Source organism: Microbacterium esteraromaticum, assembly GCF_017303215.1.
Classification (GTDB): Bacteria; Actinomycetota; Actinomycetes; order Actinomycetales; family Microbacteriaceae; genus Microbacterium; species Microbacterium esteraromaticum_C.
Genome location: NZ_JAEMWU010000001.1, coordinates 228888 through 343339 on the forward strand (window position 1 = coordinate 228888; position 114452 = coordinate 343339).

Genomic DNA, 114452 nt, shown 5'->3' on the forward strand with positions numbered 1-114452 from the left:
CTCCATCGTCACGATGGACTGCAGCTCGGCGATCGACGCGATCGCGAAGACCGATGACCGCGAGTACAGCTCGCGCAGCTGCTCATCGGACACCCGCCCGTGGAAGGTGACGCGGTCCGAGAGACCGAGCTGCGCGGTGAGCGCCTCGAGGGCCTTACGCTGATCGCCTCCGCCGGCGATGTCGAAGGTCACATCGAGAGCCGGGTCGAGCTTGGCCAGGGCGCGCAGCACGACATCGACGTGCTTCTCACCGGTGAGACGCCCGACGAACAGGATGCGGTTCTTCTCGCGCGGCCCGATCACCGGCGTGTAGTTGCGGCGGTCGATGCCGCACGAGATCGGTACGACGCCCTCGATGTCGATCGTGCTCTCGAGGAAGTCGGCGGCCCGGCGCGTCGGCGTCGTCACCGCGCGGGTCATGTCGAAGGTGCGCTCGGCGTCTTCCCACGCGAACTTCAGCACAATGCGGTTCAGGAAGTCGGGCATCGTGGTGTGGTCGAGGATGTTCTCGGCCATCACGTGATTCGTGGCGACGATCGGAATATCGCGCTGTCGTGCAATGCGGGCCAGGCCGCGGCCGATCACGATGTGCGACTGGATGTGCACCACGTCGGGCTGCACCGCCGTGAGCACCTTGCGCGCGTAGTGCTTCGAACGCCACGGCCAGATGAACCGCAGCCAGTCGTGCGGCAACCAGCGCACCGACGGAAGCCGGTGCATGGTCATCGGCTGCCCCTCGATGACCTCGGTGCGGGCGTCCGCGCGCCGGTAGCGGGTGTTCGGCGCGATCACGTGCACCTCGTGCCCCCGCTCGACCAGACCCGCCGCGAGACGCTCGGCGAAGCGGGCGGCCCCGTTGATGTCGGGGTAGAAGGTGTCGCATCCGATGAGGATCTTCAGAGGACGTCCGGAGTCGGCAGAGCCTGTCGAGTGGTCGTCGGAGGAGGATGTCACGAAGGATGCTGCCTATCTGTCGCTCAGGGCCGCATGGCGCGGCCGGGGCGCACGCCACTCTACCGGAGGGGGCTGTATCGTCCGGGGCGGCGAGCCGTAGCATCCGACACCCGCGCTCCCAGCGGGAAGCCGGGACGCTCGCGTAGCGTGGGAGCATGCGTCTGACTTCGTCTGCCGACTCCGAACTGTGGATGCCCGTGACCGGGTCGCTCGGGCTGCGCGGGCGCCGGCACCGCAAGGCCGCCGTGCGGATGCTGATGGCGCAGGCGAACGCATCGCTCGGCCACGACAGCCGACCCGGGTCTCGGGTCGGTGCGTGGCTGGCGAGCCAGGCGATCCCGCTGGCGATGCGCAAGGCCGACGGACGCGTGCTCGCCTGGACGTGGAAGGCCGATCCCGAGCTCGTCGTCGCCATGGCCATGTCGCAGGAGCTCACCCCGCAGCTGCGCATGGCACGGGCATCCATGCCCATGGAGTACGACGACACCGAGAACTTCCCCACCCCGCTCGGCGTCGGCGAAAAGCTGCTGATGCCGACGCCGCCGAACCCCGCATCGCCGCCGTCGGCGACGTACACGTGGGACACCGGCACGCACCTGATCACGCTCAACGCCGTCAGCGGCGACCGCGAGCGCTTCGGGACGGTCGAGCGGGCGCTGGATGACCTCGCGCGCAGCATCCGCATCGCCGATGACCTCACCGCGGGCGAGTCCGACGTTCTGCGCCTCCCCCCGGCCTGACCCGCCTTCTTCCCTCTATTTGTCACAAACCCGCGCTATCGGCGCCGTTCTGCCCGGGTTTGTGACGAATAGACGGGTGCGGAAGCGGGTCAGAGGCGGACGTCGCCCACCAGGTTGACCTTGATGCCCATGCCGTCGAACATCGCGGCCTTGGCGATCAGCGCCTTATCGGCCGTCTCGGCGTCAGGCGCGTACACGAGCTGGGCGTGGTTGGCCTTGTGCCGCGCCATGAACTGATCGCGGGTCTGCCCGTGCAACACCACGTGCGCAATCGGCCACTCGGGGTTGGTGGCGTCGTGGCGGCGCTGGGTCTCATCAGCAGGCAGGTCGATGACCGACGCGCGGAAGATGTCGGCCTGCAAGATGCCGTCGGCGATGAAAACCCGGCTCAGCACCACCTCTCCGGGCTTCGAGACCCCGTTGATGGTGGCCCCACCTGCAGGGAAGAACACGTGCCCCTGACGCCATCCCTCAGCCTTGTCCCAGCCGCCCAAGTGCGACGCGGGCACCGACCCCGAGATCTCATACGCCCACACGAACCGCCCGTCGTACTCCTCGCCCCAGCGCACGTCGTGCAGGGTGTTGTCGGGCACCAGTCCCATGGCCCGCCAGACGCGGTCGGTGACGAGTGCGTCGACGGCGACCCCCTCGTCGGCCTCGTTGAAGTGCGGGAACGCGCGGCCTTCGTGCAGCACGCGCGAACCGTCGCGCGAGGTGACCGGAGGACGCTCGGTGGAGTTGAGGATGCCCTCGGCGAGGTCGGATGCCGGCACCAGGTCTTTCAGTCCCTGCTGGTACTGGATGCCGACCGCGTCGAGCCCGAAGTCGTCGGCGATCCGCAGCGCGGCAATGTACATCTTCAGCTGCCACTGCACCTGGTCGCGCGTCAGTTCGGTGGCGGCATCCTCGCCGTACTTGAAGGTCATGCCCTGCGCGATCAGCCAGTCGTACGCGGCGTCGGCCTCGTCGTCAGTGACGCGCAGCATCTCGGCGTACAGCGCCGACTGGCTCAGGCGCTCCTTGTAGATGCCGGTGTGGTTGAGCAGTTCGTCGTCGAAGATGGCGTTGTACATGCCCATGCAGCCTTCGTCGAACACCCCGATGATGGCCTTGTCGGCGATGAGCTCGGCGGCGAGCGCCTGCCCGAGCTGCTTCTCGGGGCTGTCGGGAAGCTCGGGCAGCGGGCGCACGTGGGTGGCGTCGTGCACGATGGCACCGGTTTCGGTCCATTCGCGGATGCCGTCGGTGAACCAGGCGTCGGTGAAGTCCACCGACCAGGTGGTGGCGTAGGGCTTGTCCATCTTGGTGAGGCCGGCGTTCAATCCCAGCAGGCCGACGAGGCCGGGCCAGTCGCCCGCGAAGTTGGCGACGGTGAGGATGGGGCCCTGGTGGGTGCGCAGGCCGGCGAGCACGTGGTGTGAGTACTGCCAGTTCGCGATCGCGACGATGAGCGGTGCGTCAGTAGGGATGCTCTTGAAGATCTCCATGCCCATGCGCTGGCTCGAGATGAAGCCGTGGCCGGTCGCGGGGTCGACGCCGAACGGGCGGATGACGCTCCAACCGAGGTCTTCGAGCACGCCGGTGACGCCGGCTTCGAGCGCGACCTGGGTGGGCCAGCCGGCGACATTGGCCGACTCGCGCAGATCGCCCGAGGTGATGAGGTAGGCGGTCTTCGGGGCGGCCTGGGGTCGCGCGACCGGCGCGGGGAGGGTGTAGCTCATGTGATTCTCCGTTGTGAGGGGGTCAGAGGGCGCGTTGTACGGTGGCCAGTTCGTGCACGACGTCGCGGGTGCCGGCGTACAGCCGCTGGTATCGGTCGAACAACTCGTCGTAGACGGACTTGGCGGCAGGATCGGGCGTGATGGTCTCGGTGATCGGGTTCCAGGCGTCGATGCGCGGCTCCTGCCCGGCGGGTGCGGTGGCGGATGCTGCCAGGAACGCCGCACCGTAGCTGGCGCCGATGGTGGTGGCGGGAATCTGCTGCGCCAGTCCGGTGGCATCCGAGACGATCTGCAGCCAGAGGCGGCCCTGTGTGCCTCCGCCGACGGCGACGATGCGGCGGATGTCGGCTCCGGCGGCGCGCATGGTCTCGACGTTGTGGCGCACGCCGAGTGCGGTCGCTTCGAGTGCAGCGCGGTAGAGGTCGCCGCGTCCGTGACTGAGAGTGAGTCCGGCGATGACGCCGCGAGCATCCGGGTCTTGAATTGGGGTGCGCTCTCCGGCGAAGTAGGGCAGCATCAGCAGCCCTCGTGCGCCCGGGCCGGATGCTTCGGCCTCGGCGAGCAGCTGCGGATAGTCGGCGTCGGTGAGATCTTTGAGCCAGGCGGTGAGGGCGCCCGAGGTCGAGAGTCCGCCGGCGAGGTTGCGGGTGCCGGCGAAGGCGCCGGCCGTGGTCCACATCGAGGGGGTGCGCAGCGTCTGCGCTCCCGTCGCGATGAGGAACATGGTCGTGCCGTACATGAGCATCAGGTCGCCGTCGCCGTGGGCGCCGACGCTGACGGCTTCGCTCCATGCGTCGATGGTTCCGGTGATGACGGGGGTGCCCTCGGGGATGCCGGTGAGGGCGGATGCTGTCGCCGTCACCGTCCCGGCGATCTCACCCGCCCAGGCGAGCGGCGGCTGCTCGAGGCCGTCTGCGTACTGCTGCCACCAGGCGTCGTGCCAGCGCTCGTTCTCGATGTCGTAGAGCGGGGAGCCCTGGCTGGCCGACTGGTGGTCGAGCACGTAGGCCCCGGTGAGCTTGCGGGCCAGCCAGGATGCCGGCATGAACAGACGCTTCGCGCGTTGCCAGGCATCCGGGTCTTCGTCGGCGATCCAGGCGATCTTGGGACCGGCCGACTGCGAGGTGAGGGTCGAGCCCCCGATGCGGGTGATCTCTTCCGTGCCGAGTTCGTCGGTCATCCGGTCGATCTGCGCAGCGGCGCGGGTGTCGACGCCGTACAGGATGGCGGGACGCACGGGCTCGTCATGCTCGTCGGCGAGCAGCACGCAGGGACCCATGCCGCTCACTCCCAGAGCGGTGATCAGGGCGTCCGGGTGCGCTTGTCGCAGCTCGCGGCTGATCGCGACGAACTCGTCCCACCAGATGCGAGCATCCATCTCGACCCAGCCGCTGTGCGGGCGATCGACCTCGTGCGCGCGCGTGGCAGTCGCGAGGATCGTGCCGTCGTCGGCGACGAGCACGCCCTTGCTGCTCGACGTTCCGATGTCGACCCCGAGGGTGCAGCGCATGTGTCCTCCTTGATACGACAAGCTGAACCCAGCGTACGCGAAATCGATTTCAAGCGGCAAGTGCGGATGCGGACTCGCGGTGCCGCGTGCGTTCCGGTCGCACTTTCTCCCGGAACCGCGGTGCCGCGCGTGTTCAGGTCGCAGTTTCTCCCGTTTCGCTGCGCGTGAAGCGGGAGAAAGTGCGACCTGAACGGCATCCGCGGCGTGCCCGAGGGCGGCGCGTCAGAGGGCGGCACGTCAGCGGGTGGCGCGTCAGCGCCGGATGCTGGCGGGCTGCACCTCATCGCGCAGGACCACCGAACGGGCCGGCTGGTCATTCCCGCGGATGCGCTCGAGCAGCATCCGCGCGGCAGTGACCCCCATGCGACGGGCGGGAAGCCGCACGACGGTGACCGCGCTGGGCGACAGCGTGGTGAACGGCAGTGAACCGACGACCGCGACGCCGACAGCGGGAGGTGTGAGCCCATGCTCGGTGAGCACCTGGATCGCGCCGACGCCGATGAGGTTGTTGCTCGCGACGACGGCATCCGGGGGTTCGGACAGGGCGAGCAGCTCTTCCATCGCGGCCCTGCCGCCGTCGACACGGAAAGTCGAGACGCGCAGAAGCTCGGGGTCGACCGCGCGCTCGGCGGCGTCGAGGGCGTCGCGCCATCCCTCGGCGCGTTCCGCAGCGGTATCGATGTGCGTCGGTCCGCTGATGCACGCGATACGGCGATAGCCCGCGCGGATGAGCTCCTGTGTCGCAGCTTCGCCGGCGGCGCGGTTCGCCATCACCACGCCGTCGATGCCGTAGCCGGTGCCGCGGTCTACGGCCACGACGGGGCGTCCGGTGGCGAGGATCTCGTCGAGGTTCGTATGGTCAGATGCTGCTGCCAGGATCACCCCGGCCATGTTCTCGGCGATCGCAATGCGCAGGTAGGTCGATTCCTTCTCGACATCGGCGTCGGAGTTGCACAGCACCACCGAGTAGCCGGCCTCGCTCGCGGCATCCTCGACCCCTCGCGCCATCTCGGTGAAGTAGGGGTTCTCGATGTCGGGGATCACCAGGGCGATCACCTCGGAACTCTGCCTGCGCAGCGTGCGCGCCGCCCGGTTGGGCGTGAAGTTCAGCTGCTCCGCGGCCGCGCGCACCGCCTCGACCTTCTCGGGCGAGACGCTGGTGCCGTTGAACACCCGCGATACGGTCGCCGGTGAGACGCCGGCGCGCTTCGCGACGTCGTAGATCGTGGCCACGTGTTCCCCCTGAGCTCGCTGCTCACTCTAGCGCCGCACCCCCTCCCGCCACTCCCGTCTAGCCGTGCGCCGTTACGACCGCGGCAACCGCGGTACGCGCGTCGGCGTCGGGCTCGTCGAGTGCCATCCGACAGTACGCATCGGTGACGCCGAGCACACGGTACGCCTCCTTCATGCGCGCCATGTCGCCTCCGACGACCGAGACCACCTCGTCGACGGCGACCTGAGCGACGGCGACCGCGGCCGCATCACCGGATCGACCGGCCTCGGCGAGCGCCCGGAACGGCTTCGGCGTCACGGATGAGACCCCCGAGACGACGCCCTGTGCCCCCACCTCGACGGCCGCGATCAGATCCCGATCAGCGCCTGTGTAGAGCTCGAAGTCGGCGGGTACGACCGCCCGGTACGCAGCCAGATCCTCCAGGGAGAGCTCGCTGACCTTCGCGCCGACGACGTTGGGCAGTTGCGCCAGCCGCACGAGCAACTGCGGCGTGACGGGATTGCCGCTGCGCGCCGGGTAGACGTACACGTACAGGCGGCCGTCGCCGACAGCATCCGACACCGCACGGAAGTACTCGTACACCGCATCATCCGACGACCGCAGGTAGTAGGGCGTCAGCGCTGCGAACTCACGAGCACCCAGACCGCGAGCGATCCGCGTGAGCCGCACCGCCTCGAAAGCACTGGGACGACCGACGTGCACGATCACCCGCATCCGGTCGGCGAGTTCGTCGAGCGCCGCTGCGACGAGATCCGAGAACTCCTCGACGTCGACCGCGGGGAACTCCCCGGTCGTGCCGAGCACGAACGCCCCCTCGTTGCCCGACGCGGCGACGTATCGGAAGATCGCACGCGACCCCTCGAGATCGAGCGCTCCATCACGCCCGAAGGCGGTCGGGATCGCGGTGAGGATGTCATAGCGGGTCACTTCTTCTCCTTGGGGTTCTTCTTTTCAGTGCGCACGGTCGACGTGAGCAGGTCAGGATCGGCCGCGAGCTCGTCGTGGGCGTGCGCGATCTGCTCGAGGCTCTCGGTGTCGAGCACCGACTCGGCGAAGGATGCCCGTTCAGCGCGCGGTTTGCGGGCCGAACGGATCGCCGGCATCACGATCGAGAGCACGGCCAGCAGCAGCAGGGCGATCGCGATCGGGCTGACGACCTCGAAGAACGGCCGCGTCGGCAGAATCGCGAGCGTGCGCGCGAGGTTCTCTTCGGCGAGTGGTCCGAGCAACAACCCGAGCACGATCGGCCCGGCGGGTACCTGCATGCGCTTGAGCAGCACACCCAGCACACCGAAGACGAGCATGGTGATGACGGTCGAGAGGCTGTTCGAGGTGGCGTAAGTACCGATGATGCAGAAGATGAGGATGCCGCTCCACAGATACGGCTGCGGCACATCGAGCAGCTTGACCATGCCCTTCATGCGCACCAGGCTCAGTCCGAGCGCCAGCAGGGTGGCCACGAGCATGATGCCGACAATCGAGACGACCAGGTCGGGGCGGTCCGAGAACAGATTCGGCCCTGGGGTGATTCCCCAGATGATCATCGACCCGATCATCACCGCCATCACCGAGTCGCCGGGGATGCCGAGCGCCATGGTCGTGGTGAGCGAGCCGCCCAGCGTCGCGCTGGAGGCCGTGTCGGATGCCGCGACTCCCTCGATCGAGCCCTTACCGAAGGCGTCGGGGGTCTTCGACACCTTGCGCGCGCGTTCCCACCCGATGAGGCCGGCGATGTCGCCGCCGGCGGCGGGGATCAGGCCCACGCCGAGTCCGACAGCGCCGCCGACCGCGGTCGCTCTCCCGCTCTGCTTCAGTTCGCGCCGGTTGGGCCACCAGCGGCCCAGGCTGGAGATCGGTCGCGTGTGGTTCTTACGGTGAGTGAGCAGCTGATCGAAGAGCTCCGCGATGCCGAACAGGCCGATGATCACGGCGATGAAGTTCACGCCCTCGACGAGTTCGAGAAGCCCGAAGGTGAAGCGCTGGTCGGCTGTCGCCGAGTAGGTGCCCACCGTGCCGAGCATGAGTCCGAACAGGCCCGCGAGGATGCCCTTGAGCATCGATTTGGACGAGATGCCGATCATGATGGCGATGCCGAAGACCACCAGCGCGAACAGCTCCGGAGAACGGAAGTAGTCGCGGGCGAAATTCGCGATCGGCACGGCAGCGATCGCGAAGAGCACGAGGGATGCCAGGATGCCGATCGCCGAGGCGATTGCCGAGATGGTCAGGGCGAGCCCCGCACGCCCCTGCTTGGCCATCGGGTATCCGTCGAGTGTGGTGGCGATGGATGCCGGTGTGCCGGGGGTGTTGATGAGGATGGACGGCACTCGATCACCGAAGTTCGCGGTGACGTAGATCGTGAGCAGCACGGCCAGTCCCTGGACCGGCTCGAGCGTCATCGTGAACCCGGCCGCCAGTGCGACGGCCATTGTGGCGGTGATCCCGGGGAAGGCGCCGACCATGAATCCGAGCACGAGCCCGACGCCCATGTAGAGGACGATCGAGATGTCGAGAAGCGAGTTCACCCCGTCGATGATGGGAGTCATAGGGGGATCCTCAGAAGCATGCCGAAGACGACGTAGACGAATGCTGTCACCGCGGCGGAGTAGATGACGAGGCTCAGCCAGCGTCGGTGCCCGTACAGCAGCATGAGTCCGGCCATGAGCAGTCCGGCGGCGATCGGGAACACCTCGATGCGATAGCCGAACAGCACCACCGATCCAAGGGACCACACGGCGATGAACGCCCCCGCGATGACGATGGTGAGCACGACGCGCAGCACACCACCCGGCTGGATGCGTTCAACGTCATCGCGGGTCGGTGCGGGGCGAGTGAGGGCGACGACGAGGAGCACGATCGCGGTCGCGACGGCGGCGACCCCGATCACCGTCGGCCAGAAGCGGGCGTCGATCTGCCCTGGAGCGGCTTCGCGCCGCAACGGGATCTGCGTCGCCAGCAGCAGGTACCCCGCCGCGACCGCGAGGGCGACCGCGGCGAACACGACCTCCAGGGAGCGGGAGGGTGCCGCTCCCCGAAGGTCGGTGTCGACGACGTCGGTCATCAGCCGAGCAGTTCCTGGAACAGGTCGAACTGCTCGCCGACGAAGGTGGTCCACTCGGCCGAGTCGCGGTACACGACCAGGTTTCCGGCATCCTTCTGGAAGGCCTGGTACGAGTCCGACTCCACAGCTTGCTGCACCGCCGACTCGAGCGTCGCCTTCACGTCGTCAGGCAGACCCTTGGGGGCGTAGATCCCGCCCCATCCGCCGAACTCCACGGCCTCGCCGATCGCCTCTTCGACCGTCGGCACGTCGGCCGCATCGGGGTGGCGCTCGTCGTGCATGACAGCCAGGATGCGGACGGCCTCACCCTGGGCGAGTGCCTCGCCCAGCCCGGAGACGGCCGCGACGGTCTCGCCGGATGCCGCCGCGCCGACGGCGGTGGCGCCACCGTCGTAGGCGACCGGCGTGAACTCGGCACCGGTGGCGTCGGCGAGGCCGAGCGTCGCGGCCTCCCAGATCGACCCGGCTCCGGAGTTGGCGACCGTCACGGCACCCGCTTCAGCCTGGGCGACCAGGTCGTCAAGCGACTCGATTCCACTGTCGGCGCCGACGGTGACGACACCGGGTGCGAGCATGATCTGGCCCAGCAGGTCGTAGTTCTCTGGCAGTACGTCGGCGCCCTGAGTGGTGTTGAGCATGGCGATCTCGACCGGAGCGAAGCCGATCACGTACCCGTCGGCTTCCTGAGCGCCGACGAACTCCATGGCCAGCGCACCCGCGGCGCCGGGCATGTTCTCGGGGATCACGCTGACATCAAGAATGTTCTCGAGCTCGGATGCCAGTGCGCGGGACGACAGGTCGGAACCGCCGCCGGGGTTGGCCTGGATGATCAGACGGATGTCCTTGTCGGGGAAGGACGACGCGTCGCCGCCCTCTTCCACCGGGCTGCAGCCGGCCAGGACGAGCGCGGCTGCGGCGGCGGTTGCGATGGCGACCGTCGCGCGGGTCATGCGGATGCGGGGCATCTTTGCTCCTCGGGTACGGGGACCGACCCGGTTGTCGGCCTCCCCGACCGTATCAGTGTTGACTGTTAACAGTCAACGGCTAAGCCGAGCACCTATGCCACGACGCGTCATTCGGACATGGCGATCTCACTCAGCATCCGATCCCTCGCCCCGTCGAGGTGCGCCGTCAGCACGTCGGCGGCCTTCGCCGCGTCACCACTGCGCATGACGTCGAACAGCGCGACGTGATCGACGGCGGAGTCGTGCAGATCCGAATCGTGATTGATCGTCACATCGAGCAGCGCCGAGAACGTCGGCAGGTACTGGCGCCACGCGCCCTCGAGACGCGGGTGGTCGGCGAGTGCGTAGATCTGCGAGTGGAAGTCGAGGTCCGCGGCCGCGAAAGCGGTGTGATCCGAGGTCTCGGCAGCTTCGGTCATGCGGCGCACCGCGCGCGCCATCGTCTGCCACCGCGCGTCGTCCTCGACGCGGATCGCCCGCGAAAGCGCGAGCTGCTCGAGCGCCGCGCGCAGGCTGTAGAGCTGATCGACGTCATCGCGGGTGAGCCCGACGACGAACACCCCACGGGGCCGCTGGATGCGCACCAGCTTCTCAAAGCTCAGCTGCGTCAGCGCGTCGCGGATCGGTCCGCGGCTGACGTCGAACTCCTCAGCGAGCGCTTCTTCAGTGATGCGCTCGCCCGGAGCGAGGTCACCGCGCACGATCCGCTGGCGCAGCACGTTGGCGACCTGCGCCCCCAACGACTCACCGCGCTTGACTGTGTCGGCCACGCGTTCTCCTCTTGTTCACCTGAATCCTGTCAACTGTTGACAGGGTACAACCACAGGTGGCACCCATGATCACCACAAGTAGGCTGAGAGGCGCGGCGGTTCCTGGAACGCGCAACGCACAAGCCCCGAGTACGGAAAGCGAGGTGGTTCATCATGTCCGGTGACAGTCCGAGTCACAGACACGCTCCCCTTCTCGCTTTCGCACCGCCCGGCTGAGCGGCGCTTCGTCGCTGCGCGCCTGCCGGCCCCGGTGCCCTCCGCAAAGGCACATCATGACTCCGAAGCAGCTGCAGCACATCTCCGAGATCGCGGACGCGATCGAGCAGTCCATCGACCGCGGTGATCTCGCACAGGCATCCGCCGCACTCACTCCGATGCCGGTCCCCGAGATCGTCGAGCTCCTTGATCGGCTGTCCGTCGAGAACGCCGCGATCGTGTACCGACTTCTCGCGAAGGGCCGCGCGCTCGACGTGTTCGAGGCGCTCTCCCCCGGCACCCAGGGCGATCTGGTGCAGGCGATGCGCCATGCCGAGGTCGCCACCCTGTTCGCCGAGATGGATCCCGACGACCGTGTCTGGCTGCTCGATGAGCTGCCGGCGTCCGTCGCACCCCAGCTGCTGCGCGGACTGCCGCCGCATGAGCGCGAGTTGACGGCATCCGTCCTGGGCTACCCCGACAACGCGATCGGGCGCCGCATGAGCCCCGAGGTGGTCGTCACCCACCCGCAGCTGACCGTCGGCGAGACGATGCAGAGAGTGCGCGGTGCGCTCGATCACGCCGAGACGATCTACACGCTGCCGGTGACCGACGCGGGGCGCCGCGTGGTCGGCGTGGTGAGCCTGCGCGATCTGCTCGCGGCGGCGTCGGATGCCCGGATCGCCGACCTCATGGTCGACGCGCACGTCGCGAGTGCCGATGAGCACGCCGAGGCCGCCGCGCGCCGCGCGACGGACCTCGGGTTGCTGGCGCTGCCGATCGTGGACAGCGAGCAGCGCCTGGTGGGCGTGCTGACGATCGACGACGCGGCGCGCATCCTCAAGCAGGAGGAGAGTGAGGATGCTGCTCGCCAGGGCGGCGTCGAACCTCTGCGGCGCTCCTACCTGTCGACACCCGTCCGACGGCTCGTGCGCTCGCGCGTGGTGTGGCTGCTGGTGCTCGCGGTCGGCGCCACGCTGACGGTGCAGGTGCTCGACGCGTTCGAGGCGACGCTGGCGCAGATGACCGTGCTCGCACTGTTCGTGCCGCTGCTGATCGGCACGGGCGGCAATACCGGAAACCAGGCGGCGACCACCGTGACCCGCTCACTGGCGCTGGGCGAGATCACCCCGCGCGATGTGGGCAAAGTGCTCGTGCGCGAGATCTGCGTCGGTTTCAGCCTCGGCCTGTTGCTGGGACTGTTGGGGTTCGCTCTGGCGGGGCTCGCGTATGACTGGCATGTCGGTCTCGTGATCGGGCTGACGCTCATCGCGATCTGCACGGTTGCGGCTTCCATCGGCGGGATCATGCCGCTGATCGCGCGCGCGATCAAGGTCGACCCGGCCGTGTTCTCGAACCCGTTCATCACGACGTTCGTCGACGCGACCGGCCTGATCATCTACTTCCTGATCGCGAAGGCCGTGCTGGGCCTCTGACCCGCGCCCCTCCCCGCGCTCCCGGACGAGCGGAAGGGCGGGGCGATATTCTCGGTACAGATCGAAGCGGCGATCGCCAGCGTGCACCGAGCGAAGGAGCCAGCATGGAGCAGATCGTCTTGACGACGCTGACGGCGGCGGCGCTGGGCACCCTGGCGTACGCACTGCGCATCCCGCCGCTGGTGGGATTCCTCGGCGCGGGCTTTCTGCTGGGCGCCTTCGGCATGCAGCCCTTCCCCGGACTGGAGCAGATGGCCGACCTCGGTGTCGTGTTGCTACTGTTCACGATCGGCCTGAAGTTCGACCTGCGTTCTCTTCTGCGCCGTGAGGCCTACGGCACCGCGACCATCCACCTCGCGGTGCTCACCGTCATCAGCATGGGCACGGTCGGGCTGATCTCGGCCATCGCGCTGAGCTCACTCGACGGTGGATGGCGCGAAGCCGCGGTCGTCGGTTTCGCCCTGTCGTTCTCGTCGACCGTGCTGTGCGTGAAGGTTCTTGAAGAGCGCTCCGACGACGGCTCGTTCTACGGGCAGACGGCCATCGCCATCCTCGTCATGCAAGACATCATCGCCGTGGGCTTTCTGACCGCCAACTCCGACACCCCGCCGAGCCCCTGGGCACTGCTGCTCGTTCTGCTCGTTCCGCTGTCGTGGGTGCTGCGCCGGGTTCTCGATCGCCTCGGCCACGGCGAGCTACTGGTGCTGTTCGGTGTGGTCATGGCACTCGGCCCCGGCTACTTCGCGTTCAGCTCGGTCGGCCTGAAGGGTGATCTCGGTGCGCTCGTCGCCGGATTGCTGTTCTCGACGCACCCGCGCGCGATCGAGCTCTCGAAGTCGCTGTTCAGCATCAAGGAGCTCTTCTTGGTCGGGTTCTTCGTGATGATCGGCCTGAGCGCGAGCCCGACCTGGCTCGATCTGGGCATCGCGGCGCTGCTGTGCGTGGTGCTGCTGCCGATCACGTTCATCGGCTTCGTGCTGCTGGGCAGGATGTTCGGCCTGCGCAATCGCACCACGATCCGCACCAGCCTGGTGCTGAGCAACTTCTCGGAGTTCTCGATCATCGTCACGGCGGTCGGAGTCTCGACTGCCCTCGTCTCGGAGAAGTGGTTGACGATCGTCGCAGTGGCCGTGCCGCTGAGCATGGTCATCTCGTCGCTGGTGAACACACGCAGCCTCAATCTGACCGATCGGCTCAGCGCGTGGTTGCCCGAGCAGGATCCGCTCCGCTTGCGCGTGGCGGATCGCCCGATCGACACCAGCGATGCGGATGCTGTCGTGCTGGGCATGGGCCGGGTCGGCCGGGCGGCGTACACGCGCCTCGCCGAAGAGGGCGAGTTGCGGCCACTGGGCGTCGACAACGACCACCTCGTGGTGCAACGGCTGCTGGAGGATGGGTACAAGGTCGTCGAGGGTGATGCGACCGACCACGAGTTCTGGAACCGCATCGTGGCGGGCGGTTTCGTCCGGACCGTCGTGCTGGCGATGCCGATCCACGACTCGAACCTGTTCGCCCTGGAGCAGTTGCGTGCCGCGGGTTTCGACGGCCGTGTGTCGGCCGTCGCGCAGCATCCGGATCAGCTCGCGCATCTGGCGGGCGAGGGCGTGGGCGCGGTGGTGAACGTCTACGGCGGCGCGGGCGCCGCACTCGCGGACGCGACCCTCGAACTCCCCCTCGACGACGCTTGACGCGCGGCGCGAGTCAGGCCCCAGAGGGCTCGGATTCGGGGTCGTCGTCGTCGCGGCGGGAACGCGGATGCCACAGCACGACCTCTGTCGAACGACGGATCCGGCGGCCGGAGCCGACCGGAACGATCGACCCGGTGGCGCCGGCGGCGAACACGCGCACACCGGGCCGGTTCTCGCGCTCGGCGCGCAGCGCGCCCTCCAGTTCGACGACGCGACGCCGTAGCATCCGCACCTCGTCCTCCAGGTCGAGCAGGCGGGCGATGGCCGGCAGGCTCATCCCCTCGCTCGACAGCTGGGCGACCTCACGCAGCTGCTCGATGTTGCGCATCGAGTAGCGGCGCGAGCCGCCGCGGGTGCGGCCGGGCACCACCAGGCCGATGCGGTCGTACTGCCGCAGCGTCTGGGGGTGCATTCCGGCCAGCTCCGCGGCGACCGCGATCGCGAAGACGGGGGCGTCGGCGTCCATCGCTACTTCGCCTTCGCCATCAGGTCGGCGCGCGGGTTCTCCTTCGGCTCCAGGTCGTGGAAGCGCTGAAGAGCCTCACGGGCGGCGTCATCGAGGTGACTGGGCACGGCGACCTGAAGCTCGGCGAGCAGGTCTCCGGTGCCCTTCGACGAGACGATGCCACGGCCCTTGACCCGCAGCACGCGCCCGGAGGGCGTGCCGGGAGCGACCCGCAGCTTGACCGTCTCGCCGCCGAGCGTAGGCACCTCGATAGTGGCGCCGAGCGTCGCCTCGGTGAATGTCACCGGCACCGTCAGGCGCAGGTTGAGTCCGTCGCGGGTGAAGACCGGGTGCGGCCTGACCTTCACCTGCACGACGATGTCACCGTTCTCGCCGCCGTCCGGCGAGGGCCGGCCGCGGCCGCGCAGACGGATCTTCTGCCCGTCTGCGACCCCAGCCGGCACCTTCACCTTGAACGGCTTGCCGTCCTCGGCCTGCAGGGTGATGGTCTCACCCTTGGCCGCGGTGACGAAGTCGAGCGTCGTGCGGGCGGTGACATCGGCACCCTTCTGGGGGCCGCCGAATCCGCGGAACCCGCCGGACGGCTGACCGAACCGGCCCGAGCCGAACGATCCGCCGCCCTGCGAGAACATCGAGAAGATGTCGTCGAAGTCGGCCTGCTGGCCACCCTGTCCGAAACGACTGAAGACGTCTTCGAAACCGCCGGATGCCCCGGGTCCGGGCGCCGTGAAGCGCGCTCCCGAACCCATCGCACGGATCTCGTCGTACTCGCGACGCTGTTCGGCGTCGCTGAGCACGGCGTAGGCCTCACTGATCTCTTTGAACCGCGCCTCGGCCTTGGCATCACCCTGATTGGAGTCGGGGTGGTACTTGCGGGCGAGCTTGCGATAGGTCTTCTTGAGATCGGCATCCGAGACGTCCTTGCTGACGCCCAGTGTCTTGTAGAAGTCCTTGTCGAACCAATCCTGGCTGGCCACCTGTCACCTACTCCGCTGGTACGGCGACGACGACCTTGGCCGGGCGCAGCTCGACATCACCCAGGCGGTAGCCGAGTTCGGCGACCTCGAGGATCGTCGAAGTGGTGGCGCCGGGGGTGGGCTGCTGGAAGATCGCCTCGTGATGCTGCGGGTCGAACTCCTCGCCCGCAGCGCCGTAAGCGACCACGCCGAGACGCTCGACGACCGTGCGCACCTTCTCGGCGATCACGGCGAAGGCAGTGCCCTCGGCGAGGTCACCGTGCTGCTGGGCACGGTCGAGGTCGTCGAGCACGGGCAGCAGGCCCTTGGCGGCCTCGCCCTTGGCGCGGGCGATCTCGATGTGCCGCTGCTCCTCGGTGCGCCGACGGTAGTTGGCGTATTCGGCCTGCAGGCGCTTGAGGTCGTTGAGCAGCGCGTGCTCAGCATCCGCGATTCCGGCGCCGTCGGCGTCGTGCAGCGTCGCCTCGTCGGTCTGCATGGCGTTCAGGATGTCGTCGACCGTGAGGTCGTCGTCCGAACCCTCCGCCGCTGCGGCCTCAGCCGCGTCGGCGTTCTCGGGGATTCCCGAATCCGGCGCGGGGCCGGATGCCGCAGCATCCGACCCCTCGTTCTCGGGAACTTCGTCGAAGTTCTTGTCTGTCATGGTTACTTCTTCTCGTCCTCGTCGTCGATGACCTCGGCGTCGACGACATCCTCGTCAGAGGCGGCCTCTGCGGTGGGCTCCTCAGCGGCGCCCTCAGCGGATGCGTCGGCCTGCTGCGAGGCGTAGATCGCCTCGCCGAGCTTGCCCTGCGACTCGTTGAGCTTGTCGAATGCGGTCTTGACCGCGTCGTCGTCCTCACCGGCGAGCGCCGTCTTGAGCGCGTCGACGTCGGCCTGCACCTCGGTCTTGACGTCCTCGGGCAGCTTGTCGCTGTTCTCGGTGATCAGCTTCTCGATCGAGTAGGCGAGGGTCTCGGCCTGGTTGCGGACCTCGGCGGCCTCGCGGCGCTTCTTGTCTTCGGCAGCGTTCTCTTCAGCCTCGCGCACCATGCGGTCGATGTCTTCCTTCGACAGCGACGAGCCGCCGGTGATGGTCATCGACTGCTCCTTGCCGGTGCCCTTGTCCTTGGCGGACACGTGCACGATGCCGTTGGCGTCGATGTCGAAGGTCACCTCGACCTGCGGGATGCCACGGGGAGCCGGAGCGATACCGGTGAGCTCGAACGTACCCAGCGGCTTGTTGTCGCGGGTGAACTCGCGCTCACCCTGGAAGACCTGGATCGCGACCGAGGGCTGGTTGTCGTCAGCCGTGGTGAAGGTCTCGCTGCGCTTGGTCGGGATGGCGGTGTTGCGGTCGATGAGCTTGGTCATCATGCCGCCCTTGGTCTCGATACCGAGGCTCAGCGGGGTGACGTCGATGAGCAGAACGTCCTTGCGCTCACCCTTCAGCACACCGGCCTGCAGGGCGGCGCCGACGGCGACGACCTCGTCCGGGTTGACGCCCTTGTTGGCTTCCTTGCCGGTCTCGCGCTTGACGAGCTCGGCAACGGCGGGCATACGGCTCGAGCCACCGACGAGGACGATGTGGTCGATCTCGCCGACCTTGATGTTCGCCTCGCGGATGACGTCCTCGAAGGGCTTCTTGGTGCGGTCGAGCAGGTCCTTGGTGAGGTCCTCGAACTTCGCGCGGGTGAGCGTCTCGGACAGCGAGACGGGGCCCGACTCGGTCAGCGACAGGTACGGCAGGTTGATCGAGGTGCTGGTCGAGCTCGACAGCTCCTTCTTCGCCTGCTCAGCGGCCTCCTTGAGGCGCTGCAGGGCGATCTTGTCACCCGAGACGTCGACGCCGGTGGTCTCCTTGAACTGCTTGATCAGGTAGTCGACGACGCGCTGGTCCCAGTCGTCGCCGCCGAGGCGGTTGTCACCGGCGGTGGCGCGCACCTGGATGGTGGAGAAGTCGTCGTCCTTGCCCACTTCGAGCAGCGAGACGTCGAAGGTTCCGCCACCGAGGTCGAAGACCAGGATGAGCTCGTCTTCCTTGCCCTTGTCGAGGCCGTACGCCAGAGCGGCGGCGGTGGGCTCGTTGATGATGCGCAGCACGTTGAGGCCCGAGATCTCGCCGGCCTCCTTGGTGGCCTGACGCTCGGCGTCGTTGAAGTACGCGGGAACGGTGATGACCGCATCGGTCACGGTGTCACCCAGGTACGACTCGGCGTCGCGCTTGAGCTTCATCAGGATGCGTGCCGAGATCTCCTGCGGCGTCCACTTCTTGCCGTCCACGTCGAACGACCAGTCGGTGCCCATGTGGCGCTTGACCGACGAGATGGTGCGGTCGACGTTGGTGACGGCCTGGCGCTTGGCGGTCTCGCCGACGAGCACCTCGCCATCCTTGGTGAATGCGACCACCGACGGGGTGGTGCGGAAACCCTCGGCGTTGGCGATGACCTTGGGCTCGCCGCCTTCGAGGACGCTGACGACGGAGTTGGTGGTTCCGAGGTCGATACCGACAGCACGTGCCATGTGTTTTCTCCTTAGTGGGTGAGAGTCTGTGGGACGACCCGGCCCCTTCGGTGGTCACCGAGAACCTGAGTCGTGATGACTCAAGTGTAAACGGAACGTCGGATGCTGTCAATTCAAAGTTGATATGAGGTGACTCAACCTTTCGTAACCCGGGTCTCCGGCATCCGCACACATAGCTCCCGCGCACGCGCGCGTGACCCTATGCTGACCTCAGAGAGCATCGGGGAGGCAGCTGTGACGCTCGACGATCAGGCAGACACGGTCAGCCCACCACCGGCATCGAGCGTGCGGGAGCGGTTCCGCGCGATGGTCGCCGCGCTGTCCAATCCCGCCGGCGTCCGCGGACTCCTCGCGATGGCCGGCGGCACCGTCGTGCTGCTGCTGCCCAACGCGACCACCATGCTCGTCACGTTCATCGTGGTCGCCCTGCTCGCTCTCAGCGGCGCGACCGACCTCGGGTACGCGGCGTCGGGGCGCCGCTGGTTCGGCAAGGGCATCAGTCGCTGGCTCGCCGCGCTGCGCGGGCTCGCCGCGCTCGCCCTCGCGGCCGCGATGGTCCTCGCGATCTACGCGGCCGGCGACGCGCTCACGCTGACCCTCGTGGTGGGCTTCGCCGGCATCTTCATCGGCATCCGCGGGGTCGTTGCGATCATCGGAGCCCTGCTCAAGCGCCGCGAACGCGACCCGCTACCGCGCCTGGCCGGCGGTTCCATCGCCGTCATCGCCGGAATCCTGGCATACCTGGTTCCATCCTCGGTCGTCTCGACGGTGATCATCGGCGGCGCCGTGGCCGCGCTGGTACTCGGTCTGCTGCTGGTCGCGTGGAGTCTGCGTCACTCAGCCCGAGGCACGACGACCGTGCCGCCCACGGCCACAGTTCCCGAACTGATCTGGGACTGGATCGATGGATCCGACATCGGCCGCAAGCAGCGTGCCGAGTACGCCGCCGGCCTGTACTTCGAGCGCCCGCAGCGCCTCACCAAGCTCGGCACGTGGTGGGTCATGCTCGTGCTTTCGGTCGCCATCGCATCGTTCGCCGTGCTGGCCGATTCGACCGCAGTCGTCATCGGGGCCATGCTCGTGGCGCCCCTCATGACGCCGATCCTCGGCCTCGCCGGTGCTCTCGTAAACGGCTGGGGCCGACGGGCGTTCGACTCGGCAACCCTCATCGTCGCGGGTGCTCTGGCCGCCGTCGCGCTCGCCTACGGGATCAGCGCCTGGGCTCCCATCGCCATCTCGCACGCCACGAACTCGCAGATCGTCTCGCGCGTGAGCCCGACGACGGTCGACATGCTGATCGCGATCGCGGCCGGCGCGGCCGGCGCCTTCGCGACCGTCAACGCACGCGTCGCCAGCGGCATCGCCGGTGTGGCGATCGCCGTCGCCCTCGTGCCGCCGCTCGCGGTGGTGGGCATCAGCCTGAACGGCGGCCAGTACGCCGACGCGGGCGGCGCCACGCTGCTCTTCCTGACGAACTTCGTGGCGATCGTTCTGAGCGCCTCGGCGGTGTTCGTGCTCACCGGCTTCGCCCGCCCCTACGCCTTGCGCAACCGCCCGCGTCAGATCATGCAGACCGTCGTGCCGTTCATCGCCCTGGCCGGCATCATTCTGCTGCCCCTCATGCTGACGTCCGAGGGGATCCTGCAGTCCCAGAACCGTCAGCGCGACGTGCAGCACACGGTCGAGGACTGGCTCGGCGACGACACCGACTTCGTCGTCTCAGACATCTCGGTCACCGGCGACACCGTCAGCATAACGATCAGCGGCCCCGGCGAGCCCCCACAGGCCACCGACCTGCACGAGTCGCTGCAAGACGGCTTCACGGCCCCGATCGGCCTCGAGCTCACTGTCATCCCCGTCGAGGTGACAGTCGTACCCTCGGGCGGCTGAGCGAGAGGCACGTACGACGGCGCAGATCCGCCACCACCTCTTTCGCGGGCGCCGTGAAACGCGCACAATATCCGCATGAGCATCCCTGTCAACGTCGACAACTTCACGGTCGCTGAGACCCACCGCATGATGCACGATCTGCAGAACGACTCGGGCGGCGTGAATACCTTCCGCCACAACCGAGCGCCCGCACCCATCGACAAGCAGACCGTGATCCGCATGAACCGCGACACGCTCTACAGCTTCGCGGTCGTCGACGTCAGCGGCGGAGCCACCCTCACGCTCCCCGACCACGGAGGCAGGTACCTGTCAGTGATGGCCGTCAACGAGCATCATTTCATCAACGTCGTGCTGCACGAGGCCGGCGAGCACCAGCTGTCCGCCGAGCAGCTCGGATCACCGCACGTCATGCTCGCCGTGCGCATGCTGGTCGACCCGGCGGACCCCGACGACATCGCGGCCGTCGCGGCGCTGCAGGACCAGATCGTGCTGACGGCGGCATCCGCGACCCCGTTCGAAATGCCCGACTACGACACCACCACGCTCAACGAGACGCGGGACGCCCTGCTGTCGCTCGCCCGCAACCTGTCATCGTTCGACCGCACCTTCGGCACGCGCGACGAGGTCGACCCGGTGCACCACCTGATCGGCACCGCCGCGGGCTGGGGAGGTCTGCCCTCGTCCGAGGCCGTCTACGTCGGCGCCAACCCGCGGCTTCCGGTCGGCCAGTACGAGTTGACGGTCGGCGATGTGCCGGTCGACGGGTTCTGGTCGATCTCGGTCTACAACGCCGCAGGGTTCTTCGAGCCCAACGACCGTGACGCGTACACGATCAACAACATCACGGGCATCCGAACCACCGACGGCACGATCACGGTGCGCTTCGGCGACTACCCGCCGGGCACGCCGAACGCCCTGCCGATCACCGAGGGCTGGAACTACGTCGTACGCCTGTACCGCCCGCGCCCGGAGATCATCGACGGCAGCTGGACCTTCCCGACGCTGCAGGTCTGACCGACCCTGCTGGCCTGACCAACTCTGCAGACCTGGCCGCGCTCACCGTCGCATGATCACGCGCGCCAGGCGGGTTCCGAGCAGCTGCACCAGGTGCACGAACAGCACGATGAGGATGATCGCCGCCCACATCACGACCGGCTCGAACCGTCGGAAGCCGTAGATCTGCGCGAATGCGCCGAGTCCGCCACCGCCGACCATTCCGGCCATGGCGGTCATGTCGATCAGCGCCACCACGACGAACGTGTAGCCGAGGATCAGCGGTCCGAGCGATTCGGGGATCGCGACGGTGAACAGGATGCGCCACGGGCCGGCACCCATCGAACGCGCCGCCTCGATGACGCCGGGCGAGACCGAGACGAGGTGCTGTTCGACGATGCGGCCGATCGCGAACGCGGCGGCGATGCCGATCGCGAACGCCCCGGCCGTCGTTCCGATGCCGATGCCGACCACGGCGCGGGTGACCGGCTGCAGCACGGCGATGAAGATGACGAACGGGATGGGGCGGAAGAAGTTCACCAGCAGCTCGAGCAGCGCGTTCACGACGCGGTTGGGCATGAGCCCACCCGGTCGGGTCACGTACAGTCCGATGCCGAGAAGAGTGCCGAGGATGCCGGCGAGCACGAGCGCGAACGTCGTCATGTAGAGCGTTTCGAGCGCGGCATCCCAGAACTCGGGCCACAGTTCGTTGAGGCGTTCCATCAGGCGACCTCCTCCGGCGCGATCTCGGTGACGGTCGCGTGCGCGCCGATGCGCGTCAGCGTGGCGTCGATGACAGCATCCGCCCCTCGGATCGCCAGAGTGAGGTGACCGAACGCGCGGCCGCGGATGTCATTGATGCCGCCGTAGACGAGCTCGAAGTCCAGCCCCGCCTGGGCGAGGTCGACGAACACCTGCGCCTGAGATGAGTCGCCGTCGCGGAACGAGAAGGTGACGAGGCGGCCGTCGTGCCGCTCGCGCAGCGAGGCGGCCTCGGCGGGCGACGGGATGCCCTTGATCACGGTTCCGACGAAGCGTTGGGAGGCCGGGTTCTGGGGGTCGGAGAAGACCTCGAACACGTCGCCCTGCTCGATCACCTGACCGTGCTCCATGACGGCGACCTTGGTGGCGATGGTCTGGATGACGTCCATCTCGTGTGTGATGACGACGATGGTGACGCCCTGCTCACGGTTGACGCGGCGCAGCAGGGCGAGCACCTCGTGCGTGGTCTGCGGGTCGAGGGCACTGGTGGCCTCGTCGGCGAGCAGGATGGCGGGGCGGGTGGCGAGCGCGCGTGCGATGCCGACGCGCTGCTTCTGCCCACCCGAGAGCTGCTCGGGGTAGGCCTTGGCCTTGTCACTGAGTCCGACGAAGGCGAGCAGTTCGGCGACGCGCTCGTCGATGTCGGCCTTCTTCCACCCGGCGAGTCGCAGCGGGTAGGCGATGTTGGCCTTCACGGTCTTCGAGGCGAAGAGGTTGAACTGCTGAAAGATCATTCCGATGCCGCCGCGCACGTCGCGCAGCTCACGCTCGGACAGCGTGGTGATGTCGACGCCGTCGACGACGATCGACCCGCTGGTGGCGGGTTCGAGCGCATTGATGAGTCGCACGAGGGTGGACTTGCCGGCACCCGAGTACCCGATGATGCCGAAGACGTCGCCCTGTTCGATGTCGAGCGTCACGCCACCGACCGCGGTCACGGGCTGTGCGCCCTTGACCGCGGCCGGGTACGTCTTCGTGACATCGGTGAGAGTCACGATGGCCATGAATCAGCCCTTTGCTTCTGCGGTGTCCTTCTCGACCTTCGCGAGCGAGGCCTCGAGGTCGGCGACCGGGGTCTGGAGCGGAACGATGGTGTTGCCGGATGCCTCAGCGAGGCCCGCCTGCACGGCCTCGTCGGTCTGGAAGATCTCGACGAGCTTCAGGTACGTCTCGTTGTCCTTGTCATCGGCGCGAGCGGCGAAGATGTTGACGTACGGCAGCGCGTTGGCGTCCGAGGGGTCGTCCTGCGCGATGGCGTCTTCGAAGCTGAGGCCGGCCTGCGTGACGAAGTCGTTGTTGATGATCGCCGCGGCGGCATCGGGCAGCGAGTTCGGGATCAGTGCGGCTTCGAGGGCGACGACCTCGACCTTGGAGTTCTCCTCGTCGATGTCGGCGAGGTCAGAGAAGATGGTGCCGCCGCTGGTCAGCTCGATGAGTCCGGCCGACTGCAGCACGAGCAGGGCGCGGGCCTGGTTGGAGACGTCGTCGGGAACGAGCACGGTGTCGCCGTCCTTGATGTCGGCGACGTCGTCGACCTTCTGCGAGTAGAGGCCGAGGGGGTAGATGCCCGTGGAACCGATCGGCGTGAGGTCCTGGCCCGAGGCGACGTTGTAGTCGGCCAGGTAGACGATGTGCTGGAACTGGTTCAGGTCGAGCTCGCCTTCGGCCAGTGCCGGGTTGGGCTGCTCGTACGAGGCGAAGTCGACCAGTTCGACCTCGATGCCCTCTGCCGCTGCCGCGTCGACGAAGGCGGGCCACTGCGGGTCGCTCTTGCCGACGACGCCGATGCGCACGACGTCGCTCTCGCTCTCACCGCTGGTGGCGGGAGACGAGGAACAGCCGGCAAGGGATGCGATGAGCGCGACCGCCGCGGTGGCGGCGGCGAAGGTGGTGATGCGGCGGGACATGGTGTTCGGTTTCCTCTCGTGGGGACGAGAGAAACCGTATGTTCGGAGCTGGCACCCCCGACAATCGGCTCGTCACATTACGTCACAGCCGCGCGATCGCCGCTAATCTTCGCCCGGCAGATCCCCCGTGCCGCCCGGCAGCGCTCACTTGCCGCCGGGAGGGCCCACGATCAGCAGCACGGTGTACAGCGTGACGATCGCGACGCCGATGAGTGCGCCGAGCACCCACGGGCGCTGCAGGAACCAGCGCATAGTGCGGTCGTACCAGGTGTGGTCGCGCGGGTCGTCGGTCTGAGTGAGCCGCCACTCCCCTTCGAGCCGGCGCGTGCGGTGCAGCCAGATCTCGGCAGGGATCGTCGCGAACGGCACGACGGCGCTCGCGATCGCGGTGAACGCGACGCCCGGGTGCCATCGCTGGTTGAAGGCGACGAGCACGGCCATCGCGCCGTACGACAGGAAGACGAATCCGTGGATGCCACCGCCGATGGTGACGACCAGCGGGTCGACGCCGAGGGCGCGCGCGATGAGGGCGCTGATCAGCAGGGTCCAGGTGATCGCTTCGGCGATCGCGAGGACGCGGTACAGGCGGGCGGGTGTCGTGAACAAGTCGTCTCCTCGTCGGGTCTGCGTCCACGCTAGGCGACCGTGTCGATGGATGCGCTCCACGGGCGAGGATCCACGGGGCTACAGCAAAGAAGATCATCCGAATGATGGAGGAGAAAAAGGGGGTCGAATTAGGAAGGATCATGAACTAATCTGGTCGTGCCCTGAGCCGTGCCCCGACACGCGCGGCCACATCGCAACGTGCCACAAGCACCGCGCCCGACGGAGTACGCGCATGCCAGAGCCCGAAGTCACACCTCCCGCCCGCCGTTCGACCCACGTCGACACCGGCATCGACGACGCCGGAACCGCGCTGGTCGCGGGCTCGGAGGCGCCCTCTCGCTCGAGCCGCCGCACGCGCAAGACGGCGTCGCTCCCCGCCTTCACCGGTGCCTCCAGCACGGCACGGGCGACGGCATCCACCGCACCCGCGCCGACCGCGGCGCCGGCGTCAGCATCCGCCCCCTCCGAACCGGCGAATACCGAACCCGACACCGACCCGGCCCCACGACGCAGCCGCCGCCCGGCGCTGATCCTGCTCACCGCGACCATCGTCTTCCTGCTGGGCGCGCTGGGCGCGGTCGGCACCGCCATCGTCGCGAATCTCGCGCCGGGCGGTGCGACCGCTGCGATGTCGGATGCCGACGAGAATGTCCCCTCGACGCTGGCGACGCCGTTATTCCCGCTCGACACCCCCGCGGCGGCGGCCGGGGCGACGCCATGCACGACCGTGCACGTGCTGGCCTCGTTCGAGAACACCGAGATGGTCGAGAAGCTCGCGGAGGGCTACAACGCCGCTCCGCGCGACATCGACGGCAGCTGCGTCACCGTCACCACCGCGAAGGACAAGTCAGGAGCCGCCGCCACCCGGGCCGCCGGCTCTTTCGCCGACGTCCCTGCTGATCAGCGGCCGACGATCTGGCTACCCGACTCGGCGACGTGGCTGTCCGTGGCCAACGCCGAGGGCGCGACCGTCGTACCGGCCGAGGGCACCGAGGTCGCCAGCACGGGGATCGTCCTCGCCATGCCCGCGCCACTCGCTTTCGCGACGGGCTGGTACAACGAGGCGCCCACCTGGACCGAGGTGTTCTCACTGGCGAACCGCCCGGATTTCTGGTCGGTGCTCGGGCACCCCGAGTGGGGCGCGTTCAAGCTGGGCAAGACCAGCCCGCTGGTCGCGACCTCGGGCGAGGCGGCGCTGCTTGCATCGTTCGGTGCCTCGGGCAGCGGCGTGGGAGCGTCGACGGCGGCCGAGTTCGGCGATACGGCGGTGCTCGATCAGGTGCGCATGCACGAGCTGGCCACCAGCCACTACCTGTCGACCCCCGAGCACTTCCTGTGGCACGCGCGGCAGGCCGAAGAGAGCGGCGCGTCGTCGGACTTCCTGTCGGCGGTGATCGTCGATGAGAAATCGGTGTGGGACTACAACCGGGGCATGATCAGCCACGACGGCATCACCCGAGTCAAGGGCGACGTGCCCCACGACGAACTCGTGGCGATCTACCCGACCGATGGCGTGTACGTCGCCGAGAGCACCGCCGTCGTGCTCGACGGCGACTGGGTCGATGAGCAAGAGCGTTCGGCCGCCGCAGACTTCCTCCGATTCGCGCACACCGCCGAGGGGCAGAAGATCGTCACGGATGCCGGATACCGCGACCTCGACGGCCGGCTGGCGCCCGTGGTGAAGGACGTCGGCGTGCTGCCGCGACGTGTGCCGAACCCGATCGACCTTCCCTCCGGCGAGGTGGTCACGGCGCTGCATGACAGCTTCTCCAGTGTGCGCAAACGCGCCGCCGTGCTGTTTCTCATCGATACCTCGGGATCGATGAACAACGCGATCCCGAGCGGGCAGACCAAGATCGAGGCCGCGAAGTCGGCGATCACGGCCGCGCTCGGACACTTCACCGACGGCGACCTGGTGGGCCTGGCCGCCTTCTCGTCATCGGGTGGGGCTGACGTGGCGCCTGGCATGCTGACGCCGGTTGCCGACATCGCGAGCAACCGCGACGCACTGCTGTCAGGGGTGAAGAGCCTGCGTGCGGATGCGTACACGCCGCTGCACTCGGCCGTATCGGAGTTCACCCGCGCCCGGTCGGATGAGCACGTCGCCGATCACATCAATGCGGTGATCGTGCTCAGCGACGGCGCCGATGAGACCCTGGTGCCCACCATCACCGAGGCCGAGATGCTCGACGACCTCACCGGACTGCCGCGTGATGCCGCCGTGAAGGTGTTCACACTCGCCTACGGCTCGAGCGCCGATGTCGACACGTTGCAGCAGATCGCGTCGGCGACGGGCGCACAGTTCTATGACGCGACCGACCCGACCGAGGTCACCGCGATCCTCGGCGACCTGGTGACCAGCTTCTGAGCGGCGCGTCGTCACCGCTCGTTCACCCGTCACGGCCAGACTGCGAGCATGAGTGATGACCACCGGGTGCCGCACCCCGAGGCGACCGCCAGCACCGATGCCGTGGCGGTGATGGGGCTAGACCTGCGTGGCGACACCCCCGCCCCCAAGAAGCAGGTCTACTCGTGGGCCCTGTGGGACTGGGCGACGCAGCCGTTCAACACGGTCATCCTCACCTTCATCTTCACCGCGCTGTACCTGGTCAGCGACGCATTCCTGCCGACTGATCTGCAGGGGCTGGCCGACGATGACCCTCTCAAAGAGGCCGCTCTCGCCGAGCTGACCTCGGGACTGGGTCTCGGTTCGACGATCGCCGCCCTGGCGATTCTGCTGCTCGCCCCGGTGCTCGGACAGCAGGCGGATGCCGCGGGCCGCCAGAAGCTGTGGCTGGGCATCGGCACCGGCGCGCTGATCCTGTGCATGTTCGGCCTCTGGTTCGTCACGCCGGTGCCGTCGATGTTCTGGGTGGGCGTCGCACTGATCTCGGCGGGATCGGTGTTCGGCGAGATCGCCGCGGTCAACTCGAACGCCATGCTGATCGGCATCGCCAACCCGAAGAACATCGGGCGCATCTCGGGCCTCGGCTGGGGCTTCGGATACCTCGGCGGCATCGTGGCCCTCGTCATCGTCGTCGTGCTCGACACCGCCGACTGGTTCGGCATGTCGACCGACAACGGCCTGCCGTTCCGCCTGATCGCCGTGGGCTGCGCGGTGTGGGCGATCATCTTCAGCATCCCGATCTTCCTGAACGTTCCCGAGCCGTCGCTCGGGCGCCCCGAGCGCAAGGCCGGGTTCTTCAAGTCGTACGTGCTGCTCACACAAGACGTGGTCAGCCTGTACCGCAACAGCGAGACGCGACCGACGTTCTGGTTCCTGCTGGCGAGCGCGGTCTTCCGCGACGGGCTGGGCGGCGTGTTCGCCTTCGGCGCGGTGATCGCGGCGGTCGTGTTCGGCTTCGGGTTCACCGAGTTGGTGATCTTCGGCATCGCCGCCAACCTGATCGCCGGCGTCTCGACGATCATCGCCGGACGTTTCGACGACCGCTTCGGCCCCAAGCGCATCATTCTGCTGTCTCTGAGCGCCATGATCATCTCGGGGTTGGCGGTGTTCTTCCTGGTGGATGCCGGAACGACGGTGTTCTGGATCGGCGGGCTGATCCTGTGCGCGTTCGTCGGCCCGGCGCAGTCCGCGGCCCGCTCGTTCCTGGCGAGGTTGACCCCGGCCGGGCGTGAGGGCGAGATCTTCGGCCTGTACGCCACGACCGGACGCGCGGCGAGCTGGATGGCATCGGGCGCCTGGACGCTGCTGATCGTGACGACGCAGTCGACGACCTTCGGTATTCTCGGCATCGTCCTGGTGCTGCTGGTCGGCCTGCTTCTGTTGCTGCCGGTGCGCGAGCGTCGCGCCTGAGACTCAGGCCTCAGCGCCGCAGCAGGGCCAGCGCGGCAGGGTCGGCTCCGGATGCCGTGAGCAGGTCGCACATGCCGCGGGCCGCCAGGCGATAGGGCTCGTCGCTGTTGTAGAGCAGTGAGCGCGCATTGGCCTGCTCGTAGAGCGCCGGCAGGGTGAACGCCACCTGTTCGATGCTGTCGGCGTCGAGACGGAGCTCGCCGGACTCCACCGCGTAGCGCACCTGAACGGCGATGTAGTCGTACCAGAGGGCCATGGCCTGGCGCACGGCGTCGCGCACCGGGCCGGGCTTGGAGTCGACGTCGGCGGTGATGGCGGCGAAGAAGCAGCCCCCGGTGAACACGCGGGTGCGCGAGTACTCGATGAGGTGATGCATCAGCGCGACGAGTCGGGCGAGACCCCGTTCGTGCTCGCGGGCGGGTTCGACGACGACGCGGATGAAGACCTCACGTCCGGCGGCGACGGTCGCGAGCTGCAGACCCTCCTTGTTCTGGAAGAGCCCGGCGATGCTGCTCTTGCTGTGCCCCGAGGCGGCGGCGAGCTGGCCGATGCTGAGGCCGTCGAGACCGCCCACCGAGGCGAGGTCGGTGGCGAAGGTCAGCACGGCGCGGCGCGAGGCGTCTCCGCGCGCGCGGCGCCCGTCGATGACCAGTTCTTCCATCTCCCTATTCTACGAACGATCGTTCATGTAGTCTAAGTACGATCGTTCGTGTTGATAGGAGTCGATCGTGAATGCACTGATGACCGTCACCGCCGCCAGCATCCGCACCACCGCCCGTGTCGCACCCGCACTCGGCGCGCACCTCGCGCTGAACGCGTTCTTCTCGACCACCCGCATGCGCCTGCGCGACGAGGACTGGCTCACCGACTATGCCGCGCGCCGCGCACGCGTGCGCGTCGGCGGCGCCGAGATCGAGACCTACCAGTGGGGCGCCGGACCGTCGGCGGTGCTGCTGATGCACGGGTGGAACGGGCGCGCCTCGCAGTTCGCACCCCTGGTGCGCGACCTGGTCGGCGAGGGATACCGGGTGGTGGCGTTCGATGCCCCGGCGCACGGCGACTCGCCGGGCCGGCGCACCGATGTGCGCGACTGGGTGGATGCCGCCCACGCGCTCTCAGACGCCGAGGGCCCGTTCGACCTGATCGTCGGCCACTCGTTCGGCGCGTTCGCAGCGCTGGCCGCCGTCCGCGACGGCGTGCCCGCGCGCCGCGTCGCATCGATCGCCGGGGCGGGGGCCGTGCCCGCGTTCCATGATCAGTTCCTGGGCGCGCTGCGGATGCCCGCGTACGCGCGACCCGCGTTCGAGGCGGGGTTCTACCGCCGCCTCGGGTTGCGTCGCGAGGAATCGGATGCCCGCTTCGACACGCTCACGCACCCCTTGCCTGCCGGGACCGAGCTGCTGCTTGTCCATGACCGACAGGACCGTGCACTCGATGCCCGTCACTCCCGGGCACTGCATGCGGCGCACCCCGGCCGATCACACCTGCTGCTGACCAACGGCCTGGGCCACAACCGGGTACTGAGCGCGGACATGGTGCTCGATGCGGTGCTGGCGTTCGCGATGGGCGGGCTGGGCGGGCCTGACGGACGGCCAGTTACGGTCTCGAGCACCCCCGCCCGCGGTGTCTGATCCCACCACATCCTGGGAATAGCGAGTCGGTGCGTTCTCCTATACTGAACGGATTCCGTCCGCTCGAAGAACATCAGGTGAACAATCCGTGCGCCAATGGCTTCGAAGGAGTCAGCTACTTCGTCGCGCCAGATTCCTTCCGTATTCGTTGCCCTACCGGGCCTGGACGACCCTCCGACCCCTCGCCCCGAATCGGGTGCTCTTCCTGTCCGATTCTCATAGCGACTTCATCGGCAACATGCGTTTCCTTCGCGACGCGATCTTGCGAGAAGAGCCGTCCGCCGAGATCATCGGCGTCTTCAAGCCGAGTCTGTCCGCACGCCGCCCGCTTCGCGATGCGCTCCGGGTACCGTGGCTGATCGCAACGAGTTCGATCATCATCCTCGATGACTTCTATCCCCTAATATATCGGTTCCGAATCCGGTCCGGTGCACGCCTGGTGCAGATCTGGCACGCTGCCGGTGCCTTCAAGCAAGTGGGGCACAGCCGGGCGGGGCTACCTGGCGGCCCGACCCCCGGCAGCGAGATCCACCGTAACTACACGGATGCCGTCGTGAGCTCATCCGGCATCGTCGACGACTACGCCGAGGCGTTCGGCATCCCCAGCGAGCAGGTACACCCCTGGGGCATGCCCCGATCAGACGTGTTCTTCGACGCACAGGCCGTCGCACGGACACGCGCACGGGTGCGTCGCGAGTTGGGCGTTGCCGAAGGCGAGCGTTTCGTCGTGTACGCGCCGACGTTCCGCGGCAACGGCCAGCGCAGCGCAACAGCCGCACCGGACGCCGACTGGGCCGGCATCGCGTCCGCGCTCGGTGACGGCTGGCGGATTGGAGTGCGTCAGCATCCTTTCGTCGCGCGCGACGAACTGCCGGCCGGTGTTGTGGATGCCGCGGCGGTCGCCGACATGAACGATCTGCTGATGGCATCCGACGTGCTCGTGACTGACTACTCGTCATCGATCTTCGAGTTCGCACTCCTGCGGCGCCCCGTGGTGTTCTTCGTCCCCGATCTTGACGAGTACGAGGCGGCACGCTCGTTCTACCGCCCGTTCGACCACTATGCGATCGGCCCCGTCGTTCGCTCGGCCGATGCCCTCGCCGACGGTATCCGTGGCGCGACCGTCGATGGCGTGCGTCTCGATGCGTTCCTGAACGAGTTCGCAGATGCCCTCGACGGGCGATCCAGCGCGCGTATCGCGCGCGAACTCATGGGCACGCGTGTCGTGGAGCCGACCTCATGATGTCGGTCGCGCGGCGCCTGCGCCTCGATGTGCTCGCCGCGTACGCGGCGCGCTTCGCTCTGACCGTGGTCAGCGTGGTGATGCGGGTCTTGCCGCGGCGACACAAGGTGACTCTGCTGACCCGGCAAAGCAGCACTCCCCCATCGGATTTTCGGCTGCTGAGAGAGGCGATGCTACGCACCGACCCCTCGGTCGAGGTCGTGATGATCGCACGGATGGTGCCGCCGGGTATCGTCCGCAAGTTCGCCTATGCAGCGCATCTGCTGGTGGAGATGTATCACGCGTCGACGTCGCGCGTGCTGGTCGTCGACGGCTACTCGATCATCGCCTCGGCGACGCCGCGCTCCGAAGGACTGACCGTGGTGCAACTGTGGCACGCGCTAGGGGCGCTGAAGAAGTTCGGCCTGAGCATCGTCGGGCAGCGCGGTGGACGCGACCCCCTGCTGGCGAAGGCCATGCGCATGCACGCCGGCTACGACATCGTGATCGCGAGCGCCGAACGCTGCCGGGAGCCGTTCGCCGAGGCGTTCGGCGCCGACGTATCGAAGGTCGTCGTCGCACCGCTTCCGCGAGTCGACCGGTTACGTGATCCGGCTCGTCGGGCCGCGGTGCGAGAGCGCTTCACGTACCTGTACCCCGAGCTGACCGGCAAGAAGCTGGCGCTTTTCGCTCCCACGGTACGCACCGAAGGGAGCATGGCGACGATCGATCCGGTCGAGCTGACCCGAGCGATGGCGGATGCCGATTACGCGACGATCACCAAACTGCACCCGCTCGTGCCCGTACCGGTCGACTCACAGCTGCGGGTTGCCCCCGGCCTGTCGACGCAGGACCTGCTGCTGATCGCCGACCTGTTCATCACCGACTATTCGTCGGCCGTGTTCGAAGCCGCCGTCGCCGAGGTTCCCTCGTACCTGATCGCGCCGGACCTCGACGCGTACACCCAGCGGCGGGACTTCTACCTCACCTACCCAGAGGATCTCGGCCTGCCGATGGCGCACACCATTGACGAACTCGTCGAGATGGTGCGCCACGACATGTGCAACCGTGATCAGATTAAGGATCTGAGCGAAAAGTTCGTAGCTGTTCCCGGGGCCGGGCACACGAATGCAACGGACCGCCTCGCTCAGCTATTCACCCAAAGACTTCGGGAGCTGGGCACCACCACTAACGAGATCTCCGCAGCATCATGACTCGGGAGTAGGCAACCCCTCGATCGCCATCCGCAGCTCATCAAAGAAGGTCGCGCAGTAGGTAGCCGCGGGAAAGTCGCCAAGGTAGTAGTCTCGGCCGGCCGCCCGGAGACCCTTCATGGGATCCTCATTCAGCGCAACGTCGAGAGCCTCCCGTACGGAAACATCTTCCGGCCCCGATCCCCGGAGCTCAAGAAGGTAGGCGTACCGCGCCACGGGGTAGGTCTTAACGAAGCTCTTCGCTCCCTCCGGAGAGACCATCAGCAACGGCTTCTCTGCGAACAGGTAGTCCGTCACGACGCTTGATACATCGGCGATCATCGCGTCGGAGATATTCATGCACTCCATCATTGAAAGAGCGTTGACCCGGTCACCCCACACGTGATCAAGCCCCGAAGCAGCGGCATGCTCCGCCAACCGGTCTTCGAGGCGCAGCCTGCTCCGCCGATGCTCCGGATGCCGATCGGTTAGTGGGTGAGGGCGGAAGACCACTCGGAGGCCTTTCGCTAGTAGTTCGTCAATCACCGGTTCTATCTGCGGGAGCGACGTGTAGTTCGAGTCTGCGAAGTAGCCGCCCCAGGTCGGAGCATAGAGGATCGTCCGCACGGTAGCGCCCGGTAGCGCGCGTTCCACTGATGCCACCTGTGGTCGACCAACGATCCTCAATTGATCCGGGAGTACCGCGACACCTGCAGCAGCAAACCGATCAACTGCCGCTTGTCCGGCAACGAAGTTCCGATCGAACATACGGAACGCCTTGCTGACGCTTGCGTTCTTATCGCTATCGCCGTGGTTGAGCTGAATGTGCATGAGCCTCGAATTGCGAATCAAGTGGAGGTTCTTGAGCGCCGTATTCACATAGACGACTGCGCGAACCTGCTCCGTGACGATCACGTCGAGGTCCGACTCGTTGCGGCACCACATGACAGGTGCACTACTCAGGGCGCCGAGGTGAGTGACCGTGTCGCGATTGCGGGTCGCGATCACGTACGGAACACCCAACTCTTCAAGATAGGGCAGCCACATCTCAACCTGATAGGTGCCTGAGACCGGTCCATCCCAGTGAAGAATGTAACGCGCAGCCCCCCGTCTGATCTCTTCCCTGGCTTCGCGGCGCGCACGCTGTTCGCGTAGGGAAGAGATGCGAACAGTCATCATCAGAGCGACCGCACACGCGAGGCCCACGACCCCAGCTCCGAGCACTACAAGAGTGCTCGTCCCGAACGCACCATACACGGCAACAGCGATCGCGATCGTGTTCAGGGTGAAAGTCCCACGCGACGCGATGAGCGCCGCGTCGCTCTTCGCTTGGTTCACGGACACATTGGCGTAGCGCACGTAGCCCAGATGAAGTAGCGGGTCTCGGCTGATTCGTTCAATGACAACGGCGCCCCCCACCGCGGTCACTCCGACGATGCCAACGACGCCTCCTTCCGTGGTTGCGACGAGCGGAGCCAGCGCCGCTATGAACACCAGCCTGGCGGCTACGAAGCGGCCCGACCACCGCCGGGTCTTCCGTTGCGACAGCACCATCACCACGACCAAGGACAGGGCAAGAACGAGCGCGAACCACGGCGCTCCCAATGCATACAAACCCACCGCAAGCAGTGCCAGAACAGTGGACCCATGGTCATCCCACGCCCACCTACGGGACCATTTGACGACCCTCGCGCGCATCGCTTCCGCTCTCCTCTAGCCCTCGGATAGTTCGCCTTCGACGAGCGAGCGCCAGGCGTCTTCTATTTGATCTGCGTCGAACAGCCGCAGAACCGCCAGTCTCGCGCGCTCACCCATTTCACGCGCTCGGCGCGGATCACGTAGCATCGACCCGAGCGCACCTGCTAGCCCGGTCACGTCCCCTTCAGCCACCAACAGCCCATTGGAACCGTCGGTGATCAGCTCGGAGGGACCATATCTGGCGTCGTAGCTGACACAGGGAACCTGTTGAAGCATAGACTCTGCGATGACATACGACATGCCCTCTTGGCGAGATGTAAGCAGTGTGCAGGTTGATGCCCTCATCTCGCCCTCGACATCGAGCGTGTACCCGCGCAATCGGATCCGCTCGTGCAGACCGAGCTCGTTGATCAATGCCTGCAAACGTTGCTTCTCCGGCCCCTCGCCGAAGATATCGAAGGCCGCGTCTGGAAATTCCGACGCGATCTTGCCAAACGCACGTATCGCATGGTCGACTTGCTTCCCGGCGTTCAAGGTGCAGAACATCGACACCCTGGACGTTACCGTCACCCGCGGACGAGCCGCGGCGCCCGTCGGCAGAACGTTCCTTATGGTGACGACCCGATCAGCAGCCCCGAACTCATCCACGATGTCGCGCGCTTGTTCCTCGGTAGGCACGACGAGCGCATCGAGCTCGTGTGCACGCTCGAGGAACGAGTGATTCTGTTTCAGCGGGCCACGATCTGAGTCTGGGGAGTATTCGAAATGCGCAGTGTGCACCACGCCCACTCGTCGCGCTATGTGCGAAGGGACATCGATGACCTTCAACATGCTTCCCGGGCCGTCACAAACTATCGTTGAGGATGCTTCCCCTGCGATCGAAGCCATCCACGCGGTCTGCCACGCGCTGAGACTCGAGTACCTGTGTGCCACGCCGTGCGTCGAACTCAGGTCAAAGACGATTGACGGTTTCCCCGTGTCGACGTTCCACCATCGAGACAGATACGCGTCACCGTTCGGCGCGAAGAACCGCTCCTGGTGAACCTTGCCCATGTTGTAGTCGGTGGATTTGTGTATCCAACCAAGCGGCGCGAACTCATCTCTGCGGGTGCGGACATGATGCTCGTCGAAGTGATCGACGAACTGGATCGTGCCGTCGCGTCGCTTCCTCACATAGTGGAGGTACATACCGTCGGCACTGAAGTGGCGCTCGTACCTGCCACCTTCCGCCTCACCAACCTCCACATACCTGCCTTGGGTTCCAGCGTCGTTGAGTTGCGCTCTGACGGGCTTCCTCTGTACCGCGAGTTCACTGAGCTGCTTGAAAGGGTTGAGGATGGCGACGCTTCGCGAGAGACGGCCACTCGCATAGATGGTCTCGACCTGATCATCGAAACCCGGGTTGTAATCCAGCGTGAGAATCGAGCAGTCGTACCCGAGCCGCAAGAGCATCTCGGCCCGGTGGAACATCGCCATGGTCATGCCCCCACGCCCAAGGACTCCGACGACCAGCAGAACACGTTTCTTCCCTGCTCGGGCAATCTTCCCCGCTCGGGCAACCCTGCGCCTTTGGATCCTAATCCGCATCAAGTCAGGTTAGAGCAAACATGTGTGCAGATCCGCGAGCGCAGCCGCGGCGCGCAGTTGCTGCCGCATGGTTCGTTGTAGTGCTGGCTGTCTGGGTGAGAAGCCCACGACCGCGTTGGCCTTTGCGGAGATGCAGTCGAACGCCATCACCTATCCGAGCAGCTCCCGGTCGGGGCATCCGCCGACGCTCCAGCAAGCACACTTGATCTGAGCAGCACGGGCAGGAACGAGAGGTAGGATCTACGCCCATGACCCGCACCGTTGCAGTACTCCTCGCCGGAGGGATCGGCGTTCGCGTCGGCCTGGGGATCCCGAAACAGCTCATCAAGATCGCTGGCAAGGCGATCGTCGAGCACACCCTAGATGTCATGAACGCCAGCCCCGTCATCGACGAGATCATCATCGTCATGAACGCTGGCGCGATCGATCAGCTTGCATCGCTCAAGGACGCGGAGCGCTTCCCCAAGCTGACCCGCATCATCCCCGGCGGTGAGACTCGCAACGACTCGACGATGGCGGCGCTCGACGCGCTCGGCGACGATCCCGACACCAAGGTGCTTTTCCACGACGCCGTCCGGCCATTCGTCAACGATCGGATCCTCGAGGACTGTGTCGATGCCCTCGATGACTACGACGCCGTCGACACGGCGATTCCATCCGCCGACACGATCATTCAGGTCGATTCCGCCTCGCACATCACGGGTATCCCCAATCGCTCGACGCTCCGACGTGGGCAGACCCCGCAGGCGTTTCGGCTCGGGACGATCCGCAAGGCGTACGAGCTGGCCAGCCACGACAAGACCTTCCACGCAACGGATGACTGCGGCGTCGTGTTCACTTATCTGCCGGACACGCCGATCTTCGTTGTCGACGGCACAGCCGAGAACATGAAGGTCACCGAGCCGATCGACGTGCACATCGCCGACAAGCTCTTTCAATTGCAGGCGGCGAGCCTGACGGCAGACGACACTCTGCCCGACCTCGCCGGCAAGGTGATCGTCGTGTTCGGCGGTAGCTATGGCATCGGCGAGAGCATCGTCGAGCTCGCCGAGCAAGCCGGCGCCACCGTTCACCAGTTCAGCAGGTCGAGCACGCGCACCGATGTACGCTCCCGAGCCGACGTCAAGAAAGCCCTCAAGCAGGCGCACGAGCAGTCGGGCCGCATCGACGCGGTCGTGATGTCTGCAGGCGTACTTCGCATGGGCCCACTGACCGCCACAAAGGTCAAGCACATCGAGTCGAGCATCGAGACCAACTTTCTCGCACCCGTGATCGTGTCACGTGCAGCCCACAAGTACCTGGCCCAGACTGGCGGGCAGATGCTCCTCTTCACCTCGAGCTCGCACACACGTGGGCGCGCCAACTACGGTATCTACTCGGCCAGCAAAGCCGCCGTGGTCAACCTGACCCAGGCGCTGTCCGAGGAATGGGCCGAAGACGGGGTTCGCATCAACTGCATCAATCCTCAGCGCACGCGCACTCCGATGCGGACGAACGCATTCGGCGAAGAACCCGAGGGAAGCCTGCTCGATCCTAGGAACGTGGCAGCTGTCAGTCTTCAGGTGCTCGACAGTGGTCTGACCGGTCAGATTGTGAACGTACGCGTGGAGCAAGCGGCTGCACAGCGGAGCGTGTGACCACATTCGGACGGACCGCCGCACTGGAACAGTGCAGCGGTCCGTCCGTTATTGCGCGCGGTTCGCCAGCACTACCTGGCAGCCTCGAAGGCATCGCGTTGTTGAGGTTTTCTGCGCACATGCGCACTATTCAGTCACGTTCATTCACCCACAACCCTTGTTTCCGCTAACACGCCGTGGCATCCTCGAACCTGCCGGTACCCCAGGCCGGCAACTGATTCGAAGGAGAGCCAGAAATGAAGACCCCTCGTAGATGGGCCGGAGTGGGGCTGGGCGCAGCCCTAGTCGTCACAGGCCTGTCGCCGCTCGCAGCAGCTCCGGCGTTCAGCGCCGACGCCACCCCAGAAGGCATCACCCTCCGCACCGGCGCCCTTGAGGTGCACGCCTCCGGCACGTTCCCCCAGGTCGTGCAGTACACCGATCGCGCCAGCGGCGCCGTCATGCACGGCAACAACGCAGCCCTCGCCGAGCTCGAGATCAACGGAACGGCGCAGCGGGTAGAAGTGCGCTCCAAGAAGATCGACGGCTCCACCGCCGAGTACACGCTCACCCCGACGGCGCTCGACGGCGTCGAGTTCACTGCGCGGCTCAGCGTCAAGAAGAACGTCGTCACACTCGCGTTCACCGAGATCATCGACCCCGACAAGAAGGTCGCCACACTGCGCATCCCCGGGCACGATCTCGTCACCGTGTCATCAGCGCAGCCGGGCGCGCACATCGCCACGGCCGACCTCTCGGTCGATCGCGCGGTCTCCGGCGACAAGTTCCTGCCCATCACCGCCGACACCGCCCTCGACGCCAAACCGGTCTCAACGAACACTGTTATCGCTAACACATCCGAGTTGGCTGCGGCCTTCACGACCAACGCGATGTACGACGACTCGTCGGGCCCCGCACACAAGGACTCCGGCAACTTCTGGCGCCAGATCGTCAAGGACGGCGAGGACGTCGAGGTCGGCGTCTCGAGCGGCCAGTGGCTGTACCGCGCCAAGGGCGCCCCCGACACCGAGGAACTGCCCTGGGTCAAGGTGGCCATCACCCCAGACGCCAACGGCGATGGCACCGTCGACTGGCAAGACGGCGCCATCGCGCTGCGCGACCTGCGCGTCGCCCCGTTCAAGGGCGATCAGACGCCCAACAACGTCATCACGCACATCCCGTTCAACTTCGCCTCACAGGCCACCCACCCGTTCCTGCGCACGCTCGACGACGTCAAGCGCATCGCGCAGAACACCGACGGGCTCGGTCAGGTCGCTCTGCTGAAGGGCTACACCAGCGAGGGCCATGACTCGGCGAACACCGACTACGGCGACAACTTCAATGAGCGCGCCGGCGGCCTCGACGACCTCAACAAGGCGCTGAAGGCCGGCGAGAAGTGGAACGCCTCGTTCGGGGTGCACATCAACGCCACCGAGATCTACCCCGAGGCGAACTCGTTCAGCGACGAGATCATGGACCCCCGGGCACCGGGCTGGAACTGGCTCGACCAGTCGTACTACATCGACCAGCGCTACGACACCAACGAGGGCCTGCTCGACCAGCGCATCAGCGAACTGGCCGACTCCACTCACGACAACCTCGACATGGTCTACGTCGACGTCTACTACAAGTACGGGTGGCTGGCGAAGAAGATCCAGGAATCCCTCATCGACAACGACTTCCGCGTGGCGTCCGAGTGGGCCGACAAGCTCGCGGCGAACAACACCTGGTCGCACTGGGCTACCGACGAGAAGTACGGCGGCTCGACCAACAAGGGCGTCAACTCGCAGATCCTGCGGTTCGTGAACAACACGCAATCCGACACCTGGAACCCCGACCCCCGTCTGGGCACCGCTCACATCATCGAGTTCGAGGGGTGGACCGGTCAGAACGACTTCAACGCCTTCCTCGAGAACGTCTGGACGGCCAACGTGCCGGCGAAGTTCGTGCAGCACCACGAGATCATGCGCTGGACCGACGATGCCATCGACCTCGCCGACGATGTGCGGATCACCGGCACGACGGCATCCGAGCGCTCGATCACCGTCGCCGGCGATGAGGTGCTGCGCGGCGACACCTACCTGCTGCCGTGGTCGTCGAAGCCTGGCCAGAAGGTCGACAAGATGTACCACTACAACCCTGCCGGCGGTGAGACCACCTGGACCCTCACCGACGCGTTCGCGAAGAACCGCTCGCTGCAGCTGTTCGCGCTGAGCGACGGCGGCCGCACCAAGATCGCCGACGTCGCCGTGGTCGACGGCGCCGTCACCATCGATGCCGAGGCCGGCCAGCCCTACGTGCTCGTCGGAGGAAAGAAGAACGACTCCGGCAGCGCTCTGCCGAAGAAGGTGGCCTTCGGTGAAGGCACCACGATCACCGACCCGGGCTTCAATCTCACCGACCTCGATGCCTGGAACCCTCGTGGCACCGTGAGCATCGATCGCGATGCCAAGGGCCGCCGTGCGGCGCTGTTCGGCGAAGGGGCGTCGTCGATCTCGCAGCGTCTCGACAAGCTGCCCGCCGGCGAGTACACCGCCAGCGCCTGGGTCGGCATCGACAAGGACAAGACGCGCGAGGTCACGCTCGGCATCGACGTGCCGAAGGGGTCGGATGCCACCGTCACGATCGACTCGTCGAAGGCGGTCAACTATCTAGCATCCGACGAGTGGCACGGCACGACCCTGCAACGACTGAAGGTGCACTTCACCGTGCCCGCCCAGGGCAACGGCAAGACGACGCTGACGATCGCCGCCGGCGACGGCGACGCGCCGGTGCGCGTCGACGACGTGCGCATCATCGAGGCGAAGGCACCGACGCTGGGCGACGACGTGATCGCCCGCGAGGACTTCGAAGACACGGATGCCGGATGGGGGCCGTTCTTCAAGGGCAGCGCCGGAGGCACCAATGACCCGCGTACTCACATCGCCAAGCGCAACGACTACACGCAGAAGGGGTGGAACGGTCGCAAGATCGATAACATCCTGAACGGCGAGTACTCGCTGATGGCGCACCAAGAGAACCGCGGGCTCGTCTACCGCACGTCTGACTACTCGGTGCCGTTCGAGCCCGGGCAGCGCTACCGCGTCTCGTTCGACTACCAGTCGACCGACGCCGGCCAGTACGCCTGGGTCACCGGCTACGACTCGTCGACCGGACCGCGCATCACCGCGAGCACCGAGTTCGGTGCCGTGCACGAGACCACACGGTTCGAGCAGATCGTGGATGCCAGCGCCTGCGGCGACACGTTCGTGGGCTTGAACCGCATCGGCGGCGGCGCGGCTGACCTGATCGTCGATGACTTCACCGTCGAGCGCCTCGGGGCATCCGAGGCGGTCCCCGCGTGCGCGCAGCTGAGTGGTGCATTGGGTGCCGACGTGATCCAGCAGGGCACGTCAACCGAGTTCACGACCACGTTCACCTCTGACGAGGGCTCGGCGATCGAGAATGTCGAGGTCGCACTGACCCTGCCCGAGGGATGGACGGCCGAAGCTGTGACCTCGGCGACCGCTGGCTCGATCGATCCCAAGGGCACGCTGGTGACCCGCTGGAGCATCACCGCACCGGCCGACGTCGACGGCTCGTACGACATCGGCGCCACGGCCACGTACACCACCACCGTCGATCCCGTCGGCGAGCGCGAGGTCACCAACGTGACGAAGGTGAAGACGCTGCCGAAGGCACCCACGACCACCGTGTTCGCCAGCGACCACGACTGGGTGACGGCCAGCAATGGCTGGGGCCCCGTCGAGCGCGATATGTCGAACGGGCCGCAGGGCGCGGGCGACGGCACGCCGCTGACGCTGAACGGCGTCGTGTACGAGAAGGGGCTGGGCGCGCACGCCCCTAGCACCATCAAGTACTTCCTCGGCGGGCAGTGCAGCACCTTCACGGCCGACGTCGGCATCGACGACGCACAGGCGTCCCGAGGAACGGTGATCTTCTCGGTGAAGGTCGACGGCGAGACCGTCGTCACCTCGCCGCTGCAGACGGCCACCAGCGAGACGTTCGCCCTCACCGCCGATGTGAGCGGTGGCCAGTTCGTCGAGCTGATCGCCGACACCACGCCCGACGGCAACGGCAACGACCACGCCGACTGGGCCGACGCGAAGTTCACCTGCGGCTGATCCGTTGAGTAGACCCGCTGCGGGGTCGGAGACACGCCTTCTCGGTTACGGGAGGACGAGTTTCCGGCCCCGCAGTGCCGTATGCGCTTGTGCGCGCGTGCCCTTGTGCCTGCGCGCGTCGCTACGCCGGCGAACCGCCGAATGCTCTGTCAACGGCCGTGACCGCCTCTGCTGAGAACAGCGCAGGCCCCGTCGTGGCCAGCACGACGACCGTCGCGACCGCGGCGATGAGCAACACCACGAGAAGCACGAAGATCGCGACCGTCAGGCCGCGGTAGCCGCCCGAGGCGGCACCGGCGGCGGGCGGCACCACGGCCGGGTCGCGCGGAATGGGTGCCGGTTCGGGCAGCGTGTCCACGCTCGGCAGCCCCCGGCGTGAGGCCCGCGTCGTCGGCGCATCGTCGGCGCCGCCCGGTTCCGGTGGGATCTCCGGATCCTGCAGCGCGGATGCCGGAAGCACCGGCTCGGGAATGTCGAGCGCCGGCACCGTGGGCGGCGGGATCTCAGCATCCGCGATCACGACGTCAGAGACGTCGCCCTCGGTCAGCGCCGGTGCGTCGGCGAGCGCAGCGGCCTCGCTGATGGCATCCGCCGCCGCCTGCTCGGGCGACTCCGCCCCTGTCTCGGGCGACGCGGGCCGGGTCGCCTCTTCGTTCTCGCCGTTGACAGGGTCTGACATGTCAGCCTCCGATCGCTCCCGCATCGGTCGTGCTCACATCGGTGCGGTGGAAGTTCTGGAATGCGCGGGATGCCGTGGGGCCGCGCTGCCCCTGGTAGCGGTTGCCGTACGGCCCCGAGCCGTAGGCGTTCTCTGCCGGCGAGGTGAGCCGGAAGAAGCAGAACTGGCCGATCTTCATGCCGGGCCACAGTTTGATCGGCAGGGTGGCGACGTTGGCGAGCTCCAGCGTGACGTGCCCGGTGAAGCCGGGGTCGACGAATCCCGCCGTCGAGTGCGTGATCAGCCCGAGGCGGCCGAGCGACGACTTGCCCTCCAGGCGGGCCGCCACATCGTTGGGGAGGGTTACCTGCTCGAACGTCGCGCCGAGCGCGAACTCACCCGGGTGCAGGATGAACGGCTCGCCGGGGTCGACCTCGATCAGGCGCGTGAGCTCGGGCTGATCGACCGACGGATCGATGAACGGGTACTTGTGGTTGTCGAAGAGACGGAAGTACCGGTCGAGGCGCACATCGACACTCGATGGCTGCACCATCTCGTCGTCGAACGGCGAGAGCCCGATGCGGCCCGATTCGAGTTCTGCCTTGATGTCGCGGTCGCTGAGAAGCACGCTTTCAGGGTAACGCGCCGAGAGGCCCCGCACCGGGAAATCACAGAGCCCGCCGTGGCGACCACGACGGGCTCTGCACTGTCAGGCAAGCGTCAGGCGTCTCGACCGCGCAGCACGGCCCAACCGCCCAGCAGCGCAGCCGCTGACCATCCGGTGAGCGTCAGCCACGCCTCACCGCGGCTCAGCCCCCATTCCTCCGAGGGCATCACGGCGCTCTGCACCGCGTTCGAGGGCAGGTAGTCGCCGAGGGTCTGGATCCACGTGACGTCAGAGGCGAAGCCCATCAGCAGCGTCACGATGATCGGCAGCACGAACAGGATGCCGACGGTCACCGCGATCGCTCCCGCGCCAGAGCGCAGCACGAAGCCGAGACCGACACCGAGAATGGCGAACAGCGCCATCGTTCCCGCCGCCGAGACGATCGGCAGGATCGACTGCTCGGGTTCGTTCCATGCGATGCCCAGATCGTTGGCGACGGCCAGCGGAGTGATCGCGATCGCCGTGATCAGCATGATCACCAGCGCCACCACGAACATGAACGCCGCCAGCACCGCAGCCTTCGCCGCGAGCACCGACCCGCGCACCGGGTTCGCGGTGAGCGTCGAGCGGATCATGCCGGTCGAGTACTCGCCGGTCACCGAGATCACGCCGAGGATCCCGGCCAACAGCATGGTGAACTGCACGGGGGCGACAACGGCCATCATCACGTCGGCCGGCGCCGACAACGTCGAGGTGATCGCGAAGGCGAGCCCCACGTTCAGCACGGCGACGATCGCGACCGACCACCAGGTGCCGCGCACGGTCAGCAGTTTGAGCAGTTCGCTGCGCACCTGGTGCGCGAAGGTCACCCGGTACGCACTGGTGCGGGTGCGCACGGCACCGGCCTGGATCGCGGTCATGCGAGGGCCTCCTCGAGCTGGGCACCATCCTGCGGGACGGCACGGGTGCGGTACTCGACCGAATCGCCGGTGAGGGCGAGGTAGGCGTCTTCGAGCGAACCGCTGGTGGGGGTGAGTTCATGGATGGCGATGCCGCGCTCAGCGGCGAGGTCGCCGATGCGCGAGGCCGGCAGGCCGCTGACGTCGAGCGTGAAGCGGTCGGCGGTGACGATCTCGACGTCGGGTGCGGTGAGCACGTCGGCGAGTTCGGATGCCCGCGGGCTGCGCACCAGCACGCGGGCGGTGGTCCACGCGCGCACCAGTTCAGGCAGTGGGGCATCGGCGAGCACCTTGCCGCGACCGAGCACGATCACATGATCGGCGGTCTGCGACATCTCGCTCATGAGGTGACTGGAGAGCAGCACGGTGCGACCCTCGGATGCTGCGTGCCGCACGAACTGACGCACCCAGCGCACGCCTTCGGGGTCGAGGCCGTTGACCGGCTCATCGAGGATCAGCGTGTGCGGGTCGCCGAGCAGTGCGGCGGCGATGCCGAGGCGCTGCCCCATGCCGAGCGAGAATCCGCCGGCGCGCTTACCCGCCACCGAACCGAGGCCGGTGATCTCGATCACCTCGTCGACGCGCGACGCGGGGATGCCATGGGTGGCGGCCATCGCCTTGAGGTGGTTGCGGGCACTGCGGCCGGTGTGCACCGCCTTCGCGTCGAGCAGCACGCCCACCTCGGTGAGCGGCGCGCCCAGCTTGGCGTAGTCCTTGCCGTCGATGGTGACCCGCCCCGAGGTCGGCCGGTCGAGCCCGACGATCATGCGCATGGTGGTCGACTTGCCGGCGCCGTTGGGGCCGAGAAAGCCGGTGACACTGCCCGGTCGCACCGTGAACGACACGTTGTCGACGGCGAGCTTGTCACCGTAGCGCTTGCTGAGACCTTCTGCTGTGATCATGCCTTCGACGCTATTCGGCGGGGCACCGGCGCCGCGTCGTCCCACAGGATGACATCGGTCCGTGCGGCGTACTCCGCTCGTCGGATGCTGCCCGTGGGGGCTGCGGGGTGCGGGCTGCGACGTGCGGGCTGCGACGTGGCGCAGCGCAACTTCGGAGATCTGCAGAATCTCGGAGAGCCGTCCCCGGTTCTGCTCCGAAGTTGTGCAGATCTCCGAGCGACGGATGCCAACATCCCCGCGCTCATCGCGCTCCGCGCGGGTTTGTTATGCTTGCCAAGCGCCGAACGGCGTGCGGGGCTGTAGTTCAATGGTAGAACTTCTGCTTCCCAAGCAGACAGCGCGGGTTCGATTCCCGTCAGCCCCTCCACAGGGTCGGCGCACGCCGACCGAAACCTCACTCCGCGGGATCGGCGAGCACGGCCGAGAGCCTGCGCCGGGCGCGCTCGTACGCTGCGAGGTCGATGACCACGTCGCCGTCGACCTCATGCATCTCACGGATCGCCTCATCGCCGAGAGAGATCGACATCGCGACGATGATTCGGGCTTCGGTGGCGCTGTCCTCCTCCGGCAGCCGGGCTCGCTCGCGATGGGCTTCCAACCAGTCGGCAATCACGGTGATGAGGCGGGTGCGGCTCAGGTCGCTCGCCCATGAGACAGAGGTCGTCGTGCCAGGCTCCCGCGCGAACAACGCGAGGCGACGGCGAGTGACGGCGTCGTCGGTCTGGCCGCGCACCGACTCGGTCACGATCAGCGACGCGGCGATCGCGAGATCGCTCGCGTGCCTGGTCAGCAGACGCTGCGTCAGCTCCGGGTCGTACTCGAGCGCCTCGCCGAAGATGGCCACCTCGAGCGAGGGGAAGTAGTTGAAGAACGTGCTGCGCGAGACCATCGCCCTCTCGCAGATCCGATCGACGGTGACGCTCGCGACGCCCTCTTCGTAGGCGAGGTCGACCGCCGCCTGCTCCATGCGGCGACGTGTGAGGAGCATCTTGCGCTGCCGCAGTCCGTCAGCCATGGATTCCTTCCCGTGAGACGGATCGGGTAGATATACGATACGTGACCGGGACCGACACGCGCGTGGCACGTCCGGTCCCGGTCAGCGAATCGCCCTATGCCTTGGAGCGACGCAACCGCGCGACGACGAACATCACCCCGGCGCCGACGATCAGGCTGAGCGCGAGAAGCAGCATCCCGGTGGAGTCACCACCGGTCGACGGCAGGGCGCCGTCGACGCCCGGTGAGGCCTCGCCGTCACCGCCGGGAACGGGCTGTTCATCGCCACCGCCGGGAGCGGGCTCGTCGTCATCACCGCCGGGCGCGACGTCTTCGGTCACGGTGACGGTCACCGTGGTGGAGCTTTCCAGCATCGCCGCCGAGTCCGGCACAAAGCGCAGCGTTACCTCGTGCGCGCCGACGGGTAGTCCGGGTAACGCCAGCGTCCCGGCGCCGTCCACCAGCACGAGCGGGTCGCCGAGCGGGTCCGCGCCCAGGCGCGCCTCGACGTGCCCGTCCACCGCGTCGCCCGCGGCCGCGCGCCGAGTCGCGTCACCACTGACGGTCGCCGTCAGCTCCACGGATGCCGGGTTGGCCGGCGTTCCCGCGATGGTCGACGTGCGCGGGGTGAGGACGGTGGCGATACCGCGCACTTCCAGCTCGGCGGCAGCCGAAGTGGACGCCCCGAAACCGGGCGCCGGCACGAAGCGGGCGGTCACGCTGTGCGTGCCGATCGGCAGAGTATCGGCCTCGACCTCGAAACGGGCCTCGCCATCGTCGCTCTCGGGGTCGCCGTCCATCCCGGCCGGGACTGTGCGCACGACGTCTCCGTCGAGGAGGAACTCGACCGCACCGCGCGGGTCGGTGGTCACACCCGGCTGAGCGGGGGTGACCGTCGCCGTCAGCGTGACCGACTCATCCGCGCGGATGCCGCTCGACGACAGCGCCAGGGCTATCGCGGTCTCCACAGGCGTGATCGAGACGGGGTGCTCGGCCGAGGTCGACATCGTGAAGTTCCCGCCCGGGTCACCGAGGTACGACACGGTGAGCCGCTCAGCGCCCGAGGGTAGCATGACGTCGTCGAACAGCACGGTGCCGCCGGGCATCAGGGGGGCGTACATCAGCGGGGAGCCGTCGGCCAGGAGCACGGCGCTCCCGCTCAGACCCCTGGTCGCCGACGTCACGGTCGCTTCGACGTCCACCGGCGTAAACGCGCGCACGGTCGCCGGAGCGGTCATGATGCGGGTCGTCGTCGGCGCCTGTGCTATGGAGAACGTCATCGGGTCGCTGACCGAGGACAGGGCGTCCGGCGTCGCCGGATCCGCGTCCGCGACGCCCGGGAACCGTGCGACCACCTCGTGTTCACCGGCAGTCGGCACCATGCTGAAGGGGATCAACGTGCTGAATCGCCCAGCACCGCTGTAGATGAGCGGACTCGAGGCGACAACGGTACCGTCGACCTCGAACGAGACCGGCTGTCCGGAGAGGTTCACCGGCCCGTCCAGCGTAACGCTCGCGCCGAGCATGAGCGTGTCGCCGAATGTCGCCGGAGTCGTCAGTACGGTGAGGGCCGTGCGCGACGCGACTTCACCGGGCCCCGGTTGCTGCAGCGACGGCTCGGCCACGGTCACGGTCGCCATCCCCGAGGAGTAGGTGGATCGTTCCCGGTAGTCGCGCTGATCCGCGCGCGGTTGGAACTCGGCGCGGAACTCGTGGGTGCCGACGCCGAGACCGGGAACAGTGAAGGTCCGGTCGCCGTCTGTCGTGCCATAGGCCACGCGGGCGCTGCCCTGGTACAGATCCACCCACCCGTCGAGCGGCGTGTTCGGCGTGCGGGTGTCGGCGGTGCGCACCCGTACCCGGATCTGCTCACCTGTCATTGCCTGCGCAGGGGCACTCACCGTCGTCGTGCTGCGCATCGGGATCATGATGCGCACCGTGCCCGTTTCGGCGAGTGGGCCGAAGTAGTCGTGTCTGTCCTCGGGGCGCCAGGCGTCCCGGTCGATGCGGACGCCGGGCACGGCATCCGTGACCCAGCTGAGCCCTGCCCCGCCGCCCGAGCCGGCCGTGTAACCGAGGAAGGTGCGTCCGCCTCCGCCTCCGGTGCCGGACGCGGGCCAGCCACCACCGCCACCTCCACCGCCACCGCCGCTGGTACTGGTGGACGCCGAACCTCCGTTCGCGCCCGGCTTCTTGTAGCGCGAGAACGAGGGGTCGTTCTTGGCGTTCTGCCCGATGCCGCCGGGGTGCTTACCGGCACCGGCGGTGGCCGGGAACATCGTGATGGTCTTGCCGTCGTAAGACGATCCCGCGTTGTGGCCTCCCTCGCCGCCTCGCACGTGGCCGAAGTTGACGCTTCCCGAGGACTCCCCCTGGTAGCCGCCGGCCGCAGCGATCACGGCGGCGAGATCCCACAGCGAGAGCGACACCATCGGCTTGCCCGTGTAGCCTCCACCTCCGCCCCCGCCCCCGGCCACCGCGATGAGCTCACCGTTGAGCTTGACGGCGGATGCGCCGCCGCCGCCTCCAGCGCTGGCGCCCAGCAGGCTGCCCTTGCCGCCATCGCCTCCGGAGACGAACCCGGCGCCTCCGATGCGCTCGTCGCCTTTGCCGCGCGCGGGCTGTCCCGCGAACACGGTGAGGCGGTCGCCGGTCTTCACCGGGATGATGACGCCGAAGTCCGCTCCGCTGCCGCCGTTGGCGCGCTCGGTGAACCCGCCCCTGCCGCCGCGCAGGCCCACCACGACCTCGGTGATCCCCGCCGGGACCACCCAGTCGGTGCCGCTCGGGCTGGTGAAATCGAAGACCTGCTGCGGCAGGGGCGCGGCGTGCGCAGGGCTCGCCGTTCCCAGCCCGATGCCGCTGAGGGCGATCGCCGCCGCGGCGACGAGCGCGACGCGACGGCGCGATCGTGGTACAGGGGACGAAGCGCGGGCGTCAGGGCGTCGGCGCCCGTCGCGAACGCGGAAAGATTGGATCACAGTCCAAGATTAGACTGCAATACAGATTTGTCCAGCCATTGCGCGGTTTCGCTTCACTTCCCAAGCAGACAGCGCGGGTTCGATTCCCGTCAGCCCCTCCACCCACCGAATAGGCTCTGATCCATGCCAGGATCACGACACGATCATCCGTTCCTCAAGGCGCATCGGGCGCTGCAGCCGGGGTTCGGCACCGAGGCCGCCGTATACGGCACGATCCTGGTCAGCGGCCTGATCGCCGTCTCGTCGGCGCACGGCGAGACCTCGGGTGTGGTGCTGATCACGGTCGGGATCACGGTGCTGGTGTTCTGGGCCGCGCACGTCTATGCCGGAACCGTCGCCCGCATGGGCGAGGAGACCGAGAAGGGCCACGTCGGTGTGCGCGCGGCGCTGACCCACTCGCTGGCTCATTCGTTCGGAATGCTCACGTCAGCATCCGTCCCCGCACTGATCCTCTTGCTCGGCACCACCCGCGTGATCCCCGACTACGCTGCCAACGAGGTGGCCCTGTGGTCGGGTACCGTGATCCTCGCGTTCTTGGGGTACGTGGCGTTCCTGCGCCGCGGCAACGGGATGCTGATGCGCCTGCTCGGCGCGCTGATGACCGCATCGTTCGGCATCGTCTTCATCGCTTTGAAGGCCTTCGTCCACTGATCCGCAAGGAGCCCCCATGACCATCGAGCTGCTCGACACCTACTGGCGCCGGGTGCGCGCCGAGGTCCCGAACCTGCCCGCCGCCGTCCCCGAGGCCTGGGCGTTCGGCGCGACCCCCGAGCATGCCGACTCGCTGCTCGGCCTTGTGCTCTCGGGCATCAAGACCGGAACAGCGTCGTCGGTGTGGGACTACGAGGCCGCCGGGGATCGGATGCCCGAAGCCGGCGATCTGAGCGTGATCCTCGACAGCGCCGGTGAACCACAGGCCGTGATCCGCACGACGACAGTAGACATCGTGCCGTTCGGCGAGGTCACCGCCGAGCACGCGCACGCCGAGGGTGAGGGCGACCTCTCGCTGGCCGCCTGGCGCGAGATCCACGAGCGTTTCTGGCGCAATCACTCCGAGAGCCCGCGGGGCTGGGAGCCCGATATGCCGGTGCTCTGCGAGCGGTTCGAACTCGTGCATCCGCTCCCCGCCGCAACAGACGCGAACGCATGAGCGCGCTGCTGTCGACCAACCTCATCTGGCTGGTCTCGCTGCTCGCGGCGTTCACGATCAACATCGTCGCCCTGATCTACATCCCGCGCGAACGCAAACCGACCGCCGCGATGGCCTGGCTGCTGCTGATCTTCCTGGTGCCGTACGGCGGCATCGCGCTGTACCTGCTGATCGGCAACTTCCGACTGCCGAAGAAGCGCCGCGGCGAGCGCGCCCGTCTGACCGCGGTGCTCGGCGAGACGGACGCGGGCATCCACCCGGACGACCCGCGCTGGTTCCAGCGCGTCGTCGAGCAGAACCATGGGCTCACCGGCATCGCTGAGGTCGACGGGTCATCCCTCGCGCTCATCGACGACTACCAGGGGTCGATCGACGCGATGGCGGATGCTATCGATCGGGCCGAGCGCTACGTTCACGTGGCGTTCTACATCACGGCGTGGGATGACACCACGCGCCCGTTCTTCACCGCGATGGAGGACGCCGTGAAGCGCGGCGTGACGGTGCGACTGCTCGCCGACCACATCGCCTCGCGCAAGATCCCCGGCGCCGCCGAGACCTTCGCCGAGCTCGATCGCATCGGCGTGGCCTGGTCGTGGATGCTGCCGGTGCGCCCGCTGAAGGGTGAGTACCAGCGCCCGGATCTGCGCAACCACCGCAAGCTCGTCGTGATCGACGGCGTCGTCGCTTTCGTGGGCTCGCAGAACCTCATCTCGCGCGACTACAACGCGGCCAAGAACATCAAGCGCGGCCTCAAGTGGCACGAGTTGATCGCGCGCGTCGATGGCCCTGCCGTCGCCCAGGTGGATGCTGTCTTCCACGCCGACTGGAAGATCGAGACCGGCGAGAATCTCGACGGCGAGCATGTTCCGGCATCCGACATCGCGCGGGCAGGCGACCTGCGCTGCCAGCTCGTGCCGAGCGGTCCCACGTTCGACACCGAGAACAACCTGCGCCTGTTCCTGTCACTGATCCATGGCGCGACCGAGCGCGTGATCCTGACGAGCCCGTACTTCGTTCCCGATGAGGCGATGATCTACGCCATCACCACCGCGTGCCAGCGCGGTCTGGACGTGCAGCTGTTCGTCTCGGAGCTCGGCGACCAGGGACTGGTCTACCACGCGCAGCGGTCGTACTACGAGACCCTGCTGCGCGCCGGGGTGCGCATCTTCTTGTACCCGGCACCGTACATCCTGCACGCCAAGCACTTCTCGATCGACGATGACATCGCGGTGATCGGATCCAGCAATATGGACATCCGCTCGTTCAGCCTCAACGCCGAGCTGTCGTTGCTGGTGCGGGGCGAGTCGTTCGTCGCGCAGATGCGCGAGATCGAAGCGAAGTACCGCGAGGCTGGCCGTGAGCTCACGCTCGAGGAGTGGCGGCGCGAGCCGGCGAAGTCGACGTTCCTCGACGGACTGGCCCGCTTGACGTCGGCACTGAACTGACCGCCCGTCGCCGGGTCGCGACTCTCACCCGGCGGCGGCAAGCCAGGCGCGCGGCGCCGTGCCGATGCGCTGCGTGAAGGCCCGGGTGAACGCGGACGGACTCGAGTACCCGAGGTCGATCGACACCGCGGTGATAGAGGCGCCCGAGAGCAGTCTGTCCTGTGCCACCGAGAGCCGCCAGTCGGTCAGGTAGTCGGCGGGGGTGCGCCCGACGACCTCTTTGAACCGGGCCGCGAAGGCACTGCGCGACATGTTGGCCTCGCGGGCCATCAGGTCGAGGTTCCATCCCCGTCCGGGGTCGGCGTGCAGCGCGATGAGTGTGGGGGCCAGTCGTTCGTCACCGAGCGCGGGCAGCAGCCCGGGCGGCAGCTGCAGGGCGTCGGTGTGATCGAGCATCCACCGCAGCACCTGGATGAGCACCACCTCGAACAGGCGATCGGCGACGACGGGTCGGCCGCAGCGCACGTTGTCGACTTCGGCGAACAGCAGCTCTAACGCGGGGCGCAGCTCGGCGAGGTCATCGAGATCGATCACGATCACTGGCGGCAGCGTGCGCACGACCGGATGGGTCGCACCGCCGTCGAAGTCGAGTGTGGCGCAGGCGAAGTCCGATTCGTCGGTGGGCGCATTGAAGAAAGAGTGCCGGATCGGGCGGGGGAAGAACAGCAGGCTCGGCCGCGTGATGTGGGTGCGGTGCACACTGCCATCGTCGTGGATCACCGTCATGTCGAGCTCGCCCCGCCGCAGCACGTGCAGAAAGCCCTGCCCGACGGACGAGAAGTCGGTGACACCGCACAGTGGGCCGCTGTGGAACAGACGCGTGCGCACGCGGAACCGCTCGAACAGCGGGGTCAGTCGGTCGATGGCGCCCATGCAGCCATTCTGTAGACGAATAGTCATGAAAGCAAGACGATTCGAGACGCATCATCCAGCTCTGGGCGCCAAGACTGGAGTCACGGAGCCACTCGGCTCCGACGGCCACGACAAGGAGAACCCCATGCCGAACGTCACTCTCATCGCCCGCAAAGACGCCACCGGAGCCACCGCAGAACACCTCGACCAGATCGCCGGCGCGTTCGGAGCGGTCCCCGCCATGTTCCGCGCCGTCGCCAACTCGCCTTCCACCCTGGCCAGCATGTGGGGTGCCTTCGGCGCGTTCGGCGAGGGCTCGCTCGGCCCGCAGCTCAGCGAACTGATCGCGGTTGCCGTCGCCGACCGCAACTCCTGCGGGTACTGCCTGGCCGCGCACACCGCACTCGGCCGCAAGGCCGGCCTGACGGGTGAACAGCTCTCGGCCGCCCAGGGTGGCGAGTCCGACGACCCGCGCACCGCGGCTCTGCTGGCCTTCGCCCTGAAGCTCGTCGACGAGCGCGGCCAGACCTCGTCGGCCGACCTCGACGTGCTGCGCGAGCACGGCTGGACCGACGAGCAGATCGTCGAGACGATCGGACAGGTCGCCCTCAACATCTTCACGAACTACGTGAACATCTCGCTGGATGTGCCCGTCGACTTCGCGGCCGTGCCGCTGCGTCGCGCAGCGGCACCTGTGGCCTGAGTGGCATCGTCCCCTCAGTTCGACGGCACCGCGATGTCGGTGGCAGGCGGCAGGATTGCCCCATGCCCACCGACATCGCGGCCAGCCGCTCGGCCGACCGACCGCGGCACCGTCACAATAGAGAGGTGACGACTGCGCCTTCCCTCCACCCGGAGGACACCGCCGCGCTGCGCAAGGCGCGGGGTGCGTTCTTCACACCCGCGGCGATCACCGCGCACATCGCCGCGTGGGCGATCCGCGACGCATCGGATGCTGTCCTCGAGCCATCCGCCGGAGACGCGGCGTTCCTGGTGTCGGCCGTCGAGCGCCTGCGCTCGCTGGCATCCGATGGTTCCGCGCCGCGCGTCGACGGCGTCGAGATCCACGCGCACAGCGCCCACGTCGGCAGCGAGCGCGTACGCGCGGCGGGGGGCATCCCGCACATCACTGTGCAGGACTTCTTCCTGGTCGAGCCGACGCCGACGTACGACGCGGTGATCGGAAACCCGCCCTACATCCGGTACCAGGACTTCTCGGGCGAAGCGCGCACGCGCTCCCGCGCCGCGGCGCTGCGTGCCGGCGTCTCGCTGACCGGCCTGGCGTCAAGTTGGGCGGCCTTCACCGTGCAGTCGGCGCTGTTCCTCAAGCCCGGTGGTCGCCTGGGACTGGTGCTGCCCGCCGAACTGCTCTCGGTCAACTACGCCGCTCCCGTGCGTCGGTTCCTGTTCGAGAACTTCCGCTCGGTCGAGCTCATCCTCTTCGACGAGCAGGTCTTCCCCGAGGCTGAGGCCGACGTGGTGCTGCTGCTCGCCGACGGCTTCCGCCAGGGTCCCACAGATCGCGGTCTGTTCCGTCAGACCCGCAATGCCGCGACTCTCGACGCACTCCCCGCGGGCACCACCTGGGCGCCTCTGACTCCCGATGCCAAGTGGACCGGCAGCATCGTCGACCCCAATGCCGTCGAACCCCTGCGTACGCTGCGCGCCGAGGGGCACTTCACCGACCTCGAGGCCTGGGGTGACACGACGCTCGGCATCGTGACCGGCAACAACCGCTACTTCACCCTCTCGCCCGAGCGGGCCAAGCGGCTGGGCCTTGACCGCAGCGAACTGCTGCGCCTCTCCCCTCCCGGCAGCGCGCACCTGCGTGGCCTCGCGCTGACGGCGAAGGCATGGCATCAGTTGGGCGCCGCCGAGAAGTCGACCCTGCTGTTCTCACCGCGCGCGAAGCCGTCGCGCGCCGCGCAGGACTACATCCGCTATGGCGAGGCCACCGGCGTCGACACGGCCTACAAGTGCCGGGTGCGCAAAGAGTGGCACCGCGTGCCCCTCGTCAAGCCGGCCGACCTGCTGCTGACGTACATGAACGCCGATACCCCGCGGTTGACGACCAACGCGGCCCGCGCGCACCACCTCAACTCGGTGCACGGCGTGTATCTCAAGCCCGAGCTGCGCGGTGCCGGCGCCGACCTGCTGCCACTGGCGAGCCTGAACTCGGTCACGCTGCTCAACGCCGAGATGGTCGGCCGCGCCTACGGCGGCGGCATCCTCAAGATCGAACCCCGTGAGGCCGACCGGTGGGCGATGCCCACCCCAGCGCTGATCGCCGAGCACGCCGACCGGTTGCGGGCGGCGAAGCCGCAGGTGGCGCGGATGCTGCGCTCTGGCCGCCTGCACGATGCCGTCGCCGTGGTCGACGAGGTGCTGCTGCGCTCATCGGGCCGCACGTCGGAGTCCGAGCTGCTCGCGATCCGTGCCGCCCATGCCGAACTCACCCGCCGCCGAGTCACCAGGGGAGCCAGTGGCCGCTGAACCCACCGCGAAGAACAAGGCCTGGGCGCTGTTCGATCGGATCGTCGATGACGCCGCCCCGGGCGGAGAGCACAGCAACCCGTGGACGATGGGCGAGGACGGCGAGCTGCGCTACGTACCCGACTACGACACGCTTGCCCGACTACTGGGTGTGCCACTGCACCTGGGCGCGGCCTCTCGCACCGGCGTTCCCGCGCTCGCTCTCGACGTCTGGCTGAGTTACGAGCTGCGTCGCTCCGGGTTCGACGCGGATGCCACCTGGCCGCGAGCCACCAGCCCCCGCATCCTTCCGGCGCCCGTGGCGAACCTGCTCAAGGCACTGCCCGGCAAGGAGCGCCGCGCGATCGGCGAGCGCCTCGCGGCCGCGTCGTCAGTGTCCGGCGTGACCTCGTCGAGTGCCAGCATCCTCGGCAAGAACTACTTCAAGCAGGTCGATGTCATCATGACCGACTGGGCCACCGGGCCCGAGTTGCTGATCTCGACCAAGCGCATGGACTCGTCGTACGGCAAGAACGCCGCCAACCGGGTCGAGGAGTCATACGGCGATGCGAAGAACCTGCGTCTGCGGCATCCGCTCGCAGCCCTCGGTTTCGTCTTCGCGTTGCGCGCCGACATCCTGCACAAAGAGCCCGACACGGCCGACTGGCTGATCGACCTGTTGCAGAAGCTCGGCCGTGAGGACGACGCGTACCACGCGACCTGCCTCGTGATGATCGACTACGACGACACTGTCGCGCCCGCCGCCGTTGAAGCGGACGAAGAGCCCGAGAACCCTCTCGTCGCCGCGGGCCTCACCGAAGACCCGGATGCCGACGGCACCCCTGTCGATGCTGAGGCCGCAGAAATCACACGGGCGCTGAGCGCGCTGCCGCGAGTCACCATCCGCCACGATGCGATCCCCGCGCCGCTCACCCCGGCACGTTTCCTGGCCGAGATGGTCGCCCGGGTGCTCGACGCCGCGCCGGTCAACCTGCACAAAGAGGTCAGGCGACGCCGCCGCACGGCGCCGCCGATCGGCTGAAGCCTCGGCGATCGGCGGAGCGCTCAGGCGACCTCGTGACGCCTCGACGCACCTGCCCCCGCCTCACGCGAACAGGTCGTCGAACTCGTCGAGCCGCACTCGCGCGGTGGCCGCAGCCGCTCCACGCCTCGGCGCCGGATCGCCCTGCCCTGCCGCGCCGCCCGGGCTCCCCGCCGGACCGGCCGCGTCGCCCTCGGCTGTGTCGACCGTCTGCATCAGCGACCGGGCCTCGGCGGTGAGAAAGCGGCTCGGCTTCGCCACCACATGGCGGGCCAGGAACGACGTCGGATGCGTGGGCAACCGCGCCGGCGCGTACACATCGAGTGTGTCGCGCGCCCGGGTGAGCGCCACGTAGAACAGCCGCTGCTCCTCGGCCAGCCCCGATGACGACGACAACGCCATGTCTGACGGCATCGACCCATCGCACGAGCGGATCACGTGCACGGCGCTGAACTCGAGCCCCTTGGCCGAGTGGATGGTCGACAGCGTCACCCAGTCCTCATCGAGATGCGGCTTCTTCGCCCAATCCCCCGCGACGTTCGCCGGGTCGAGGGCCTGCTCGCTCACGAACATCCGCAGATCGGACTGCCGCGCGGCCGCCTCAGCGATGCCATCGACATCCGTCACCCGCCGCTGCCAGTCGGGGTAGTGCGCACGCAACAGCGGGTCGACGGCACCGCGGCAGGCCTCCACGAGCTCGGGCACGGTTGTCGTGGCATCCACCGCCCCCAGCAACGAAAGCGTCGTCGCCAGTCCGGTGCGCGCCTTGGCGGGTGCTGCGGCGACAGCATCCGCCGCGCGTTCGATCCCACCATCGGCGAGGATCCCCGCCAGCGTGCGCGCCGACACTTTGCCGATGGCGCGATGACGGGTCAGCAGCCGATACCAGGAGACCTCGTCGGCGGGGTTGAGCACCACCCGGAATCCCGCCAGCAGATCGCGCACGTGCGAGGTCTCGAGGTACCCGATGCCACCGAACTTGTGGAACGGGATGCCCCGCACCTTCAGTTCGACCTCCAGTAGCGCGCTGTGCGATCCGGTGCGCATCAGCACGGCCTGTTCGCGCAGGGGCATGCCGTCGGCGTGGGCCGCGAGAATCCGGTCGGCGACCGTGCGCGCCTCATCATCGGCATTGCGGCAGACGACGAGCGCCGGCGCGACGCCTGGATCCGCACGGTCAGCCCGCAGACGCAGCCCCAGATCACCGGGACGCACCTCGTTGGCCAGGTCGAGGATCGGCTGGGTCGAGCGGAAGTTGCGTTCAAACCGCACGACCGTCGCGTCATCGAAGCTCTCGGCGAGCCCCAACAGGTGCCCCGCGTTCGCCCCGCGGAACCCGTAGATCGCCTGCGCATCGTCACCGACCACCGTGAGCCCCCGCCCATCGGGGGCAAGGCCGCGCACGATGTCGACCTGCAGGCTGTTGACGTCTTGGTACTCGTCGACGAGCACCCAGTCCCATCGCGCGCGCAGGCGCGCTCCGACATCGGGGTCGCGCACCAGCGCCCGCCATGCGATGAGCAGGTCGTCGAAGTCGAGCAGGCCGCGCTCGCGCTTTCGGATGCTGTAGTGCCGCAGCAGAGCGAGCACCGCGTCGGCGTGCTCGAGCGCCCACGGGAACTGCTCGTCGATCACCTGCCGGGCCGGGGTACCGGTGTTGATCGCCCGCGAACCGATGTCGGCGATGGTGCGCGTGGTCGGCAGGCGCGTGGTCTGCCCGGCCGGCCCGGTGCCGTCGAGGCCGTGCTCGGAGCGCAGCAGATCGAGCAGATCGATCACGTCGTCGGGATCGAGCACCGTGACATCGGCCAGCCCCAGGTGCTGTGCGTGCTCGGCGACGATCCGGTGCGCCACCGCGTGGAAAGTGCCGCCGGCGATCCGCTGCGCCACCTGCGCGTCACCGCACATCGCCGCGGCGCGCGTGATCATCGACGCCGCCGCACGCCGCGTGAAGGTGAGCAGCAGCATCCGCTCGGGCGCCACCCCCGCCTGCAGCAGTCTGGCCACGCGCGCGGTGAGCACGCGGGTCTTGCCGGTGCCCGCGCCGGCCGCGATCACCAACGGTCCGTCGCCGTGTTCGACGGCCTGCAGTTGAGCGGCGTCGAGTCCGGCGAGTGCATCGTTCTCAGTCACACGGGCGACGGTACCCGCGGGGTCAGACACTCAGTACTCGGTCCAGGCCCGCGCATTCACCCCAGCCTCCAGCATCCACCCCCGCTCGCGTCACCGAGAACAGGCTCGTTACCCGGAACAGGCCCATCTCCGCAGAATCAGCCTGTTCTCACGAACGAGCCTGTTCTCGTGCATGCCTGCCCGGCACGAGAGCACAACGCACGCAAGCGCAAGCGCAACGTGCAAGCGCCCCTCACGCCGCCGCGCGCGACTCCAGCGCCTTCGCGATCCGCAGCACGGCCTCGCGCATGATCGGCCGGGGCGTGGCGAACACGAAACGCGTGTACCCGACGCCGGCCTCGCCGCAGGCGGCGCCGTCGGTCATCGAGACCCCCGCGTGCTCACGGAACCACTCGCCGAGGTCACCGGTCAGCCCCGTCTCGCGGAAGTCGAGCAGCGCGATGTACGTGCCCTCGGGCATCGTCACCCGCACACCGGGCAGGTGCTCAGCCACCAGCGCCGCCAGTTCATGGCGGTTGCCATCGAGGTAGTCGGTGACCTCTTGCAGCCACTCCTCGCCGGCCGTGTAGGCCGCGAGCTGGGCGATCACGCCGATCGTCGCCGTGCCGTGACCGGCCCATCCGCCGTCGGCATCCCACGCGGCCCGGCTGGCGTCATTCGACAGGATCAGCTGCGCGCACTTGAAGCCCGCCAGGTTCCACGCCTTCGACGCCGAGGTTGCCGTGATCGTGTGCTCAGCGGACGCATCCGACACCGACGCGTACGGGATGTGCTGTGCCGGCGCGTACACGAGCGGCGCGTGGATCTCATCCGAGAACACGTGGCCACCGGCATCCGACACCGTCTTCGCGATCGCGAGCAACTCGTCGCGCGTCGCGACGGTACCCAGCGGGTTGTGCGGGTTGCACAGCACCAGCAGCTCGCCGCCGTCGTCGAACGCCTGCGCGACAGCATCCAGGTCCATCGTCCAACGACCGTCGACCTCGACGCTGGGCACCTCGATGACCCGGCGCCCGTGCCGCAGCGGCACGCTGAGGAACGGCATGTACGCCGGCGTGGGCACGATGACCGCGGCACCGGGCGACGTGTACGTCGTGATCGCGAACTCGTACGCGACCAGCACATCAGCCACCAGACGCACATCGTCGACCGGCACATCCCAGCCATAGTGCTCGGCGTGCCAGCGGGCCGTCGCCGCCTTCAGAGCCTCAGCCGTGGGCTGCGACAGGTATCCGGTGAACCCCTCGGTCATCGCATCGCAGACGGCCCCGGTGATCGCCGGCGCGACCCCGAAGTCCATCTCGGCGATGAACATGCCGATCGTGTCGGGAAAGCGGGTCCACTTCACACTGCCGACCTGGCGCAGATCGTCCTCGGTGATGGCGTCGAAACTCATGACCCCATTCTGCCGTGACCGGCGCCTGTCGCGCGCCGGCCACGAAACACTGCGCCGCGGGCCGCGCGTCCGGCTCAGCGCTTCTTGCGCGCCAGGATCACGATGAAGGTCACGACAGCGGCGAGCAGCACGACGCCGAGGCCGATCAGCAGCGGCCACGGCGCCGACTCGTCATCGGCGGGCACCTCGGCCTCATCGGTGACCTCGGCCTGCGTGGTCACCGCCGTCGCCGACTCGGTCGGCTCGGGCTCGGCCGTCTCGGTCGCCGGTGCCTCGGTGGGGGCCACCCCCGCGATCGAGAACGAGTAGTCGCCCGACGTCGGATGCCCATCGCTCGAGACGACCTTCCAGGTGACCAGGTAGGTGCCATCGGTCATTCCCGGCTCCAGGGGAACGGTGACGGTGTCGGCCTCGACCACCGGCTCGCCGGCGACCCAGTCCTTGCCCGACTCGTCTTCGACGATCATCGCCGTGCCGGTGTTGCCGTCGAGCGAGAGCAGCTCGTTCGAGAAGACGAGCACCACCTCTTCGGGGGCGGCGCTGAGCTGCTCGTCGGCGCCCGGCGAGCTCGACACGATCGTGTCGTGTGCGGATGCCGGCGCAGCGACGCCCAGCCCGGCGAGGACGGCCACCGCGGCGGTGGCGAGAACGGTGCGGATACGGAACATGAAAAACCTCTCTTCGGATGCCGCGGGCGCGGCGTCTGCATCTGTGCGGGCGTTCGAATGCCCACATCGCGCGACGGTGTCGCGCAGGTGTCAGATCAGACGCAGAGCGGCGGGCCGCGGCGCCGCAGAACCGCCCGGTGCGGGTCGCGCGGCAGCGTGTCAGCGGCGACGCTCCAGCGCTGCCCGCCCCGTTCGAGCGGTCGCGCGAGGACGACGACGCGCACGGCTCGGCGCACCCACAGCGCAACATCGGATGCCACGGACGCGAGCGCCCGGACGATGCGCTCTCCCCGGTGCAACGCCAGCACGGTCACCGCAGCGGCGATCACATGGGCCAGCCACATTCCAGCACCGTCGGGCAGGAGCACCGTTCCGCTCTCGAGCGTGATCGCCGCGGTGTCGTGCACGTGCGGGGCGAGCCCGCCCCGCGGGGTGATGCTGCCCAGCACGAACAGCACATGGAACAGCGCCTGCGACAGGGCGACCGCGACGCTGAGCCGGGTCACCGACAGTCGGCGGCCGGCCAGCAGCGTGCTGATCATCAGCGACAGCATCCACGGCACGGCGATGCCGAGCGCTCCCGGCAGGTCGCCACCCACGCCGGCGTGCGAGAGCAGTGCGACAAAAGTTGCGACGGTGGCGCCCACGAATCCGCGCAGCAGCGGGATTCTACGAGAGGGACGCACCCTGCCATCCTTTCACGCCGTCGGTATGATCCCGGTGGTCGGCGGAGGCTCTCCCCCGCCAGGGGCCGAGCTGCCGGGACGGGGCCGCCCCACCCCCATCGCACCCGCACTCGCGAGGATGACCAGTGCGATGCCGATCAGTTCTAACGGCGACAGATGCTGCCCGAGCAGTACGAACCCGGCGAGGCTCGCGATCGCCGGCCCCAGACTCATCAGCACGCCGAACACCGCCGGGCTCAGCCGACGTAGCGCGATCAGTTCGAGGGCGTACGGAATGGTCGAGCTGAGCAGGGCGACCGCCGCCCCCAGGGCGATCAGTTCGACGCGTAGCAACGCCGACCCCGCATCGGCGATACCGAACGGCAGCGAGAGCAGCGCGCCGAACACCATCGCCAGCGCCAGTCCGTCCAGCCCCTGAAACTCGCGTCCGACCCGTGCCGAAGCGAGGATGTACCCGGCCCAGCTTGCCGCGGCGCCGAGCGCGAAGAGCACGCCCGTCACCGTGAGGCGATCCCACCCGCCGCCGCCCAGCGCGAGCACGCCGATGCCGGCCAGGCCCGCCCAGAGCCATGCCGCGCGGGTGCGGGCGACGACGACTGCAAGGGTCAGCGGGCCGAGCACCTCGATCGTCACGGTGACGCCCAGCGGCAGTTCGTTCAGCGCCAGGTAGAACATGCTGTTCATCAGCGCCAGCACGCCGCCGAACAGCAGCACCGAACGCCACGCGCTCGCGGAGTGCCCTCGAAGCGACGGGCGGGCGATCAGCAGCAGGATCAGCGCGGTGAACACCAACCGCAGCATCACCATGCCCAGCGGGCCGGTCTGCGGGAACAGCAGCACGGCGACCGAAGCGCCGACCTCCTGACACAGGAGCCCGATCGCGACGAGCCCGACGGCGGTGACTCCCCCGGACGGCCGTGCGCTGGAGCCGAATCCGGTCACTCCTGCGGTGCGGCGCAGATCGCCCCGTCGGCGATCGTCTGACCGTACTGCTCAGCCGTGAACGGCAGACCGAACTCCGGAGCCGTCTGGCCGGACGCCGCCGGAGACTTCGAGGCGATCGCGGCGAGCTGCCAGGCCAGGTATGCGGCCGTCGACCCGCCCGCCGACGAATTGTTCAGGGTGACGGCCACGGTGAATCCCGTGGCGGGGTCGGAGTAGGCCGACGTGGCATACCCGGGCACCCAGCCGTGCTGGCCCACCATCGAGCCCACCAGCATGCCGCCGCCAGTGGCCTGGTACCACGACGGTGCGCTCGACGACGTCGGAAGCGGCTGCCCGAAGCGCGCGGGCTCGGCGCCCTCTTCGCGCAGCGCCTGCCGGGCGGTGGCCTGCACGTAGCGGCCGAGGTCGGTGATCGTCGAGGTGACGCCCGAGTCGGTGAAACCGATGCTGGACGAGCTCTGGGTGATGTCGATGGGAGCCGCGCAGTCGTAGCCGCCGCCTTCGGCGGGCGGCAGATAGTTGCCCTTGAGCGCGGGAGAGGGGGCGGGAGCGGCGGATGCCGGTGCCGGCAACGACGTGGATGCCAGGCCCAATGGCGTCGTGACGTACTCGGAGATCAGCTCGGTGGCGGTCTTGCCCGAGACGCGCTCGAGGGCGAGACCGAGCAGCAGATAGCCGGCGTCGGAGTCGCGGTAGGTGGTGTGCACGGGACCACGCGCGACGCCGAGACCGTAGCTCGCCAGACGCAATGGTGCCCACTCGCGGTCGGGAGTCTTGAGCCAGTACGGCTTCGCGATGCCCTCGGAGGATCCCACGCCACTCGTGCCGTTGCACAAGTCGAGCAGGGTGACGTCCGAGAGGTCGGCGACGCCCGAGACGTGCTTGGTCACCGGTGCATCGAGCTCGATCTCGCCTGCGTCGGCCATGCCGTACAGCACATCGCAGGTCATCAGGCGCGTCGTATCCGCGATGCGGAACGACATGTCGGCGGTCACCTCGGCGCTGTCGTCGCCACTCTGGGTGCCGAGACCGGCGACCCACTGTCCGCTCCACGGCACCCACACGCCGACGATCGCGCCGGTCGAACCGCTCGCGGTCATCGCGTTCTCGACGGCCGACTGCAGTTGCGCGGTGACATCATCGGGCAGCGGCGCATCCACCTGCTCGGGCGGGGTGTACGTGAACTCGGGCGTCGATGCCGAGCATCCGGTCAGGACCAGGGCGAGCGCCAGGGCGCCACCGACGAGGGCGCGGGCGCGGCGCGACGAACGAAGCAGCATGGGAACCTCTGGTCTCGGACGGGAACCCTCCGAGTCTAGAGGCCGATACCTGAGAGCCCGCCAGCGTTGGCATCCGTCATTCCTGCGTCTTGGCCGCCTGACGCGCTTCCCAGGCCTCGCGCATGAACCGCCGGACGTCCTCGTCGACTCGGATGTCGCGGGGACGCAGTGGTCGCGACAAGTACAGTCCGTCGAGCGCTGTCAGACGCGAGAGTGCGACATACGTCTGTCCGGGCGCGAACGCGCCCGACCCCAGATCGACCACCGCGCGGTCGTACGTCTTGCCCTGCGACTTGTGGATCGTCACCGCCCACGCCAGCCGCAACGGGAACTGCGTGAACTCGGCCGCCACCTCGCGAGTGAGCGTCTTCGTGCCCGGGTTGTAGGCGTATCGGAAACGCTCCCAGACCGCGGGCTCGACATCGAACTCCTCACCATCGACATCGACCCGCACTGTCCCGCCGAGGATGCGGGTGACCGTGCCGATCGAGCCGTTGACCCACCGCGGCGGCTCGCCCTGCATGGCGGTGTCGTTGCGCAGGAACATCACCTGCGCGCCCACCTTCAGCTTCAACTCGGCATCTGCCGGATAGTTCGACTCTCCCCGGCCGAAGTCACCGCTGACCTCGGCGTGCGCGGTCTGCTCGCGGCCGGACAGAGCCGCCAGATGACGCTTGTTGATGCCGTTGACGATGTCGTTGCGGGTGGCGAGCGTAATGATCGGCACCTCACCCGGCTCGGGATCGGGCGGGGTGCGCGCGCCGGCGGTGTTCAACGCACCGGCGATCTCGGCGGTCACGCGTCCATAGCGCACGGCGTTCAACATGGCCTTGAACCCGTCATCGGACTGCCGGTGGATGTGCACCAGCTCGTGCACGTGCAGTTTCGCACCGTGAGTACCGAGGTCGAGCATTCCGCCTTCGGCGGCCGTGCCGCCGGTCCATACCTTCGCGTCGAAGAACCAGAACGATCGGTAGTGATCCTGGATGTAGCGCAGCTCGTCACCCCGCGGCGGCACCGGCGCCAACTGGTACGGATCGCCGAACATGACCACCTGCACGCCGCCGAACGGTATCCCGCGCTTGCCCCGCGCCTGCCGCAATGACCGGTCGATGGCATCCATGAGATCGGCATTGACCATCGAGATCTCGTCGATCACGAGCGTCTCGATGGTGTTGAGGATGCGCCGGGTCGTATCGCTCTGCTCGATCTCGCCCTCGGCGATCAGACCGATCGGCAGTCGGAACAACGAGTGGATCGTCTGACCCTCGACGTTCAGCGCCGCGACGCCGGTCGGCGCGCAGATCGCGATCTGCTTCTTCGTGTTCGACGCGAAGTGCTGAAGCAGAGTCGACTTGCCCGTGCCGGCGCGTCCCGTGACGAACACGTGCTCATCGGTGTCCTCGATCAGACGGAACAGCTGCTGCTGCTCATCAGAGAGGACTGGGGCGGACACCCACCCATGCTAGTTCGCCCACAGCCAGCACCGCGTTGGGCATGATCACAGCACGCATTCCCTAGACTGTCCGCCATGATGCAGGGGCGGACGGTATCTGGCGCGCGAGCGCGCCTGCGTGCCGACCTCACGCTTCTCGGCATCGTCGGAGCTCTGCTCCTGGCAGCGATCACCGCCGGCGGCATGTCCTTGTACAAGCAGTTCTACAGCCCCGCTGCGTTCGTGAGCCACTACCTCGACCTGCTCGCCTCAGGACGCGTGGCCGACGCACTGCTGCTTCCCGGAGTCGCCGTCGATCTGGCCGTGCTGCAAGAGTCAGGGCTGCAAGGTACCTCATCCGAGGCGCTGCTCCGGCAGGCCGCGCTCGCTCCGCTGAGCGACATCGAGGTGATCGCGCACAGCGAGGAGGACGGCGAGCACCGGGTGCGTGTGGCCTATGAGGCCGGTGGCATCAACGGCACGTCGACGTTCACCGTCGTACAGGACGGCTGGCTGGGCGTCGCCCCCAACTGGCGGTTCGACCGCAGCCCGCTCGCCGAGATCGAGCTGAACCTGCGCGGCTCGGATGCCTTCACCGTCAACGGGTTCGCCATCGACCGCCGTCAGATCATCGAACCGGGAGAGGAAGCCGATCCGCTGGCTCCACTGCACATGCTCGTGCTCACCCCCGGCCTGTACTCCGTGTCGGTCGACACAGCCGTCGCTGCGACTCCCGGTGTCAGCGTTCTCGCCGATACCGCTGCGGCCCGCACCCCTGTCGCCGTGCAGGCACAAGCCACCCCCAAGTTCATCGAAGTCGCGCAGCAGCAGGTCGAGCAGTTCCTCCTGACGTGCGCCGAGCAAGAGGTGCTGCAGCCCACGTCTTGTCCGTTCGGCCTCGAAGTGCAGAACCGACTCGCCCCGGGCTCCACACCTGACTGGTCGATCGTCGCGCAACCCGAGGTGTCAGTCGTACCTGACGGCGCGCACTGGGCAATCCCGGCCGCCGACGCCGTTGCACACATCGATGTCGACATCCAGTCGCTGTACGACGGATCAGTGCGCGCCCTCTCAGAAGACGTGCCGTTCCAGATCAGCGGCACGGTCGTCGTACTGGCCGACGGATCGCTGTCAATCCGCGTCGGGTCGCCCAGCGGCTGACCCGAGCTCAGCGCGCGTCGCGGGATGCCGCACGCTGGTCGCGCTCGGCGAGCTGCGCCAGCTGCGCGTTGTACTCCTCGAGCTCGGCCTCACCGGTGCGGTCGGCGTGGCGGTCGCGTTGACGCTGCAATCGGGCATCCGATCGCGACCACTGGATCGCGACCGTGACGGCCAGGATGAGCGTCGGGATCTCACCCACCGACCACGCGATACCGCCACCGATGTACTGGTCCTCCATCGGTGTCGGCCCCCAGGTGCGGCCCATCGAACCGAACCACTCGGCGACCATCAGGCCTTCCTGCATCATCATCGCCAACCCGAAGAACGCGTGCATCGCCATGACCGCGATCAGGGTGATCAGGCGGCCGGCGTACGGCAGACGGTACGGGATCGGGTCGACGCCGATCAGGGTGAGCACGAACAGGTAGCCCGAGATCATGAAGTGAATGATCATCCACTCGTGACCCAGGTGGTCGTACATGGCCCAGCGCACGAGGTCGGTGAAGTAGAACGCCCACAGCGACAGCACGAACACCGCCGCGGCGACGAACGGGTGCGTGATGAACTTCGAGTACGGCGAGTGCACGGCCCACAGGATCCACTCACGCCCGCCGCGGGTACCGTCGTTGCGCTTCTTGATCGCTCGCAGCGCCAGGGTGACGGGAGCGCCGAGCACCAGCAGCAGCGGGATGCCCATGCCCAGCAGCATGTGCCCGAGCATGTGCACGCTGAACAGATACTCCTGGTAGGCGTTGATCGGTCCGCAGGTGACCCACACCAGCGATGCCAGGCCCGCCATCCAGAAGATCGTGCGCTGCACGGGCCATGTGTCGCCGCGGCGGCGCAGACGCAGCAGGCCCGCGACGTAGAAGAACACACCGAACCCGGCGGCGATGAGCCACAGGATGTCCCAATCGGATGCTGTCAGCCACTGGGTGATGTCGAGCTCGGGCGGCAGCGGCGAGCGGGTGAGGCGTTCGGCCGGAGTCTGCACGGCGGGCGCCTCCTCGCCGAGCGGCGGAGGCGTGCGTGCCAGGGCTGCGGCGGCGCCGGACGCCGCTCCCATCAGTGCGATCTCACCGACGATGAGCGTCCAGAACGAACGCCTCTCGCGCTGGCCCTTCAGGTGCGGGATGAGCTTGCGCCGATACCAGGCGCCGAACAGGCCGAGACCCACCAGCAGCACCGTCTTGCCGATGACGATCAGACCATACGGCGAGAGCAGTTCGCTCCACTGGCCCAGCGCGACGACCGTGCGCGCGACGCCCGAGACGGCCACAACGACGAACGCGGCGATGGCCAGCGACGAGTACCGCGCGACGAGCACCGGCAGGTCGATGCGATCAGCATCCGATCGGGCGCGACCGTCCAGGCCGCGCAGCAGCACCAGCAGGATCACACCGCCCACCCACACGGCGGCACCCACGGTGTGCAGCAGGATCGAGTTGACCGCGACGGCGTGGCCCTCGACGTCGCCGGAGTGCCCCTGGGTGGCCATGGGCAGGAATGCGGCTGCGGCGAGCACGGCGGTGAGCAGTGTGCCCGTCCAACTGCGCCAGCCGAAGAGCAGCAGAGTGATCACCGCGCCCATCAGCGTGGTGATCAACCAGGCCTGGCCGAGTGGGAGCTCGAGCAGGAAACGACCGAACTGTTCACCGAACGAGTTCTCGGCGGTGAGCTTCGGGTTGAACGCCGCCATGAAGGTCAGGAATGCCGTGATGCCCGAGGCGACCGTGAAGATCGCGGCGCCGATGGAGGCCGTATCGAGCGCGAGGTCGAACGGCCGTGAGCCACTGCGCAGACCGAACAGCGCCAGCACGAGAGAGCCCAGCATGGCTGCCGCGCCGAGGTTGGCGATGAGCTTGGCAGCGGGAAGACCCCACATCACGATGGGGCCGGGATCGAGCAGCTTGGGGGGCACGGCTCCCCCGCCGACCATGAGGGCGGCGATGAGCCCGGCTGCCGCGCTGGCCACAAGAACGACGAGGCCTGCGAGACGGTACGAATTCACTGTTCCAGCCTAGGCGCTCGGGCTGAGCATTCGACGCCGGGCAGCTCCCTCAGAAGACGAAGAGAGGCCGCCCCGAAGGACGGCCTCTCTTCGCAGGAGCGGTCTTACTTGACGGCTGCCTTCAGCTTGGAGCCAGCGGTCACCTTGACGCGCTTGCCGGCCGGGATCTTGATCTCGGCGCCGGTCTGCGGGTTGCGGCCGGTGCGAGCGGCGGTGTCGACCTGCTCGAACGAGATCCAGCCCGGGATCGAGACCTTGCTGCCCTTGGCAACGGCGTCGGAGACGGTGCCGAAGAGCGAGTCGAGCACGCGCGAAACGGTGGCCTGGCTCTCGCCGGTGGCCGAAGCGATGCTCGCGACGAGCTCGGTCTTGGTGATGGACTTGTCAGCCATGTCATCCTCCAGCGACGAGATACGTCGCAGTCTGTTGGTTTCGGGATTCCCCCCGTCGGTCAGATCGACCGCCTCGAATGTATCAACGGATGCCGGGAATCCCGCGTCATTTCGCGGGTTTCGGAGTGTTTTCCCGGCGCGTCGGGCCACTTTGGTCACATCGGTCACAGTTTCGGGGTGTTGCGCCACGCGCGCACTGCTTCGCGCCGCGGCTTCTCGAACCGCGTTGCCCCGGGAGGAGTTCTCGGGCTCGGGAGGTCGGATGCCGCAGATCTCTCCTCCCGTGGGGGATTCTCCTCCCGAAGCCTGGTGCGACGTCGACGGGCGCTACGCGGCGAGATGCAGCCCCTGCGCGATGGCGGCGAGGATGATCCGCTGCACCTCGGGCCAGTGATTCATCAACTGGTCGTAGCCGATGCGGATCACGTGATAGCCATGCAGCTTGAGCACCGCGTCGTGGTGGATGTCGCTGGTGCGCTGCGTGCCGACGTGGTGTCCACCATCGATCTGCACGACCAGTCGATCACCGATCAGGAAGTCGACGGCATGACCGTGCAGCCACACCTGCGGCACGATGCGCACGCCCAACCAGCGCAATCGCGTGCGGAAGATGCTCTCGGTACCAGCATCCGCGAACGGCGTCGCCTCGCGCAGCATACGCCGGGCATCCGGCGGCAGGGAGGCACGCGAAAGCACACCACGATCGACGAGCCCCTTCTTCAGCGCCGACTCCCACGCTGACGTGTCCGGCATGCGGTGGTGCGCCGACATGCGGTTCCGCAGCATCGAGCACCCAGAGCCCCCGTCGCTGGGCGAGGGTCACACAGGTAAGCACGACCCCCCTTCGGGCGGCGGTCACCAGCATCCGATCCGCGTCGGCGCGGGCAACCCAGCCGCGCCGCACCGAAACGATCCACCCCGCTTCTCGCGCGCGCCGCAGGCGCTGCTCGCTGACTCCAAGGCGGCGCAGGGTCTCAATGCGCGCTACACCGTCGAACCGGTCCAGTGCCTTCATGACATCCATGCGTCGATGGTGTGGCCTTGGATCGACGCGGCAACCCCAGATTCCCAGTGCCTGTGGAGAACATGTGCCGGAGTCAGGATGTGCGCGACAACGCTGCTGGGTACTTCGGGAGGACTTCTCGGGCTCGGGAGGTCGGATGCCGCAGATCCCTCCTCCCGAAGGGGATTTCTCCTCCCGATGCGCCAAGACCCAGAGATCACGCGGGCATGCAAAAGGGGCGAGGATCCGAAGATCCTCGCCCCTTTCGAGTGAGACTTACCAGCTCGACTTGGTGATACCGGGCAGCTCGCCACGGTGAGCCATGTCACGGAAGCGGACACGCGAGATGCCGAACTTCGTGAGCACACCACGGGGGCGGCCGTCGATGGCGTCACGCGACCGAACCCGAACCGGCGACGCGTTGCGCGGCAGCTTCTGCAGGCCGACGCGTGCGGCCTCGCGGGCCTCGTCGGTGGCGTTCGGGTCGACGAGGGTCTTCTTCAGCTCGGCGCGACGCTCTGCGTAGCGCTCGACGATGACCTTGCGCTGCTCGTTGCGAGCGATCTTGCTCTTCTTAGCCATGGATCAACGCTCCTCTCGGAATTCGACGTGCTTGCGAACCACGGGGTCGTACTTCTTCAGCACGAGGCGGTCCGGGGTGTTGCGACGGTTCTTCTTGGTCACGTAGGTGTAACCGGTGCCCGCCGTCGAGCGGAGCTTGATGATCGGACGAACGTCCTGTGCCTTCTTGGCCATTAGAGCTTCACACCCTTCGCCTGGAGGTCCGCGACGACCTTCTCGATGCCGCGAGCGTCGATCACCTTGATGCCCTTGGCGGACACGTTCAGGGTGACCTTACGACCGAGCGACGGGACGTAGTAGGTCTTCTTCTGCACGTTCGGGTCGAAGCGACGCTTCGTCCGGCGGTGCGAGTGCGAGATGTTGTGACCGAAGCCGGGAACAGCACCGGTCACCTGGCACACTGCTGCCATAGTGGTGACTCCTTCAATACCGTGAGGCCGGACGGCCTCACCCAAGATCCCTTGTCGGCATCGCGCTCTCACGCGATGCGAACTGCGCACAGGAGAGCGCGCAGACAAAGAGTCAGTCTAGCACGCCCACGGCGCTTCACATGCACGGCCCTGCCTCGAATGAGTGCAAACTCGCGCGAAGCGTGCTACTCTACCCGCGTAGACCACTGGGGTACACAGGGGTCCCGGAACCCTACTGAGGGGCAAGGTTCCGGGATCCCTTTTCCAGTTGACACCCGTAGATCACGAATGCAAGACTGCCAGCCATGGCGTTCACCGTAGGACTCGTCGGCGCGGGTCAGTTCGCCGGTCAATTCGCGACACTGTTCCACCACCACCCCGGCGTATCCGCGGTGCATGTGACCGATGTGGTCCCCTCCCGCGCCGCAGATTTGGTGCACTCGGCCGGACTGGACGGCACCTTCGACACCTTCGACGAGATGCTCGCGTCTCCGGTGGATGCCGTCGCGATCTTCACGCAGCGCTGGACGCACGGCCCGCTGGTCGTCAAGGCGCTGCGCGCCGGCAAGCACGTGTACTCGGCGGTGCCGATGGCGATCAGCACTGAAGAGATCGCCGCGATCATCGAAGCCGTGCGCGAGACCGGGCTCACCTACATGATGGGCGAGACCAGCTACTACAACCCGGCGACCGTATTCGCGCGCCAGAAGCTCGCAAGCGGCGAGTTCGGCCGCCTGTTCTACGGCGAAGGCGACTACGTGCACGACATGGACCTCGGGTTCTACGAGGCCTACCAGTACTCGGGCGGCGCGGACTGGAAGAGCACGGCCAGCTATCCCCCGCTGTTGTACCCCACCCATTCGATCGGCGGCGTGCTCGGCGCCTGGCCGACCCACGCCACGGCGGTCTCGGCGATCGGTGTCGTCGACCAGCGCGGCGACGGCGTGTTCGACCGTGCGGTCAGCCAGTTCGACAACGACTTCTCGAACGCGACCGCTCTGTTCGAGCTCGACGCCGGCGGCTCGATGCGCGTCAACGAGTTCCGGCGCGTCGGCTATCCGTCGCATCTGCGCGAATCCCGATTCCGGTGGTTCGGCACCGAGGGCTCTTTCGAACAGCTCGCGACGACCACCGTCTGGCAGAACCGCACGGGCGTCGAAGACATCTCGCATCTGATCGACACCCGTTCGTCCCTGTCGACGGACGACGCCGCTCTTGCCCGGATCGCGCCGGCGCTGCGGGAAGCGTTCGTATCGGGCTACGCTGAGGTCCATGAAGCGGATCGCGGTCGCATCCCGACCGAGCTGGGATCGCTGCCCAACGGGCACGAGGGAAGCCATCACTTCCTTGTCGACGACTTCGTGCGCGCTGTGAACGAGCAGACCCTGCCACCGGTCAATGCGTGGCAAGCGGCGCGCTTCACGCTTCCCGGTGTCATCGCGCACGAGTCCGCGCGACGCGGCGGCGAGCGTCTCATCATCCCCGATTTCGGCGATCCTCGTGTCTGACGATCCACGGCCCCGCCCGGTCACCCGCGCCGATGTCGCCCGCTATGCCGGCGTGAGCACCGCCGTCGTGAGCTACGTGCTCAACGACGGCCCGAAGGCGGTCGCTCCGCTGACCAAGGAGCGCGTGCTCGACGCGGTGCGCGTCCTGGGCTACCGCCCCAACCTCGCGGCACGAGCGCTGTCGAAGGGGCAGGCCGACATGCTTGGTCTGCTCGTCTCCGACAACGGCAATCCGTTCTTCACAGCCCTCTGGCACGCTCTCGACCGGGCCAGCGCCGCACGCTCGCGTCAACTGCTGATCGTCAACAGCGATCGCACGCAGACCTCGACCTCCGATCAGATCCGCGATCTGGCGTCGCGGCAGATCAGCGGCCTGGTCATTGCGAACATCCTCACCGCCGGCGAACAGGCGCTGGTCGAGAACCTGGGCATTCCCAGCGTGATGATCGGTCAGTTCGGTGACATCGACGGCATGTCGGGCATCGGCGTCGACTTCGTCTCGGGTGCGCGTCAGGGCGTCGAGCATCTGATCGGCCACGGCTACCGCGACATCGCCTTCGTCGGCAGTGTGTCACGGCTCGATGGCCGCGAACGCGGCTGGCGAGAAGCCCTCACGGCTGCGCAGCTCTCGCCCGGCCCGCTGCTGCACACGACGTTCTCGTACGAAGGCGGGTACGACGCCGGCCAGAGGTTGCTGCGTGACGGCACGCTGCCGCGCGGAATCCTCGCGGCCTCGGACCAGATCGTGCTCGGCCTGCTGACCGCGATGCGCGAAGCCGGGGTGCGTGTTCCCGAGGACGTCGCGCTCGTCTCGTTCGACGGCACGAGCGCAGTCGATTACGTCTGGCCCCGCATGACGACCGTGGTGCAGCCCCTCGAGGCGATGGCCGACGCGGCGATCGCCGCACTTGTCGAGCCTGACACGACGCCGCGCTTCGTGGAGTTCGGTACCGAGCTGCGGGTGCGCGAATCCTGCGGATGCCCGACGGTTCGCTGACCGATCCGACGATAGCCCGTATTCACGGAGCGCCCGGCAGGCCCGCCGAGGCTTCGAAGGCGCCGCGCCCCCAGCGGAACGCCGACACCGTCGGGTCACCGGCAATCCAGAACCGCCACGGGTAGGCCCCGGTGCCACCCAGACCCGCCACGCCGACCCGCGGCCCGGAGGACACCTCGACGGGCGCCTCGCCCCAGAAGAGGCCGGCGCGCGCCCCGTTGAGTTCCGCGCCCGTCGCGAAGTCGATCCCGTCGTGCAGCGCGTGACGCAGCCCGACCGCCTGCCCGAGCCGGCCTGGTCCGCGCGCCAGATCGCGCCGAGAGGCGGCGGTGAGCGGACCGGTAACACCGCGGCGCCGGGCGGCAGCATCCGCCCCCTCGATCACCTCACCCGCACGCAACAGCACACCGCCCGCGGTGCCCTCCGGCCCACAGACGACGTTGACGCACGAGTGGATGCCGTGGCTCAGGTACACGTAGAGGTGCCCCGGGGGACCCCACATGGTCGCGTTGCGCGCGGTCGGCCCCATCCGGGCGTGCGAACCGGGGTCGGGCACGGGGCCCGTCCCGAGGCCGTGGTAGGCCTCGACCTCGGTGATGCGCAGGCGGATGCTGACGCCGTCGACCACGGTGTGCAGCCGCGCGCCCAACAGGCGGGGCGCGACGTCGACCGGCAGCCCGAGGAGGTCGTGCGGTCGTACCGCGCGTTCCGGGGCCGGCGCGGGCGTTCTCACCACTGCGGGGCGGAGCGGCACCACGAGATGTCGAAACCGCTGAGCGTCGGCAGCTGCTCATCGCCGCGCAGGTCGAGCAGCTGCGTGTGCAGGGTCGTCGGCAGCGGCAACAGCATGTCGTCGTAGTCGTTGGTCGGCAGATCGGGCGCGACCGCGACCGCGGCGTACTGGCCGCTCGGTGATGCGCAGACCTGCACGATGGCATCCGTTCCGCTGACTTCTGCGACGACGGTTGCGGCTCCATCGTCGTCGACCTTCACGACGGCCTGTCCGGTGGGCATGCCGCTCTCGTCGCGTTGCACGACGTAGCGCAGGGTTCCGCCGGGGAACGTCTCGATCGCTGTGGGAGGGCCGTAGTCGGGGTCGGATTCGGTCAGCGGCGCCGCGCTGCCGTCGGTGAGGTTGAGCTCGACGATGGAGGCATCGGCGCGTTCGACGATCGCCGTGTAGGTGGTGCGGGTCGTTCCCAGGATGCTGGCGGCGACGCCCAGCGATTGCACACCCGCGTCGGTGGTGGGGTCTTCCAGGCTCAGCGCCCCGTTGAAATCGATGAACAGCAGCGAGGACGAGTCGGGCACGAACTGCCATTCGGCGATGCTCGCGTCGGCGTCGTCGATCTGCACGATGCGCGGCTCTCCGCTGCCGTTGAGCGGCTGGGTGACGAGCACGCTTGCGCGTCCGGAAGTCTCGGTGAGCTCCAGATCCGAGTAGCTGTAGCCAACCAGACCACCGCGGTCCGACACCTGTACCGACGACACGTATCCGTCGCCGGGCATCTCCAGGTCGCGCTGGTCGGAGCCGTCGCGATTCATGACGATCAGGCGCGAACCCTGCTGCTCTTCGACGGCGACGACCAGGAGGCTCGAGGTGGCCCGGTAGTCACCGATGCGCGGGTGCGTGAACACGGGCGTCGCCTCACCGGCGATGTCGGTGGCGAAGATGGTGTCTTCATCCGCGGTGCGCTGCAACAGGAACAGCTGCGACGCGGGCGTCGTGAAGGTCGTCTCAAGCTCACTGGACGGGCCTCCGCCGATGGCGGTGACGCCCGCCACCGCCACGCGGTACTGGGTGTCGTCATCGAGCGGCACGGCGAAGCGCACTCCGATGCTGCGCCCGTTCGCGTCGACGCTGAACGGTACGGCTGGCTCGACGGTCACCTGCTCGGGATCGATCGGGTCGAGGCTCTGGTTGGCGGTGAGAATGACGCGACTGCCCGTCGACTCGATCGCCTGCATCGGGTCGACCTGCACCTGGCTGAGACGCGGTCCCTGCGTGACGCTGACGACGCCGAGTCCGGCGACGACGAGAGCGAGGATGCCCAGCACCGACCACAGCGCGATGAGAAAGCGCCGGTTGCCGGGCGCCGCGGCTGCGCGATGCTCGTTCTCGTGCGCGGGCGCCGGCTCGAGCACGGGGTCGGGGATCGCCGGGATGCTGGGGACCGGACCAGACGGGAACGGAATCTGCGGCGCGGTGCCTGCGTCGACCGGCTCGGTCGCGGGCTCGGGCTCGGGCTCGGGCTCGGGCTCGGGCTGCACGGCAGCATCCGCCACGTCAGGCTCGACCACGGGCCGCTGGGCAGCATCCGATGGTGCTGGCGCGACAGCATCCGACGCACTCGACGCGTCTGGTGCGGTGGCGGCCTCCTCGGCGGCGCGCTGCGCGCGCAACTGCGCGCGCGTGAGCGGGACGCCGTCGGATCCGTCAGTACTCATACGGATCCTTCGGCTCATCGATCTTCGTGACCTCGGACGGTTCGATGCGCAGGGTGCCGTCAGCGTCGGCGCGCACCGTGCCGCTCACCTCGATCCACTGACCGGTCTCGTACGTCTCGGTCAGGCCGGGGCCGCTGACGGGCACCGAGGCGGGCTGCGCATCGATCACGCAGTGCGAGATCACCATGCGCGTCAGGTTCACGTCGCCCTCGGAGTTCGGCGTGACGAATCCGACCAGGGTGACGGGGGACCCGTCGTAGTTCTCGGGGCGTGTCGACGTCGCGAACGCCGTCGACCACTCCCCCACGCCGAACGTCGTCGTGTCGGCGATACCGAGCGTGACGTCGTCGGCGCCGGCGAACAGCGTCGGCGTCTCGCCGGCGCGCGAGACGGCCAGCGCGGCCGAGAGCGACGCCGGCGGCAGCACCAACGCCGCGACGACGACAGCGGATGCAATCGCTCCGCCGCTCACCACGGCGACGGTCTGCATCGTGCGGCGGCGGGCTGCCCGGGCATCCGAGGTTCCGGCCGGAGTCGTGTGGTCGTGGTCATGATCGCCCTCGGCGCCCAGCGGCAGCGTGCACGACCAGACCGCCAGCACCAGCGTCACCACGGCGGCAGCACTGGCGAACCAGACCGTCTCGGGGCTGATGTACAGCGTGAGCCGGCCGGTCACGGCCAGTCCGAGGGTGATCACCGACATCACGCTCGCCAGCCCCGCCCCCAACCACCGGGTGGCCAGGGCGTGCGCCGTCGAAGGGCGGTCGGTGTCGGTGTGCTCAGCCAAAGACGTTCACCCCGATGCCGATCGCGCAGGCGGCGAGGATCACCACGCCGACCACGCCCGCGATCACGCGGGTCGTGTAGGTGGTGCGCAGCAGCGCGATCATCTTCACATCGACCAGTGGGCCGACGATCAGGAACGCGATCAGCGCACCGGCCGAGAACGTCGAGGCGAACGACAGGGCGAAGAACGCGTCGACGTTCGAGCAGATCGCGACCGTCATCGCCAACGCCACCATCGCGAGGATCGACAGCACGGGGTTGGAACCGATCGCCAGCAGCACATCGCGCGGCACCAGCACCTGCACGGCGCCCGCCAGTGCCGAACCGATCACCAGCGCCGGCATGACCGCCCGCAACTCGACCAGGAACTGCACCAGGCTGCGGCGCACGGGCGAACCGGGTTCGTGTGCCACCTGCTCGCAGGTGTCGACGAACCGGGCGGTCAGCATCGCCTGCGGGTCACGGTGGCGGCTGAAGATCCAGCCGATCAGATTGGCGATCAGGTATCCGCCGACCAGACGCGCCACCAGGATGCCGTCGTCCCACCCGAACGCGGCGTGCGTGGTGAGGATGACGATCGGGTTGACGATCGGCGCGGCGATCAGGAACGTCAGTGCCTCGGACGGGGCGAGGCCGCGCATCATCAGGCCGCGGGCGAAGGGCACGTTGCCGCACTCGCAGACCGGGATGAACATGCCCAGCAGTGACAGCACGGCCCGGCGTGCCCAGGCGTTGCGCGGCAGCCAGCGCTGCAGCACATCGGCCGGCATCCACACCTGCACGACGATCGAGAGCACGACGCCGAGCATCACCCACGGCAGCGCCTCGATCAGCACGCTGATGCTGAGCGTCAGTCCGTCCTGTGCACGATCCGGCAGCGCGGTCGGGAACAGTGTCGGCACGAACACGTCGATGAGCACGAGCACCGCAACGATGGCCAGACCGATCGCGATGGCCTTGCCGGTGGGCACGCTGCGCCGGTGCGCATGCGTGTGCGCGTGACTGCGCGGCGTGCGCTCGGCAGTCGACGAGGGCGTCACGCGCCTTCCTTGCCGTCGATCCGATTCGCGCACGCCGCGCACAGTCCGAAGATGTCGACGACGTGCTCGGCGTCACGGAAGCCGTGCAGAGCAGCCGTGCGCTTGGCCCACTGCTCGACGTCCTTGGCCTCGATCTCGACCGTCAGTCCGCACGAGCGGCAGATCAGGTGGTGATGATGCTCCTGCGTCTCGCACGCACGGTACAGCGCTTCGCCCTCGGGGCTCTGCAGCGAATCCGCCTCGCCCGAGGCCGCGAGCCCCGCCAGAGCGCGGTAGACCGTGGCGAGACCGATACCCGTGTTCGCCTGGCGCAACTCGGCGTGCAGAGTCTGCGCGCTGACGAATCCGCGCGCTTCCGCGAGCGCGTCGCGCACGCGCTCGCGCTGCCAGGTGTTCCGCTGAGCCATGATCCGAGTCTAGGCCGGGCCGGCTGACCGTTTCCGGGTCAGTCGGATGCCGTCAGCTCATCCTCCAGCGGCTCGTCACCGAGGAACTCGTCGGTAGCATCCGAGGCCTCTTCGTCGGCCACCTCGGCGACCGCGACGTCCTCGACGGGCATGTCATCGGCGTCATCGGTCGCGGCGACGGCCGCAGCTGAACCGGTGAGCACACCCTCGGGGCGCAGCAGTTCGCGCACCTCGGCCATGAAGCTGTTCAGCTGCTGCTGCTGCCAGCGCAGCTGACGCGTGGCGTCTTCGGCGTCGCGCAGCGCGCCGGTGGCGTGGCCGGTGACCGAGTCGACGATCTTCTGCGCCTTGGCGCGAGCGCGCTCCAGCGTCTCGCGCGCCTTCACGTGAGCCTCGGCCTCGATCGCCTGCGCCTGCGAGCGCATCAGCTTCTCGTAGTCCTCCGCCTTGTTCGAGATGCGCTGCGCGTGCTCCAGCGAGGCCGCGACCTGCTCGTTGGCATCCGAGGTGATGCGCTCGGCGTGGGCGACGGCCTGGTTGTGCAGCACCAGGAACTCCTGCTGCGCGTCGTCCTGGCGGCGGGTCAGGGTCTCTTCGAACTCCAGCACGCGGGCGTTCATCTCGCGCACCTCGCGCTCGGCGTCCGAACGCATGTCCGACGTCTCGCGGGTGACCATCGCGCGCAGCGCGGCGGCGACCTTCTCGGCCTCGGTGCGCACCGTGGCGGCCTCCTGCTCGGCCTGCGACACCTTCTCTGCGGCGTGCGCAGCCTCGCGCTCGAGGCGGGCCTCGTGTGCGGTCAGCTCGGTGTCGATCTTGAGTCGCACCTGGTCGGCGTCCTGCTGCGCCTGCGCGGTGATGCGCGCGACGTCGGCGGCGAGCTCAGCGCGCTTCGCCTCGGTCTCTTCACGCGCCGCTTCGAGCAGGCGCTCGGCCTGCGAGGCCGCGTTGTGGATCAGCACGCTGGCCTGCTCTTCGGCCACGCGCAGCACGGCTTCGAACTGCTGACGGCTCTGCGGCTCGTCGGAGCGGTCCGCGCCGTCTTCGTCGTCGCCCTCGGCGCGCGCCGCTGCGGTGAGCTCTTCGGTGAGCGCGGTGATCTGCTCGGCCGAAGCCTCGGCCTGCGCCTTGGCCGCCTTGAGCTCCTCTTCGAGCCGGGCCGCACGTTCGTCGCTCTCGGCGAGCGCACTGGAGAGGGTCTGCTCGCTGTCGCCGCGGACCGCTTCCAGCTCGCCGCGGTGGCGGGCGTCGAGACCCTCCAAGTCGGAGGTCAGTCGCTTGACCTGGTCACGCAGAGTCGAGACGGCGGCGTCGACCTCTGCCTTGTCGTACCCGCGGAACGCCTGCGTGAACGCGGAGTGCTCGCCCTTCGGCGCTGTGGTCAGCAGCTGGTCGAAGAAGTCGCCGTTCTGCTGGCCATCGGAGTCATGCGTGTTGCTCAACGGAACTCGCCTTTCTGAAGATTTCGGCCCCTGATCTCAATGATCTCATCCGTTGGCTGTGCGTCGGGTGCGTCGGCGCACCCGCTGGGTGATCCAGCACCCGACGTAGATCAGGAACGAGATCGTGGTGATGTATGGACTCACCGGCAGAGTGCCTGCCAGGGCCAGCATGATGCCGCCGACCGCCGACACGAAGCCGAACAGGGCCGCCAGCAGCGGGACGGCCACCGGACCTGCGCTCAGGCGCATCGCCGCCGCCGCAGGGGTCACCAGCAGAGCCATCACCAGCAGGGCGCCGATGATGTGCACGCTCACCGCCACAATCAGCCCGAGCAGCACCATGAACGCCAGGTTCACCGCGCGCACCGGAACGCCACGCGCCGCCGCCGACTCCGGATCGAGCGAGTCGAAGCTCAGCGGGTTCCACATCAGCAGCAACCCCGCCAGCACGATGACGCTGATGCCGATCAGCCACCCCAGGTCGGGGGTCGATACCGAAACGATCTGACCGGTCAACAGGCCGAACCGGTTCGCGCTGCGTCCGTCGTAGAGCGAGAGGAAGAGGATGCCGAGGCCGAGACCGAACGGCATCAGCACCCCGACGATCGAGTTGCGGTCGCGGGCGCGCGATCCCAGCACACCGATGAGGATCGCCGCGACCAGGGCTCCGCCGATCGAGCCGGCGACCACGCTTCCGCCGAACAGCAGCGCGGCTGCGGCCCCCGCGAACGACAGTTCGCTGATGCCGTGCACGGCGAAGGCGAGGTTGCGCTGCATCACGAAGACGCCGATGAGGCCACCGACCAGGCCGAGCACCGCGCCGGCGATCAGTGAGTTCGACAGTAGCGCCAGCAGTTCGCCGTAATCCTGGAACGAGAAGACGTCGCTCCAGTCGATCATCGCCCTCATGCGTGCGCCCCCGCACTGGATTCGTCGTCGCCGTGGTCGTGGTGCGGCTCGGCATCGGGTACGCCGACGACGACGAGCCGGTCGCCCGCACGCAGCACGAACACCGGCGTGCCGTAGAGCTCGGTGAGCACCCGTGTCTGCAGCACCTCGTCGGGGGTGCCCAGCACGAAGCGGCCACCGGCGATGTAGAGGATGCGGTCCACGCGCCCCAGGATCGGATTGATGTCGTGAGTGACGAACATCACGGCGGCGTCGTTCTCGCGACGCTGCCGGTCGATGATGTCGGTCACGCCGCGCTGATTGGCGAGGTCGAGATTCGACAACGGCTCGTCGCACAGCAACAGCGCAGGACGGTCGGCGAGGGCCTGGCCCACGCGCAGCCGCTGCTGCTCACCGCCCGAGAGCAGCCCGACCGGACGGTCGCCGTAGTGGTCGGCGCCGACGTCTCGCAGCAGCTGATCGACGCGTTCACGGTCGCCACGGCGCGGGAGCGGCAGCCCGAACCGGGTGCCGCGCACCCCGAGTGCGACAAGGTCGCGGGCGCGCATGCTCGTATCGGGCGGTAGCGGGCGCTGCTGCGGAACGTAGCCGATGCGGGGGTTGCCGCGGTGCGCGACGCGTCCACCGACATGGATGGTACCGGCAGAGAGGGGCTGCAGCCCCAGGATGCTGCGCAGCAGCGTCGTCTTTCCCGAACCCGACGGCCCGAGTACGGCGATGAACTCGCCGGGGGCGACATCGAGGTCGAGCCCCGCCCACAACTCACGCGATCCGCGATGCAGGGCCGCGCCACGGATCCGCAGGGCCGGAGCGGATGCGCCGTCAGCGCCGCCGCTCACTCGTCGAGGGCGGCGGCGAGGTCGGAGATCGCTGCACGCATCCACTCAGCGTACGTCTGATCGGCCTCGAGCAGTTCACTGAATGCGACCACCGGGATACCGGCATCCGTCGCGGCCTGCTCGACGCGATCGGTCTCGGCTCCACCGGTCTGCACGTTGGTGAGCACCGCACCGACGGTTCCGTCCTCGATCACCGCGAGCGCTTCGAGCAGCGTGGCCGGCGCGACGTCGTTGCCCTCTTCGACCGCGGAAGCGAACCCGTCGGGCGCGACGTCGTCGAGACCGGCGGCTGCGGCGAGCAGACCGGGCAGCGGCTCGGTGATGAACACGGTCGTGCCTTCGAGGCGCTCGTGCAGCTCGTCGAGTTCGGTTTCGATCGCCGACAGCTCACCGTTCAGTTCTTCGAGGGCAGCCGTGTAGTCGGCCTCTCCCTCGGGGTCGAGGGCGGAGAGGTCGGCAGCGATCTGCTCGGTGACGTGAGAGATCGTGTGCACGTCGAACCAGACGTGCTCATTGAAGCCCTCGATGTGCGAGTGACCGGCGTGGTCTTCTTCGCTGTGGTCTTCAGCGTGGTCGTGGTCGTCTTCGGCGTGCGCATCGTCAGCGTGGTCGTCGCCGATGGCATCCGGGTAGTCGTGCGAGAACTCGGCGGCGGTGATCACGACGGCATCCGACCCCTCTGCCAGCTCCTGTATGAAGGCGTCGTAGCCGCCACCGTTCTCGATCACGAGGTCGGCCTTCTGCACGGCCAGGCGGTCGCGGGCGGTCGCCTCGTACGAGTGGGGGTCCTTCGCCGCGGAGTCGATCAGGCTGGTGACCTCGACGCGATCGCCACCGATGGATGCGGCCAGCTGACCGTAGACGTTGGTCGAGGCGACGACCTGCAGCAGCCCCCCTTCGCCGTCGGAGTCCGCCGTTCCGCCGGCGGTCGCCGAGCAGCCCGACAGGACCATGACGGATGCTGCGGCGAGCGCGAGGGCGGAGAGGGACTTCTTCATTCCTCCATGGTAACTGCTAATGAGAACCATTATCAACTTGGTGCAGGCGGGCGTTCCCGATCCCCCGCCTCACGTTGTTATGCTCGCCACATCGAGCCACGGATCCTTCAGGGGGAAGAGTTGTCCATTCTTATTGTCAGCCTCGTTCCGATCCTCTACGTGCTCGCGATCGCAGCCGTCGCGTACGCGGTCATCCGATTCGCGATCGTGCACGCACTCCGTCAGGCCCGCAACGAAGAGCGGATCGAGCGACGCGTGCCGAAGGCCGCGACCTGGCTTGATGCCGATGAACGACGTCTGCTGACGCTGTCGAACACATCGCGCGACTGACAGCCCTTCGGTCGCTCAGTCGACGAGCAGCGCGGGCTCCTCGAGCACGGCGGCGACGTCGGCGATGAAGCGGCTCATGCCGTCGCCGTCGATCACACGGTGGTCGAACGACCCGGCGACCGTGGTCACCCAGCGCGGACGCACCTCGCCGTCGACGACCCACGGCTTCTGGGCGATCGTGCCCATGGCGACGATGCCGGCCTCGCCCGGGTTGATGATCGGGGTTCCGGCATCCATCCCGAACACACCGATGTTGGTGATCGTGATTGTGCCGCCCTGCTGGTCGGCGGGGCTGGTCTTGCCCTCGCGGGCCGTGACGGTCAGCCGGTTCAGCGCGCGGGCAAGGTCTTTCAGTCCGAGATCCTGGGCGTCCTTGATGTTCGGCACCAGCAGACCGCGCGGCGTCGCCGCCGCGATGCCGAGGTTGACGTAGTGGCGCACGACGATCTCCGCACCGTTGTCGGTGTCGACCCACGCGGCGTTGACCATCGGGGTGCGCCGCGCGGCCCAGATCACGGCGCGCGCCATGATCAGCAGCGGCGACACCCGGATGTCGGTGAAGTCGGGCGACGCCTTCAGACGCTTGACGAGCTCCATCGTGCGGGTCGCGTCGATCTCTTTCCACACGGTCACATGCGGTGCCGAGTAGGCACTCTGCACCATCGCCGACGAGGTCGCCTTGCGCACACCCTTGACCGGGATCGACTCACTGCGATCGTCGTCCTGCGCAGCGGGCTGGATGCCGCGGGCCAGGCCCGCCGGGGCGCTCACCGGGGCCGGCAGCTTCTCCTCGCGCACATCTCCCCACTCGGGGGTCTCGATGTTGCGGAACACGCTGGCCTGCTGCGCGTGCCCCACGACGTCATCGCGCGTGACTTCGCCGTCTGCACCGGTCGGCGTGACCTCGGTGAGGTCGACGTTCAGGTCACGGGCGAGCTTGCGGATCGGCGGCTTGGCGATCACGCCCACCGAAGCGCGCACGGGTCGCTCGGCCGGCTTGCGGCGACGCGAGACGGCACCGCCTCCGGTGCCGTAGCCGACCAGCACCGATCCGCCGCCCTCCTCGCCGGATGCTGCGGGCGCGGGCGCCGGGGTGGCCGGCGCGACAGCATCCGAGACGAACGAGATGATCGGCGCCCCCACCTCGACCGTGACGCCCTCGGCGACCAGCAGTTCACCGACGGTCCCTGCGTGCGGTGACGGCAGCTCGACCAGCGACTTGGCGGTCTCGATCTCACAGATCACGTCGTTGATCGCCACGGTGTCGCCCGGGGCGACCTTCCAGGCGACGAGCTCGGCCTCGGTGAGCCCCTCGCCGACGTCGGGCAGGGTGAAGGTCTGAGTACTCATGGGGTGTCCTTTCGGCTACGCGGCGTCCACAACTCCGGAAAACCATGGTCCGGAACGGCAGTACGGGCGGATATGGCCGGAAACGGTGAGATTTTCCGGAGTTGTGCGCAGTAGGCGGGGAAGAGATCAGTGGGGAACGGGTCTGCAGGGGGCCAGCTCCGACAGGCGCCGGGTCAGTAGGCGAGTGAGCGGTCGACGGCTTCGAGGATGCGGTCGGCATCGGGCAGGTACGTCCCCTCGAGCTTGGCCGGTGGGAAGGGCGTGTCGAACCCCGAGACCCGCAGCACGGGCGCTTCGAGGGCGTAGAACGCCCGCTCCATGACGGTCGCGGCGATCTCGCTGCCGAGGCTGGTGAAACCGGGCGCCTCCTGCGCGTAGACCATGCGGCCGGTCGAGCGCACCGAGTCGAGGATGGGGCCGTAGTCGACCGGCGACAGCGAACGCACGTCGACGACCTCGCAGCTTGTGCCCTCACCCTCGGCGATGGCCGCCGCCTGCAGCAGCGTGGTCACCATCGCGCCGTGGCCGACAAGGGTCACGTCGCTGCCGCGGCGCACGACGCGCGACGCGTGCAGCGGGACGGCGGATGCTGACAGATCGACCTCGCCCTTGGGCCAGTACCGACTCTTGGGTTCGAGGAAGATCACCGGGTCGTTGGAGCGGATCGCCTCCTGGATCATCCAGTAGGCGTCATTCGGAGTCGACGGCGACACCACTCGCAGCCCCGGAGTGTGCGTGAAGTACGCCTCGGGGCTCTCCTGGTGGTGCTCGACGGCACCGATGTGCCCGCCGTACGGGATGCGGATCACGATCGGCATCGACAGAGCACCCTCGTGACGGTTGGTCATCTTCGCCAGCTGCGAGGTGATCTGGTCGAAGGCGGGGAACACGAAGCCGTCGAACTGGATCTCGCATACCGGCCGGAATCCGGCCATCGCCAGCCCGATCGCCGTGCCGACGATGCCCGACTCGGCGAGCGGCGTGTCGAGCACGCGCTGGGGGCCGAAGTCGCGGTGCAGGTGCTCGGTGATACGGAAGACGCCACCCAGCGGGCCGATGTCCTCTCCCATCAGCAGCACCCGGGGGTCGTCCTGCATGGCCTTGCGCAGACCGGCGTTGAGCGCCCGAGACATGGGCATCGACTCGATAGTCATCAGCGCGCTCCTTCTTCGAACGAGGCTTCGTAGCCGTCGAGCCACGCCTTCTGCTCTGCCATCACCGGGTGCGGGTCGCTGTACACGTGATCGAACATCAGCTCGCGTCCCGGCGGGGTGAGCGTGACGGCACGGGAGCGCAGGTCTTCGGCAGCATCCGCCGCTTCAGTCTCGACGTCGTCGAACAGGGATGCCGCAGCTCCGCGCCCCTCCAGGAAAGCGCGCATGCGCGCGATGGGGTCGCGCTGCGCCCACTGCTGCTCCTCGTCGGAGCCGCGGTACTTGGTGGGGTCATCGCTGGTGGTGTGCGCGCCCATCCGGTAGGTGACGGCCTCGATCGCGCGCGGGCCGCCGCCGTTGCGCGCCGCGTCGAGCTGGGCGCGCGAGACGGCGTAGCTGGCGAGCACGTCGTTGCCGTCCACCCGCACCGACGGGATGCCGTAGCCGGCGCCGCGGTTGACCAACGGCACCTTCGACTGGGTCTGCACGGGCACCGAGATGGCCCAGTGGTTGTTCTGCAGGAAGAACAGCACGGGGGCGTTGTAGCTGGCGGCGAAGACCATCGCCTCGTGCACATCGCCCTGGCTGGAGGCGCCGTCGCCGTAGTACACGACCACCGCTTCGTCGCGCTCCGGGTCGCCGGTGCCGGTCTTGCCGTCGAGCACCAGGCCCATGCCGAAACCGGCGGCGTGCAGGGTCTGCGATCCGAGCACCAGCGTGTAGATGCGGGTGTTGCCGTTCTTCGGGTCGCGCGGGTTCCATCCGCCGTGCGAGTTGCCCCGCATGACCGTGATGATGTCGAGCGGGTCGACGCCGCGGATGCGGGTGACCGCGTGCTCGCGGTACGACGGGAACAGGGTGTCTTGCCCACGCGCGGCATGGGCCGAGCCGACCTGCGCGGCCTCCTGCCCGCGACTCGGCGGCCATAGGGCGAGCTGCCCTTGCCGCTGCAGGTTGGTGGCCTGCGTATCGATGGCACGGATGACCACCATGTCGCGGTAGAACTGCTCAAGCTGAGCGTCGGAGAGCGCGTCGATGAACGGCAGGTACTGCTCGGCTTCGGCCGTCGGCGCGTAGCTTCCGTCCGTCTGCAGAACGCGAACGAGAGGTGTTTCGGTCGAGGTCACCGTTCCACGCTATCGATCCGGGCATGCCCGGCCGTGCATAACTCGGGCCCCCTACGAAGTGCCCGGAGCCGCGATTTTCGGCCCCTCGGTGAGCTCAGCGCAGCGTTGCCGCGACCTGCAGAACCCGGTCGATCGATGCTTCCTCGCCGACCGAGATGCGGATGCCGTCGCCCGTGAACGGGCGGACGATGAGGTCGGCGGCGACGAACGCGGCGGCTGCGTCGTCGGTGCCCGCACCGGTCGGCAGCCACACGAAGTTCGCCTGCGAGTCGGGCACGTCCCAGCCCTGGGCGCGCAGCCCCGCGACCAGGCGCGTGCGACGCGCGACGATCTCGGTGACCCGCTCGCGCAGTTCGCCCTCGGCGTCGAGGCTGGCGATCGCGGCGCGCTCGGCGGCACTGGTCACCGACAGCGGGATGGCCGTGGTGCGTGCGGCGTCGAGCACGCGCGGGTGCCCGATCGCGTAGCCGACCCGCAGCCCCGCAAGACCGAACGCCTTCGAGAAGGTACGCAGCACGACGACGTTCGGATGCCGCTCGAAGACGCGCTCGGCGAGCCCGTCAACCGCATCCGGGGCGGTGACGAACTCGGCGTAGGCCTCGTCGAGAATGATCAGCACGTCGCTCGGAACACGGTCGACGAACGCCGCGAACTCGGCGCTGGTGACGATCGGGCCGGTCGGGTTGTTGGGTGTGCAGACGATGATCGCGCGGGTGCGGTCGGTGACAGCATCCGCCATCGCGTCGAGATCGTGCCTCGCACCGTCGGTGAGCGGCACCTGCACGCCGGTCGCGCCGGCGACCAGCGGGAGCCCCGGGTATGCCTCGAACGAGCGCCAGGCGTAGATGACCTCATCGCCGACGGATGCTGTCGCCAGGATCAGCTGGTAGAGGATCGACACGCTGCCGGTGCCGATGTGCACAGCATCCGATTCGACGCCGTACTTCTCGCCGAGGCGGGCGCGCAGCGCACCCGCGGTGGCATCCGGGTACCGGTTGATCGGCGTGGTGTCCTGCAGCGCCGCGAGCACCGACGGGAGCGGTTCGAACGGATTCTCGTTGCTGGAGAGCTTGAACGCTTCGGGACCTGCCTGCTTGCCCTGACGGTACGGGGGCAGGGCGGCGATCTCGGGGCGGATGCGGGGCAGTGTCGACTCTGTCACGGGATCAGTCTAAGGAGCCGACACCTGCATCCGGTGATACCATTCTGGTATGGCCATGACGGTGCGACTCCCTGAGGACCTCGACGCGAAGCTCGACGAGATCGCCCGCGCGCGCCACACTTCCAAGCACGCGGTGATCATCGAAGCAGCCGAGCGCTTCGCCAACAGCGAGTCGAAGACCACCAGAGTCATGACGCTCGCCGACGGGATCATCGATCGCTACGCCGATGTGATGAAGCGTCTCGAAGACGCTTGATGGTCGACTACGTCGAAGCCGAGCAGGCGATGGCCGTGCTCTCGAGGCTCGGCTTTCACGTACGCGATCAGGGCCTGCTCCTCTCGGCACTTGCCCGGCCGTCAGCGGGCATGTTCGGCACCGATGCGTACCCGAGCATCGAGCAGAAGGCGGCCGCCCTGCTGAGTTCGCTGTCGCAGAATCACACGCTATTCGACGGCAACAAGCGACTGTCCCTGTTGCTCACGTTCATCTTCCTGGAGCTGAACGGGTGCGAACTGACATTCACCGACGACGAGGCGTTCGACCTCGTGCTCACAGCGGCGCAGAGCGAGATGACCGTGGACGAGCTCGCCACCGTGATCGCCGCTGGCATCCGTGTGAATGCCTGACAAGATCGGCGCCGGCGTGGCACCATCGAAGGATGGGATTCATCGTCCGCGTCGTCGTCAATGCCTTCGCCATCTGGGTGGTCAGCCTGATCACCGTGCTCGAGATCAGCATCCGCCCGTTCTCACCCGGTGAGCCCCTGCAGGTCGCGCTGACGCTGCTCGCGGTGGGTGCGATCTTCGCCCTGGTCAACACGATCATCGGCACCGTGGTCAAGATCGTCGCGTTGCCGCTGTACATCCTGACCCTCGGCCTGATCTCGTTCATCATCAACGGGTTCCTGCTGTGGCTCACCGCATGGATCACCAGCGGCTTCAGCTGGGGACTCGACGTCGGGTCGTTCTGGTGGGGTGTGGTCGCCGCCTTCTTGATCTCGATCATCAACGCGATCTTCGGGGCGATCCTGCGCCCGCAGAAGAAGCGCGACTGAGCACATCGGGCCAGCCGGTCACACGTCCGGCCGCTCGGCCAAGTACTCCGTCGTCTCGACTTCGACGGCCTGGCCCAGCTCTTCGAAGAACGACTCGTTCAGGTCGTCTACACGCGGATCGCCCGAGGCGTCGACCTGAGCGGCGGTGTCGAGGTATGCCTCGAACCCGTGCGCGGCGATCGGCAGCATTCCTCCGACATCGGCGTGCGCGGTGAAGCTGCCGGTCGAACCCGTGCCACCCGAGCTGCCCCCGCCGGCCAGGTTCGAGACGATATCGCCCTGGTGGCGCAGCTCGACGAGCGTCTGATCCGGCCCCAGTGACGGCTCAACCGGGTTGCCCGCCGTGATCACGACGTCGACCTTGTACACGCCCTCCATCGCGGTGACACTCGCGATCCCGGCACCCTGTGAGTAGCCGACGAGGCCGACCGTGTCTCCCGGCTTCGCACCGGCCTGCTCCAGCGCCTTCTGCAGGGCCACCTGCGAGGCCGCCTTGTCACGGTCGACCCACATGTCCCAGTTCGACCCCATGTCCCAGGGATCCTCCGTCCACCAGGTCGAGGTGCGCGTGCCGTCCATGTATGCCATGAAGCGCGTCTCGCCGTTCTCCATGGTGTACTTCTCGACGACGACCTGCCCCGTAGCGTCATACGGGATGCGCGACAACGAATCACGCACTCCGGTCGGCGGTTTCGTCGTCCCCGTCGACACCGGCGTGACGCGCACCGGCGGCGCCTCGCCCGTCGGCTTCGAACCGTACGGCAGCAGCCCCTGACCATGACGGGCGATCATCTGCGACACCGCCAGCATCGTTCCGCCGATCGTGCCCGCGCCCAAGGGGCCGAGCATCGGCCCCGAGCCCGGATGCCACAAGAGCGCATCCAACGGCTGGTCACCGGTGCCGTCGAACCGCGTCTGTTGCCACGCCGCGACCAGCATGTCGGCACGCTTCTCGATGTCGGGGTCACCTGCGATCAGCTGATCGATCCGCCCCTGCAGCGCCAGCGCCTCGTCGGGACGATGCACACTGAGCGCCGACTGTCGTGTGCGTAGCTCAACCAGCTCGAACGTATCCGCCATCATCTCTGTGCCATGCGCATGCATGCGGGTCTGCTCTGCCAGCGTCATCAACCGCTGCGCGCAGGCATCGATCCCACCCGTGCCGACCGCGGCGGCGAGCGCCGGCGCCTGCACGATCGTCGCCCGGGCCCGTCGCGCCAGATCCGCAGCATCCTCAAGGTGGCGGCCGACCCGCCCGAGACCGCGACCGATCTCACGCACCATCGACGAATCGATCGCGATCGCCCCACCCGAGGTGATTTCCAGGTTGTCGCTCATCACCGCACCACCGCCCGCACGACACCCTGCTGCTCCCGCACGGCGATGGTCTCACCGCGGATCTGCTGGTGCATCTCGTCGAGAGCCTGACGAAGGCTGCGCGCGGCGAGCCCCTCGTTGTGCCACGAGGATTCCGCCACCAGCTCCGTCCCCACGCCTTCCGCAGCGACCAGCTGGTCCTCGGCATCCTGCAGCAGGCGCAGGGCGTCAAACACCGCCCACAGGTCGAAACTGGCGGGCGCTTCGGCGGCAAGGAACGAGTACATGCCCACCAGAGTGGTCGGCTGCGGGCATCCGATCTGTCCTGATTCCCACGATCTGGGGACAACTCGCTCACCCCAGCCATTGGGGACAGCGCGGGTAGCGGGCAGAATGGAGCGATGACCGACTCGGATCCTTTCCGCGTCATCTTCGTGTGCACGGGCAACATCTGCCGCTCACCGATGGCCGAAGTGGTGCTTCGCGCACTCTCTGCACGGCATGGTCTCGGCTCTCGCGTCGTGTCCACCAGTGCGGGAACGGGCGACTGGCACGTCGGCGAACGCGCCGACGAACGCACCATCGAAGCGCTCACCCGCCGCGGGTTCGACGGCTCACTGCACCGCGCGCGACAGTTCGCCGCGACGACCTTCGCCGAGAACGACCTGATCGTCGCCCTCGACCGCACCCACGAACGCATCCTGCGGGCGTGGGCGCGCACTGAGGACGACGAGGGCAAGGTCACGCTGCTGCGCACGTTCGACCCGCATGCGTCGAGCATGGATGTACCTGACCCGTACTATGCAGGGCCCGAGATGTTCGACTCGGTGCTCGCTATGATTGAGACCGCGACCCGCGGACTCTTCAGCCAGCTCGAACCGGCTGTGCGGGCATCCCATACGTCGCCCCGTGCGATGCGGGGCCCCGAGCAGGAGGAACTCCGCTGACTTCTCTGCCCTCGCTTCCGACCCAGCCGCTGAGCCCCCTCGACGGCCGCTACCAGGCCGCCGTCTCAGGCCTGGCCGACTACCTCTCGGAGGCGGGACTGAACCGCGCCCGCGTCGAGGTCGAGGTGGAGTGGCTGATCGCCCTCACCGACCGGTCGCTGTTCGAGACGTCGCCTTTGTCGGATGCTGACAAGCAGCGCCTCCGCGCGCTGTACCGCGACTTCGGGCAGGCCGAGATCGACTGGCTCGCCGCCAAGGAAGCCGTCACCCGCCACGATGTGAAGGCCGTCGAGTACCTGGTGCGCGACCGCCTGTCGTCGCTGGGCCTGGACTCGATCGCCGAGCTCACGCACTTCGCGTGCACGAGCGAGGACATCAACTCGGCCTCGTACGCCCTGACCGTCAAGCGCGCCATCGAGGGCGTGTGGCTGCCGGCACTCGACGCCGTGATCGCCAAGCTGCGCGAACTCGCCGTCGAGCACGCGGATGCCGCGATGCTCTCGCGCACGCACGGGCAGCCCGCAACCCCGTCGACCATGGGCAAGGAGCTCGCGGTCTTCGCGTGGCGTCTGGAGCGCGTGCGCGGCCAGATCGCCGGCTCGGAGTACCTCGCGAAGTTCTCGGGCGCTACGGGCACCTGGTCGGCGCACCTGTCGGCCGAGCCGGATGTCGACTGGCCGCAGCTGTCGCGCGAGTACATCGAAGGCATGGGCATCGACTTCAACGAGCTCACCACCCAGATCGAATCGCACGACTGGCAGGTCGAACTGTACGACCGCGTGCGGCACGCCGGTGGCATCCTGCACAACCTCGCGACCGACATCTGGACGTACATCTCGCTCGGCTACTTCGCGCAGATCCCCGTGGCCGGAGCGACCGGCTCGTCGACCATGCCGCACAAGATCAACCCGATCCGCTTCGAGAACGCCGAGGCGAACCTCGAACTGTCGGCGGCGCTGCTCGGTTCACTGTCGCAAACGCTGGTGACCAGCCGCCTGCAGCGCGACCTGACCGACTCGACCACGCAGCGCAACATCGGCGTGGCCCTCGGGCACTCGCTGCTCGCGCTCGACAACCTGCGTCGCGGCCTGAACGAGATCTCGCTCTCGCGCGACGTGCTGCTCGACGACCTCGACCACAACTGGGAGGTGCTGGCCGAGGCGATCCAGACGGTCATCCGCGCGGAGGTGGTCGCCGGACGGTCGTCGATCACCGACCCGTACGCGCTGCTCAAGGAGCTCACGCGCGGACACCGCGTCGGCGCGGCCGAGCTGGCATCCTTCGTCGAGGGTCTCGAGATCGGCGACGCTGCCAAGCAGCGCCTGCTCGCGCTCACGCCCGCGACGTACACCGGCCTCGCCGAGCGCCTCGCCCGCTGAGCCTGGGCGCTTGTCTTCCTCCACGAGGGGTCAAGAAACGTCGCCTGAGCGCGCGAAACCCAGCGTTTTTTGACCCCTCATGAAGGTGGCTTGCCGTCGTGAGGTGGTGCGCCCTCATGAGGTTCGTGCCCCTCGTGAGCGGGAGCACGTCATGCTGGAGGCATGGGTCGGAACGCGTGCTTCGCAGTCGCCGGCATCCTGACGGGGATGCTGGTGCTCACCGCCTGCACTGAACCGACAGCTGCGCCGAGCACGGCCAGCGCCGAAACGGTGACGCTCGCATCGGACCTGGATGCACCGTGGTCGGTGCTCCCGCTCGAGAGCGGCGGCGCACTCATCTCGCAGCGCAACGACGGCCGCGTACTCGAACTCACCGCCGACGGCGCGCAGCGCGAGGTCGGCGCCGTCAGCGGCGTCGTGTCGGGCGGAGAATCGGGACTGCACGGCCTCGCGATGCGCGAGTCCGGTGGCATCCGATGGCTCTATGCGTACCATGGCGCGGCGGACGACAACCGCGTGGTGCGGATGCCCTTGACCGGCGCCCCCGGCTCGCTCGGCTTCGACAGTTCCGGCTCCGAGGTCGTGCTCGCGGGCATCCCGCGCGCCGCGACGCACAACGGCGGACGCATCGCGTTCGGGCCGGACGGGATGCTGTACATCACGACTGGTGATGCCGGTCGACGCGCCGAGGCCAGGGATCCGGCGTCGCTCGCGGGCAAGATCCTACGCGTGACGCCCGAGGGTGACCCGGCACCGGGGAACCCGTACGGCACGGCGGTGTACAGCCTTGGGCACCGCAACGTGCAAGGCCTGGCCTGGGACTCACGCGGCGACTTGTGGGCGAGCGAGTTCGGGCAGAACACGTGGGACGAGCTCAACCGCATCGAGGCCGGCGGCGATTACGGCTGGCCCGACCACGAGGGTGTCGCGGACGCGGCGGATGCCATCGACCCTGTCGCGGTGTGGGCGCCCAGCGAGGCGAGCCCGAGCGGCATCGCCATCATCGACGACGTCGTGTACATGGCGGCCCTGCGCGGCGAGCGCGTGTGGCTGTTCGACACGGCAGGCGGCTCGGCCCCGTCGGCAGTGCACGCCGGCGAGTTCGGCCGCGTGCGTGACGTGGCGCCCGGCCCCGACGGCACGTTCTGGGTGCTCACCAACAACACCGATGGGCGCGGCGATCGCCGCGACGGCGATGACCGCATGCTGCAGCTGCCTCTGCCCTAGCCCGCGCCGCCCACTCCCACAAGCACGCATGCCCCACGAACGCGAACGCCCACGAACGCGCGCGCACTTCACGAGGGGTCAAGAAACGTCGGGTGCGAGGGGTGAAACCCAGCGTTTATTGACCCCTCGTGAGGGAGAAGAACGCCAGAGGGCCGAGCGCCAGGGCGCCAGAGAGGAAAGCGCGCGAGCGCGTCAGGCGCGGGAGGACTGACCGGGGGCGGTGTCGTCGTCCGTCGCTGCAGCATCCGCAACGGCAGCACCCGAACCCCCTGCAGCACCAGCACCAGCGTCGTCATCCGAGAGCAGCACGGCGCGATCAACGCGCTTGGTGACGTCGGCCGGGTCGACGGCGAGCATCAGCATGGCAAGGCCCAGGAGGGTGACGATGAACGAGATGCCACCGATGACCAGTCCAAGACCGATCGGGGTGAGCCCCTCGTAGGTGCCCTTCGCGATCGCCGAATTGACGCGCGAGGTGAATGCACCGGTCGAGACGAGCGTCACGATCGTGGCGAAGATGCCACACACCAGGGCGATCCCCACCAGGTGCAGCGGACGCAGGATCTCGCGTCGCGTCGGCTTGGGGTCGGTCATGCGTGTCCTCCATGGTCTGCCAGGCGGTCTGCGCCGGCATCCGATTCGATGTCTTTCTTCGCGCTCGGCGAGACGCCGGCGATACCCAGGAACACGGCCACGATCGCCGCATACGCGCCGAACAGGCCCACTCCGATGACGATGCCGGTCAGAACCAGGTCGTTACCGCCAACCGTGTAGTCCTGCACCAGATCGATCGGCACGAGCAGCAGCAACAGCGCCAGCAGCAGTCCCATCGCGCCGACCGTAATCGCGTCGCGCGCACCCTCGGTACCGCGATAGCGGATGCCCGCGATCAACTCGACGAGTCCGGTCACGGCCGCCCACCCGATCAGGAGGACGAAGAACAGGGTGTCGGAACGCCAGACCGGCACGCTCGCAGCCATACCGAACAAGAAGGTGAAGGCGCCCATCATCACCGCCGGCCAGCGTCGGCCGTTCGGATAGACGATGACCGCCGCGATGATCAGGATCGTCGCGGTGATGATCGCGAAGCCGCCGAAGACGGAGAGGCCGATCGCGGCCGAATGGTCGGCGGAGAAGGTGATCATGATGGCGGCGATGGCGGCCATCACGGCACGGCCCAACTGCACGTGGCGCGCAGTGAACGGGCGGGAAGGGGCAGGCATGACGATCCTCGAATCGGTGACCCCTTCAGTCTACGCCGGGCGCCTGTGAAGGGGGTTCGGCAGCCTCCCCAGGCGATCGCCGAACCCCCTTACGGAGGGGGTACGCGCATCGGTCCGTCCCCAGACGCGGCCGACGCGGCGCAAGTATGCCAATCTAGGCGCACCACCTTCACATACCGGGAGCCCTGCTGTGACGAGCGAGAGCACTTCGGGCGAGCAGATGACGGCTCCGTTCGCCACAGCCCTGCGAGAAGCGGTGGCTGCGCGCGGCGTGACGCTGGCGGGCTTGCACCGGCGGCTGACGGATCGCGGCAATGCGGTGTCGGTGACCACCCTGAGCTACTGGCGTTCGGGGGCGCGACGACCTGAAGGCGCGCAGTCGCTCGCTGCCGTGGCTGACCTCGAAAGCCTGTTGGGCCTCGACCCGGGCGCACTGATCGATCGGTTGGGCTCGACGCTGCGCACCGGGCCGCTCGGGCCGATGGCGTTCCCGTTCGATGAGGATTCTCTCGAGCAGCGCGTGCGCGACACGTTCACGGCGATGGGCGCGATGTATCCCGATCCGACGCGAGAACTCAGCATCCACGCCGTTACCGACGTCGGCCCGGATCGGCGCGTGTCACGTCGGGCGATGCGCATGATCCTGCAGAGCACATCGGGTGAGGTCGCCGCGGTGCCGTTCGTCGAGATCACCCAGGGCACCCCGACGGTGAGTCCGTCCTTCAGCGCACTGGGCGGCGGACGCATTGCGACCACGCACACCGACCCGAGCCGTACGGTGCACGGTTTCCTGTTCGAGCTCGAGCGTCCGATCACCAGCCCCGAGTCGGCGGTGATCGAGTGGGCGGTCGACTATCCGCCGGATTTCCCCCAGGGCGACGGCACCGGGCACGGCGTGGCGATGCAATGCCGTGAACTGCTGCTGTGGACGCGGTTCCACCCGAATGCGATCCCGACCTGGATCGAGGAGGTCGAGTCCACTCCCGGCGGCGAGGACGTGACTGTGCGGATGCTACGAGGCGCGACGTCTCTGCACGCGCTGCGGCGCGGTTTCGGCCCAGGCGCCCTGACGCTGCAGTGGGGATGGGACGACATCAGCTAAATCTTGCATTGCAATACTTGCGTTGCAAGGTTTAGGGTGATGGCGTGACCGACAGCACCGAGCGCATCGCCACGAACCTCCGCAAGGGAGTGCTGGAGTTCTGCGTGCTCGGACTACTCGCCAACACCGAGCGCTATGGCCTCGAACTCGCCGGCGAGCTCCAGTCCCGCGGCCTGATCGCCGGCGAGGGCAGCCTGTACCCGCTGCTGTCCCGCATGCGCGAGGGCGGCCTCGTCGCGACCCGCACCGAAGCAGTCGGCGGAGGGCGACCCCGCAAGTACTACGCGATCACCGAAACAGGTCGCGCACAACTCTGCGCGTTCGCGAGCGTGTGGCGCGCGTTGGGCGCCGAAGTCGACAGCATCCTCGGAGGGAACCATGAGCACTGAAGACACCTATCTGCGTTCGGTGGAGCGGATGCTGGCAGGCATCGCACCCGAGCACCGCGGTGCGGTACTCGACGACTTGCGCGCGCACTTCGCGGATGCCGAGGCCGAGGGCCGGCCGCTCGACGAGACCATCCGCACACTCGGCGCACCGAGACAGATCGCCGAACGTGCCCGAGAGGAGTTCGGCGCCGACGACAGCCGTCCTGAGCGCGCCTGGCGCGTTCTGCAAGGCTCGGCGGTCGCCGTCGCGGTGATCACCGGTGTGGTCGCAGCGTTCCTGATGCCGCGCCCCGATCCGGCATCCGTCATGATCGGGCAGTCACTGATCCCCGCGGATGGGCCATGGCTCGCGCTCGTCGCCCTGCTGCCGGCGCTCATCGCCGCAGCACCCCTGTTCGCGCCGCGACGTTTTCGCACGCCCACCGCGGCCGTGGCCGCCCTGGTGCTGACCGCGGCACCCCTGTTGGGCACCATCGTGATGCCAGACCTGTTCCTGCCGACGGCGGCACTGACCTGGGCCGCGCTGATCGTGTGGACCCGGCTTCGCGGGTCAGGATTCGGGATCGGCTGGCGCATCACCGGGGCAGCACTGGCAGCGGCACCGTCGTTGTTCGCCGTATCGATGGCTGTGGCCCAGCTGACGTCGAGCACAGCAACCACCGGCGCGGGAACCGTCACCGCTTGGGGCTGGGTGATCCTGCTCGGCGTCCTGCTGATCGCCGCGGTGATGGTCACCGGATACCGCTCCCCCGGATGGGTGCTCGCCACGCTCGGCCTGACGACGCTGGTAGGCGGTCTGCTCTCAACCCAGTTGCTCACCCTGCTGTTCGTCTGGCTGGGCGGCCTGTGGTTGACGGTCGGCCTGGCGCACGCGGTGACAGCCCGACGCCGCTGAGCGTGGGCGCCCCTCGGGCGGCGCCAGCAGGCGCGAACGCGTCAAGCCGCGGCGGGCTGCGTCTTGATCGACTGCGTTTTGATCGACTGCGTCTTGATCGTGACCGTCTGCGACTTCGCGACCTGAGAGGACGCTGCGGTCGGAACGACGGATGCCGCCGGCTTCGCCGTGACGGGGCGCGGCAGTGTCAGCATCCGCACCATGCCGCCGGCGACGAGAGCCGCGGCGAGCGCGCCGCCGGCGATGATCATCGGCGTCCACTGGCTGGCGAACGACGACGCGACGCTGAGCAGTGCCCCGACGAACCACACGCCGATCGCGCCGCCGGTCAGCCCCGCGGCGCCGCGCGCGACGGCGTAGAGCACGACGATGGCGCAGACGATGGCGAAAACGGCTCCGGCCCATCCGATCGGCACGAGAACCGACGTCAGTGTGTTCGCCACTGGAAGTGTTGACATTGCGACCCCCCGGTCATCGGTGCACGCCCCCCGCGCACCATCTGACATCAAGGTTACGCGCATAGATCGCGTTGTCACGCCCTCCTTGAGAACGATTCGGCATCATCCCAGAGGATGATGCGTGCACCACGGGTGACACGCCCGTGAATCGCCGCGCAGCAGCGCCCGCCTGCCTGGAGGTCAGTCCTTGCGTCGGCGGCCGACGCGGGGCATCCGCACCTTCGTCAGGCGCGGTCTCGCGATCGGAACCGGCGCGGTGAACACCGCATCGACGGTGTGCGAGCCCTCGCTGGGGCCGACCACGGGGATCGGCGTCGTGATCGTGGTGATCGGGGTGGTGAGGGTCGGTTCGACCGGGTCGACGGTCATCTTCGCGAATTGGCGGTGGGCGGCGATGTACGCCGGGATCAGCAGCACGATCGCTCCCAGCCAGGCGAGCGGGTTGCTCAGGGCGACACCCGTGAATCCCCAGAGCCCGCCCAGCGCGAGTGCGGCGACCACGCGCATGACCAGCTCGATCACACCGGTGATCGTCGGCACCAGCACGCGGCCGATGCCCTGCAGCACGCCACGCAGCACGAACAGCACGCCGAGGGTCGAGTAGCTGAGTCCGTTGATGATGAGCATGAGGTGCGCCATCTCGACGACGTCGTCTGCTCCCTCGCCGACGAACAGGCGCACGACGGGCTCGCCGAAGGCGATCAGGAGCGCCCCGAGCACGACCGAGGCGGCGATCGCGATCCAGATCGCCTGGATCGTGCCGCGACGGATGCGGTCGGGGCGACGCGCTCCGAGGTTCTGTGCGGCGTACATCGAGGCGGCGAGTCCCAGCGATGCGAGGAATGCCACGGCGAGACTGTCGACGCGGGATGCCGCGGTGTACGCGGCGACAGCATCGGCGCCGAGCCGGTTGAGTGCGACCTGCACGATCAGGGCGCCGATGGCGATGATCGAGGCCTGGAAGCCCATCGGCAGGCCCAGGCGCAGGTGCTGGGCGATGTCGGATCCGCTGACCTTCCAATCGGCGCGGTGCACGTGCAGCACAGGCAGACGCCGCCACATGAACAGCAGGCAGAGCACGACCGAGACGGCCTGCGCGACGACGGTGGCCCACGCGGCTCCGGCGACGCCCCAGCCCAGCGGGCCCACCATCAGGATCACCAGACCGACGTTGAGCACGCACGAGATGGTGAGGAACACCAGCGGAGTGGTCGAGTCACCGATCGATCGGATGATCGCGGCCAGGTAGTTGAAGAACATGATCGTGCTGCCGCCCAGGAACGTGACCTGGGTGAACACGGTCGCCTCGGCGAGCAGCTCGGGCGGGGTCTGCATCAGCTCGAGGAACGGCCCGGCGATGATCGGGCCGCACACGGTGAGGATCAGGCTGGTGGCGGCCGTGAGCAGGGTGCCGGTGGCGACCGAGCGGCGCACTCCCCTGGCGTCTCCGGCACCGAACGCCTGGGCGGTCGGGATCGCGAAGCCACTGCCCAGCCCCCAGGCGAAGCCGATGACGAGGAAGATCAGGCTGCCGGTGGCGCCGACAGCGGCGAGGGAGTTCACGCCGAGCTGCCGTCCCACGACGATCGTGTCGACGAACTGGTACAGCTGCTGCACGACGTTGCCGATGAGCAGCGGCACAGAGAAGGCCAGGATGACGCGCCACGGGCGTCCGGTGATGAGGGTGGTTGCCATGAGAGCTCGAAAGGGGGAGAGAGCGGATGCCGGAGTGCGGCCAGAGAAGACGAATGGCACCGTGATCGAAGACGGCGCCATGCGGGTGATTCAGTGTATCGAATCGTTTCGGCGTTGGGGAGGGGTCGGGGAGATTCGATCATCTGATTGCGCCGATCCGCGCCCGGACTGTGGCGTGAGGAGCATCATGGAGGGGTGGCCATCCCCCTCGCAGATCTCATCCGCATGCCCGACCCGCAGCGCGTCGAGGTGGGTGAGGACGGCGTCGCGTTGGCCACGTACTCGTGGGGAGACCCAGAGGCCCCCACCGTCGTGCTCGTGCACGGTTTCGCGTCGAGCACGCGAGACACGTGGGTGCTCACCGGATGGGTGCGGATGCTGGAGCGCGAGGGGTACCGCGTGCTGGGCATCGACCTGCGCGGCCATGGCCGGAGCCAGAAGCCACATGACTCCGCCGGGTACACGGTGCGCACGATGGCATCCGACGTCGAAGCCGTGCTCGACACGTTCCTGATCGACGAGGCGTACTACGTCGGCTACTCGCTGGGCGCGCGGATCGGCTGGGAGGTTCTGCAGGACCTCGGCGATCGGATCCCGCGGGCGGTACTGGGCGGCGTACCCGACGGCATCCCGCTGGAGCATCTCGACGTCGCCCAGGTGCGCCGATACATCGCCGACGGCACACCGGTGACGGATGCCCGCACCGGACGCTATCTCGAGCTCACCGAGCGCGTTCCCGGCAACGACCTCGAAGCTCTGCTCGCACTTGCGTTGGGGCTGCGCGATTCGCGCTCGATCGACCCCGATCCGGCACACGCGCCGCAACAGCCGGTGCTGTTCGCGACCGGCGAGCAGGATGCGGTAATCGCGGGATCACGCAGCCTGGCGGCGGCGGCTCCGCAGAGCTCGTTCCTTGAGATCGCGGGACGCCATCACTTCAACGCGCCGGGCTCGCGGCAGTTCCGGCAGGCCGCGCTGGAGTTCCTGCGCGGGTGAGCGCCTATCAGTCTGCGCCGCTGCGGAAGAAGGCGCGCAGGGAGAAGTAGACGACGACAGCCACGACGGCGACGAGGGCGAGCTTCACGATCAGGCCCAGCACGGCGAACAGAATGTTCACCAGCCACCAGGCGATGACGACCGCGCCGATCACACCGAGGATGGTCCAGACCGTGTTCTTGTTCACGGCACCAGCCTAAACGCGTTCGTAGCGAGGGGTCCTGCACCGTACGGTGCAGAACCCCTCGCTCTGACGTCAGTCGGTCAGCGGTTGAGCGCGAAGCCGGCGTTCCAGCCGACCTTCTCGGACACGGCGAGGGTCAGCTGCACGAAGCCAAGCGCTTCGAGCTCGCGCGCGCGGGTAAGGGCACCGGCGTCGACCGCGTGCAGGCCGCCCGCTTCGATCGCCGTGGCCAGGGACTGCTTGGCAGCGGCATCGTCACCGGCGATGAGCACCGTGGTCGCGTGCGAGCCGACGGTTCCGGTGACGAGGGTCGCAGCGAAGTTGGTGTTGAACGCCTTCACCACGTGCGCTGAGGGGATCTGCGCCTGCAGTTCGGCGGCGGCCGAGCTGTCGGAGGGCACGACGAGGGCGTCGAAGGTGCTGAAATCGAGCGGGTTGGTGATGTCGACCACGGTCTTGCCGGCGAGCTGGTCGGCGTAGTCGTCGGCGATCTGGGCCAGCGCCGGGTAGGGCACGGCGAGCACGACGATGTCACCCTCGAGGCGGGCCTCCCTATCGTCACTGCCGACGTACTGGATCGACGCGCCGCCTCGTGCGAAGACGCCGCCGATGGCCTGGCCCATGTTGCCGTTGCCGAAGATCGTGATGGTGGTCATGATGTGCTCCCGTCGTAAGTAGTTGAATGTTCAACGTCTTGTGTGGTCAACATCATTGAAGTGTCAACTATTCCCGGTACGATCGGGACATGGCCGAGTCACGGACACCACGCGGGTTCACCGACGAGGAACGCCGCACCTGGGCACCCCTCACGGCAGTGCTGGAGCTGCTGCCGCATGAGGTCGATGCGCAACTGCTGCGCGACGAGGACCTCACGCACTTCGACTACGCGACGCTCTCGATGCTCGCCCTCGCCGAAGGGCGCGAGCTGCGCATGACCAGCCTCGCGATGGGCGTCAATGCCACGCTCTCGCGACTCTCCCATGCGGTCAGTCGCCTCGAGAAGCGCGGGTTCGTGCGGCGCGCGCGCAGCACAGAGGACGCCAGGGCCACGCTGGTCAAGCTGACCGCCGACGGGCACCGCAAGGTGATCCGCGCCACCCCAGGTCACGTCGATACCGTGCGCGCACTGGTCTTCGACGCACTCTCTACCGAGCAGCGACGCCAGCTGCACGACATCACGATCGCGCTCCTGACGCGACTCGACCCCGACCAGCGCATGCTCGCCAGCCGGATGGGCTGAGCCCACCCTCGCGCTGAACCGCGCCGGGCCCGGTTCAGCGCGAGAGTACCTCGTCGACGTCGGCACCCGGCAGTGCGACCGTGACGTTCGTGCCCCAGGGGTCATCGAGCGAGATCGATCGACCGTCGTCGGCGAACTGCAGACCCCGGTGGGCGAGCCGAGCGGCGAGCGCATCGAGGTCGTCGCGGTTGGGCACGGTGAGGGCGACCTCGCCGAGGCCAAGGCTCGCGGCGCGCGGCCCTGCGCCGGCGCTGTTCCAGGTGTTCATCGCGACGTGGTGGTGGTAACCGCCCGCGGCGGCGAACAGGGCGCCGGGGTAGGTGTCGACGGTGGTCTCGAAGCCGAGCGCGTCGACGTAGAAGGCGCGGGCCGTCGGGATGTCACCGACCTGCAGGTGCACGTGGCCGACCCGCCCCGCGGTGGTGGCGACACCGGCGAGCACGCTCTGGTCGAGGTGGCGCTGCAGGTAGGCGTTGGGGTCGAGGTACAGGGTCGACATCTGCAGGGTGCCGTGCTCGTACCGCCACTGCGACCGGTCGCGGTCGACGTAGAGCTCGATGCCGTTGCCCTCGGGGTCGGTGAAGTAGAAGGCCTCACTGACCAGGTGGTCGCTCGATCCGGTGAACTGACCGCGCTGATCCTGCGCTGCGCGCAGCACGGTCGCGGCGAGGGCGGGCGCATCGTCGAAGAGGAATGCCGTGTGGAACAGGCCGGCCTGGCGGGGATCGACAGCGGGAAGACCCGGCGTGCCGATCAGGCGCACCATCGGGGTGGCGCCCCGCCCGAGGACGCGGTGCACCTCGGTTCCGCGGGAGCGCTCTTCGAGCGGTTCGAGCGCGAGCGCGTTGGCGTAGTACGAGGTCATCACCTCGAGGTCGCCGACGCGCAACGTCACCGCGTCCATCGCGGTGTGAGCGTTCAAGACCCGTTCGGGTGCTGACGTGGTGCGCTGAGCGTTCATGGCTTCCTCCGGTTCGATGCGTTGGTTGAATGTACAACCAAACGCTGCACCGGTTCATTCCCGGCGCCCGATCCGATCGGACGATGAGGGTCGCGCCGCACCGATGGGCGAGGATGGATGCCGAGTGTTCGCCCGACCCTGGAGTGCCCGTGTCATCCATCCGCCGCCCGTTCGTGACGCCCGCCGCACTGATCGCTGCGGTTCTGCTGCTGAGCGGATGCGCCTCGGCACAGAGCGTCGCCGGGCAGGCAGCATCCGACGTCGAGGCGACCGGTGAGACCACCGAGGTGACCGTGACGGTCGAGGGTATGCGATACATCCCCGACGTCGTCGAGGTGCCCGTCGGCGACGAGCTGATCATCACGTTCGAGAACACCGGCACCGACGTGCACGACCTCGTGCTGGCCAACAGCACCGGTACGGATCACCTGGGCCCGGGCGAGACCGAGGTGATCGAGGTCGGCGTGATCTCGGCCGATATGGATGCCTGGTGCTCGGTCGGCAATCACCGCGCGATGGGCATGGAGATGACGATCCGGGCGATCGACTGACATCGCCCTGAGCAGCGCCTCACGAACAGCATCGGTGCGCCTCACCGCAGCGGAGGCGCACCGATGGGTCTGATCAGAACTTCTCGGCTCAGTACTTCATGACGATGCGGCCGTCGATCTGGCCGCGCTCCATGCGCTCGAAGATGTCGTTGATGTCGTCGAGCGGCTCGACGGCGACCGTGGGGTGGATCTCACCGCGGGCGAAGAAGTCGAGCGCCTCGGCCATGTCCTGCCGGGTGCCGACGATCGAGCCGCGGATGGTGATCGCGCGCAGCACGATATCGAAGATGTCGGCGGGGAAGTCGCCCGGGGGCAGACCGTTGAACACGATCGTCGCGCCGCGGCGGGTGACGGCGAGCGCCTGGCCGAACGCCTTCGGGTGCACAGCGGTGACGAGCACACCGTGGGCTCCGCCGATGGCCTGCTGCACGGCCTCGCCGGGGTCGTCGGTGGCCGCGTTGACGGTCACCTCGGCGCCGTGCTTGCGGGCCAGGGCGAGCTTGCTCTCGTCGATGTCGACGGCGACGACGCGCATGCCCATCGAGCGGGCGTACTGCACGGCGATGTGGCCGAGCCCGCCGATGCCCGAGATGACGACCCACTCCCCCGGCTTGACGCCGGTCATCTTCAGTCCCTTGTAGACGGTGACGCCGGCGCACAGGATGGGGGCGACCTCGACAGGGTCGACGCCATCGGGAATGCGCGCCGCGAAGCGCTCGTCGACGAGCATGTACTCGCCGAAGCTGCCGTCGACCGAGTAGCCACCGTTGTGCTGGCTCTCGCACAGGGTCTCCCAGCCGGTGCGGCAGTACTCGCACTCACCGCAGGCGCTCCACAGCCAGGCGTTGCCGACCTTCTGGCCGATCTCGAGCGAGGTGACGCCCTCGCCGAGCGCGACGACCTCGCCGTAGCCCTCGTGGCCGGGAATGAGGTCGGCCTTCGGGGCGACGGGCCAGTCGCCCCGAACGGCGTGCAGGTCGGTGTGGCACACGCCGCTGGTGATCAGGCGCACGAGGGCCTGGCCGGGTCCGGGGGTGGGAATCGAGACGTCCTGCACCGCGAGCGTGTGCTCGGGGGTGGTGACGGCGGCACGCATCGTGCCGGAAGGTACTGTGCCGCGGCCGGTACTCGAAGAGGTTTCGGTCAGAATGGTCATCGGTTTCACTTCCTTGTGCGGGGCGGACGGTCGCCGCCCTCGGGCATGAAGGTACGTGCGCCTCCGTTGCACCCGGTTGCGCTCGGTTGCACGGCCGCGAAACCCCTGCCGAATACCCTGAGCACGCCGACCGATACGAGGAGAACGATGTTCGACAGTCCCCTCTCGGCATCGGCCTACGAGGTTCTGGGGGTCGCGCCCGAGGCATCCGATGATGAGCTGCGCCGGGCGTTCCGGCTGCAGTTGCGTCGCACGCATCCGGATGCCGGCGGCGACGCCGCCGTCTTCATCCGCGTGCAGCGGGCGTGGGAGCTGGTGGGCACCCCGCAGAGCCGCGCCGCGTACGACCGTGGGCACGGTTTCGCGGGCGCGGAGCAGTGGAGCGGGTGGGGTGCGCCGCCGCGCACCGACACGCGCCCCCGCGCGCAGGTGCACGGCGAGGCGGGCGGCTGGCTGCGACGCCAGTACGTCGCGCGGGTGCAGGAGCGGGCGGATGCTGACATCGCCGCCCCGTACGATCCGGCGTTCGTGCGCACGATCCCCGTCGAGCTGCGGGCACTGCTGGCGCACGCCCTCGCCGAGGAGGAGAGTGCGCGGATCCTCGCCGGTCTCGGCATGGGCTTCACCGTGTGGCACGACGTGGCCGCACCTCACGAAGCGGACGCCGACGGCAAGATCGACCACGTCGTGCTCGGACCGTCGGGGCTGTTCGGTGTGATGTCGGCCGATACCGGCGGGGATGTGCGGTTCCGAGGCGGAGAGGTTCTGGGAGCGGATGCCCCCGTGGGCGGTCTGGTCAAGGGCATCCGACTTCTCTCTCGCACCGCGCGCGTACGCTTCAGCGCGGCACTGCTGGTCTTTCCCGACGACGACCTCGCCGAGCCGGTCGTGCCGATCCGCACCGAACGCAGCATGCTCGTCGCCGTCATGCGGCGCAGCGTGCTGCCGACGGTGCTGCGCACGGGCATCCGCGGCACGCGCGTGATCGGCGGCAACGAACTGTTCGATGTGCGCACCCGCCTGCAGCAGACCGTGCGGTTCGCCTGACGGCGGGCCGGTCTCAGGCCTGCACGGATCGTGCCGTCGGCGGAGGTTCGCCGATCTCGTCGACGGTGTGGTCACCGCACGGCGTCGCGGTCACGGTGGCGCGTTCGATGCGAGTGACGAGGAACCACCGCATCGCCTGCCGCAGGTGGCACCACCCGATCAGATACCAGCGTCCGGACGTCGAGGCGAAGATCACCGGCTCGACATCGCGCGTGGTCGTCGCACCGTCGCCGGACGTGTAACGCAGGCGCACGATCCGCTGCTCGGCCATCCCCTCTTCAAGCGCCGACCGGACCGCTCTCCCAGGGGCCTGGCCGCCGTCGACCCAGATGCGTCGCGCGAGCCCGTCGGCCTTCGCACGTGTGGTGGGGTCGAGCACATCCATGATCTTTCGGACGCCCGCCGAGGCGAGGTCGGCGTAGGGCGCGTCGGCTGCGGCAGCGACGGCCGCGAGCAGCGCGACGGCCTGCGCGGGACTCAGGGTGATGGGTGGCAGGTTCGCCCGCGACGAGACGCCGTAGCCACCACCCGGTCCTGGCCTCGACCAGATCGGCACACCGCTGTTCTCGAGAGCGTCGAGGTCTCGCTTGATCGTCCGCAACGAGACCCCGAACTCGTCAGCCAGCCGCTGCGCTGTGCATCCGCGCGCACCACGTCGTCGCAGCATCTCTGCGAGCGCGTGCAGACGTTCGGTTCTCTTCACCTCACCACCCTGCCAAAGTTTGTCAAACCTTGTCATAAACAGTGCCATGCCGTTGTCGTGCGCCCCTGCGACGCTGGTGGCATGACACATCTCACCAGCGCTCCCCCGCTCCTGCTCGTTCCCGGCCACTGGCTGGGCGCCTGGGCCTGGGACGAGGTCGCCCGCCTGCTCGAAGCGCAGGGCGTGCCGACGACAGCCCTGACGCTGCCCGGGCTCGACGAGACCGACCCCGACCGAGCAGACCGCACGCTCGACGACCAGGCGGCGGCCATCGCACGCGTTGTCGCCGCTCAGTCCGAGCCCGTGGTGATCGTCGCGCACAGCGGAGCGAACGCGCCGGTGACCCTCGTGCTGGACCGCATGTCCGACCGCGTGGCCCGCGTGGTGTGGGTCGACAGCGGCCCGGTGGCGGCCGGCAGCGCCTTCGCACCCGACTACCCCGAAGGGGAAGTCGCGCTCGCGCTGCCGCCGTTCGAGGTGCTCGCACAGCAGGCGAGCGTCGAGGGACTCGAGGCGGCAGCACTCGAGCGCTTTCGATCCCGTGCCGTCGCGCAACCAGTGCCCGTGCTGCGGCAGGCCGTGGAGCTGACCGACGCTGCTCGATTCGCCGTGCCGACGACACTGGTGTGCTGCTCGATCCCGAGCGCACAGGTGATCGAACTCGTCGCGGCAGGACACCCGATGTTCGCCGAGCTCGGCAACTACACGGACGTCGACTACCGCGATCTGCCGACCGGGCACTGGCCGATGTGGAGCCGTCCCGGCGACCTCGCGGAGGTGCTTGCCGAGGTCAGCCGCTGAGAGGTGAGAGGCTGGAGTCTTCGGCGGAAGGGGCGACGTGAACGATCTGCAACCCGGCAAACGAGTGGTGGTGCGCTACGCACTGCACCCGGGCGACACGCACGCCACCTCTGACGCGCTGGGTGTGATCCGCGCCGTCGACGATCAGGCCGTCGAGATCGACACGAAGCAGGGCCCAGTGCGGGTGGAGCGCACGCGCATTCTGGTGGTGCACGAGGTGCCGCCGGCGCCGACGCGCGCCGGGCGCACGCACCGGGTCGTGTCGGCCGTCGACCTGCGTCGCATCTCGGCCGCGGCCTGGCTGCCCGCGGATTCGTCGTGGCTGCAGATCGACAACCTGCGCGAGGAGGTGTCGGATGCCGATTCCGATCTCGGGCTGCTGTCGAAGGGGTGGCTGCTGCGCAGTTCGGATTCGGCCACGCAGCGGGCCAACAGCGCTCTGCCGGTCACCGATACGGGTCTGGGCTGGGAGCAGAGCCTCGACGCGGTCGAGGCCTGGTACGCCACCCGTGACAAGCCCGCGAGGGTGCAGATCTACTCGGCCGACCCGTCGACGGCGCTCGCCCCCGAATGCGCCGGCCTGGCACCGCTGCTCTCGGCACGCGGGTACAGCACCTCCGAGTCGACACTGCTGCTGACCGGCGCCACGAAAGAGGCGGCCGGTGGGGTGGTGTCTCCACGTGATGCTGCCGCGCCGGGACTGGTCATCGATGTGAGCGACCGGCCGACCGAGACGCACTTCGCGGTGTGGGCGAGCCAGCGCGACCCGGGTTCTGCGCAAGCGTTCCGCGCGCTTATCGAAGCCGACCAGCCGTGCAGCGTCGTGACCGCGTACGCCCCTCGGGCGGATGGCAGCCGGTCGCTGGTGGCGACCTGCCGCATCGTGGAGCGCAACAAGTGGGGCGTGATGACGAACCTCGTCACCCACCCCGAGCTGCGCCGGCGCGGCGCCGGCCGGTCGGTGATCCGGGCGGCCGCCGCCATGCTGGCGCAGCGCGGGGTGCGCTCGTACCTCGTCGACGTCGAGTCGAGCAACGCCGCATCGCTGGCACTGTTCGAGTCGCTCGGCGCCAGCGTGCAGCACCGGTCGTGGTACGCGACGCAGCGTCAAGGATGAGGGGGCGGGTTGGGGGCGGGCTCACCGAGGGCACACCCGAATAGGATCACAGCCGCGAGTACGCTCACGGTATGAGACGACCGGAGCCGGATCCCGTGGGCGTTGGCGAGGAGTCGGTATGGGCCTATCCGCGACCGCCCCGAGTTGAACGTGTGCTCGAGCGCGTCACGATCAGCCTCGGCGGTGTACTCATCGCAGACACCCTCGACGCCGTGCGTGTGCTCGAGACGAGCCACCCGCCCGTCTACTACCTACCTGCGGCGTCATTCGTCAGCGGCGCGCTCACACCTGTTCAGGGAACATCACGCTGCGAGTTCAAGGGTGAAGCGGCCTACTTCGATGTCCACGGTGGGACTCGGAGCGCACACAGAGCCGCGTGGACATACCCGAACCCAACGCACGGATTCCGTGAGCTGAAGGGGCGCGTCGCCGTGTACGCCGGTGACATGGATGCCTGCACCGTTGGCGGCGAGCGGGTCACCCCGCAACCGGGTCGCTTCTACGGTGGCTGGATCACCGCACGCGTTCGAGGGCCATTCAAGGGAGAACCGGGTTCGCTGGGCTGGTGAATCGCCACCGAACGACCCGACGTGGACGTCACGAGGGCGCGGGCCTGTGCTTTCGGCGAAACCTACACTTACGCGAAGTCCCCGCCCGGAGCCATGTCCATGAACCGCGAGTAGTGGCCCTGGAAGGCGACGGTAAGGGTCGCGGTGGGGCCGTTACGGTGCTTGGCAACGATCAGGTCGGCTTCGCCGGGGCGCACGTCCTTGTCGTAGGCGGCCTCGCGGTGCAGCAAGATGACCATGTCGGCGTCCTGCTCGATCGAGCCCGACTCACGCAGGTCGCTGATCGCGGGCTTCTTGTCTGAGCGCTGCTCAGCACCACGGTTCAGCTGCGACAGGGCGATCACCGGCACCTGAAGCTCCTTCGCAAGCAGCTTCAGCGCACGCGAGAACTCCGACACCTCCTGCTGACGAGACTCGACGCGCTTACCGCTCGTCATCAGCTGCAGATAGTCGATCACGACGAGACGCAGACCGGCGCGCTGCTTGAGCCGGCGACACTTGGCGCGGATCTCGACGAGCGTCATGTTGGGGCTGTCGTCGATGTACAGGGGCGCATCGTTGATGCGGCCACGCGTCGCGGCGACGGTCGTCCAGTCACGCGGGTCGAGCGTTCCCTTGCGCATGTTCTGCAGCGGAATAGCACCCTCGGCGCTGAGCAGCCGCATAGCGATCTCGCTCTTGCCCATTTCGAGCGAGAAGAAGATCGACGGCTCGTTGTGGCCAATCGACGCCGCTCGCGCAAAATCCAGAGCCAGCGTCGACTTACCCATAGCGGGCCTCGCCGCGACGACGATCATCTGGCCGCCGTGCAGGCCATTGGTGAGCTCGTCGAGTTCGCGGAACCCGGTGGGGATGCCCGTCATCGTGCCGTCGCGACCGTTGGCGGCCTCGATCTCTTCGACGGCCGCGTCGACGGCGACGGTCAGCGGCACGTAGTCTTCGGCAGCCTCGGCACCGGTGACCGAATAGATCTCGGCCTGCGCGTTGTTGACCAGGTCGGTCGCGTCGCCCTCACCCGCGTAGCCGAGCTGCACGATGCGTGTACCGGCGTCGACCAGACGGCGCAGGATCGACCGCTCGGCGACAATACCGGCGTAGTAACCCGCGTTGGCTGCCGTCGGCACGATCGACGTCAGCGTGTGCAGGTAGTCAGCGCCGCCGGCTCGACCCAGCTCACCCGTCTTGATCAGCTCGTCGGTGACGGCGACGACGTCGGTGGGCTCACCCTGCGAGTACAGCGACAGGATCGCCTCGAAGATCAGCTCATGCTTGGGGATGTAGAAATCGGCGCCCTTGAGCGTCTCGATCACATCGGCAACGGCGTCCTTCGACAGCAGCATGCCGCCCAGTGCGCTCTGCTCTGCCAGCAGGTCGTGCGGAGGAGTCCGCTCGGGTGCGCGCGAAGCGCCCAGTCGCTCATCTGAGATGTCTGCGATCGACACCGTTCCCCCTCCTGGCAGAGGCGGTGTGAACTGCACCGCCGACCCGCTGAACCGAATGGCTGTCCGGCCGCTATCGACAGCGAAACATGAACCACAGACACCCTGGCTTCCCCCACGGTAAGAGCAGAGTTATCCCCATGCAAGCGCCCCTGTGGATAACTCTGTGGAGAGTGTGCGAACAACTCCGGAGTGTCTGTGCAGAACCCCTGTGGAAAACCCGGTGGACAGTTGTCAAGATTGACGCGTTTATTCGCCCTGAACAGGTTTTTACAGTTTCCCCACCCTGTGGATGACAATCGGGTTCAAGCAAACGTTGAAGGTTGCCCGGGTTACGCACCAATGTGTACAACCTGGGGAAAGTCAAGTCGACGCGTCATCCCGGGTGTTGCGTTCTGGTCAAGTCCGCGCGGCTGTATGGACACGCATAGCAAGTCGGGGTATCTTCACACGATCGAGCTTTTCTCGCGCGCCCGCGAGAGGCTCACCCTGGGGAGGGGCCGTGCGACTTGCGTCAGCAGATCGCCGCAGCATCGTGAAATGGCTGTGGGCTGCGTTCGGCGTGCTCGCGTGGGTGGTTCTCGCCTCGATCTTCGGCGCCTCGCAGGCATCGGCGGAGGAACCTTCGGATGCTGCCGCCTCGGCGCCCGCAACGACGAGCGCCGACGACACCCGCGGCGCAACGCCCGCCAACACGCCCGCCGTCAAGCCGAACAACGCCACGCCGAACAACGCCAAGCCGAACGCGCAGCCCGCGCCGAGCGCGAAGCCCGCAGCCGCGAAGCCCGCCGCCGCAACGTCGTCCATCAAGCCGGACAACGCGACCACCAAGCCGAGCAAGACCACCAGCACTCCGAGCAGCTCCGCCACGCCGAACACACCGCAGCACGCGGGAAAGCCCGGCGAGAACGCCTCCTCGGCAAGCCCGGCCAAGCCCGACACCGCGGCTAAGCCCGACACCGCGGCCAAGCCCAGCACCCCGGCCAAGCCCGTTGCGCCCAAGCCGACGCCTCAGCCCGACACCCCGAAGACCACCCCGGACTGGGCAGGCGTCCCCGGAGCATCGGCCCCGGCATCCGACGCATCGGCAGCCGAGAAGCCGAAGCCCACCAATCCCCCGGGCCACGCGAACAAGCCCGATTCATCCACGCCGCACACGCCGGGCAACACCGACCACCCCGGCAACGGCAACGGCAACGGCAACGGCAACGGCAACGCGTACGGCCATGACCGCATCGACGACGAAAACAGCGCGTCCGCGAGCGCCGAGGCGCGCACGTCCGTAACATCCGCCTCGTACGGCATCCGCTTCGCACCCACTGCCCACCCGCTTGCGCGTGCCACGCACACCAGCCCTGCCGAAGTCGTACCCGAATCAGCCGCAGCCGCCCACCTCGCACCGGCCCACGTCCCGCAACCGCTCGACGTGCCGGGCATCGACGCCGCTCCGGCGACATCCGGCGCGGGAGCCTCTGGTGCTGCTCCGCTTCAGGTCACCGGCGATGCCGCCGCTGGCCACTCCGCGCTCACGCGCATCCTGCTCGGCGTCCGCGCGCACGCGGATGACCGCGCCCCGTCCGGGCCCGCGGGCTCGACGGACTGCTCCCCCGACTGATCTCCGGTCCGGTCGACTCACGTCGACACGCGGGCGCGCTCACCGCGCCACCGACCCGACCTGATCAGGAGCACTCCCATGCGCATCTTCGCGCCTCTCGCCCACCCGGGCATTCACGCACCCTCCGCGTAACGACTTCCGTCGACGCCCGTCCCATCCACCGCGGATGGTGACCGCCGTCGACGATCCAGAAGTCGATGCGGCGGGGTGATTCTCCCCGGTCTCACCTCGTCGTGTCGACCTCGCAGACACCGTTCACGGACCCCCTCTCCGTACGGTTGCTGCGCGGCGGTCGGCCCCACACCACCGCCAGGCGGGTGCCTCGACTCCCTTCACGAGGCACCCGTCACCCCGACCGCGGTCCGGAACCCCTACTTCCGGATCGTGGGCGCGGCCGGCGCGTCACCGCCGGTCGCAGAGTCCACCACCGTCCCACATGTTCAATGGCGAATCTTCGACGGTGGTGGACTCCCCCTCAGCGATCCGGTAACGTCTCGCGCAATGAGCTGAGTCGAAGGGCGATGAGGCATGAGCGTCGAGGCTTCCAGGCGCCGCGTTCCCGCGGCGATCCGCTGGGGTGGCCTCGCGGTGCTCGCCTGGGCCGCGCTGACCGTGCTGGTCGGCGGCGGCGATGCACACGCCGACGATGACGATTCCACCCCACTGTCGGGCCTGTCGTCACTGGTCACCGGTGCGGTCACCGAGGTCGTCGATCCGGTCGTCGCGAAGGCCGCCGAGGCGGTCGTCGCGGTCACCGAACCCGTCGTCGAGTCGGCGCAGCAGGTGGTCACGAAGACGGCGAAGACCGTTGCGTCGGTGCCGGTGGTCGGTTCCACCGCGTCGGATGCCCTCGGCACGGTCGGTCAGACCGTCTCATCGACCACGGATGCCGTCGCTGACGTCGTATCCGATGCGCCGGTGTCGTCGGTCGTGCGCCCCGTCACCGACACGGTGCGCGAGGTGCCGGTGGTCGGCGAGGTGCTCGATGGCCTGGGCGCCACGGATCTGCTCGACGACTCCGCCGGCGCCGTTGACGGTGTGGTCGACAACCTCGCCCCGGTCGTGGACGGCACCGTGCCGCCCGTGGTCGATGCGCTCGACCCGCAGCATCCCACCGGCCCCACGCCCGACGTCGGCGAGCCCGCGCTCCCCACCGGTCCGGATGCCGTCCTTCCGGACGACACGACGGCGGATGCCACCGCAGACGCCACGCCCGCCATCACCCTCCCGACGACCGACACGCACCGCACGCCGTGGCCCGGTGGCGCGAACCCGCGAGGGTCCTCCAGCGACGCCACAACCACCGCGGCCGGCATCGAGCATCCGAAGCAGACTTCTGCTCCGCCACCGGGCCTTGTCCCGGCGAGCGCGACAGCGGGACCGGGTGGTTCTGCCGGTGGAGGGCACGCCGCCGTGCACCCCTCGGTGTCGCATCTGCATGACTCCGGAGTCTCGGCCGGCCCACCGGCCGACTCCGCTCTTCCGCCGGCTCCGGTCGGCGACACCGACGTCTCTCCTGACTGACGAGGGGCAGGCCGATGCCCGCATCGGCACGCTCGGGCGCACATCCGTGCCGCCCTCACCTCGTACAGATCAGGAGAAACACTCATGCGCACTTTCGCTAAGCACGCCCTGTGGGGCGCGCTCATCGCCGGCGGCATCACGCTGCTCGGCGCATCCGCCGCCGGCGCGGCCGAGACCAACGGTGATGACAGCCTTCTCGGCGGCACTCAGATCCTGGCGCCGGTGACGGCACCGCTGCAGGTCGTCGGCAACGCCGTCTCGGTGCTCGGCACCAGCGTCGTCGAGACCGTCGTCCCCGTGACGTCGGAATCGGATGCCACCGACCCGGCCCCCACACAGGAATCCGCCCCTGCTGACCCCACGCCGTCCGCTCAGACCAGCGGTGCGGAGGGGGTAGGTTCGGGCAGCCAAGCCGTGGTCGACGTCGACGTACCGGTGACGGCGGTCGACAACGCGGTGAGCGTGCTCGGCACGTCAACCGTGACGACCGATCCGGCACCGCAACCGGCGCCGGCGGACACGCCTTCGGAGCCGGCATCCTCCGTGCAGACCTCGGGGCTGGGCGGTGTGCTCTCGGGCACGCAGGCCCTCGTGTCGGTCAACGCACCGATCACCGTGTCGGGCAATGCGATCTCGGTGCTCGGCCACAGCAGCGTCACGCAGTCGCACGGCTCGGCTGACATGGCGACGCCTTCTGACACCACCGCGGATCCGGTCGCACCGGGCCTCGGAGCGGTCACGGATGGCACCGACAGCATCCTCGGCGGCACGCAGGTCATCGCTCCGATCACTGCCCCGGTGACGGTGGTCGGCAATGCGATCTCGGTACTCGGCCACAGCAGCGTCACCGGTGTGAGTGCGGGTCAGCCGAGCGGTACGGCACCGATCGGGGCGGTCACATCCGGACTCGGGTCGTTGCTCGGCGGCACCCAGGTGCTGCTGCCCATCACGGCTCCGATCACGATCGGCGGCAACGCCATCTCGGTGCTGGGGGAGAGCACGGTAACGGTGCCCGGAACGTCGACCGATCCCGGAACAGATCCGGGAACCGACCCCGGCACCGACCCCGGAACAGACCCGGGCACCGACCCCGGTACGGACCCCGGAACGGACCCGGGCACCGACCCCGGAACGGACCCGGGAATCGACCCCGGCACCGAGCCGGGCGCCGTCGCGTCCCCCGGCACGTCCCTGCCGACGGTGCTGGGCACCACGACCGGCGGCGAGACGCTGGCGGCGACGGGCGGTTCGGCCGTCGCCCCGGCCCTGGTGCTGCTGGCACTGTCGCTGCTGCTGATGGGTAGCACCCTGATGCGCGGCGCACAGCGCGCCTGATCGCCCCTGTCGTGCGGGTTCGGGCGTTCCCCACCCGAACCCGCACGGTGTGGCGCCCCCTGAGGTCAGACGCAGAAAGGGCGGGGTTCCGAAGAACCCCGCCCTTTCGAACAGCTGTCGCTTACTTAGCGGCGATCACCTGAAGGGTGATCACGGCGGTGACGTCGTCGTGCAGACGGACGGTCGCCTCGTGCTCACCGATGACCTTGATCGGCGCCGGGATGTGAACCTTGCGCTTGTCGATCGAGCCAAGGCCCTCAGCGGCAACGGCGTCGGCCACGTCGGCCGGCTTGACCGAACCGAACAGACGGCCCTCGCCACCGGCCTTGACGGCCAGGCGCACCTTGCCGGCCTCGAGCTTCGCCTTGAGGTGGTTCGCCTCGTCGAGGTCGTGGATCGCACGGGCCTTGCGGGCCGCCTGGATCGACTCGACCTGCTTGGCGCCGCCACGGGTCCACGCCACGGCGTAGCCCTGCGGGATGAGGTAGTTACGGGCGTACCCGTTCTTGACCTCGATGACGTCTCCGGCGCTTCCGAGCCCGGCGACCTCGTTCGTGAGAATCAGCTTTGCCATTGTCGGTACCCCTTAGCGGCCAGCGCCGGCGTAAGGCAGGAGCGCCATCTCGCGTGCGTTCTTGATCGCCTTGGCGATCAGACGCTGCTCCTGCACCGAGACACCGGTGATACGACGGGCGCGGATCTTGCCACGCTCCGAGATGAACTTGCGAAGCGTTGCGACGTCCTTGTAGTCAATGACGCCCACGCGGATCGACTTCGCGGGAGCGGTGGGCTTGCCACCCTTCCGCGGCTTGCGGCGGTCGCCGCTCGACTTTCCAGCCATGAGTTTTCCTTAAGAGATGAGAATCGGATGCCGCCCTGTGGGCCGGCTATCCAGAAGTTAGAACGGGGTGTCGTCGCCGAAGCTGCCCGGAGTGCTCCACGCGTCAGCGCTCGACGAACCGGGCGTCGACCACGGCTCCTCCGAGACCTGCTGCTGCGGCTGCTGCGGACGCGACTGTCCACCGCCCGATGATGCGGCCCGCGTGACCTGTGCCGTCGCGTATCGCAGCGACGGACCGATCTCGTCAACCTCCAGCTCGATGGCCGTGCGGTTGTTGCCGTCGCGATCCTGGTAGGAACGCTGACGCAGGCGGCCCTGCGCGACAACACGCATGCCCTTCGTCAGCGAGCCCGCCACGTGCTCGGCGAAGTCGCGCCAGACCGACGCGCGGAGGAACAGCGCTTCGCCGTCCTTCCACTCGTTGGCCTGACGATCGAACGTACGCGGCGTCGAGGCGATGGTGAAGTTCGCCACCGGCAGGCCGTTCTGCGTGTAACGCAGTTCGGGGTCTGCGGTGAGGTTGCCCACCACGGTGATGACGGTTTCGCCGGCCATGAGACTTAAGCCTTCGCGACCTTGGGCTTACGGGCTGCCTTCTCGGCGGCGCGCTTGGCCTCGGCGGCGACCATGGCCTGTGCCTCTTCGGCACGCAGGACCTTGGTGCGGAACACGAGCTCGCTCAGCTTCAGCTGGCGGTCGAGCTCCTGGGTGGCCTCGCTCGTGGCGGTGAAGTTGACGACGGCGTAGATGCCCTCGTTCTT

General features: G+C 68.0%; 110 protein-coding genes, 1 tRNA gene and 1 pseudogene (2 of these 112 cut by a window edge). 42 read left to right on the forward strand and 70 right to left on the reverse strand.

From position 1 onward, the window contains the following. Positions 1-954, reverse strand: partial view of a glycosyltransferase gene (locus tag JF543_RS01050; protein WP_206822492.1) — the 5' portion only. Its footprint begins 261 nt before the window's first position; only the first 954 of its 1215 coding nucleotides appear in the window; it begins with the start codon at positions 952-954; its stop codon lies off the left edge, out of view. Between the two features lie 155 nt (positions 955-1109). Between JF543_RS01050 and JF543_RS01055 the strand changes: the two genes are divergently transcribed. Continuing rightward, positions 1110-1694, forward strand: coding sequence for a hypothetical protein (locus JF543_RS01055; RefSeq protein WP_206822493.1), 585 nt, complete (start codon positions 1110-1112; stop codon positions 1692-1694). Positions 1695-1783: 89 nt separating this feature from the next. On the opposite strand, the gene JF543_RS01060 is transcribed toward JF543_RS01055, so the two are convergent. From JF543_RS01060 to JF543_RS01095, 8 genes are all read right to left on the reverse strand, one after another. Beyond that, positions 1784-3415 carry a fucose isomerase gene (locus JF543_RS01060; RefSeq protein WP_206822494.1) on the reverse strand — a complete coding sequence of 544 codons (1632 nt, stop codon included), beginning with the start codon at positions 3413-3415 and terminating at the stop codon, positions 1784-1786. A gap of 22 nt (positions 3416-3437) precedes the next feature. After that, positions 3438-4925 carry an FGGY-family carbohydrate kinase gene (locus tag JF543_RS01065; RefSeq protein WP_206822495.1) on the reverse strand — a complete coding sequence of 496 codons (1488 nt, stop codon included), beginning with the start codon at positions 4923-4925 and terminating at the stop codon, positions 3438-3440. A gap of 252 nt (positions 4926-5177) precedes the next feature. Then, entirely contained in the window at positions 5178-6158 is a 981-nt protein-coding gene (locus JF543_RS01070) for a substrate-binding domain-containing protein (protein ID WP_206822496.1), read from the reverse strand. Between the two features lie 58 nt (positions 6159-6216). Continuing rightward, positions 6217-7086: a dihydrodipicolinate synthase family protein gene (locus tag JF543_RS01075; protein ID WP_206822497.1), complete on the reverse strand. Its 870-nt coding sequence runs from the start codon at positions 7084-7086 to the stop codon at positions 6217-6219. Next, positions 7083-8705 (reverse strand): tripartite tricarboxylate transporter permease, encoded by a 1623-nt coding sequence (locus JF543_RS01080; RefSeq protein ID WP_206822498.1) that lies wholly within the window; start codon positions 8703-8705, stop codon positions 7083-7085. The genes JF543_RS01075 and JF543_RS01080 overlap by 4 nt, the downstream gene beginning before the upstream one ends. Then, a complete protein-coding gene (locus JF543_RS01085; protein ID WP_206821484.1) occupies positions 8702-9220 on the reverse strand; it encodes a tripartite tricarboxylate transporter TctB family protein in 519 nt (172 codons plus the stop codon). The genes JF543_RS01080 and JF543_RS01085 overlap by 4 nt, the downstream gene beginning before the upstream one ends. Next, on the reverse strand, positions 9220-10185 hold the full coding sequence (locus tag JF543_RS01090) for a tripartite tricarboxylate transporter substrate binding protein (protein WP_206550990.1): 966 nt from the start codon (positions 10183-10185) through the stop codon (positions 9220-9222). Before JF543_RS01090 ends, JF543_RS01085 begins: the two co-directional genes overlap by 1 nt. Positions 10186-10292: 107 nt before the next feature. After that, on the reverse strand, positions 10293-10955 hold the full coding sequence (locus JF543_RS01095) for an FCD domain-containing protein (RefSeq protein WP_206822499.1): 663 nt from the start codon (positions 10953-10955) through the stop codon (positions 10293-10295). Between the two features lie 272 nt (positions 10956-11227). Between JF543_RS01095 and mgtE the strand changes: the two genes are divergently transcribed. Next, positions 11228-12586: a magnesium transporter gene (mgtE, locus tag JF543_RS01100; RefSeq protein WP_179409716.1), complete on the forward strand. Its 1359-nt coding sequence runs from the start codon at positions 11228-11230 to the stop codon at positions 12584-12586. 104 nt (positions 12587-12690) lie between these two features. Then, positions 12691-14274 carry a cation:proton antiporter family protein gene (locus JF543_RS01105; protein ID WP_206822500.1) on the forward strand — a complete coding sequence of 528 codons (1584 nt, stop codon included), beginning with the start codon at positions 12691-12693 and terminating at the stop codon, positions 14272-14274. Positions 14275-14287: 13 nt separating this feature from the next. Here the strand turns inward: JF543_RS01105 and JF543_RS01110 are convergent, their stop codons facing one another. Genes JF543_RS01110 through dnaK form a run of 4 tightly spaced genes read right to left on the reverse strand, consistent with a single transcriptional unit; the run spans position 14288 to position 18219 of the window. Beyond that, positions 14288-14740 carry a heat shock protein transcriptional repressor HspR gene (locus tag JF543_RS01110; RefSeq protein WP_179409714.1) on the reverse strand — a complete coding sequence of 151 codons (453 nt, stop codon included), beginning with the start codon at positions 14738-14740 and terminating at the stop codon, positions 14288-14290. Between the two features lie 2 nt (positions 14741-14742). Further along, positions 14743-15717 (reverse strand): DnaJ C-terminal domain-containing protein, encoded by a 975-nt coding sequence (locus tag JF543_RS01115; protein WP_206822501.1) that lies wholly within the window; start codon positions 15715-15717, stop codon positions 14743-14745. A gap of 7 nt (positions 15718-15724) precedes the next feature. Then, the gene (locus JF543_RS01120) at positions 15725-16360 is read right to left on the reverse strand and encodes a nucleotide exchange factor GrpE (protein ID WP_179409712.1); all 636 of its coding nucleotides are present in this window, start codon (positions 16358-16360) and stop codon (positions 15725-15727) included. A gap of 2 nt (positions 16361-16362) precedes the next feature. Next, a complete protein-coding gene (gene dnaK / locus JF543_RS01125) occupies positions 16363-18219 on the reverse strand; it encodes a molecular chaperone DnaK (protein WP_206822502.1) in 1857 nt (618 codons plus the stop codon). A gap of 234 nt (positions 18220-18453) precedes the next feature. Here dnaK and JF543_RS14570 point away from each other — a divergent pair, with 234 nt between their 5' ends. Further along, positions 18454-20109 carry a DUF389 domain-containing protein gene (locus JF543_RS14570; protein WP_206822503.1) on the forward strand — a complete coding sequence of 552 codons (1656 nt, stop codon included), beginning with the start codon at positions 18454-18456 and terminating at the stop codon, positions 20107-20109. A gap of 75 nt (positions 20110-20184) precedes the next feature. Further along, positions 20185-21123, forward strand: coding sequence for a DUF1214 domain-containing protein (locus JF543_RS01135; protein ID WP_206822504.1), 939 nt, complete (start codon positions 20185-20187; stop codon positions 21121-21123). 42 nt (positions 21124-21165) lie between these two features. Here the strand turns inward: JF543_RS01135 and JF543_RS01140 are convergent, their stop codons facing one another. The 4 genes from JF543_RS01140 to JF543_RS01155 all read right to left on the reverse strand — a co-directional run bounded on the left by JF543_RS01140 (position 21166) and on the right by JF543_RS01155 (position 24377). Next, complete coding sequence (locus tag JF543_RS01140) at positions 21166-21825, reverse strand: methionine ABC transporter permease (RefSeq protein ID WP_179409708.1); 660 nt, start codon at positions 21823-21825, stop codon at positions 21166-21168. After that, positions 21825-22868, reverse strand: a complete 1044-nt coding sequence (locus tag JF543_RS01145; RefSeq protein WP_206550981.1) for a methionine ABC transporter ATP-binding protein — start codon at positions 22866-22868, stop codon at positions 21825-21827. Before JF543_RS01145 ends, JF543_RS01140 begins: the two co-directional genes overlap by 1 nt. 3 nt (positions 22869-22871) lie before the next feature. After that, complete coding sequence (locus JF543_RS01150) at positions 22872-23771, reverse strand: MetQ/NlpA family ABC transporter substrate-binding protein (protein WP_206821478.1); 900 nt, start codon at positions 23769-23771, stop codon at positions 22872-22874. Positions 23772-23915: 144 nt separating this feature from the next. Beyond that, positions 23916-24377: a DUF3817 domain-containing protein gene (locus JF543_RS01155; RefSeq protein ID WP_179409705.1), complete on the reverse strand. Its 462-nt coding sequence runs from the start codon at positions 24375-24377 to the stop codon at positions 23916-23918. 232 nt (positions 24378-24609) lie between these two features. Between JF543_RS01155 and JF543_RS01160 the strand changes: the two genes are divergently transcribed. Together JF543_RS01160 and JF543_RS01165 are read left to right on the forward strand one after the other, a co-directional pair. Next, entirely contained in the window at positions 24610-26745 is a 2136-nt protein-coding gene (locus tag JF543_RS01160; RefSeq protein ID WP_206822505.1) for a substrate-binding domain-containing protein, read from the forward strand. A 48-nt stretch (positions 26746-26793) separates the two neighbouring features. Next, positions 26794-28194, forward strand: coding sequence for an MFS transporter (locus JF543_RS01165; RefSeq protein WP_179409703.1), 1401 nt, complete (start codon positions 26794-26796; stop codon positions 28192-28194). Between the two features lie 10 nt (positions 28195-28204). Here the strand turns inward: JF543_RS01165 and JF543_RS01170 are convergent, their stop codons facing one another. Further along, positions 28205-28855, reverse strand: a complete 651-nt coding sequence (locus JF543_RS01170; RefSeq protein WP_206822506.1) for a TetR family transcriptional regulator C-terminal domain-containing protein — start codon at positions 28853-28855, stop codon at positions 28205-28207. Positions 28856-28922: 67 nt separating this feature from the next. Here JF543_RS01170 and JF543_RS01175 point away from each other — a divergent pair, with 67 nt between their 5' ends. From JF543_RS01175 to JF543_RS01185, 3 genes are all read left to right on the forward strand, one after another. Then, positions 28923-29825, forward strand: a complete 903-nt coding sequence (locus JF543_RS01175; protein WP_206822507.1) for an alpha/beta fold hydrolase — start codon at positions 28923-28925, stop codon at positions 29823-29825. An 88-nt stretch (positions 29826-29913) separates the two neighbouring features. Then, positions 29914-31068: a CDP-glycerol glycerophosphotransferase family protein gene (locus tag JF543_RS01180; protein WP_347401060.1), complete on the forward strand. Its 1155-nt coding sequence runs from the start codon at positions 29914-29916 to the stop codon at positions 31066-31068. Then, the gene (locus JF543_RS01185; protein ID WP_206822509.1) at positions 31065-32261 is read left to right on the forward strand and encodes a CDP-glycerol glycerophosphotransferase family protein; all 1197 of its coding nucleotides are present in this window, start codon (positions 31065-31067) and stop codon (positions 32259-32261) included. The genes JF543_RS01180 and JF543_RS01185 overlap by 4 nt, the downstream gene beginning before the upstream one ends. On the opposite strand, the gene JF543_RS01190 is transcribed toward JF543_RS01185, so the two are convergent. Both JF543_RS01190 and JF543_RS01195 read right to left on the reverse strand, forming a co-directional pair. Next, complete coding sequence (locus JF543_RS01190) at positions 32256-33860, reverse strand: CDP-glycerol glycerophosphotransferase family protein (RefSeq protein ID WP_206822510.1); 1605 nt, start codon at positions 33858-33860, stop codon at positions 32256-32258. The two genes, JF543_RS01185 and JF543_RS01190, sit on opposite strands and share 6 nt — an antisense overlap. Before the next feature lie 93 nt (positions 33861-33953). Then, complete coding sequence (locus JF543_RS01195; protein ID WP_206822511.1) at positions 33954-35420, reverse strand: glycosyltransferase; 1467 nt, start codon at positions 35418-35420, stop codon at positions 33954-33956. Positions 35421-35773: 353 nt separating this feature from the next. Between JF543_RS01195 and JF543_RS01200 the strand changes: the two genes are divergently transcribed. Together JF543_RS01200 and JF543_RS01205 are read left to right on the forward strand one after the other, a co-directional pair. Next, positions 35774-37162 (forward strand): bifunctional cytidylyltransferase/SDR family oxidoreductase, encoded by a 1389-nt coding sequence (locus tag JF543_RS01200; RefSeq protein ID WP_206822512.1) that lies wholly within the window; start codon positions 35774-35776, stop codon positions 37160-37162. Positions 37163-37398: 236 nt separating this feature from the next. After that, positions 37399-41265: an endo-alpha-N-acetylgalactosaminidase family protein gene (locus JF543_RS01205; RefSeq protein WP_206822513.1), complete on the forward strand. Its 3867-nt coding sequence runs from the start codon at positions 37399-37401 to the stop codon at positions 41263-41265. A gap of 121 nt (positions 41266-41386) precedes the next feature. Here the strand turns inward: JF543_RS01205 and JF543_RS01210 are convergent, their stop codons facing one another. The 4 genes from JF543_RS01210 to JF543_RS01225 all read right to left on the reverse strand — a co-directional run bounded on the left by JF543_RS01210 (position 41387) and on the right by JF543_RS01225 (position 44391). After that, positions 41387-41944, reverse strand: a complete 558-nt coding sequence (locus JF543_RS01210; protein ID WP_179409694.1) for a hypothetical protein — start codon at positions 41942-41944, stop codon at positions 41387-41389. 1 nt (position 41945) lies between these two features. Further along, entirely contained in the window at positions 41946-42551 is a 606-nt protein-coding gene (gene dcd, locus JF543_RS01215; RefSeq protein ID WP_179409693.1) for a dCTP deaminase, read from the reverse strand. Between the two features lie 92 nt (positions 42552-42643). Next, complete coding sequence (locus JF543_RS01220; protein ID WP_206821467.1) at positions 42644-43450, reverse strand: ABC transporter permease subunit; 807 nt, start codon at positions 43448-43450, stop codon at positions 42644-42646. After that, a complete protein-coding gene (locus tag JF543_RS01225) occupies positions 43447-44391 on the reverse strand; it encodes an ABC transporter ATP-binding protein (RefSeq protein ID WP_179409691.1) in 945 nt (314 codons plus the stop codon). The genes JF543_RS01220 and JF543_RS01225 overlap by 4 nt, the downstream gene beginning before the upstream one ends. A gap of 293 nt (positions 44392-44684) precedes the next feature. Between JF543_RS01225 and JF543_RS01230 the strand changes: the two genes are divergently transcribed. Beyond that, a tRNA-Gly gene (locus tag JF543_RS01230) sits at positions 44685-44758 on the forward strand. A 27-nt stretch (positions 44759-44785) separates the two neighbouring features. On the opposite strand, the gene JF543_RS01235 is transcribed toward JF543_RS01230, so the two are convergent. Both JF543_RS01235 and JF543_RS14575 read right to left on the reverse strand, forming a co-directional pair. Further along, entirely contained in the window at positions 44786-45406 is a 621-nt protein-coding gene (locus JF543_RS01235) for a TetR family transcriptional regulator (protein WP_206822514.1), read from the reverse strand. Between the two features lie 94 nt (positions 45407-45500). Next, positions 45501-48365 (reverse strand): Ig-like domain repeat protein, encoded by a 2865-nt coding sequence (locus tag JF543_RS14575; RefSeq protein ID WP_206822515.1) that lies wholly within the window; start codon positions 48363-48365, stop codon positions 45501-45503. A gap of 123 nt (positions 48366-48488) precedes the next feature. On the opposite strand from JF543_RS14575, the gene JF543_RS01245 reads away from it, so the two are divergent. The 3 genes from JF543_RS01245 to cls are packed head-to-tail and all read left to right on the forward strand — an operon-like array spanning position 48489 to position 50960. Next, the gene (locus tag JF543_RS01245; RefSeq protein ID WP_242519363.1) at positions 48489-49016 is read left to right on the forward strand and encodes a hypothetical protein; all 528 of its coding nucleotides are present in this window, start codon (positions 48489-48491) and stop codon (positions 49014-49016) included. A gap of 16 nt (positions 49017-49032) precedes the next feature. Beyond that, positions 49033-49515 carry an ASCH domain-containing protein gene (locus tag JF543_RS01250; protein WP_206822516.1) on the forward strand — a complete coding sequence of 161 codons (483 nt, stop codon included), beginning with the start codon at positions 49033-49035 and terminating at the stop codon, positions 49513-49515. After that, positions 49512-50960, forward strand: coding sequence for a cardiolipin synthase (gene cls / locus JF543_RS01255; RefSeq protein ID WP_206822517.1), 1449 nt, complete (start codon positions 49512-49514; stop codon positions 50958-50960). The genes JF543_RS01250 and cls overlap by 4 nt, the downstream gene beginning before the upstream one ends. Positions 50961-50984: 24 nt before the next feature. Here the strand turns inward: cls and JF543_RS01260 are convergent, their stop codons facing one another. Then, positions 50985-51833, reverse strand: a complete 849-nt coding sequence (locus JF543_RS01260) for an AraC family transcriptional regulator (RefSeq protein ID WP_206822518.1) — start codon at positions 51831-51833, stop codon at positions 50985-50987. A 124-nt stretch (positions 51834-51957) separates the two neighbouring features. Here JF543_RS01260 and JF543_RS01265 point away from each other — a divergent pair, with 124 nt between their 5' ends. The 3 genes from JF543_RS01265 to JF543_RS01275 all read left to right on the forward strand — a co-directional run bounded on the left by JF543_RS01265 (position 51958) and on the right by JF543_RS01275 (position 55326). Next, the gene (locus JF543_RS01265; RefSeq protein ID WP_206822519.1) at positions 51958-52515 is read left to right on the forward strand and encodes a carboxymuconolactone decarboxylase family protein; all 558 of its coding nucleotides are present in this window, start codon (positions 51958-51960) and stop codon (positions 52513-52515) included. A 125-nt stretch (positions 52516-52640) separates the two neighbouring features. After that, positions 52641-54305 (forward strand): Eco57I restriction-modification methylase domain-containing protein, encoded by a 1665-nt coding sequence (locus JF543_RS01270; protein WP_347401061.1) that lies wholly within the window; start codon positions 52641-52643, stop codon positions 54303-54305. Further along, positions 54295-55326 carry a hypothetical protein gene (locus tag JF543_RS01275; RefSeq protein WP_206821455.1) on the forward strand — a complete coding sequence of 344 codons (1032 nt, stop codon included), beginning with the start codon at positions 54295-54297 and terminating at the stop codon, positions 55324-55326. Before JF543_RS01270 ends, JF543_RS01275 begins: the two co-directional genes overlap by 11 nt. Before the next feature lie 63 nt (positions 55327-55389). Here the strand turns inward: JF543_RS01275 and JF543_RS01280 are convergent, their stop codons facing one another. The 7 genes from JF543_RS01280 to JF543_RS01310 all read right to left on the reverse strand — a co-directional run bounded on the left by JF543_RS01280 (position 55390) and on the right by JF543_RS01310 (position 63890). Continuing rightward, positions 55390-57459, reverse strand: coding sequence for a UvrD-helicase domain-containing protein (locus tag JF543_RS01280; RefSeq protein WP_206822521.1), 2070 nt, complete (start codon positions 57457-57459; stop codon positions 55390-55392). Positions 57460-57691: 232 nt separating this feature from the next. After that, positions 57692-58855, reverse strand: a complete 1164-nt coding sequence (locus tag JF543_RS01285; protein ID WP_206822522.1) for a MalY/PatB family protein — start codon at positions 58853-58855, stop codon at positions 57692-57694. A 74-nt stretch (positions 58856-58929) separates the two neighbouring features. After that, on the reverse strand, positions 58930-59523 hold the full coding sequence (locus JF543_RS01290; protein ID WP_179409676.1) for a copper resistance CopC family protein: 594 nt from the start codon (positions 59521-59523) through the stop codon (positions 58930-58932). A gap of 95 nt (positions 59524-59618) precedes the next feature. Continuing rightward, a complete protein-coding gene (locus JF543_RS01295; RefSeq protein WP_206822523.1) occupies positions 59619-60209 on the reverse strand; it encodes a hypothetical protein in 591 nt (196 codons plus the stop codon). Between the two features lie 12 nt (positions 60210-60221). Further along, a complete protein-coding gene (locus JF543_RS01300; RefSeq protein WP_206822524.1) occupies positions 60222-61151 on the reverse strand; it encodes an EamA family transporter in 930 nt (309 codons plus the stop codon). Then, entirely contained in the window at positions 61148-62434 is a 1287-nt protein-coding gene (locus JF543_RS01305; RefSeq protein WP_179409673.1) for a serine hydrolase domain-containing protein, read from the reverse strand. The genes JF543_RS01300 and JF543_RS01305 overlap by 4 nt, the downstream gene beginning before the upstream one ends. Positions 62435-62510: 76 nt before the next feature. Continuing rightward, positions 62511-63890 (reverse strand): AAA family ATPase, encoded by a 1380-nt coding sequence (locus tag JF543_RS01310; protein ID WP_206821451.1) that lies wholly within the window; start codon positions 63888-63890, stop codon positions 62511-62513. 75 nt (positions 63891-63965) lie between these two features. On the opposite strand from JF543_RS01310, the gene JF543_RS01315 reads away from it, so the two are divergent. Continuing rightward, positions 63966-65030 (forward strand): hypothetical protein, encoded by a 1065-nt coding sequence (locus JF543_RS01315; protein WP_206821450.1) that lies wholly within the window; start codon positions 63966-63968, stop codon positions 65028-65030. A 7-nt stretch (positions 65031-65037) separates the two neighbouring features. Here JF543_RS01315 and JF543_RS01320 read toward each other — a convergent pair whose 3' ends face one another. From JF543_RS01320 to rpmB, 7 genes and pseudogenes are all read right to left on the reverse strand, one after another. After that, on the reverse strand, positions 65038-66969 hold the full coding sequence (locus JF543_RS01320; protein WP_206821752.1) for a cytochrome c oxidase assembly protein: 1932 nt from the start codon (positions 66967-66969) through the stop codon (positions 65038-65040). A gap of 176 nt (positions 66970-67145) precedes the next feature. Further along, positions 67146-67433 carry an HU family DNA-binding protein gene (locus tag JF543_RS01325; protein ID WP_087129650.1) on the reverse strand — a complete coding sequence of 96 codons (288 nt, stop codon included), beginning with the start codon at positions 67431-67433 and terminating at the stop codon, positions 67146-67148. A 327-nt stretch (positions 67434-67760) separates the two neighbouring features. Beyond that, positions 67761-68219 carry an endonuclease domain-containing protein gene (locus JF543_RS01330; RefSeq protein WP_242522209.1) on the reverse strand — a complete coding sequence of 153 codons (459 nt, stop codon included), beginning with the start codon at positions 68217-68219 and terminating at the stop codon, positions 67761-67763. Between the two features lie 151 nt (positions 68220-68370). Next, positions 68371-68457: pseudogene (locus tag JF543_RS14335) on the reverse strand (hypothetical protein); the annotation flags it as partial. A 255-nt stretch (positions 68458-68712) separates the two neighbouring features. Next, complete coding sequence (rpsN, locus tag JF543_RS01335) at positions 68713-69018, reverse strand: 30S ribosomal protein S14 (protein ID WP_179409669.1); 306 nt, start codon at positions 69016-69018, stop codon at positions 68713-68715. A 3-nt stretch (positions 69019-69021) separates the two neighbouring features. After that, the gene (gene rpmG, locus JF543_RS01340; RefSeq protein ID WP_046014935.1) at positions 69022-69192 is read right to left on the reverse strand and encodes a 50S ribosomal protein L33; all 171 of its coding nucleotides are present in this window, start codon (positions 69190-69192) and stop codon (positions 69022-69024) included. Continuing rightward, positions 69192-69428 carry a 50S ribosomal protein L28 gene (gene rpmB / locus JF543_RS01345; protein WP_179409668.1) on the reverse strand — a complete coding sequence of 79 codons (237 nt, stop codon included), beginning with the start codon at positions 69426-69428 and terminating at the stop codon, positions 69192-69194. Before rpmB ends, rpmG begins: the two co-directional genes overlap by 1 nt. Positions 69429-69733: 305 nt before the next feature. Here rpmB and JF543_RS01350 point away from each other — a divergent pair, with 305 nt between their 5' ends. Then, positions 69734-70936, forward strand: coding sequence for a Gfo/Idh/MocA family protein (locus JF543_RS01350; protein WP_179409667.1), 1203 nt, complete (start codon positions 69734-69736; stop codon positions 70934-70936). Next, positions 70929-71933 carry a LacI family DNA-binding transcriptional regulator gene (locus JF543_RS01355; RefSeq protein ID WP_347401062.1) on the forward strand — a complete coding sequence of 335 codons (1005 nt, stop codon included), beginning with the start codon at positions 70929-70931 and terminating at the stop codon, positions 71931-71933. Before JF543_RS01350 ends, JF543_RS01355 begins: the two co-directional genes overlap by 8 nt. A gap of 22 nt (positions 71934-71955) precedes the next feature. On the opposite strand, the gene JF543_RS01360 is transcribed toward JF543_RS01355, so the two are convergent. The 9 genes from JF543_RS01360 to JF543_RS01400 all read right to left on the reverse strand — a co-directional run bounded on the left by JF543_RS01360 (position 71956) and on the right by JF543_RS01400 (position 80802). Further along, positions 71956-72669 carry a DNA-3-methyladenine glycosylase gene (locus JF543_RS01360; RefSeq protein ID WP_431522676.1) on the reverse strand — a complete coding sequence of 238 codons (714 nt, stop codon included), beginning with the start codon at positions 72667-72669 and terminating at the stop codon, positions 71956-71958. Continuing rightward, positions 72663-74381: a hypothetical protein gene (locus JF543_RS01365; RefSeq protein ID WP_242519365.1), complete on the reverse strand. Its 1719-nt coding sequence runs from the start codon at positions 74379-74381 to the stop codon at positions 72663-72665. The genes JF543_RS01360 and JF543_RS01365 overlap by 7 nt, the downstream gene beginning before the upstream one ends. Further along, a complete protein-coding gene (locus JF543_RS01370) occupies positions 74371-75168 on the reverse strand; it encodes a TIGR03943 family putative permease subunit (protein ID WP_241263507.1) in 798 nt (265 codons plus the stop codon). The genes JF543_RS01365 and JF543_RS01370 overlap by 11 nt, the downstream gene beginning before the upstream one ends. Beyond that, positions 75161-76138: a permease gene (locus JF543_RS01375; protein WP_206824170.1), complete on the reverse strand. Its 978-nt coding sequence runs from the start codon at positions 76136-76138 to the stop codon at positions 75161-75163. Before JF543_RS01375 ends, JF543_RS01370 begins: the two co-directional genes overlap by 8 nt. A gap of 65 nt (positions 76139-76203) precedes the next feature. Continuing rightward, positions 76204-76614, reverse strand: coding sequence for a Fur family transcriptional regulator (locus JF543_RS01380; RefSeq protein WP_179409665.1), 411 nt, complete (start codon positions 76612-76614; stop codon positions 76204-76206). A 38-nt stretch (positions 76615-76652) separates the two neighbouring features. Then, entirely contained in the window at positions 76653-78056 is a 1404-nt protein-coding gene (locus JF543_RS01385; protein ID WP_206822525.1) for a DivIVA domain-containing protein, read from the reverse strand. Positions 78057-78101: 45 nt separating this feature from the next. Then, entirely contained in the window at positions 78102-78956 is an 855-nt protein-coding gene (locus tag JF543_RS01390; RefSeq protein ID WP_179409663.1) for a metal ABC transporter permease, read from the reverse strand. 5 nt (positions 78957-78961) lie between these two features. Then, a complete protein-coding gene (locus JF543_RS01395) occupies positions 78962-79804 on the reverse strand; it encodes a metal ABC transporter ATP-binding protein (RefSeq protein ID WP_206822526.1) in 843 nt (280 codons plus the stop codon). After that, positions 79801-80802: a metal ABC transporter solute-binding protein, Zn/Mn family gene (locus tag JF543_RS01400; RefSeq protein ID WP_206822527.1), complete on the reverse strand. Its 1002-nt coding sequence runs from the start codon at positions 80800-80802 to the stop codon at positions 79801-79803. Before JF543_RS01400 ends, JF543_RS01395 begins: the two co-directional genes overlap by 4 nt. Positions 80803-80922: 120 nt before the next feature. On the opposite strand from JF543_RS01400, the gene JF543_RS01405 reads away from it, so the two are divergent. After that, complete coding sequence (locus JF543_RS01405; protein WP_206822528.1) at positions 80923-81132, forward strand: hypothetical protein; 210 nt, start codon at positions 80923-80925, stop codon at positions 81130-81132. 15 nt (positions 81133-81147) lie between these two features. Here JF543_RS01405 and JF543_RS01410 read toward each other — a convergent pair whose 3' ends face one another. The 4 genes from JF543_RS01410 to JF543_RS01425 form a co-directional block, all read right to left on the reverse strand. Next, a complete protein-coding gene (locus tag JF543_RS01410; RefSeq protein WP_179409649.1) occupies positions 81148-82482 on the reverse strand; it encodes a dihydrolipoamide acetyltransferase family protein in 1335 nt (444 codons plus the stop codon). Between the two features lie 173 nt (positions 82483-82655). Next, positions 82656-83636, reverse strand: a complete 981-nt coding sequence (locus tag JF543_RS01415; RefSeq protein WP_179409648.1) for an alpha-ketoacid dehydrogenase subunit beta — start codon at positions 83634-83636, stop codon at positions 82656-82658. After that, positions 83636-84763 (reverse strand): thiamine pyrophosphate-dependent dehydrogenase E1 component subunit alpha, encoded by a 1128-nt coding sequence (locus JF543_RS01420; protein ID WP_206822529.1) that lies wholly within the window; start codon positions 84761-84763, stop codon positions 83636-83638. Before JF543_RS01420 ends, JF543_RS01415 begins: the two co-directional genes overlap by 1 nt. 94 nt (positions 84764-84857) lie before the next feature. Beyond that, positions 84858-85925, reverse strand: coding sequence for a histidinol-phosphate transaminase (locus JF543_RS01425; protein WP_206822530.1), 1068 nt, complete (start codon positions 85923-85925; stop codon positions 84858-84860). A gap of 49 nt (positions 85926-85974) precedes the next feature. Here JF543_RS01425 and JF543_RS01430 point away from each other — a divergent pair, with 49 nt between their 5' ends. Genes JF543_RS01430 through JF543_RS01440 form a run of 3 tightly spaced genes read left to right on the forward strand, consistent with a single transcriptional unit; the run spans position 85975 to position 86980 of the window. Further along, positions 85975-86181 (forward strand): ribbon-helix-helix protein, CopG family, encoded by a 207-nt coding sequence (locus JF543_RS01430; RefSeq protein ID WP_206822531.1) that lies wholly within the window; start codon positions 85975-85977, stop codon positions 86179-86181. Further along, a complete protein-coding gene (locus tag JF543_RS01435) occupies positions 86181-86552 on the forward strand; it encodes a type II toxin-antitoxin system death-on-curing family toxin (RefSeq protein WP_242519367.1) in 372 nt (123 codons plus the stop codon). The genes JF543_RS01430 and JF543_RS01435 overlap by 1 nt, the downstream gene beginning before the upstream one ends. Positions 86553-86584: 32 nt before the next feature. Further along, positions 86585-86980: a phage holin family protein gene (locus JF543_RS01440; RefSeq protein ID WP_206550936.1), complete on the forward strand. Its 396-nt coding sequence runs from the start codon at positions 86585-86587 to the stop codon at positions 86978-86980. Positions 86981-86998: 18 nt separating this feature from the next. On the opposite strand, the gene JF543_RS01445 is transcribed toward JF543_RS01440, so the two are convergent. Both JF543_RS01445 and JF543_RS01450 read right to left on the reverse strand, forming a co-directional pair. Next, on the reverse strand, positions 86999-88318 hold the full coding sequence (locus tag JF543_RS01445) for a hypothetical protein (protein WP_206822532.1): 1320 nt from the start codon (positions 88316-88318) through the stop codon (positions 86999-87001). Continuing rightward, the gene (locus tag JF543_RS01450) at positions 88318-88584 is read right to left on the reverse strand and encodes a hypothetical protein (protein WP_179409636.1); all 267 of its coding nucleotides are present in this window, start codon (positions 88582-88584) and stop codon (positions 88318-88320) included. The genes JF543_RS01445 and JF543_RS01450 overlap by 1 nt, the downstream gene beginning before the upstream one ends. 114 nt (positions 88585-88698) lie before the next feature. Here JF543_RS01450 and JF543_RS01455 point away from each other — a divergent pair, with 114 nt between their 5' ends. The 3 genes from JF543_RS01455 to JF543_RS01465 all read left to right on the forward strand — a co-directional run bounded on the left by JF543_RS01455 (position 88699) and on the right by JF543_RS01465 (position 91850). Further along, complete coding sequence (locus JF543_RS01455; RefSeq protein ID WP_179409635.1) at positions 88699-89244, forward strand: low molecular weight protein-tyrosine-phosphatase; 546 nt, start codon at positions 88699-88701, stop codon at positions 89242-89244. A gap of 5 nt (positions 89245-89249) precedes the next feature. After that, positions 89250-90623, forward strand: a complete 1374-nt coding sequence (gene purB, locus JF543_RS01460; protein WP_206551326.1) for an adenylosuccinate lyase — start codon at positions 89250-89252, stop codon at positions 90621-90623. A gap of 162 nt (positions 90624-90785) precedes the next feature. Continuing rightward, positions 90786-91850, forward strand: coding sequence for a PQQ-dependent sugar dehydrogenase (locus JF543_RS01465; RefSeq protein WP_206822533.1), 1065 nt, complete (start codon positions 90786-90788; stop codon positions 91848-91850). 192 nt (positions 91851-92042) lie between these two features. On the opposite strand, the gene JF543_RS01470 is transcribed toward JF543_RS01465, so the two are convergent. Beyond that, on the reverse strand, positions 92043-92444 hold the full coding sequence (locus tag JF543_RS01470; RefSeq protein ID WP_242519368.1) for a hypothetical protein: 402 nt from the start codon (positions 92442-92444) through the stop codon (positions 92043-92045). Further along, positions 92441-93073, reverse strand: coding sequence for an acyl-CoA synthetase (locus tag JF543_RS01475; protein WP_179409633.1), 633 nt, complete (start codon positions 93071-93073; stop codon positions 92441-92443). The genes JF543_RS01470 and JF543_RS01475 overlap by 4 nt, the downstream gene beginning before the upstream one ends. 190 nt (positions 93074-93263) lie before the next feature. Here JF543_RS01475 and JF543_RS01480 point away from each other — a divergent pair, with 190 nt between their 5' ends. The 3 genes from JF543_RS01480 to JF543_RS01490 are packed head-to-tail and all read left to right on the forward strand — an operon-like array spanning position 93264 to position 95459. Beyond that, on the forward strand, positions 93264-94175 hold the full coding sequence (locus JF543_RS01480) for a hypothetical protein (RefSeq protein ID WP_347401063.1): 912 nt from the start codon (positions 93264-93266) through the stop codon (positions 94173-94175). A gap of 44 nt (positions 94176-94219) precedes the next feature. Further along, positions 94220-94564, forward strand: a complete 345-nt coding sequence (locus JF543_RS01485) for a helix-turn-helix transcriptional regulator (RefSeq protein WP_179409632.1) — start codon at positions 94220-94222, stop codon at positions 94562-94564. Beyond that, positions 94554-95459: an HAAS signaling domain-containing protein gene (locus JF543_RS01490; RefSeq protein ID WP_206822534.1), complete on the forward strand. Its 906-nt coding sequence runs from the start codon at positions 94554-94556 to the stop codon at positions 95457-95459. The genes JF543_RS01485 and JF543_RS01490 overlap by 11 nt, the downstream gene beginning before the upstream one ends. Positions 95460-95500: 41 nt before the next feature. On the opposite strand, the gene JF543_RS01495 is transcribed toward JF543_RS01490, so the two are convergent. Together JF543_RS01495 and JF543_RS01500 are read right to left on the reverse strand one after the other, a co-directional pair. Further along, the gene (locus JF543_RS01495) at positions 95501-95902 is read right to left on the reverse strand and encodes a hypothetical protein (protein ID WP_206822535.1); all 402 of its coding nucleotides are present in this window, start codon (positions 95900-95902) and stop codon (positions 95501-95503) included. A gap of 195 nt (positions 95903-96097) precedes the next feature. After that, positions 96098-97612 (reverse strand): MATE family efflux transporter, encoded by a 1515-nt coding sequence (locus tag JF543_RS01500; RefSeq protein ID WP_206822536.1) that lies wholly within the window; start codon positions 97610-97612, stop codon positions 96098-96100. A gap of 225 nt (positions 97613-97837) precedes the next feature. Here JF543_RS01500 and JF543_RS01505 point away from each other — a divergent pair, with 225 nt between their 5' ends. Continuing rightward, a complete protein-coding gene (locus JF543_RS01505; RefSeq protein ID WP_179411733.1) occupies positions 97838-98608 on the forward strand; it encodes an alpha/beta fold hydrolase in 771 nt (256 codons plus the stop codon). 7 nt (positions 98609-98615) lie between these two features. On the opposite strand, the gene JF543_RS01510 is transcribed toward JF543_RS01505, so the two are convergent. Both JF543_RS01510 and JF543_RS01515 read right to left on the reverse strand, forming a co-directional pair. Continuing rightward, positions 98616-98795 carry a hypothetical protein gene (locus tag JF543_RS01510; RefSeq protein WP_206822537.1) on the reverse strand — a complete coding sequence of 60 codons (180 nt, stop codon included), beginning with the start codon at positions 98793-98795 and terminating at the stop codon, positions 98616-98618. 77 nt (positions 98796-98872) lie between these two features. Continuing rightward, the gene (locus JF543_RS01515) at positions 98873-99448 is read right to left on the reverse strand and encodes an NADPH-dependent F420 reductase (RefSeq protein WP_206822538.1); all 576 of its coding nucleotides are present in this window, start codon (positions 99446-99448) and stop codon (positions 98873-98875) included. An 89-nt stretch (positions 99449-99537) separates the two neighbouring features. Here JF543_RS01515 and JF543_RS01520 point away from each other — a divergent pair, with 89 nt between their 5' ends. Continuing rightward, positions 99538-100032, forward strand: a complete 495-nt coding sequence (locus tag JF543_RS01520) for a MarR family winged helix-turn-helix transcriptional regulator (protein ID WP_206821433.1) — start codon at positions 99538-99540, stop codon at positions 100030-100032. A gap of 34 nt (positions 100033-100066) precedes the next feature. Here the strand turns inward: JF543_RS01520 and JF543_RS01525 are convergent, their stop codons facing one another. Further along, positions 100067-100993: a VOC family protein gene (locus JF543_RS01525; RefSeq protein WP_206822539.1), complete on the reverse strand. Its 927-nt coding sequence runs from the start codon at positions 100991-100993 to the stop codon at positions 100067-100069. Between the two features lie 149 nt (positions 100994-101142). Between JF543_RS01525 and JF543_RS01530 the strand changes: the two genes are divergently transcribed. Further along, complete coding sequence (locus JF543_RS01530) at positions 101143-101544, forward strand: cupredoxin domain-containing protein (RefSeq protein WP_206822540.1); 402 nt, start codon at positions 101143-101145, stop codon at positions 101542-101544. Between the two features lie 88 nt (positions 101545-101632). Here JF543_RS01530 and adhP read toward each other — a convergent pair whose 3' ends face one another. Continuing rightward, on the reverse strand, positions 101633-102700 hold the full coding sequence (gene adhP, locus JF543_RS01535) for an alcohol dehydrogenase AdhP (RefSeq protein ID WP_224818392.1): 1068 nt from the start codon (positions 102698-102700) through the stop codon (positions 101633-101635). Between the two features lie 147 nt (positions 102701-102847). Here adhP and JF543_RS01540 point away from each other — a divergent pair, with 147 nt between their 5' ends. Beyond that, entirely contained in the window at positions 102848-103747 is a 900-nt protein-coding gene (locus JF543_RS01540) for a J domain-containing protein (RefSeq protein WP_206822541.1), read from the forward strand. 13 nt (positions 103748-103760) lie between these two features. Here JF543_RS01540 and JF543_RS01545 read toward each other — a convergent pair whose 3' ends face one another. After that, positions 103761-104450: a helix-turn-helix transcriptional regulator gene (locus tag JF543_RS01545; RefSeq protein ID WP_179409622.1), complete on the reverse strand. Its 690-nt coding sequence runs from the start codon at positions 104448-104450 to the stop codon at positions 103761-103763. An 81-nt stretch (positions 104451-104531) separates the two neighbouring features. Here JF543_RS01545 and JF543_RS01550 point away from each other — a divergent pair, with 81 nt between their 5' ends. From JF543_RS01550 to JF543_RS01560, 3 genes are all read left to right on the forward strand, one after another. Continuing rightward, positions 104532-105251: an alpha/beta fold hydrolase gene (locus JF543_RS01550; RefSeq protein ID WP_179409621.1), complete on the forward strand. Its 720-nt coding sequence runs from the start codon at positions 104532-104534 to the stop codon at positions 105249-105251. Between the two features lie 37 nt (positions 105252-105288). Continuing rightward, complete coding sequence (locus JF543_RS01555; protein WP_206822542.1) at positions 105289-106368, forward strand: GNAT family N-acetyltransferase; 1080 nt, start codon at positions 105289-105291, stop codon at positions 106366-106368. A gap of 71 nt (positions 106369-106439) precedes the next feature. Continuing rightward, positions 106440-106937, forward strand: coding sequence for a DUF427 domain-containing protein (locus tag JF543_RS01560; protein ID WP_179409619.1), 498 nt, complete (start codon positions 106440-106442; stop codon positions 106935-106937). Between the two features lie 68 nt (positions 106938-107005). Here JF543_RS01560 and dnaB read toward each other — a convergent pair whose 3' ends face one another. Then, complete coding sequence (gene dnaB, locus JF543_RS01565; protein WP_179409618.1) at positions 107006-108379, reverse strand: replicative DNA helicase; 1374 nt, start codon at positions 108377-108379, stop codon at positions 107006-107008. A 499-nt stretch (positions 108380-108878) separates the two neighbouring features. Between dnaB and JF543_RS01570 the strand changes: the two genes are divergently transcribed. From JF543_RS01570 to JF543_RS01580, 3 genes are all read left to right on the forward strand, one after another. After that, the gene (locus JF543_RS01570; protein WP_206824359.1) at positions 108879-109991 is read left to right on the forward strand and encodes a hypothetical protein; all 1113 of its coding nucleotides are present in this window, start codon (positions 108879-108881) and stop codon (positions 109989-109991) included. A 528-nt stretch (positions 109992-110519) separates the two neighbouring features. Continuing rightward, positions 110520-111515 (forward strand): hypothetical protein, encoded by a 996-nt coding sequence (locus JF543_RS01575; RefSeq protein ID WP_206822543.1) that lies wholly within the window; start codon positions 110520-110522, stop codon positions 111513-111515. Positions 111516-111599: 84 nt separating this feature from the next. Continuing rightward, a complete protein-coding gene (locus JF543_RS01580; RefSeq protein ID WP_206822544.1) occupies positions 111600-112850 on the forward strand; it encodes a hypothetical protein in 1251 nt (416 codons plus the stop codon). Between the two features lie 121 nt (positions 112851-112971). Here JF543_RS01580 and rplI read toward each other — a convergent pair whose 3' ends face one another. The 4 genes in view from rplI to rpsF are tightly spaced (at most 57 nt apart) and all read right to left on the reverse strand, a layout consistent with a single transcriptional unit that may run on beyond the window. Then, positions 112972-113424 carry a 50S ribosomal protein L9 gene (rplI, locus tag JF543_RS01585; RefSeq protein ID WP_179409614.1) on the reverse strand — a complete coding sequence of 151 codons (453 nt, stop codon included), beginning with the start codon at positions 113422-113424 and terminating at the stop codon, positions 112972-112974. Between the two features lie 12 nt (positions 113425-113436). Then, positions 113437-113691 (reverse strand): 30S ribosomal protein S18, encoded by a 255-nt coding sequence (gene rpsR, locus JF543_RS01590; RefSeq protein ID WP_071641238.1) that lies wholly within the window; start codon positions 113689-113691, stop codon positions 113437-113439. Between the two features lie 57 nt (positions 113692-113748). Next, the gene (locus JF543_RS01595) at positions 113749-114246 is read right to left on the reverse strand and encodes a single-stranded DNA-binding protein (protein ID WP_179409613.1); all 498 of its coding nucleotides are present in this window, start codon (positions 114244-114246) and stop codon (positions 113749-113751) included. Between the two features lie 5 nt (positions 114247-114251). Beyond that, positions 114252-114452 carry the 3' portion of a 30S ribosomal protein S6 gene (gene rpsF / locus JF543_RS01600; RefSeq protein WP_179409612.1) on the reverse strand. It continues 165 nt past the right edge of the window, so only the last 201 of its 366 coding nucleotides appear in the window; the start codon falls outside the window, past its right edge; the stop codon is at positions 114252-114254.

Excerpts from the sequence above, each read along its gene's own strand:
- JF543_RS01520 (WP_206821433.1), top strand. The coding sequence starts at position 99,538 with ATGGCCGAGTCACGGACACCACGCGGGTTCACCGACGAGGAACGCCGC.
- JF543_RS01500 (WP_206822536.1), bottom strand. The coding sequence starts at position 97,612 with ATGGCAACCACCCTCATCACCGGACGCCCGTGGCGCGTCATCCTGGCC.
- JF543_RS01245 (WP_242519363.1), top strand. The coding sequence starts at position 48,489 with ATGCCAGGATCACGACACGATCATCCGTTCCTCAAGGCGCATCGGGCG.
- JF543_RS01430 (WP_206822531.1), top strand. The coding sequence starts at position 85,975 with ATGGCCATGACGGTGCGACTCCCTGAGGACCTCGACGCGAAGCTCGAC.
- JF543_RS01285 (WP_206822522.1), bottom strand. The coding sequence starts at position 58,855 with ATGAGTTTCGACGCCATCACCGAGGACGATCTGCGCCAGGTCGGCAGT.
- rpsN (WP_179409669.1), bottom strand. The coding sequence starts at position 69,018 with ATGGCTAAGAAGAGCAAGATCGCTCGCAACGAGCAGCGCAAGGTCATC.
- JF543_RS01380 (WP_179409665.1), bottom strand. The coding sequence starts at position 76,614 with ATGGCTCAGCGGAACACCTGGCAGCGCGAGCGCGTGCGCGACGCGCTC.
- JF543_RS01400 (WP_206822527.1), bottom strand. The coding sequence starts at position 80,802 with ATGAAGAAGTCCCTCTCCGCCCTCGCGCTCGCCGCAGCATCCGTCATG.
- JF543_RS01165 (WP_179409703.1), top strand. The coding sequence starts at position 26,794 with ATGAGTGATGACCACCGGGTGCCGCACCCCGAGGCGACCGCCAGCACC.
- JF543_RS01325 (WP_087129650.1), bottom strand. The coding sequence starts at position 67,433 with ATGGCTGACAAGTCCATCACCAAGACCGAGCTCGTCGCGAGCATCGCT.
- adhP (WP_224818392.1), bottom strand. The coding sequence starts at position 102,700 with ATGACCATTCTGACCGAAACCTCTTCGAGTACCGGCCGCGGCACAGTA.
- dnaK (WP_206822502.1), bottom strand. The coding sequence starts at position 18,219 with ATGGCACGTGCTGTCGGTATCGACCTCGGAACCACCAACTCCGTCGTC.
- JF543_RS01475 (WP_179409633.1), bottom strand. The coding sequence starts at position 93,073 with ATGCCTGCCCCTTCCCGCCCGTTCACTGCGCGCCACGTGCAGTTGGGC.
- JF543_RS01080 (WP_206822498.1), bottom strand. The coding sequence starts at position 8,705 with ATGACTCCCATCATCGACGGGGTGAACTCGCTTCTCGACATCTCGATC.
- JF543_RS01195 (WP_206822511.1), bottom strand. The coding sequence starts at position 35,420 with ATGACCATGGCGATGTTCCACCGGGCCGAGATGCTCTTGCGGCTCGGG.
- JF543_RS01145 (WP_206550981.1), bottom strand. The coding sequence starts at position 22,868 with ATGGCCATCGTGACTCTCACCGATGTCACGAAGACGTACCCGGCCGCG.
- JF543_RS01515 (WP_206822538.1), bottom strand. The coding sequence starts at position 99,448 with ATGACCACCATCACGATCTTCGGCAACGGCAACATGGGCCAGGCCATC.
- JF543_RS01260 (WP_206822518.1), bottom strand. The coding sequence starts at position 51,833 with ATGGGCGCCATCGACCGACTGACCCCGCTGTTCGAGCGGTTCCGCGTG.
- JF543_RS01055 (WP_206822493.1), top strand. The coding sequence starts at position 1,110 with ATGCGTCTGACTTCGTCTGCCGACTCCGAACTGTGGATGCCCGTGACC.
- JF543_RS01185 (WP_206822509.1), top strand. The coding sequence starts at position 31,065 with ATGATGTCGGTCGCGCGGCGCCTGCGCCTCGATGTGCTCGCCGCGTAC.
- rpmG (WP_046014935.1), bottom strand. The coding sequence starts at position 69,192 with ATGGCCAAGAAGGCACAGGACGTTCGTCCGATCATCAAGCTCCGCTCG.
- JF543_RS01415 (WP_179409648.1), bottom strand. The coding sequence starts at position 83,636 with ATGACTATCGAGTCGATGCCCATGTCTCGGGCGCTCAACGCCGGTCTG.
- JF543_RS01250 (WP_206822516.1), top strand. The coding sequence starts at position 49,033 with ATGACCATCGAGCTGCTCGACACCTACTGGCGCCGGGTGCGCGCCGAG.
- JF543_RS01410 (WP_179409649.1), bottom strand. The coding sequence starts at position 82,482 with ATGAGTACTCAGACCTTCACCCTGCCCGACGTCGGCGAGGGGCTCACC.
- JF543_RS01595 (WP_179409613.1), bottom strand. The coding sequence starts at position 114,246 with ATGGCCGGCGAAACCGTCATCACCGTGGTGGGCAACCTCACCGCAGAC.
- JF543_RS01235 (WP_206822514.1), bottom strand. The coding sequence starts at position 45,406 with ATGGCTGACGGACTGCGGCAGCGCAAGATGCTCCTCACACGTCGCCGC.
- JF543_RS01105 (WP_206822500.1), top strand. The coding sequence starts at position 12,691 with ATGGAGCAGATCGTCTTGACGACGCTGACGGCGGCGGCGCTGGGCACC.
- JF543_RS01210 (WP_179409694.1), bottom strand. The coding sequence starts at position 41,944 with ATGTCAGACCCTGTCAACGGCGAGAACGAAGAGGCGACCCGGCCCGCG.
- JF543_RS01110 (WP_179409714.1), bottom strand. The coding sequence starts at position 14,740 with ATGGACGCCGACGCCCCCGTCTTCGCGATCGCGGTCGCCGCGGAGCTG.
- JF543_RS01160 (WP_206822505.1), top strand. The coding sequence starts at position 24,610 with ATGCCAGAGCCCGAAGTCACACCTCCCGCCCGCCGTTCGACCCACGTC.
- JF543_RS01320 (WP_206821752.1), bottom strand. The coding sequence starts at position 66,969 with ATGGTCGGCGGGGGAGCCGTGCCCCCCAAGCTGCTCGATCCCGGCCCC.
- JF543_RS01580 (WP_206822544.1), top strand. The coding sequence starts at position 111,600 with ATGCGCACTTTCGCTAAGCACGCCCTGTGGGGCGCGCTCATCGCCGGC.
- JF543_RS01560 (WP_179409619.1), top strand. The coding sequence starts at position 106,440 with ATGAGACGACCGGAGCCGGATCCCGTGGGCGTTGGCGAGGAGTCGGTA.
- JF543_RS01170 (WP_206822506.1), bottom strand. The coding sequence starts at position 28,855 with ATGGAAGAACTGGTCATCGACGGGCGCCGCGCGCGCGGAGACGCCTCG.
- JF543_RS01440 (WP_206550936.1), top strand. The coding sequence starts at position 86,585 with ATGGGATTCATCGTCCGCGTCGTCGTCAATGCCTTCGCCATCTGGGTG.
- JF543_RS01205 (WP_206822513.1), top strand. The coding sequence starts at position 37,399 with ATGAAGACCCCTCGTAGATGGGCCGGAGTGGGGCTGGGCGCAGCCCTA.
- JF543_RS01330 (WP_242522209.1), bottom strand. The coding sequence starts at position 68,219 with ATGCTGCGGAACCGCATGTCGGCGCACCACCGCATGCCGGACACGTCA.
- JF543_RS01470 (WP_242519368.1), bottom strand. The coding sequence starts at position 92,444 with ATGACCGACCCCAAGCCGACGCGACGCGAGATCCTGCGTCCGCTGCAC.
- JF543_RS01135 (WP_206822504.1), top strand. The coding sequence starts at position 20,185 with ATGAGCATCCCTGTCAACGTCGACAACTTCACGGTCGCTGAGACCCAC.
- JF543_RS01065 (WP_206822495.1), bottom strand. The coding sequence starts at position 4,925 with ATGCGCTGCACCCTCGGGGTCGACATCGGAACGTCGAGCAGCAAGGGC.
- JF543_RS01550 (WP_179409621.1), top strand. The coding sequence starts at position 104,532 with ATGACACATCTCACCAGCGCTCCCCCGCTCCTGCTCGTTCCCGGCCAC.
- rpmB (WP_179409668.1), bottom strand. The coding sequence starts at position 69,428 with ATGGCAGCAGTGTGCCAGGTGACCGGTGCTGTTCCCGGCTTCGGTCAC.
- JF543_RS01315 (WP_206821450.1), top strand. The coding sequence starts at position 63,966 with ATGATGCAGGGGCGGACGGTATCTGGCGCGCGAGCGCGCCTGCGTGCC.
- rplI (WP_179409614.1), bottom strand. The coding sequence starts at position 113,424 with ATGGCAAAGCTGATTCTCACGAACGAGGTCGCCGGGCTCGGAAGCGCC.
- JF543_RS01200 (WP_206822512.1), top strand. The coding sequence starts at position 35,774 with ATGACCCGCACCGTTGCAGTACTCCTCGCCGGAGGGATCGGCGTTCGC.
- JF543_RS01450 (WP_179409636.1), bottom strand. The coding sequence starts at position 88,584 with ATGTACTCGTTCCTTGCCGCCGAAGCGCCCGCCAGTTTCGACCTGTGG.
- JF543_RS01085 (WP_206821484.1), bottom strand. The coding sequence starts at position 9,220 with ATGACCGACGTCGTCGACACCGACCTTCGGGGAGCGGCACCCTCCCGC.
- JF543_RS01455 (WP_179409635.1), top strand. The coding sequence starts at position 88,699 with ATGACCGACTCGGATCCTTTCCGCGTCATCTTCGTGTGCACGGGCAAC.
- JF543_RS01120 (WP_179409712.1), bottom strand. The coding sequence starts at position 16,360 with ATGACAGACAAGAACTTCGACGAAGTTCCCGAGAACGAGGGGTCGGAT.
- JF543_RS01525 (WP_206822539.1), bottom strand. The coding sequence starts at position 100,993 with ATGAACGCTCAGCGCACCACGTCAGCACCCGAACGGGTCTTGAACGCT.
- JF543_RS01305 (WP_179409673.1), bottom strand. The coding sequence starts at position 62,434 with ATGCTGCTTCGTTCGTCGCGCCGCGCCCGCGCCCTCGTCGGTGGCGCC.
- JF543_RS01090 (WP_206550990.1), bottom strand. The coding sequence starts at position 10,185 with ATGCCCCGCATCCGCATGACCCGCGCGACGGTCGCCATCGCAACCGCC.
- JF543_RS01465 (WP_206822533.1), top strand. The coding sequence starts at position 90,786 with ATGGGTCGGAACGCGTGCTTCGCAGTCGCCGGCATCCTGACGGGGATG.
- mgtE (WP_179409716.1), top strand. The coding sequence starts at position 11,228 with ATGACTCCGAAGCAGCTGCAGCACATCTCCGAGATCGCGGACGCGATC.
- JF543_RS01265 (WP_206822519.1), top strand. The coding sequence starts at position 51,958 with ATGCCGAACGTCACTCTCATCGCCCGCAAAGACGCCACCGGAGCCACC.
- JF543_RS01365 (WP_242519365.1), bottom strand. The coding sequence starts at position 74,381 with ATGAGTACTGACGGATCCGACGGCGTCCCGCTCACGCGCGCGCAGTTG.
- cls (WP_206822517.1), top strand. The coding sequence starts at position 49,512 with ATGAGCGCGCTGCTGTCGACCAACCTCATCTGGCTGGTCTCGCTGCTC.
- JF543_RS01225 (WP_179409691.1), bottom strand. The coding sequence starts at position 44,391 with ATGATCACAGCAGAAGGTCTCAGCAAGCGCTACGGTGACAAGCTCGCC.
- JF543_RS01150 (WP_206821478.1), bottom strand. The coding sequence starts at position 23,771 with ATGTCCCGCCGCATCACCACCTTCGCCGCCGCCACCGCGGCGGTCGCG.
- JF543_RS01505 (WP_179411733.1), top strand. The coding sequence starts at position 97,838 with ATGCCCGACCCGCAGCGCGTCGAGGTGGGTGAGGACGGCGTCGCGTTG.
- JF543_RS01350 (WP_179409667.1), top strand. The coding sequence starts at position 69,734 with ATGGCGTTCACCGTAGGACTCGTCGGCGCGGGTCAGTTCGCCGGTCAA.
- JF543_RS01575 (WP_206822543.1), top strand. The coding sequence starts at position 110,520 with ATGAGCGTCGAGGCTTCCAGGCGCCGCGTTCCCGCGGCGATCCGCTGG.
- JF543_RS01060 (WP_206822494.1), bottom strand. The coding sequence starts at position 3,415 with ATGAGCTACACCCTCCCCGCGCCGGTCGCGCGACCCCAGGCCGCCCCG.
- JF543_RS01435 (WP_242519367.1), top strand. The coding sequence starts at position 86,181 with ATGGTCGACTACGTCGAAGCCGAGCAGGCGATGGCCGTGCTCTCGAGG.
- JF543_RS01290 (WP_179409676.1), bottom strand. The coding sequence starts at position 59,523 with ATGTTCCGTATCCGCACCGTTCTCGCCACCGCCGCGGTGGCCGTCCTC.
- JF543_RS01445 (WP_206822532.1), bottom strand. The coding sequence starts at position 88,318 with ATGAGCGACAACCTGGAAATCACCTCGGGTGGGGCGATCGCGATCGAT.
- JF543_RS01220 (WP_206821467.1), bottom strand. The coding sequence starts at position 43,450 with ATGACCGCGATCCAGGCCGGTGCCGTGCGCACCCGCACCAGTGCGTAC.
- rpsR (WP_071641238.1), bottom strand. The coding sequence starts at position 113,691 with ATGGCTGGAAAGTCGAGCGGCGACCGCCGCAAGCCGCGGAAGGGTGGC.
- JF543_RS01490 (WP_206822534.1), top strand. The coding sequence starts at position 94,554 with ATGAGCACTGAAGACACCTATCTGCGTTCGGTGGAGCGGATGCTGGCA.
- JF543_RS01540 (WP_206822541.1), top strand. The coding sequence starts at position 102,848 with ATGTTCGACAGTCCCCTCTCGGCATCGGCCTACGAGGTTCTGGGGGTC.
- JF543_RS01390 (WP_179409663.1), bottom strand. The coding sequence starts at position 78,956 with ATGATCGACTGGAGCGACGTCTTCTCGTTCCAGGATTACGGCGAACTG.
- JF543_RS01140 (WP_179409708.1), bottom strand. The coding sequence starts at position 21,825 with ATGGAACGCCTCAACGAACTGTGGCCCGAGTTCTGGGATGCCGCGCTC.